Origin of the sequence: Streptomyces sp. NPDC127038 (genome assembly GCF_042725875.1) — a bacterium.
Classification (GTDB): Bacteria; Actinomycetota; Actinomycetes; order Streptomycetales; family Streptomycetaceae; genus Streptomyces.
On record NZ_JBHXDQ010000024.1, the window covers coordinates 1 to 111475 of the forward strand.

Below are 111475 nucleotides of genomic sequence, written 5' to 3' on the forward strand. Positions count from 1 at the left end.
GGCCAGGGCTGCCGCGGCACCGCAGGGCCGCGGCTACGGCAGCGCCAGCATCCGCTCCAGCGCGAGCTTCGCGTACTTCTCGGTCTCCTTGTCGACCTCGATGCGGTTGACCAGGTTGCCCTCGGCGAGGGACTCCAGGGTCCACACCAGGTGCGGCAGGTCGATGCGGTTCATCGTCGAGCAGAAGCAGACCGTCTTGTCGAGGAAGACGATCTCCTTGCCCTCGGGCGCGTACCGGTTCGCGAGCCTGCGGACGAGGTTCAGCTCCGTGCCGATCGCCCACTTGGAGCCGGCCGGGGCGTCCTCCAGGGCCTTGATGATGTATTCGGTGGAGCCGACGTAGTCGGCCGCCGCGACGACCTCGTGCTTGCACTCGGGGTGCACGAGGACGTTGACGCCCGGGATGCGCTCGCGGACGTCGTTCACCGAGTCCACGCTGAAGCGGCCGTGCACGGAGCAGTGGCCGCGCCACAGGATCATCTTCGCGCCGCGCAGCTCCTCCGCGGTCAGCCCGCCGTTGGGCTTGTGCGGGTTGTAGACCACGCAGTCGTCCAGGGACATGCCCATGTCGCGGACGGCGGTGTTGCGGCCGAGGTGCTGGTCGGGCAGGAACAGCACCTGGGAGCCCTGCTCGAAGGCCCACTCCAGGGCGCGCTCGGCGTTGGACGACGTACAGATCGTGCCGCCGTGCCTGCCGGTGAACGCCTTGATGTCGGCGGAGGAGTTCATGTACGAGACGGGCACGACCCGGTCGGCTATGCCGGCCTCGGTCAGGACGTCCCAGCACTCGGCGACCTGCTCGGCGGTGGCCATGTCGGCCATCGAGCAGCCCGCGGCGAGGTCGGGCAGGACGACCTTCTGGGCGTCGCCCGTGAGGATGTCGGCCGACTCCGCCATGAAGTGCACGCCGCAGAAGACGATGTACTCGGCCTCCGGACGGGCCGCCGCGTCGCGGGCCAGCTTGAACGAGTCACCCGTGACGTCAGCGAACTGGATGACCTCGTCGCGCTGGTAGTGGTGGCCGAGCACGAAGACCTTGTCGCCGAGCTTCTCCTTGGCGGCCCGCGCGCGCTCGACCAGGTCGGGGTCGGACGGCGAGGGCAGGTCGCCGGGGCACTCGACGCCGCGCTCGCTCCTCGGGTCGGCCTGGCGGCCGAGCAGGAGCAGGGCGAGGGGCGTCGGCTGTACGTCGAGCTCCTGGGTCTGGGCGGTGGTCACGACACGCACCCTTTCTGTTCTGCGGGTCGCCGGGCCCTGAGGAGCGGACCGGCGGAACGATGCCTTTTCGTCTATTTGACGCTATCTATCATAACCGCTTCACGTCACGTTGACGATGGCCATAGCGTCCATGTGACGTGAATCCCGGTCGCCGCTCCGGCGGGTGACATCCGGGTGTCCGTGGGGTTGTCCACAGGGCGGTGTTCGTGCGCGGGCGTGTGTGCGAGCATGAAGAGAGAAGGCAGAAGACACGAGCTCGGCCCGGAATGAATCCGCGGCCCCGCCGGTTGCAACCTGCGGCAAGCAGTCTCCGTACAACCCGGGAGAGAAGCAGATGTCCGTATCGGACGAGACCACCACCGTGAACGACGGCATCATCCTGTCCGACGCCGCTGCGGCCAAGGTCAAGGCCCTGCTCGACCAGGAAGGCCGCGAGGACCTGGCGCTGCGCGTCGCCGTTCAGCCCGGCGGCTGCTCCGGCCTGCGCTACCAGCTCTTCTTCGACGAGCGCTCCCTCGACGGCGACGTCGTGAAGGACTTCGACGGTGTGAAGGTCGTCACCGACCGCATGAGCGCCCCGTACCTGGGCGGCGCCTCGATCGACTTCGTGGACACCATCGAGAAGCAGGGCTTCACGATCGACAACCCGAACGCGACGGGCTCCTGCGCCTGCGGCGACTCCTTCAGCTAGTCCGCCCACCGGCCGGGCCCGCGAGGCCCGCTGCCCGGGCGCGCGTCCGCCACGTACGGACGAAGGCGGCGTTCCCTCGTTGTGAGGGGGACGCCGCCTTCGCGTGTCCGGGGCCGGTCCGCCGCTAGCGGGGCCCCGCCGCCGACGTCCCGGCGGTCTCGGGCACACCGAAGCGGCCCTGGTGGATCGCCTTGCCGTCACTGCCCACGACCGGGCGGTCCCCGAGCGGGGCGTCCAGGCGCACCGTCCGCTCGTAGATCTTGGCGATCATGATGCAGACCTTGTTCTTCCAGGGCTTCGCCGTCACGGTGACGGTGACCTTGGCCGCGCTCTCGCTCGCCGACACCGTGTAGTCGGCGCACACCCCGCCGGTGAAGTCGACCGCCAGGTCCCTGCCGTGGGCCGTGTAGCCCTGGACGGCGACGTCCCGCGTGGCGGCCGGTGAGGAAGTCCCGCCGGACGGCAGCGGCACCGGCAGGGACGGATCCGCGCCCGGCTGCGACGGCGACTCGGGCGAGGCCAGGAACGCCGGGTCGACCGCCGGATGCGTCACCGTGTACGTGTCCTGCGCGCCCGGCGCCCGCACCTCGAACAGCCAGGACGGCACCAGCGCCTGGCGCCCGTCCGCGCGCTGCGCCGCCAGCCCGAAGGTGGCCTTCTCGACGGTCACCGTCTCCGGCTTCGCCGGGGAGGGGTGCTCGCACGGCATCTCGTCCCGGTCCTTCAGCGGTACGGGGCTGGCGCAGCCGCCGATGCCCATACGACCGCCGTCCGTCGCCGGCGCCGACCCGTTCATCAGGTCCAGCGTCTTCCTCGCCCCGACGACCGGGTACGTGTCTCCCGCCACCGGAGTCTTCAACTGGCCGCTGCCGCCCACGACATGACCGTCCGCGCCGATCCGCAGGCCGGTCGTCCACCCGTACGTCGGCAGTCCGCCCACCACCGGGTCGGCGTTCACCACCCTCACCTGGCCCATGAGCTGGGTCGCGTCCAGTTTCGCGTCGTCCTGGCCCACCGCCTTCAGCACGGGCGCCGCCGCCTTCTCTGCGGCCGCCACGCTCACCGGGGACGGACCGGGGTCGGCCGGGGAGGAGCGGGTGAGCGGGCACATCGTGCCCTTGGCGCAGTTGTCGCTCCCCCACCGGGCGGAGCTGAAGGTCCAGGTCCCCGGCGCGTCCGCGGTGACCCGCAGATTCGGTTCGCCGCCGTCCTTGACGCTGCCGACGGTCCAGGCGCCCGCGGCGAGCCGGGGTGTGCCGGCCAGGCCCAGCGCCTTCGCGAGCCGGGCCACCTCGGTCCGGGTCACGCTGCCCTCGGCCCACCGCACCCGCGCCGAGCCGGGTCCCGAGGGGAGCGGGCCGCTCGCACGGTAGGCGGTGCCGTAGGGGTCGGGCTCGCCCGGGGCGATGCCGGCGGCCCGGCCGTCGAGGGTCAGCGGCGGGGGAGTGCCGCCGTCGGCGCCGGGGGTGCCGGAACCGCCGCCTCCGGACGCCGTCGCGGCGAAGTAGGCGCCGCCGCCTCCGACGAGCAGTACGGCGGCCACGACCGAGGCGACGACCGCTGGCGTACGCCGCCGTCCGCCCCCTTCGCCCACATCACTGAAGGCCGGCTTCTCGCCGTCGCCGCGCCCTCCACCGACGAGCCCCAGCTGACCCTCTCCGGCCCCACCGGTCGCCTCGCCCGGGCCCTCTCCGGCCCCACCGGTCGCCTCGCCCGGGCCCTCACCGGAACCGGCGCCGGGCGCGGGGGATTCACCGGTGGCCGTTTCACGGTGGCCCTGGTCGGAACCGGCGTCGGTGGTGTCGATGTCCCCGCTCTCGCCGGCGGCGGCTTCGGCCCCGGCGGCCTCGGCCCCGACCACGTCGGGCCCGGCGTCGGTCTCCCCGGCCGGGGCGGTGGCCGCCCCGGCCCCGGCTTCCGCAGTCCCGCCGGTCGCCCCGCCTTCGCCCTCGTCGGGCCCGGCGTCGGGCGCCACGGGTCCGCCGGTGGCCTGGGCCTTCTTCGGGTCCTCGGTCCGCCCGTCGTCGGGCCCGGCGGCCGTTTCCGCGGTCGGAGCGGGGGCCGCCCCGGCCCCGTCCGTACCGGCGCCGGACTCCGCGGCCGGGGCGCCCGCCGGCTCGGCGGGAAGCGCTGCCGGCTTCTCGGGGGGACCCGTGACGGTGTCGTCCGCGGGGCTCTCGACGGGACCCCTGGCGTGACCCCCGACGGGGTCGGTCGCGTCGTTGTCGGGTCGCTCGGTGCTCACCGCATCGCTCCTTCGGCTCCACTGCTGTCCCATGACCCGGCCCTGTCGAAGACGGGCACTTCGGGGTCGTATCGCGCATCCCCGGTACGGGGGACGGCGATGGGACGCGGCGGGGGAGCGCACGGTTCCCTGCGAGCGCACTCCGTTTCACCCGTACGGCGCCGCCGGGGCTCTCACCCGTACGGCGGCACCGCGCGGAGGGCGCCCGTCAGTCGCCGTAGTCGGACATCGCGTCGAGCAGCCGCGCCGAGGCGGGCGGAACCGTCACCCCGTGGATGAGGGAGGGGGAGACGTGGAGCGGCGGGACCGGCGCGGGGGCCGCCCAGTGACCGGCCATCCGGGCGCAGTCGCCGCGCAGCGAGGCCAGACCGCCTTCCAGGTCGCCGACGGGACCGAGCGGAGCGGAGCCATGGACCTTGAGGTTCGTCATACAGGAACCGTATGCACCGTTGCCGTCACGAAGAAAGATCTACTATCGGGTAGTTTTGGCCCTTCAGGGGTCGCGTGCGGACCCGGTAGCGTTAACTGTCAATCCCCTCCCCTCGCAGGAGCGTGTCCTAGCCGTGCGTATCGCAGTCACCGGCTCCATCGCCACCGACCACCTCATGACCTTCCCCGGCCGTTTCGCCGACCAGCTGGTCGCCGATCAGCTGCACACGGTCTCCCTCTCCTTCCTGGTCGACAACCTCGATGTCCGCCGCGGCGGGGTCGGCGCGAACATCGCGTTCGGCATGGGCCAGCTGGGTACCCGGCCGATCCTGGTCGGAGCGGCCGGCTCGGACTTCGACGAGTACCGTGCCTGGCTGGACCGGCACGGCGTCGACACCGCCTCCGTGCGCATCTCCGAGGTGCTGCACACCGCGCGCTTCGTGTGCACCACGGACGCCGACCACAACCAGATCGGCTCGTTCTACACGGGTGCGATGAGCGAGGCCCGCCTCATCGAGCTCAAGGCCGTCGCGGACCGGGTCGGCGGTCTCGACCTCGTCCTGATCGGAGCGGACGACCCCGAGGGGATGCTCCGCCACACCGAGGAGTGCCGCTCGCGCGCGATCCCGTTCGCCGCCGACTTCTCGCAGCAGATCGCCCGCATGAACGGCGACGAGATCCGGATACTGCTGGACGGCGCGACGTACCTCTTCTCGAACGAGTACGAGAAGGGGCTCATCGAGTCCAAGACGGGCTGGAGCGACGCGGAGATCCTCTCCAAGGTCGGCCACCGGGTCACCACCCTCGGCTCGCGCGGTGTCCGCATCGAGCGCGTCGGCCACGACCCGATCGAGGTCGGCTGCCCCGAGGAGCAGCTCAAGGCGGACCCGACGGGCGTCGGAGACGCGTTCCGCGCCGGTTTCCTCTCCGGCCTCGCCTGGGGCGTCGGCCTGGAGCGCGCCGCCCAGGTCGGCTGCATGCTCGCCACCCTGGTCATCGAGACGGTCGGCACGCAGGAGTACCAGCTGAGCCGCGCCCACTTCATGGAGCGCTTCACCAAGGCGTACGGCGACGACGCCGCCACCGAGGTCCGCGCGCACCTCGCCTAGAGCGGGACGTCCGACCCGGGCCCGGGCCCGCCTCCTGTCCGACGGAGGCGGGCCCGGACCATGTCCCGGCGCGTGCGGGCCGGGGTCCCGTCCCTGCGGAGGGCCGGCGCCGGTGCGCCGGTCGTGCCGGGGGTCCTACGACAGCCGGCGGACGACGTAGGCCGAGCCGTGGTCCGCGGGTTCCTCCCCGACGTACTCCTGGCCACGCATCTCGCACCACGCGGGGATGTCGAGCCGGGCCGCCTCGTCGTCGGACAGGACCCGGACCGTGCCGCCGACGGGGACGTCCCCGATGACCTTGGCCAGCTCGATGACGGGGATCGGACAGCGGCGGCCCAGGGCGTCGACGACCAGCGCGTCGGCGACCGCGGGCACCTTCGTCACCCCCGTCGGCGCCCCCAGCTTCTCGCGGACCCCCGAGACGGCGCCGGGGAGCACCGACAGGAAGCGCTCGACGTCCTCCTCCGCGGTGCCCGGCGGCAGCGACACCCGCACATTGCCCTCGCTCAGGACACCCATGGCCTTCAGGACATGGCTGGGGGTCAGGGTGCTGCTGGTGCACGACGAACCCGAGGAGACCGAGAAGCCCGCCCGGTCCAGTTCGTGCAGCAGTGTCTCCCCGTCGACATAGAGACAGGAGAAGGTGACGGTCCCGGGCAGCCGGTGGACCGCGTCGCCGACCACCTCGACGTCGGGGACCAGCGCGGGCACCCGCGCCCGGATCCGGTCCGTCAGTTCACGCAGCCGCGCCGCCTCGGCGGCCGCCTCCGCGTGGACGGCCCGCAGCGAGGCCGCCGCCGCGACGATCGCCGGGATGTTCTCGAACCCGGCGGCCCGTCCCGACTCCCGCTCGTCCGCGGGTCCTTGGGGCGCGAACCGGACCCCCTTGCGGACGACGAGCAGCCCGACACCCGACGGACCGCCCCATTTGTGGGCACTCGCCGTCAGCAGGGACCAGTCGCCCTCCACCCGCCCCCAGCCCAGCGACTGCGCCGCGTCCACCAGCAGCGGCACACCCGCCTCCCCGCACAGCTGTGCCACCTCGGCCACCGGCTGCTCCGTGCCGACCTCGTGGTTGGCGGACTGGAGACAGGCCAGCGCGGTGCCCGGCCCGAGGGCCCCGGCGTAGGAAGAAGGGGACACCCGTCCCGAGCGGTCCACCTGAACGTGGGTCACCGAACCCCCGGACGCCTCGTGGAGGTCCGCCGAGTGGAGTACCGAAGAGTGTTCGACGGCTGACACGATCAGGTGGTCTCCGACGCGCCTCCGGCCCGCCAGGGCGCCCGCGACCCCGGAGTGCACCGCCCGGGTGCCGGAGGCGGTGAAGGCCAGTTCATCGGGACGGCAGCCCACCGCGTCGGCCGTCGCCTCGCGCGCGGCGTCGAGCAGCAGCCGGGCCCTCCTCCCCTCGCGGTAGAGGCGGGCCGGGTCGGCCCACCCCTCGTCGAAGGAGGCCTGGAGGGCCTGCCGGGCGACGGGATGCAGGGGTGCCGCGGACGCGGCGTCGAAGTAGGACACGCCACCACGCTAGTGCCGCGACCGGTGGACCCGGGCCGGCGCCGGCCTCCCCGAAGGGGTGTCAGAAGCCATCCGGACCGGGGCATTCCTGGTGCTCCGACGTGGGCTTCCAGGCGAAACAGCACTCCTTCGGGGAGTCGGGCGGCGCGTTGGGCACCCTCCCCGCGCGACCCCAAATAGCGTCCAGTAGGGTTTGGTCCGCATAAACATCCAAACCCCTGCCCGACGCAGGGCGGCGACCGACCAGCGAGAAGGCCGCAGCCAACAGCGCGGGCGAGACTCTCGGGAAGGCGCTACGTGAGTCCCAACGGCTCCGACCGCTCGCCGCGGCGCCCGATGCGGCGGAAGCTGCTGCAGGCAATGACTGCGGGCCTGGTCCTGGCGACAGCCACTGGTTGCTCGTACAACTGGGAAGACTTCCCCCGCCTTGGTATGCCCACCCCGGTCACGGAGGAGGCTCCGCGGATCCTCTCCCTCTGGCAGGGCTCGTGGGCGGCCGCGCTCGCCACGGGCGTGCTGGTCTGGGGCCTGATCCTGTGGAGCGTCATCTTCCACCGGCGCAGCCGGACCAAGGTCGAAGTCCCTCCGCAGACCCGGTACAACATGCCCATCGAGGCGCTGTACACGGTGGTCCCGCTCATCATCGTCTCCGTGCTGTTCTACTTCACGGCACGCGACGAGACGAAGCTCCTCAGCCTCAGCCCGAAGCCCGACGTCACGGTCAACGTGGTCGGCTTCCAGTGGAGCTGGGGCTTCAACTACATCGAGGACGTCCCCGGTTCCGCCGGGAACGCCAAGACCGACCCGAACCTGGCCGCCATTCCGGACCGGTTCAAGAAGGACTTCCCGGCGAACGCCGGCGGTGTCTACGACGTCGGCACGCCCGCCACGAAGAACCCGCAGACGGGCAACCCGGGTCCGACCCTCTGGCTCCCCAAGGGCAAGACGGTCCGCTTCGTCCTCACTTCGCGTGACGTCATCCACTCCTTCTGGGTGGTGCCGTTCCTCATGAAGCAGGACGTCATCCCGGGGCACACCAACTCCTTCCAGGTGACCCCCAACCGTGAGGGCACCTTCCTGGGCAAGTGCGCCGAGCTGTGCGGCGTCGACCACTCCCGGATGCTCTTCAACGTGAAGGTCGTCTCCCCCGAGCGCTACGAGGCCCACCTCAAGCAGCTCGCGGCGAAGGGACAGACCGGTTACGTCCCGGCCGGCATTGAGCAGACGGGCCACGAGAAGAACCGGGAGACGAACAACCTGTGAGCATCCTCAACGAACCCCAGGGTGCCGCCGAAGACTCGTACGAGAACGAGCTGCCGGTGCGGCGCAAGCAGCCCGGCAGCGTCGTGATCAAGTGGCTCACCACCACTGACCACAAGACGATCGGCACGCTCTACCTGGTCACGTCGTTCGCGTTCTTCCTGGTCGGCGGCGTCATGGCGCTGCTCATGCGTGCCGAGCTGGCGCGTCCCGGACTGCAGATCCTGTCGAACGAGCAGTTCAACCAGGCGTTCACGATGCACGGCACGATCATGCTGCTGATGTTCGCGACGCCGCTGTTCGCCGGTTTCACGAACTGGATCATGCCGCTCCAGATCGGCGCGCCCGACGTGGCGTTCCCGCGGCTGAACATGTTCGCCTACTGGCTGTACCTGTTCGGCTCGACGATCGCGGTCGGCGGCTTCCTCACCCCGCAGGGTGCGGCCGACTTCGGCTGGTTCGCCTACAGCCCGCTGTCGGACGCGGTCCGCTCGCCGGGCATCGGCGCGGACATGTGGATCATGGGTCTGGCCTTCTCCGGCTTCGGCACCATCCTCGGCGCGGTCAACTTCATCACCACGATCATCTGCATGCGCGCTCCCGGCATGACGATGTTCCGTATGCCGATCTTCGTGTGGAACGTCCTGCTCACCGCGGTTCTGGTGCTGCTGGCCTTCCCCGTCCTCGCGGCGGCGCTGTTCGCCCTGGAGGCGGACCGAAAATTCGGGGCACACGTCTTCGACGCGGCAAACGGCGGAGCCTTGCTCTGGCAACACCTCTTCTGGTTCTTCGGCCATCCAGAGGTGTACATCATCGCCCTGCCGTTCTTCGGCATCATCTCCGAGGTCATCCCGGTCTTCTCCCGTAAGCCGATGTTCGGCTACATGGGCCTGATCGGCGCGACGATCGCGATCGCGGGTCTCTCCGTGACCGTGTGGGCGCACCACATGTACGTCACCGGTGGCGTTCTGCTCCCGTTCTTCTCCTTCATGACGTTCCTCATCGCCGTACCGACCGGCGTGAAGTTCTTCAACTGGATCGGAACGATGTGGAAGGGCTCGCTGTCCTTCGAGACACCGATGCTCTGGGCCGTCGGCTTCCTCATCACCTTCACCTTCGGTGGTCTGACCGGCGTCATCCTGGCCTCGCCGCCGATGGACTTCCACGTGTCCGACTCCTACTTCGTGGTGGCGCACTTCCACTACGTGGTGTTCGGCACCGTGGTGTTCGCGATGTTCTCCGGCTTCCACTTCTGGTGGCCGAAGATGACCGGCAAGATGCTCGACGAGCGTCTCGGCAAGATCACCTTCTGGACGCTGTTCGTGGGCTTCCACGGCACGTTCCTGGTCCAGCACTGGCTGGGCGCCGAGGGCATGCCGCGTCGTTACGCGGACTACCTCGCCGCCGACGGCTTCACCGCGCTGAACACGATCTCGACGATCAGCTCGTTCCTGCTCGGCCTGTCGATCCTCCCGTTCCTCTACAACGTGTGGAAGACGGCGAAGTACGGCAAGAAGGTCGAGGTCGACGACCCGTGGGGCTACGGCCGTTCGCTGGAGTGGGCGACCTCCTGCCCGCCGCCGCGGCACAACTTCCTCACCCTGCCGCGGATCCGCAGTGAATCCCCGGCGTTCGACCTGCACCACCCGGAGATCGCCGCTCTCGACCAGCTCGAGAACGCCGGTCACGGTTCGTCGGCCCTTCCTGGCGGAAAGGAGGCCGGCAAGTGAAGGTCCAAGGCAAGATGTTCATCTGGCTGGCGCTGTTCATCCTTGTCATGGGCGTCGTCTACGGCGTCTGGTCCAAGGAGCCGGCCGGCACCACGGCCCTCTTCATGGGCTTCGGCCTGAGCATGATGATCGGCTACTACCTGGCCTTCACGGCCCGGCGGGTCGACGCCATGGCGCAGGACAACAAGGAGGCCGACGTCGCGGACGAGGCCGGCGAGGTGGGCTTCTTCAGCCCGCACAGCTGGCAGCCGCTCGCGCTCGGCACCGGTGGCGCGCTCGCCTTCCTGGGCGTCGTCTTCGGCTGGTGGCTGCTGTACTTCTCAGCACCGCTGATCATGCTCGGCCTGTGGGGCTGGGTCTTCGAGTACTACCACGGTGAGAACCGCACCCAGTAGCACGCGCTGAACGCCCGGGAGCCCGGACACTCCGTCAGGAGAGTCCGGGCTCCCTCGTTTGCCGCGACTTCTGTCCCTCGCTCGGCTCACCCGGCGCGCCGTGCTTGACGAGCGTCCATAGCGTGGACTCATGAAGCACTCACCGCGAATCCGCACGGTCGTCAGCTGCACCGCGCTGGTGGTCGCCCTCGGCGCCGGCTCCGCCGCCTGCGGCTCCGACGACCACCCGCTCTCGGCGAAGCCGTACGACGCGGCGGGACAGATCTCGTTCAAGGGCCTCTCCGAGGACAGCAAGAAGCAGACCCGGATCGACCCCGACAAGCCCCTGGAAATCACCTCCGAGAGTGACGGCGGGCGCATCACCGACGTGACCGCCACGGACGCCTCAGGGCGCTACGTGGCGGGCGAGCTCGCCGCCGACGGCAGCCGCTGGCACAGCACCTCGCCACTCGCCGCCGGCACCCACTACACGGTCCAGGTGAGCACCGAGGACGAGGACGGCGCCCCCGGCCGCAAGGTCATCGGCTTCGACACCAGCACGCCGAAGACGAAGAAGACGCTGAACGTCGAGTTCGGGCCCAAGTCGGGCAAGTACGGCGTCGGCCAGCCCATAACCGCCGAACTCAGCGCCCCCGTCAAGGACAAGGCGGCCCGTACGATCGTCGAACGCGCCCTCAGGGTCGACTCCACCCCCGCGGTGGACGGCTCCTGGTACTGGGTGGACGACAAGACGCTCCACTACCGGCCCAAGGAGTACTGGCCCGCCCACGCCACCGTGACGGCCCACAGCAACCTCACCGGCGTCAGGATCGGCGAACGGCTGTGGGGCGGCGACGCCAAGCCCGTGAAGATCACCACAGGGGACAGTCTGGTCGCCCTGACCGACGCGGCCACCCACTCCATGACGGTCTACCGCAACGGCCAGGACATCAAGGAGATCCCCGTCACCACGGGCAAGCCCGGCTTCGACACGCGCAACGGCGTCAAGGTCGTGCTCGGCAAGGAGTCCCTCGTACGGATGCGCGGTACCAGCATCGGCATCGCCGAGGGCAGTTCGGACTCCTACGACCTGGAGGTCCGCTACGCCACCCGGGTCACCTGGAGCGGCGAGTACGTCCACGCCGCGCCCTGGTCGACCGGCTCCCAGGGGTACGCCAACGTCAGCCACGGCTGCACCGGCATGAGCACCGAGAACGCCGAGTGGTTCTTCGACACGTTCAACGAGGGCGACATAGTCAAGGTCGTGAACTCCGAGGGCAAGACCATGGACACCTTCGGCAACGGCTACGGCGACTGGAACCTCGACTGGAAGAACTGGCGCGAGGGCAGTGCCCTGGTCGCCGGATCCCCGGACGCCCCGGGCGCGGCCCAGCGCGCCAGGCTGCGCCCCGAGAGCGTGTGAGACCCGCTCCCGGGAGCGGCAGGGAGAAGGCCGCGCCCCTGGCGGGGGGCGCGGCTTCCTCAGGCGCTCTGGAGGTTCCTGCGGCGCAGCAGGGAGGCCAGTGAGGCGGCGAACTCCACCGGGTCGACCGGCAGGGTCACCGCGGCGTCGGCACGGCTCCAGGTGGCCAGCCAGGCGTCCTGCGGGCGGCCGATGAGCACCAGCGCGGGCGGGCAGTTGAAGATCTCGTCCTTGATCTGCCGGCAGACGCCCATGCCGCCCATCGGCACCGCCTCGCCGTCCAGCACGCAGACGTCGATGCCGCCCTTGTCGAGCTCCCTGACGACGGCGGCCGGCGTCGCGCACTCGACGAACTCGACGAGGGGGGCGTCCGGGGCGGGCCTGCGCCCGGTGGCGAGCCGCACCTGTGCGCGGGTGTTGGAGTCGTCGCTGTAGACCAGCACCGTGGCGGTCGGCTGCATTCTTCCTCCGAGACGTCAGCGTCGTACGGACATCGTGCGATCGGGCTGATCGTCCCCGGCCCGATGCGCGGATGCTACTCCCTTGAACACCTCGTCAACACCGGTTCGGACACGGCTTCGATGGTCCATACGGGCTGGACACACCCGGTCAACACCCCGAACGGCACCCCCCGGCGTGAGGGCGGGATAAGCGACCGACATAATGTCGGTCGTGGCGACAGCAACGACAGTAGAAACCGGGCACGCGCACCCGTCGGTCAATCGGCCGAACCTCACCAGCGTCGGAACCATCATCTGGCTGAGTTCCGAGCTGATGTTCTTCGCGGCCCTCTTCGCGATGTACTTCACCCTGCGATCGGTGACCGGGCCGGATCACTGGAAGGAGATGGCAGGCCATCTCAATCTTCCGTTCTCCGCGACGAACACCACGATCCTGGTGCTCTCCTCCCTGACCTGCCAGCTCGGCGTGTTCGCCGCCGAGCGCGGGGACGTGAAGAAGCTCCGGATGTGGTTCATCGTCACCTTCATCATGGGTGCGATCTTCATCGGCGGTCAGGTCTTCGAGTACACCGAATTGGTCAAGAAGGACGGGCTCTCGCTCTCCTCCGACCCGTACGGCTCGGTGTTCTACCTGACCACCGGCTTCCACGGACTGCATGTGACGGGCGGACTCATCGCCTTCCTGCTGGTCCTCGGTCGCACCTACGCGGCTCGGAGGTTCACTCACGAGCAGGCGACCGCCGCCATCGTCGTGTCCTACTACTGGCACTTCGTCGATGTCGTCTGGATCGGCCTTTTCGCCACGATCTACCTGATCAAGTAATCGGGCCCACCGCCCGAAACATCCAGAAGCACCGACGCAGAAGATCCTGACACCGGGGTAATCCGTGAAAAAGCTCTCCGCACGACGACGCCATCCGCTGGCGGCGGTCGTCGTCCTACTCCTCGCGCTGGCGGCCACCGGGGGGCTGTACGCCGCGTTCGCACCCGCGGGCAAGGCGCAGGCCGATGAAACCTCCCAGTCCCTCGGTATCACCGAGGGCAAGAAGCTGTACTCCGTGGGCTGCGCAAGCTGCCACGGATCCGGCGGTCAGGGCAGCTCCGACGGGCCCAGCCTGGTAGGTGTGGGCGCCGCCGCGGTCGACTTCCAGGTCGGCACCGGCCGTATGCCGGCCCAGCAGCCGGGCGCTCAGATCCCGCGCAAGAAGGTCATCTACACCCAGGCCGAGATCGACCAGCTCGCGGCCTACATCGCCTCGCTCGGCGCCGGCCCCGCGATCCCGACCAAGAACCAGGTCAGCCCCGGCGGCGCGGACATCGCCAACGGTGGCGAACTGTTCCGCACGAACTGCGCCCAGTGTCACAACTTCACCGGCAAGGGCGGCGCGCTGACGCACGGCAAGTTCGCGCCGAGCCTGGAGGGTGTCGACCCGAAGCACATCTACGAGGCCATGCAGACGGGCCCGCAGAACATGCCGTCCTTCCCCGACACCACGCTGACGGAGAAGAACAAGCAGGACATCATCGCGTACCTCGACGCGGTCAACGGTGACGAAACCGAGAGCAACGGCGGACTCGAGCTGGGTGGCCTCGGGCCCGTCAGCGAGGGCCTGTTCGGCTGGGTCTTCGGTCTCGGAACCCTGGTCGCCGTCGCCGTCTGGGTCGCCGCTCGGACCGCAAAGGCCAAGAAGTCATGAGTAGCCAAGACATTCCAGAAGAGAACGTGCCCGCCGAGCGGGCCACCGACGACCACTCCGGTCACGGTCCGGTAGCCGTCGCGGACGAGCAGAACCCGTTCGCGGACCCGGGGCTGCCGCCCCACGAGCACCGCATCCAGGACATCGACGAGCGGGCCGCCAAGCGGTCCGAGCGCCTGGTCGCCATGCTGTTCGTGCTGTCGATGGTGGCCACCGTCGGCTTCATCGCCTCGTACGTGGCGATCCCGAACGACAAGTCGATCTTCGTGTTCCCGCTCGGGCACATCAGCGCGCTGAACTTCGCGCTGGGCATGTGCCTCGGTGTGGCGCTGTTCTCGATCGGCGCGGGCGCGGTCCACTGGGCCCGCACCCTGATGTCCGACGTGGAGATCGCCGACGAGCGTCACCCGATCGAGGCGGCGCCCGACGTCAAGGCCAAGGTCCTGGCGGACTTCAAGGAAGGTGCCAAGGAGTCCGCGCTCGGCCGCCGCAAGCTGATCCGCAACACGATGTTCGGCGCGCTGGCCCTGTTCCCGCTCTCCGGCGTCATGCTGCTGCGCGACCTCGGTCCGCTGCCCGGCACGAAGCTCCGGCACACCCTGTGGTCCAAGGGCAAGCTCCTCGTCAACATGAACACGAACGAGCCGCTGCGTCCCTCGGACGTGGCCGTCGGTTCGCTCACCTTCGCCAAGCCCGAGGGCCTGGAGCAGGACGACGAGGACTTCCAGAAGGAGATCGCCAAGGCGGCCCTGATGATCATCCGGCTCCAGCCGGACGACATCAAGGACAAGCAGGAACTCGAGTGGTCCTACCAGGGCATCGTCGCGTACTCGAAGATCTGCACCCACGTCGGCTGCCCGATCTCCCTGTACGAGCAGCAGACGCACCACGCGCTGTGCCCGTGCCACCAGTCCACCTTCGACCTCTCCGACGGTGCCCGGGTCATCTTCGGCCCGGCCGGCCACGCCCTGCCGCAGCTGCAGATCGGCGTGAACGCCGAGGGCTACCTCGAAGCGCTCAGCGACTTCACGGAGCCCGTCGGTCCTGCATTCTGGGAGCGCGGATGAGCACTACCACCACCCCCGACTCGCGCTCCTCGCGCGAGAAGGCACCCGCCGGTGAGCGGGTCGCCGACTGGGCCGACGGCCGCCTCGGGATCTACTCCCTGGCCAAGTCCAACATGCGCAAGATCTTCCCCGACCACTGGTCGTTCATGTTGGGTGAGGTCTGCCTCTACAGCTTCATCATCATCATCCTCACGGGTGTGTACCTGACCCTGTTCTTCCACCCCTCGATGAACGAGGTGGTGTACGACGGCAGGTACGTCCCGCTGCAGGGCCAGCTGATGTCCGAGGCGTTCAACTCGACCATGCACATCTCCTTCGATGTGCGCGGTGGTCTGCTGATCCGTCAGATCCACCACTGGGCCGCGCTGATCTTCCTCGCGGGCATGTTCGTGCACATGATGCGCGTGTTCTTCACGGGTGCGTTCCGCAAGCCCCGTGAGGTCAACTGGGTCTTCGGATTCCTGCTGTTCGTCCTCGGCATGTTCACCGGCTTCACCGGTTACTCGCTCCCGGACGACCTGCTCTCCGGCACCGGCGTGCGCTTCATGGAAGGCGCGGTCCTGTCCGTGCCGATCGTGGGCACGTACCTGTCGTTCTTCCTGTTCGGCGGCGAGTTCCCGGGCGGCGACTTCGTGGCCCGCTTCTACTCGGTGCACGTGCTGCTGCTGCCGGGCATCATGCTCGGCCTGGTCGTCGGCCACCTGATCCTGGTCTTCTACCACAAGCACACGCAGTTCGCGGGCCCCGGCAAGACGAACGAGAACGTCGTCGGCATGCCGCTGCTGCCGGTGTACATGGCCAAGGCCGGAGGCTTCTTCTTCCTGGTCTTCGGTGTCATCGCGGCCATCGCGGCGATCGCCTCGATCAACCCGATCTGGGCCATGGGTCCGTACCGTCCGGACATGGTGTCCACGGGCGCCCAGCCCGACTGGTACATGGGCTTCTCCGAGGGCCTGATCCGTGTCATGCCGGGCTGGGAGATCAACCTCTGGGGCCACACGCTCGTCCTGGGCGTGTTCATCCCGCTGGTGATCTTCCCGCTGGTCCTGGTCGCCATCGCGGTCTACCCGTTCATCGAGTCCTGGGTCACCGGCGACAAGCGCGAGCACCACATCCTGGACCGCCCGCGCAACGTCCCGACCCGGACCGCGTTCGGTGCCGCCTGGATCAGCTGGTACTTCGTCCTGCTCGTCGGCGGCGGCAACGACATCTGGGCCACGCACTTCCACCTGGCGATCAACTCGATCACCTGGTTCGTGCGCATCGCCTTCTTCGTCGTGCCGGTGCTCACCTTCCTCGCCACCAAGCGGATCTGCCTCGGCCTCCAGCGCCGGGACCGGGACAAGGTGCTGCACGGCCGCGAGTCGGGCATCATCAAGCGCCTGCCGCACGGTGAGTTCATCGAGGTCCACGAGCCGCTCAGCCAGGACGCGCTGCACACGCTCACCGCGCACGAGCAGTACAAGCCGGTCGAGATCGGCCCGACGGTCGACGAGAACGGTGTCGAGCGCAAGGTCTCGGGCGCGCAGAAGCTGCGCGCCAAGATGAGCGAGGGCTTCTACGGGGAGGAAGGCCAGATCCCCAAGCCCACCGTCGAGGAGTACAAGGAGATCACGAGCGGCCACGGCCACCACTGATCCCCGGCAGTCCGCCACGGCAGGAGCCCCGTCCATGCAACGGACGGGGCTCTTTGCCGTCCCCCGGGCTGGATAGGGTGGACTCACCCGGTGCCGCGGGGTGATTCCACCCCGTGTCACCACGACACCGTGTCACCCGCGACCGCGTGACCCACGAACCCAGGAGCGACCATGAGCGCTGTGAACCCCGCTGGAGGCGACACCGCGGCGGGCCGTTCCTGGCCCGCTGTACTGAACGGACTGCTCGAAGGCCGCGACCAGAGCGCGGACGACACGGCCTGGGCGATGGACCGCATCATGCGCGGCGAGGCGACCGACGCGCAGATCGCCGGTTTCGTGGTGGCGCTGCGGGCCAAGGGCGAGACCGTCCAGGAGATCGCCGGACTCGTCCGGGCGATGTACGAGCACGCCAATGTGATCGAGGTGCCCGGACGCACCGTCGACATCGTGGGAACGGGCGGCGACGGCGCGAAGACCGTCAACATCTCCACGATGTCCTCGATCGTGGTGGCCGGCACCGGCGCCAAGGTCGTCAAGCACGGCAACCGGGCCGCGTCCTCCGCGTCCGGGGCGTCGGACGTCCTGGAGAAGCTCGGCGTCAACCTCCAACTGCCGGTGAGCCGGGTCGCCCAGGTGGCGGAGGAGGCCGGGATCACCTTCTGCTTCGCGGTCAAGTTCCACCCGGCGCTGCGTCATGTGGCGGCGGCCCGCGGCCAGTTGGGCATCCGGACCACCTTCAACGTGCTCGGCCCGCTGACCAACCCGGCCCGGGTGAAGGCCCAGGCGGTCGGTGTCGCCGATCCCCGGATGGCGCCGATCGTGGCGGGCGTGTTCGCCGAGCGCGGCAACTCCTCGCTGGTCTTCCGCGGCGACGACGGTCTCGACGAGCTGACCACCACCGGGGGCTCCCACGTCTGGGTGGTCCGCGACGGCAAGGTCACCGAGGAGCGCTTCGACCCGCGGGACGTCGGGCTCCCCGTCGTCCCCGTGGAGGCGCTGCGCGGCGCCGACGCCTCGTACAACGCGGAGGTCGCCCGGCGCCTGCTGGACGGCGAGCAGGGGCCCGTACGCGACGCCGTCCTGCTGAACTCGGCGGCGGCCCTGGTGGCCCTCACACCGGGCGCGGGGCCGCTCGCCGGGCAGCTCCGCGACCAGATGGACCGGGCGGCCGAGGCGATCGACTCGGGCGCCGCCAGGCGCACCCTGGAGCGCTGGGTGGCCGCCAGCAACGCCTGATCCACCCGCCCGTCCCGCACGGGCGCCCGCGCGGGACGCAGTCCAGGATCCGGACTGCGTCTTGCGCGCGGAAGATCCTCTGGCAAGATGCTGTACCAGGTCATGAGTGACAGCCATCAGGCCCCGGCCGGCTGTCCGGCAACCCTCCGTCCGTGGCGGGGTGCCCCGGGTGAAGACCAGGTCGTAGGCAGCGAGGTCTACGGCAAGCGCGGACCCCTCCCGCTCTCCGGGCGGACCACCAGGGGTCCTGGTCGTTCGAGGGAGCCTTCTGTGAGCAAGCGAATGCGATAGGGCGTAGAGCCCCGCCCCCGCACACCCTTTTCACCTTTTCCCGCGCCCCGCCCGCCTCCCGGCGGCCGGTTCCCGCGGTGATCCCGCCTGCCTCTCACAGGAGCTCGCCATGTCTGTCTCCACCGTTGCCGCCGACCAGAGTGTTTGTGCCCCCCTGCCCGTTCTGGGCAGGGATGTCACCGTCCCCCTCGTCACCGGCGGCGAGGTGACCTACGCGGCCCTCGACTACGCGGCCAGCGCCCCCGCCCTCCAGCGGGTGTGGGACGACGTCGCCGCGTACGCGCCGTACTACGGCAGCGTCCACCGGGGCGCCGGCTACCTCTCGCAGCTGTCCACCGACCTCTTCGAGAACGCCCGCAGGACCGTGGAGGAGTTCCTCGGCTGCCGGGCCGGCGACCAGGTGGTCTTCACCCGGTCCACCACCGACTCGCTCAACCTGCTCGCCTCGGCCCTCCCGGCCGACTGCCAGGTCTTCGTCTTCGAGACCGAGCACCACGCCTCGCTGCTGCCCTGGCGCGAGGCCCGCGTGACCTACCTGAACGCCCCGCGCACCCCGGGCGAGGCCGTCGACACCCTGGAGCGCGCCCTCGCCGCCCGCGACCCCTACGGACCGGCCCTGGTCTGCGTCACCGGCGCCTCGAACGTCACCGGGGAGCTGTGGCCCGTACGGGAACTGGCCGCCGCCGCGCACGCCCACGGCGCCCGTATCGTCCTCGACGCCGCCCAGCTCGCCCCGCACCACCCCGTGTCGGTCGCCGACCTCGACGTCGACTGGGTCGCCTTCTCCGGGCACAAGCTGTACGCGCCCTTCGGCTCCGGCGTCCTCGCCGGCCGCTCCGACTGGCTGCGCGAGGCCGAGCCCTACCTCGCGGGCGGCGGCGCCAGCCGCAGGGTCAGCCGGCGCGCGGACGGCGGCGTGGACGTGGAGTGGCACGACAGCGCCGCCCGCCACGAGGCCGGCTCGCCCAACGTCATCGGCGCCTACTCGATCGCCTCGGCGTGCAAGGCGCTCACCGAGGAGGGCTTCGAGCGGATCGTCGCCCGCGAGCAGCACCTGATCCGCACCGTCCGCGCGGGCCTCGCCGAGGTTCCCGAGGTCCGGGTCCTCTCCCTGTTCGGCGACGACGCCCCGAGGGTCGGCGTCATCTCCTTCGTCGTCGAGGGCTGGAACAGCTCGCACTTCGCGGCCGCGCTCTCCGCCGAGTACGGCATCGGCGTCCGCGACGGCCTCTTCTGCGCCCACCCGCTCGTCCGCACCCTGCTCGGCAGCGCCCCGGAGACCCAGGGGGAGTGCGGAGCCCCGGAAGCGGCCCCCGGCGAGAAGTCCCTCAACGCCATCCGCGTCAGCTTCGGGGCGGGCACCCCCGACGAGCACGTCGAGCGGTTCGTCCGCGCGGTGCGCGAGCTCGTCAGGGACGGAGCCCGCTGGCAGTACCGCACCGAGGGCGGCCGCTGCGTCCCCGCGGTCTGACACCCGCGCCCACCCCGCCCGGAGGCGGCGCCGCGTCGGTCAGGAGTCGAGACCGATCGCGAACGCCGCCTCCAGGTCGTGCTGGGAGTACGTACGGAACGCCACGTGCGTGTCCGTCGCCTCGACGCCCGGGATCTTGCTGATCCGGCCGGGGATGACGTCCGCCAGGTCGTCGTGGGCCTGGACCCGGACCATGGCGATCAGGTCGTAGGTGCCGGTGACGGAGAAGACCTCGCTGACGCTCTCCAGGGACGCGATCGACTCGGCGATCTCGGGGATCCGGTCCACGCTGGTCTTGATGAGGACGATCGCGGTGATCACGGCTGGTTCTCTCCCTAGGGGGCCGCTGCTGGGGATCTCACCCTACTCGCGGTCCACCGGGCCCGGCCGCTCCAGCGGGGGCCCCGGGACCGGCCCCGGAGCGGGCACGGCCGCCCGGCGGCGGCGGAACCGCGCCCAGGCGTAGACGAAGCCCAGGGTGAAGCCCACCAGATGGGCCAGATAGGCCACCCCGGGGCCCGAGGAGCTGCGCCCCGCCGCCAGCCACTGGAGCGTGAACCAGAACGGCAGCACCACCCAGGCGGGGAACCGCAGCGGCAGGAAGAACAGGAACGGGAAGAGACTGGTCACCCGCGCCCTGGGGAACAGGTACAGGAACGCGCCGAGCACCGCGGAGATCGCCCCGGAGGCCCCGACCAGGGACTGCTGCGAGCTCGCGTTGGCGGCCGCGTAGCCGAGCAGGGCCAGATATCCGCAGCCCAGGTAGAAGAGGGCGAACTCCAGGTGTCCCATGCGCTCCTCGGTCATCAGCCCGAAGACGTAGAAGAACAGCATGTTGCCCAGGAGATGGAGCCAGCTGCCGTGGATGAACAGCGCGGTCGCGGGGGTGAACGCCTCGCCCGGAGCCCCGCCGAACAGGCCGGCCGGCACGACGCCCCAGCGGCGGAAGTACGCCCGCTGCGCGACCAGCAGTTCGTCCCCGGTGCCGTACGCGGGATCCAGGCCCGAGGCGGGTCCGATCACGAAGATCAGACAGCACAGGACGATCAGCCCGTACGTCACCGGCGCCGACCGTCCCCGCAGTGCCCTGCCGGCCGCCGCACTCCAATTGCCGATCATGGTACAGAGCATGACGTAAGCGGACCGATGCGCACGGAGTGCCTCGCCGCCGTGGACACCCGAGCGTCGAGTACCCGCCAGGCCGTAGGGTTACGAGCCAAAGGACCGGGAAATCCGGCGCCGGACGGACACGAGAAGGAAGCGGCTGCCCTATGACAGTTCCCCTGCCCGACGCCAAGACCCGCTGGCGCTGTGCCCTCTGCGGCAATCTCACGCGTTTCGACGTGACCCGTTCGTCGAAGGTCGTCGAGTATGTGCACCTGGACCTGGCCGGTGAGCCGAAGGTCGAGGAGCGCGAGGTGGTCAGTGAGACCATCGAGTCGGTGCGGTGCCGTTGGTGCAACGCGGTGGATCAGGTCGAACTCGTGGACAGGCCGGGCGCCGGCTCCTGAGGGAGCGGGCCCCGCACGGATATTGGGGTGAACGGATGGTGGAGACCACAGGCGGGGAGCCGGACGACGGCACCGCCGAGGTGCTCGACCGTCCGATGCCCGACGGCGTGCGCCGCCGGGTCGTACAGATCGTCTCGGACGGCTTCGGCGGGCTGACCGTCTCCGAACTGCCCGCGCAATTGAGGCAGTACGCCCGATTCGCTCCGAATCGCCGCGCCAAGTTCGCCGGCAACGCGATGGCGGCGGCGCTGGAGACGGACCCGCTCTTCAGACAGCGGATCGCCGAGAAGCTCAGAGAGGCGCAGCCCGAGCTCGTCGGCGCCCTCGACTCGGGCGCGCCGCCCCCGGCCGCGGATCCGCTGGACGTGGCGGCCGCGGCCTACGTCGTGCGTCCCGCCGGCTGGGTGAAGCTCGTGACCGCCGCGGGCGAGGAGGCCCTGCGGGCGGACGCCGAGCGCGCCGACGAGGAGTCCCGCGCCGAACTGGACCGGCTGCGCGCCGAACTGGCGGAGGCCCGCGGGCAGACCCGGGCCGAGACCGAACGGCTGCGCGCGGAGCTGGAGTCGGCCCGGAAGGAAGCGGAATCGCTTCACCGCAAGCTGCGCGGGGCCCTCAGCGACGTCAAGCGCGGCGAGGCGGCCCTGCGCAAGCTCCAGGCCGAGACGGAGGGGGCCAAGGCGGAGAGCCAGGCCCAGGTGTCCGCGGCCGAGAGCGAGACACGGCGGCTCAAGGCGCGTCTGTCGGAGGCCGAGGCCGCGCTGGAGGCCACCCGCAAGGCGGCCCGCGAGGGGCGCAGCGTCGAGGACATGCGGGTGCGGCTGCTGCTGGACACGGTCCTGGAGGCGGCCCAGGGGCTGCGCCGGGAACTGGCGCTGCCCCCCGTCTCCGTACGGCCCGCCGAGACGGTGGAGGCGGTCGAGCCGGGACGGATGACCCCGAAGGACATCGCGACCCGGGCACTGTCGGAGAACGACCCGGCGATCCTGGACCAGTTGCTCGCGCTGCCCCAGGCCCATCTGGTCGTCGACGGCTACAACGTCACCAAGACCGGCTATCCCCAGATGCCGCTGGAGAAGCAGCGGCTGCGGCTGCTCGGCCAGCTCTCGCAGCTGGCCGCGCAGACCGGCGCCGAGGTCACCTGTGTCTTCGACGGGGCCGAGCTGGCCGCCCCGGTGCTGCTCGCGCCTCCGCGCGGGGTGCGGGTGCTGTTCTCCAAGCCCGGCGTCACGGCGGACGAGCTGATCCGTCAGCTCGTGCGCGCCGAGCCGCCCGGCCGGCCGGTGATCGTCGTCTCGACCGACCGCGAGGTGGCCGACGGGATCGCCAAGGCGGGCGCCCGCCCGGTGGCGTCCGCGGTGCTCCTCAAGCGCTTCTCGCGCGGCTGAGCGGTTTCCCCCATGCGTCACGTACGCACCATGCATAACGTCTGCGGTTGATGCCCGGATTCGTCGTATCTTCACGCGACGTAGTGTCAAGCGGACATCACTGCTGGTGAGTTGATGGCAAAGAATGCGCTCGGTGACAAAGAATTTTCAGGTTTGGATTTGAACTGATCACAAGTAGGTCACTAGGGTCGTGCCTCGAACCTCCAACAGGGTGATCACTCATGGGGAGTGACGGTGGAGGGGCACCGCCCGTCGGCGTTTTCGGCAGGCGGCTGGAGGAAGAAGGAGCTCGCCTTCGTGGCGTCCCACCGTCGACCCAAGCAGCCGAGCCGCACCCGTGTGACCGTGCTCACCACCGCCGCCGCTGCCGCCGTTGTGCTCAGCGCCAACGCCGCCAACGCGGCCCCGTCCGAGAAGCCCAACAAGGACGAGGTCAAGACCAAGGTCGACAAGCTCTACCAGGAGGCCGAGCAGGCCACGGAGAAGCTCGACGGGGCCAAGGAGAAGCAGCAGAAGCTCCAGAAGGAGATCAGCGCACTCCAGGACAACGTCGCCCGCGGCCAGGACGAGCTCAACCAGCTCCGTGACGGCCTCGGTTCGATGGCCAGCGCCCAGTACCGCACCGGTGGCATCGACCCGTCCGTGGCGCTCTTCCTCTCCTCCAACCCGGACGACTTCCTGGACAAGGCCTCGGCCATGGACCAGCTGAGCGCCCAGCAGGTCGAGTCGCTCAAGAAGGTCCAGGAGAAGCAGCGTTCGCTCGCCCAGCAGCGCGCCGAGGCCTCCGCCAAGCTCAAGGACCTCGCCGACACCCGGGCCGAGCTCGCCAAGAAGAAGCAGGAAGTCCAGAGCAAGCTGGGTTCCGCGCAGAAGCTCCTGAACACGCTGACCGCGCAGGAGAAGGCGGCACTCGACACCCAGGAGCGGGAGCGGGCGACCCGCGCCAGCGAGCGCGTCGACCTCGGCACCACCAAGGCCGCCTCGGGCCGTGCCGGCGCCGCGTTCGCCGCCGCCCAGAGCGTCATCGGCTCCCCGTACGTCTACGGCGCCTCGGGCCCCAGCTCGTTCGACTGCTCCGGCCTCACCTCCTGGGCCTACGCCCAGGCCGGCGTGACCATACCCCGGACCTCCGAGGCCCAGGCCAACGCGGGCACCCGCATCTACTCGCAGAGCGACCTCCAGGTCGGCGACCTGGTCATCTTCTACGGCGACCAGCACCACGTCGGCCTCTACGCGGGCAACGGCCAGGTGCTGCACGCCCCGCACACCGGCGCGGTCGTCCGCTACGAGTCCATCGCCAACATGCCCTTCCAGTTCGGCGTCCGGATCTGATCCGCACGGGCGGGCCCGGCTCCGGCGCCCGCCCCCGGCGCTCTCCGCCGTTCCGCCCAAACGGGCGAATTGCGACAACTCGCGCTGACCCCACGCCCCGTCGGTGACCTGCGTCTCCGGCGGGGCGTCACTGTGCGTGCCCGCGGGGGTCTTTGGCCGGTGCGTGGTCGCGCGGTTACTGTCTGCCGCGTTCCCCCGACGGCGGGGGACCGTCAGCGGAAGGGAGTGCGGCCACCCGTGGGGTTCCATCGCCGCCTTGCACCGACCGGCTTCGACCGGGGCGTCGGCGCCTTCGGCGTCGCCGCCTGCGTGATGTCCGCCGCGGCCGCCGCGCTCGGCACCATGCCCGCCTCCGCGGCGCCCCGTGGCGACGCCAGGGCCGAGGTGGACCGCCTCTACGCCCAGGCGGAGAAGGCCACCGACGCGTACAACGCGGCCGACGAGCGCGGGGACGCGCTGCGCCGGCAGATCGGCACGGCGCAGGACGAGATCGCCCGGCAGCAGGACCGGGTCAACGCCATGCGCGACGAGCTGGGTTCGCTCGCCGGGGCGCAGTACCGCTCCGGAGGCCTCGACCCGTCCCTCGCGCTGCTCTTCTCCGCCGACCCGGACGACTACCTCGACAAGGCCTCCGCGCTCGACCGGATCAGCACCCGCCAGGCGGGCGAACTCAGGGACCTGCAGCTCGCGTTGCGCGACCTGGCGCAGGAACGCGAGGAGGCCCACGGAAAACTCGCCGAACTGGAGCGCAGCCGTACGGCGGTGGCACGGAACAAACGGGTCGTCGAGGGCAAACTGGCCAAGGCGCGGCAGCTCCTCGCCGCGCTGCCGTACGCCGACCGCGCCGCCTACGGACGGGCGTCGCGCTCGGTGCGGACCGACCTGCCCGGGCTCGGTGACTCCGTCGCCTCCTCCTCGCGCGCGGCCATCGCCGTCGCCGCGGCCCGCTCGGCGCTCGGCCGCCCCTACGTGTGGGGCGCCAACGGGCCAGGCGGCTTCGACTGTTCGGGCCTCATGCAGTGGTCCTACGCGCACGCCGGGGTCGGTCTGCCGCGCACCTCGCAGGCCCAGCGGTTCGCCGGACGCCGGATCCCGCTCTCCCAGGCGCGTCCCGGGGACCTGGTCACCTACCGGTCCGACGCCAGCCATGTCGGGATGTACGTGGGCAACGGCCAGGTGATCCACGCCCCCTACCCGGGGGCCCCGGTGCGCTACGACCCGGTCGGGATGATGCCGATCTCGTCCGTCACCCGCGTCTGACGGGCCGCGGACCCGGCCGCCGCACGGGCCGGGCGAGCGGTCCGGCGGGCGGGCGCGGGCACCGTACGATCGGGAGAATGGCCGGTCGAAGAGGTGCGTCGCGAGCGGGGCTCCTGGTGGTGCTGCTGCTCGCCGGGCTCGTCGGCTGCGGCGGCCGCACGGCGCCCGACACGTCGGCGGCCGATGTGCAGCGGGTCCTCGACCGGAGGGCGGAGGCGGTCCTGCACCGGGACGAGGCGGCCTTCCGGGCCACCGGGACCGCGGCCGGCGGCGGAACGGGCCTCGCGAACCTGCGGGACGTGCCGCTGGCGGGCTGGTCCTACCGTCTGGCAGGCCTGAGCCGCACCGGCGACCGCGCCACGGCCCGGGCCGAACTGAGCTACCGCATCGACGGCTACGACACCGCGCCCGTCAAGGCGGACCGCACGCTCGGCCTCACCCGAACCGGCGGAACCTGGCGCGTCACCTCCGACAGGCCGGCCGGCAAGGGCGGCGACCAGTTGTGGGACGAGGGTGCCGTGACGGCCGTACGGGGTGAGCACAGCCTCGTCCTGGGGGTCGGGCAGTCCGGTGAGCGGCTGCGTTCCTTCGCGTCCCTCGCCGACCGTGCCGTACCGGCCGTGTCGGACGCCTGGGGCACCGACTGGTCCCGGCACGTCGTCGTCCTCGTGCCGAAGTCCCTGGAGGGCATGGCGGGGCTGCTCGGGGCCCCGGCGTCCGGGTACCGGGGGATCGCGGCGGTCACCACCGGGGAGGCGGGCGGCTCGGCGAAGGCGCCCGCGGACCGGATCATCGTCAACCCGGACGCGTACGGCCTCCTGGGCGACCTCGGCAAGCAGGTCGTGCTCACCCACGAGACCACGCACGTCGCCACCCGCGCCCACACCACCGCCGCCACCCCGCTGTGGCTCTCCGAGGGGTATGCCGACTGGGTCGGCTACCGGGGGAGCGGGCGGACGCCCGGACAGGTCGCCCCGGAACTGCAGCGCGCGGTGGCCGGCGGCCAGGTCCCGGCGGCGCTGCCGGACGACCGCGACTTCGGGTTCACCGCGGACGCGGGCGCGCTCGCGCGGGCCTACGAGGGCGGCTGGACGGCCTGCCGGCTGATCGCGGACCACTGGGGCGAGGACCAGTTGAACGCGTTCTACCGGGCGGTGGGCGACCACGGGAGACGGGCGGGCGCGGTCGAGGGCGCCCTGCGGGACGTGCTGCACACGACGCCGGAGGAGTTCACCCGGATGTGGCAGAGCTATCTGAGGGACCAACTGGGCTGACGGGTAAGGCCGTTCACGCTTCGAGCAGCTCGATGGCCTCCGCGAGCCAGGCGCGTTCCGCGGTGCCGGTCGCCCGCGCCACCCGCAGCATGCCCCGCCGGAACAGATCGCCGGCCTCCTCCGCGCGCACCGGTTCGCCGTCCTCGTAGAAGAAGCTCGTCGGGGCCTGGAGGAACTCCTGGCGGCGGCGCAGCACCGCGGCCTGCTCGCGGGGATCGCCCAGGTGCCGCAGGAACGACAGCAGGGTGTTGAACCGGACCTGGTCGGTGATCTCGGCCTGCTTGGGGTGGCGCAGCCGCTCCAGGAGGTCGGCGCGTCCCTTGTCGGTGAGCGACAGGATGCGCCGCGGGGCCGCGCCGCTGCCGGGCTCGGTGTGCTGGTCGAGCAGGCCCGCGTCGACCAGGCGGGTGATCGCCGGGTACAGGGCGCCGTCGCTGACCGGCCGGACATGGCCGCTGAGCGCCTTGATGCGCTCCTTCAGCTCGTAGCCGTGCAGGGGCTCCTCGTACAGGAAGCCCAGGATCGACAGCTCCAGCATCCGTCCGTCCCTTCCCTCGGGGGCGCCCCGCGCGGTCGGCACCGAGGGTGTTGCCGGGGCTCGTCCAGCCATGGTACCTCTTATCGAGCTACCTCGAATCGAGGTAGCTCGATAAGAGGGAGCCGTCGTGAACGCCCACCGCAAGCAGCTCGTGGCCCTCGCCCACCCCGTCTACCTCTCGCTGCTCGCCTCCGTCGCCGCCGGGATCATCAACACCGTCTGGGTCTCCCGGCTCGGCGGGGACGCGGTGGCCGCCGTCGCCGTCGCGACCAACACCGAGAACGTGCTGCTCGGCGTCGCCCTTGTCTTCGCCTCCGGCACCACCGTCCTGGTCGCCCACGCCCGGGGCGCCCGCGACCCCGGAGCGGTCCGCGCGGCCGTCCGCGGGGGCTGGGCGCTGTGCGCCGCCGTCACCCCGGTGATCGCCCTCGGCGGCTTCCTGCTGCGCGAACCGCTGGCCCGCCTGGTCCTCGGCGGGGACGGACCCGCGCTCGGCCTCGCCGTCCGCTACTTCGCGATCTCCCTGCCCGGCATCGCCGTCTTCTTCGCGCAGAACCTCGTCGACGGCATCCTCAAGGGCGCAGGCGACACCCGCACCCCGATGCGCCTCGCCCTGCTGGCCAACGGCCTGATCCTCGGCCTCGACCCGTTCCTCATCCACGCGTACGGCGTCCCGGGCGCCGCCCTCTCGACGGTGCTGTGCCGCTCGGTGGCCCTCGCCGCCGGTCTGCGCGCCCTGCGCCGCGACACCCTGCTGTCCGAAGCGGCCGGCGCGCCACCCGCCGAGGGCACCGGCGCCGCCCTGCGCCGCACCCTCACCACCGGTCTGCCCATGTCCGCCGACTTCACGGTGCGCCAGGGCGGCGCCCTGGTCCTGGTCGCGATCGTCGCCCGGCTCGGGACCACGGCGGTCGCGGCCTACGCGATCGCCTACAAGGTCATGTACGTCGCCACCATGGCGTTCTACTCGGTCCGCCAGGCCGCCTCGATCCACACCGCGCACAGCCGCGGCGCGGGCCGGGACGAGCGGGGCGCCATCGGACGGCAGGCCGTCCTCGTCTCCGGGACCGTCGGGCTGCTCGCGGCGGCGCTGCTCGCCACCCTGGCCCCCTGGATCATGCGCGCGTTCGGCGCCGGCCCCGCGGTCGCCCACGACGGCGTGCTGTTCCTGCGCTGCGTCGGGCCCTATCTGCTGCTGATGGCCTGCTTCATCGCCCTCGGCGGGGTCTATGAGGGCAGCGGGGGAGCGCCGGTGCTGCTGCGGGTCACGCTGACCGGAACGGCCGTCCAGCTGCCGCTCGCCGTCACCCTCTCCGGGCTGGGGCTGCCGGGCGTCTGCCTGGCCCTCGCGCTGTCCATGACGGTGCAGTGCGCCGCCCTGTGGCTGTGGACCCGGCGGGCCGCGCGGACCGAGCGTCAGGACGCCAGCGTCTCCTTGGCGCGGGCCGCCTGAGCGGGCAGCTCGGGCGCCGGACGGGAGACCGTGCTCCGCCACAGCTCCCGGGCGGCCAGCACCGAGGCGACCACCAGCAGGCCGTTGCGCAGGACCAGGAGGGTGATGCCGAGCCCGGTGCTGCCCACCACGTCCGCGAACCAGACCGGGAACTCCAGCACGGTCACGAAGCACGCGACCAGCACCAGCCAGGCCGGCACCGCCATCCGGCTCGCCCGGAAGCACAGGCACACCGCGGCGATCCCGACCAGCCACACCAGGTACTGCGGGCTGATGACCCGGCTGGTGGTGGTGAACATCAGGACGGCGACGAACGCCGCGTCGGCCAGCGTGTGCGACAGGAACCGCTTGGCGCACAGCCGCCACAGCAGCAGCCAGCCGAAGGCGAGCGCGGTCAGTATCAGGGCCGCCGTGCTCACCAGGTCGACGTAGGGGCCGACGAACTCCACCGAGCCGTAGTTGAGCAGCACCCGCCCGTTCCAGCCGTGGTGCCGGGCCACGTGGAAGACGAGGGAGCCCAGCGACTCCACCTCGGTCCCGCGGTCGCGCTGGAACCTCAGGAAGGCGAACGAGCCCGGCATCGTCGCCCAGAACAGCGCCCCGGTCCCGGCCGCGGTCGCCGCCGCCCAGACCCAGGCCCGGCGGCGCACGGCACCGAGGAGCAGCAGCACCGGCCACACCTTCACCATCGCGCCGAAGCCCGTGAGCATCCCCATCACCCGGGGGTGCCGGGAGCCGGCGAGCAGCGCGGCGACCGCCACGGCCGTCACCATCACGTCGTAACGGGCGTACACGGTCGGTCCGAGCAGCGGGACCCCGACCGTCCACACCCAGGCCCCGCGCAGGGTCTTGCCGGAGCGCGAGCCCGCGTACAGGAGCAGCCCGAAGACCACCAGGTCGGCCACGAAGGCCAGCACGAAGAAGGCGTGCGCGTAGTCGAGGAAGGGCAGCAGCCCGGGGGCGAGGATCGCTAGCGAGGCGGCCGGCGGGTACTGCCAGGTGACGTCGCGCAGCGGGAAGCTGCCGTGCCGCAGGACGTCGTACCAGCCGTGGTAGATCACCGAGACGTCGCTGGTGACGTCGGGCCCCGGGAAGACGTACACCTTGGCCACGAAGAGCAGCAGCGTCAGCCGGGTCACGCCCCAGATCACCAGCAGCGCGGCCACGCCCAGCGGGAACCTCGTGCTCCGTGCCCCCGTCATGCCCACCTGGCCCTCATCGTCCGGATTCCGTGCGCCTCGCCGCCGCGCCTCGAGCGGAACCAGGGTGACGCACCGGTCTGTGTGCGAGCCGTCGAGCGCGGCCGTGCGGAGCTGTGAGTATAGATTCGATAGTGTCGAACACGATGCACAAGACCCTGATCGTGACGAACGATTTCCCGCCCCGCCCCGGCGGCATCCAGGCCTTTCTGCACAACATGGCGCTGCGCCTGGACCCCGATCGGCTCGTCGTCTACGCCTCGACCTGGAAGCGCGGCCACGAGGGAGCGGAGGCCACCGCGGCCTTCGACGCGGAGCAGCCCTTCACCGTCGTACGGGACCGTACGACCATGCTACTTCCGACGCCGCGCGTCACCCGGCGGGCGGCCGGGCTGCTGCGGGAACACGGCTGTACGTCGGTGTGGTTCGGGGCGGCGGCACCGCTCGGTCTGATGGCCCCGGCGCTGCGCAGGGCGGGCGCGACCCGTCTGGTGGCGACCACGCACGGCCACGAGGCGGGCTGGGCCCAGCTGCCCGCCGCCCGCGGTCTGCTGCGCCGCATCGGCGACTCCACCGACACGATCACCTACCTCGGCGAGTACACGCGCTCGCGGATCGCCTCCGCGCTGACCCCGGAGGCGGCGGCGCGGATGGTGCAGCTGCCGCCGGGCGTCGACGAGCGGACCTTCCACCCCGGCTCGGGCGGCGACGAGGTCAGGGCCCGCCTCGGTCTCACCGACCGGCCCGTCGTCGTGTGCGTCTCCCGGCTGGTCCCGCGCAAGGGCCAGGACACCCTCGTGCGCGCGATGCCGCTGATCCTCGCCAAGGAGCCGGACGCGGTGCTGCTGATCGTCGGGGGCGGGCCCTACGAGAAGGAGCTGCGCAAGCTCGCGCACGAGACCGGGGTCGCGGGCTCGGTCCGGTTCACCGGGGCGGTGCCCTGGTCGGAGCTGCCCGCGCACTACGGGGCCGGGGACGTCTTCGCGATGCCGTGCCGCACCCGCAGGGGCGGGCTCGACGTCGAGGGGCTCGGCATCGTCTATCTGGAGGCGTCGGCGACGGGCCTTCCGGTGGTGGCCGGCGACTCCGGGGGCGCGCCGGACGCGGTGCTCGACGGGGAGACGGGCTGGGTGGTCCGCGGCGGCTCCTCCGAGGAGGCGGCCGACCGGATCGTCACCCTGCTCGGCGACCCCGAACTGCGCCGCCGCATGGGCGAACGGGGCCGCTCCTGGGTCGAGGAGCGGTGGCGCTGGGACCTCCTGGCAGAACACCTAAGAAAGCTGCTCTAGCAGCCCCCGACCGCGCCCACGTGCCTGCCACTCACTGCCGACGCGCGCCTGCCAGCCGCCGGTGGCTGGTCGCGCAGTTCCTCGCGCCCCTGCCGGGGCACGCCCAAGGGGCTGCGGCTTGCTGCGGGCGTGCGTTTGTGGGCCGCCGGTGGCTGGGCGCGCAGTTCCTCGCGCCCCTGTGGGGCACGCCCAAGGGGCTGCGGCTTGCTGCGGGCGTGCGTCTGCGGGTCGCCGGGGGCTGGTCGCGCAGTTCCCCGCGCCCCTGAACGGCCGCCCTGACGGGCGCCCGCCAGGGCGCTCGTTCAGGGGCGCGAGGAACTGCGCGAGCAACCAGGACGAACCTTCAAGCCCGGGACGAACCCCCGCCTTCTCGGCGGGCCCGTCAGGGGCGCGGGGAACTGCGCGAGCAACCACGATGAGCCTCAAGGCCGGGATGGAGCTCGCTTCCCGCGGCGGAGCCGGGAACCCGCCCCGCGGAGCGGGGTGAACCGACCCGCGGACGGGAACGGCTCGGCCTCCTCCGGTTGAGGGGGCCGAGCCGTGTGTTCCGGCCGGGGTGGTACCCGGTCGCTCGGGCGTCAGCCCCGATAAAGTGCCTCGATCTCGTTCGCGTAATCCTTGGCCACCACGTTCCGCTTCAGCTTCAGCGACGGCGTCAGATGCCCCGACTCCTCCGTGAACTGGTGGGCGAGGACACGGAACTTGCGGACCGACTCCGCCTTGGACACCGCCGCGTTGCCGTCGTCGATCGCGTCCTGGATGGCGGCGATCAGGTCCGGGTCCTCACGCAGCGACGCCGCGGTCGAGCCGGCCGGCTTCCCGTGTTCCTCGGCCCAGCGGCCCAGGAACTCCTCGTCGACCGTGACCAGCGCACCGACGAACGGACGCCCGTCGCCGACCACCATGCACTCCGCGACCAGCGCGTGCGCGCGGATACGGTCCTCGATCACGGCCGGGGCCACGTTCTTGCCGCCCGCGGTGACGATGATCTCCTTCTTGCGGCCGGTGATGCGGAGGTAGCCGTCCTCGTCGAGCGTGCCGATGTCACCGGTGTGGAACCAGCCGTCGGCGAGCGCCTCGGCCGTCGCGGCCTCGTTGTTCCAGTACTCCTTGAACAGGTGCTCGCCGTGCAGCAGCACCTCGCCGTCGTCGGCGATCCGGATCACGGAGCCGGGCAGCGGCTGGCCGACCGTGCCGATCTTCGTACGGTCCCACGGGTTGAAGGCCGTGGCCGCACAGGACTCGGTCAGGCCGTAGCCCTCCAGGACCGTGAACCCGATACCCCGGAAGAAGTGGCCGAGCCGCTCGCCCAGCGGCGCGCCGCCCGAGATCGCGTACTCGCCACGGCCGCCGAGCACCGCGCGCAGCTTGCTGTAGACGAGCTTGTCGAACGTCTTGTACTTGATCTTCAGACCGAGCGACGGCCCCGAGGGGGTGTCCAGCGCGCGGCTGTACGCGATCGCCGTGTCCGCGGCCTTGTCGAAGATCTTGCCCTTGCCGTCCGCCTGGGCCTTGGCCCGCGCCGAGTTGTAGACCTTCTCGAACACGCGCGGCACACCGAGGATCAGCGTCGGTCGGAAGGAGGCCAGCTCGTCGGTGAGGTTCTTGATGTCCGGGACGCAGCCCAGCTTGATCGGCGCCATCATGGGCGCGACCTGCACGAGCCGCCCGAAGACGTGCGCGAGCGGGAGGAACAGCAGCACCGAGCACTCACCGGTGCGGAACAGCGGGCGCAGCCGCTCCACGATGTTGCCGCACTCGGCGAAGAACGCACGGTGCGTCAGGACACAGCCCTTGGGGCGTCCCGTGGTCCCGGAGGTGTAGACGATGGTCGCCGGGTCGTCCGCCTTGGCGAGCGAGCTGCGCTCCTCGACGGTGGCGTCGCTGACGTCCGCGCCCAGGCGCCCCAGCTCCTCGACACCGCCGGCCTCGATCTGCCAGACGTGTTCGAGTGCGGGCAGCCGGTCGCGCACCGACTCCACGGAGGCCGCGTGCGCGGGGAGCTCCACGATGCAGGCCCGCGCGCCCGAGTCGCCGAGGATCCACTGCACCTGCTCGGGGGAGCTGGTCTCGTACACCGGCACGGTGATGGCGCCGGCGCTCCAGATCGCGAAGTCGAGCAGCGTCCACTCGTAGCGGGTACGGGACATGAGGGCGACCCGGTCACCGGGCCGCACGCCCGCGGCGATCAGGCCCTTGGCCGCGGTCCGCACCTCGGCGAGGAAGACGGTGGCGCTGACGTCCGTCCAGGTACCGCCCACCTTGCGGGCGATCACGGCTACGTCGGGATGCTGCGCGGCGTTTCGGCGGACGATGTCGGTGAGATTTCCGTCCGCGGGGACCTCGTACAAAGCCGGAAGGCTGAACTCGCGCAAGACTGCTGCTCCTCATAGGGCGCCGGCGCCACGACTCTGTGTGATGCGACGGTGCGGTCCAAGGCTCGGGCAAGTACTCAAGAGATCACTTGTTGAAATCCCGAGTACGACTGGACTGCCCGGACGTTACCCGCCGGTATGGCCTCTTCGACAGGGGGTCCCGGTGAGATGTTCTATGCGTCACACGTGTTGGCGTTCCTTCGCGCACAGTAGTCCACGCGCTTCCGGGGGTGCCAGTAATCGCAGGTCCGGCCGCCTCTGTTCACGTTTGCCACACCGGCCTACGCTTGATCGTCATGGCATCCACACCCGTCGGCCGTCGGAAGACGCGCATCCATGTCGTCAGTGACGTGCACGGCAACGCCCGGGACCTCGCCCGGGCCGGCGAAGGCGCCGACGCCCTGATCTGCCTCGGTGACCTGGTCCTCTTCCTCGACTACGCCGACCACGCGCGCGGCATCTTCCCCGACCTCTTCGGAGTGGAGAACGCCGACCGCATCGTCGAGCTGCGCACCGCCCGTCGCTTCGAGGAGGCGCGCGCGTTCGGCGCCCGGCTGTGGGCGGGCATCGGCACCGACCGGGCCGCGGCGATCGAGAAGGCGGTCCGCAAGCAGTACGCCGAGCTGTTCGCGGCCTTCCCGAATCCGACGTACGCGACCTACGGCAATGTCGACATGCCGACGCTGTGGCCCGAGTACGCCGGCCCCGGCACGACGGTCCTCGACGGCGAGCGCGTCGAGATCGGCGGCCGGGTCTTCGGGTTCGTCGGCGGGGGGCTGCGGACGCCGATGCGCACGCCGTACGAGATCAGCGACGAGGAGTACGCGGCCAAGATCGAGGCCGTCGGCGAGGTCGACGTGCTGTGCACGCACATTCCGCCGGAGGTGCCGGAGCTGGTGTACGACACCGTGGCGCGCCGCTTCGAGCGGGGCTCCCGGGCGCTGCTGGACGCGATCCGGCGCACGCGCCCCCGTTACGCGCTCTTCGGCCACGTCCACCAGCCGCTCGTCCGCCGGATGCGTGTCGGGGCGACGGAATGCGTCAATGTGGGGCACTTCGCGGGGTCGGGTCGCCCCTGGGTGCTGGAGTGGTGACGCGGCGACAGGCCTGAAGGCCAGGTGGGGTGACGGTGCCCGGGGCCGTGCGCGGTAGCCTTCACGCTGCACACACGTGCGCACCGTCCTCCCTCACCGGACCGCATCTCGAGGAGCCACCGCGATGGCGGAACACACCAGTTCGAGCATCACGATCGAGGCGGCACCGGCTGACGTCATGGCGGTGATCGCCGACTTCGCCCGGTACCCGGACTGGACGGGCGAGGTGAAGGAGGCGCAGGTCCTCAAGGAGGACGAGCGCGGCCGCGCCGAGCAGGTCCGGCTCGTCATGGACGCCGGCGCCATCAAGGACGACCAGACCCTCGGCTACACCTGGACCGGTGACCACGAGGTCTCCTGGACCCTGGTCAAGTCCCAGATGCTGCGCTCGCTGGACGGTTCGTACCTCCTCAAGCCCGCGGGCGACGGCGCCACCGAGGTCACCTACCGGCTGACCGTCGACGTCAAGATCCCCATGCTCGGCATGATCAAGCGCAAGGCCGAGAAGGTCATCATCGACCGCGCCCTGGCCGGCCTGAAGAAGCGCGTCGAAGAATCCGCCTAGCCCCCCGGGGTACCCGTACCCACCCCAGCCCTTCCTTCGCCCCCTCCGCCCCTACCCATCCCGTACCCGGGGGCTCCGCCCCCAGACCCCCGCTCCTCAAACGCCGGAGGGGCTGAACTTTTCCCCGGCCGGCACTGAAAAGTGACTGGCCGGGCTGGATCTTTCCTCGCCCGGAGCTGAAGCGGGACCGGCCCGGGGCTGAGCTTTGGCCGGCCGGGGCTGAAATGGGATCGGCCGGGGCTGAACCTTTCCCTGGCCGGGACTGAAAGTGACTGGCCGGGGCTGTGCGTCCGCCGGCCGGGACTGAAAAGTGACTGGCCCGGGCACCACGATGCACCCGCAGTCGGCATCGCACCGTCGGGGCCGTGCCGGTACATCGATGGCCGTCGCCACCGACGCCCACACCTCACCCAACGGCGACGGCCTGATGCACCGGCACGGCCCCGACCCACCCACCGGCCGCACCCGCCGAGACCCCCACCGGACCCGGACCCGAAACCCGTCAAGGCCCCCGCACAGGTAGCGTTCACCCCCATGCGCACCATCCTGATCACCGGCCAGGGCGGCACAGGCCGTACCACCGTCGCCGCGGCCACCGCGCTGAACGCCGCGCGGGAAGGCACCCGCACCCTGGTGCTCACCGCCGACCGCACCGACACCCTCGGCGCCGTCCTCGGCGTCCCCACCGGCCCCGACCCCGTCGAAGCGGCCCCCGGCCTCACCGCCTGGCGCCCCGACGCCGCCGCCCGCTTCCGCGACGACCTCACCGCCTTCCAGCGCCGCGCCACCACCGCCCTCGACCTCCTCGGCGCCTCCCGCCTGGACGCCGAGGAGGTCACCCCGCTCCCCGGCGCCGAGGAACTGGCCCTGCTGCGCGCCCTGCGCGACGCCGCGCTGTCGGAGGCGTACGGCCTGCTCGTCGTGGACCTGCCCCCGGCCCCCCAGGCCCTCGCCCTCCTCGCGCTGCCCGAGGAACTCCGCCGCTACCTGCGCCGCCTGCTCCCGCCGGAGCGCCAGGCGGCCCGCGCCCTGCGCCCGGTCCTGGGACGCCTCGCGGGCGTGCCCATGCCCGCGGAGTGGCTGTACGAGACCGCGGGACGCTGGGACGTCGAGCTGGCCGCCGTGCAGGCCGTCGTCGAGGACCGCGCCACGACCGTACGGCTGGTCGCCGAGCCCGGACCCGCCGGCATCGACGCCGTCCGCACCGCCGCCACCGCCTTCGCCCTGCGCGCACTGCCCGTCGACGGTCTGGTCGCGAACCGGGTGCTGCCCTCGGCCACCCACGACGCCTGGATGGGGTCCCTCGCGGCCCAGCAGCGCAAGGCCCTGGACGAGTGGCGCGAGTCCTTCACGGTCCACGAGGTCCCGCACCGCGGCCACGACCCGCGCGGCACCGACGACCTCGCCGCGCTCCCCGTGCCCGGCGTCAACACAGCGCCCACCCCGGTCGAGTGGCCCGTGACCGACCGTCTCGCCGACGACGGCGTGCTGGTGTGGAACATCCCGCTGCCCGGCGCGATACGCGACGAACTCGACCTCATCCGGCGCGGCGACGAACTCGTCGTCACCGTCGGCCAGTTCCGCCGGATCGTCCCGCTCCCGTCCGCGCTGCGCCGCTGCACGGTGGCCGGAGCCGCGCTGCGCGAGGGCGAGCTGCGCATCCGGTTCACCCCGGATCCGGGGCTGTGGCCGCGCGGGAAGTGACCCCGCGGGATCCGGGGTGCCGGCCCGGTGAACGGGGTACCCCCGTTCGGGTAACGTCGAAAGCACGAGAAACGTAGGCAGGAGTCCCGCCATGAGCGAAGAGCGCCCCACATCCGACGCCGCTCAGGAGGAGACGGCCGACGAGGTGCGTGTCGAGGAGACGCACGCCACCGACGACGACGCCTGGGCGACCGCGTGCGCGGAGGACCTCGCCGCGGAGAAGGCCCGCCGCCGCGCCCAGCACGGCCCGCCGCCCGGCTCCGCCGCCGAGGAACTGCGCAAACTCGTCGACGCCGTCGCCGACAGGCTCTCCGGACTCCAGTCCCCGCTGTTCGGCGCGGTCGCCGGCGGCACCGCCCAGCAGGTGGTCAACCAGGTGGTGCAGCAGGCCAAGGCGGCCGTGGAACCGGTGCTGGAGCGCAACCCCGAGGTCTTCGACCACCTCGCCGCCGCGGGCTCCGAACTGCTCGCCGCCTACCGCTCGGCGGTCGAGAACCAGGAGCGCCGCTGGACCACCCGGAGCACAGATTCCCGCGACGACGAGCCGGGTCCGGGCGAACACATCGACTTGGACTAATCGCCCCTCGGGTACGGTTGGCCGTAGCGGGGCTCGACCGAAACTGAGGGATTCATGGGACTCACCATCGGCGTCGATATCGGCGGCACGAAGATCGCGGCCGGTGTGGTCGACGAGGAAGGCAATATTCTCTCGACGCACAAGGTGCCGACCCCCGCCACGCCCCAGGCCATCGTGGACGCGATCGCCTCGGCCGTGGAGGGTGCGCGGGCCGGCCACGACATCGTCGGTGTCGGCATCGGTGCCGCCGGATATGTGAACCGCCAGCGCTCGACGGTCTACTTCGCACCGAACATCGACTGGCGCAACGAGCCGCTCAAGGCAGAGGTCGAGCGGCGCGTCGGCCTGCCGGTCGTCGTCGAGAACGACGCGAACGCGGCCGCCTGGGGCGAGTACAAGTTCGGCGCCGGCAAGGGCCACCGCAACGTCATCTGCATCACCCTGGGCACGGGCCTCGGCGGCGGCATCATCATCGGCAACAAGCTGCGCCGCGGTCACTTCGGCGTGGCCGCCGAGTTCGGCCACATCCGGATGGTGCCGGACGGCCTGCTGTGCGGCTGCGGCTCGCAGGGCTGCTGGGAGCAGTACGCCTCCGGTCGCGCGCTCGTCCGCTACGCCAAGCAGCGCGCCAACGCGACCCCGGAGGCCGCGGAGATCCTGCTGGGCCTCGGCGACGGCACGCCCGACGGCATCGAGGGCAAGCACATCTCCATGGCCGCCCGCCAGGGCGACCATGTCGCGGTGGACTCCTACCGCGAGCTGGCCCGCTGGGCCGGCGCGGGTCTGGCGGACCTCGCCTCGCTGTTCGACCCGTCCGCCTTCATCGTCGGCGGCGGTCTCTCGGACGAGGGCGAACTGGTCCTCGACCCGATCCGCAAGTCGTACAAGCGCTGGCTGGTCGGCGGCAACTGGCGTCCGGTCGCCGATGTGATCGCCGCCCAGCTGGGCAACAAGGCCGGTCTCGTCGGCGCGGCGGACCTGGCACGGGAGCCCGACCCGATCATGTAGGTCCCGCGTGTCCCGCACGGCAGCGCCCGCCGCCCCCGCACAGGCCGGCGGGCGCAGCCATGTCCGGGCCGCACCCGTGGACCGCGGCTCCCGGCATCTCGGGGACCGCGGCTCCCCACATCTCGCATCTCGCATCTGGGGGACCGCGGCTCCCCGCATCCCGCATCTCGGGGACGCCCCCGAACCCGAGACGTCCGGCGTCCGGCCTCCGGTGCCCCCGGCTTCACCCGATCGAGGGGCCCACGGCCCGCCCGGCGCCCGTCCGCCCCTCCGGTGCCCCCGGACGGCTGGAACCGTGTGGTTCTTCGGCCCTTCCCGCGGGCCTCCGGCGCGTATCTTGATCGCCATGCCGACCAGCTTCTCCGCCAGTCCGCTGCCCGCGTCCCGCACCGAGCCCGACGGTTCGGCCGTCATCCGCGTGCTCAGCTACAACATCCGCTCGATGCGTGACGACACCGCGGCCCTCGCCCGGGTGATCAGCGCCTGCTCACCCGACCTCGTCCTGGTCCAGGAGGCGCCCCGCTTCTTCCGCTGGCGCAAGAAGCTCGCGCGCCTCGCGGCCGCCTCCGGCCTCGTCGTCCTGTCCGGAGGCGCCACGGCCGCCGGACCCGCGCTGCTGTGCTCCCTGCGGGCCACCGTGGAGCGCACCGAGGACGTGCTGCTCCCGCTCACCCCCGGTGAGCACCGGCGCGGCTTCGCCACGGCGGCCGTCCGGTTCGGGGGCGCCCGGCTCGGCGTCCTGAGCTGCCATCTGTCGCTCCGGAACGACGAGCGCCTGGAGCAGAGCGGTCTGCTCCTCGACCGGCTGGCCGGCCTGGGCACCCCGCACGCCGTCGCCGGCGGCGACCTCAACGAAACCCCTGCGGGTCCGGGGTTCCGCCGTCTCGCGGGCGCGCTCCAGGACGGCTGGGCCACCCGTCCCTGGGGCGGGGAGCACACCTGGACGTTCGCGGGCCCCGAGCGCCGCATCGACGCCGTCTTCGCCACTCCCGGAGTCGAGGTGCTCGGCTGCGGAGTGCCGCTCGGCCTGCCCGGCGTGACCGGGACGGACCTGAGGGCGGCCACGGACCACCTGCCCGTCCTGGCCGCCCTCAGAGTGCCGTCGTCCTAGGGCCCGGCCCGCCCCCCAAGGCCCGGGTCAGACGACCGCGCCGCGTCCCGGGTCGTCGTGGTCCTCGTCGTCGTCCTTCATGCGGGTCACCAGCGTGGCGAAGCCGCCGAGGAAGCCGCCGACGCCCAGGGTGGTGAGCCACCAGGTCATGTCCCAGCCGAGCAGCACGGCCAGCAGGAGCAGGGCGGGGCCGCCGAGCACGCCGAGCCAGGCGAACTTGGCGGTCGCGTCCGCCTCGGGCAGCGGAGGCGGCTCGGGCGGTACGAAGTGGCCCTCGTCGTCCTCGTCGTAGTCGTCCTCGGACGGCTCGGGCGCGCGGTAGTCCCGCGGGCCGCCGACACCGGGCGCGAAGGCGACCGAACTGCCGAGCGGTTTGGCGGCCGGGGGCGGGTCGCCGGCGGAGGCCTCCGGCTCGGATCCGGTGCCCGGAGCCGGGCCGTCCTCTCCCTCGCCGTCCGCGGCGCCCGCCTCGGAGCCGGTCCCGGTGTAGGGCTCGGGAAGCGCGAGGTCCTCGATGGGCCGGAACGGGCGCGCGCCGGGCGGGTCCGGCGGCTCCTCGCCGTAGCCGGCGACGATCGACTTCCAGGCGGCGTCCTCGTCGAACGGCACGCTCTGCCCGTCGTCGGCGGACTCCCCGCGGGCGTCACCGGACGCCTCCCCGATCAGGTCCCCGGCGGACTCGGTGCGCGCGTCGCCGACACCTCCGCCGCGAGCCCCGTCGAGCGGCTCGCCCACGGGGACGCCCGTCTCCTCGGAATCGCCACGGTCCGCGTCGTGCTCAGCCACCGGCTGCCGTCCCTTCCTGCCTACCCGCCCGACCCGAGTCGGCCTTCGTGCCGGCACCGGGCGCGAGCCGGCTGATGAAGGAGTGACTCTCCTCGAAGATCCGGTCCGCGTCATGGTCCAACGTCGCGACGTGGTAGCTCTGTTCCAGCACGATCTCCGTGACGTCCGTGGAGGACACCCGGCCGAGGATGCGCGCCGAGTCGGCGGGGGAGACCACGTGGTCCTGGAGGCTGTGCAGCAGCAGGAGCGGCTGGGTGACCTGCGGCAGCTCCGCGTCCACCACCGTGCACAGCAGGCGCAGCGAATGCGCGGCGTGCAGCGGCACCCGGTCGTAGCCGAGCTCCTCGGCGCCCTCCTTGGCGATGTCGCTCGCGATGCCCTTCACGGACGGGACGAGGTGACGGAGCACGGGCAGGGCGTGCGCGGTCAGGCCCTGCACCTTGTTGAGCGGGTTCACGAGGACCACACCGCTGATCTCGTCGCCGTGCCGGGCCGCAAGCCGCAGGGCCAGCGCGCCGCCCATCGACAGGCCGAGGACGAACACCCGGGAGCAGCTCGCGCGCAGGGCGCGCAGCTCGCGGTCGACCTCCGCGTACCAGTCCTGCCAGCCGGTGACCTGCATGTCCTGCCAGCGCGTGCCGTGTCCCGGCAGCAGCGGCAGCGCGACCGTCAGGCCGCGCTCGGCGAGGTACTCCGCCCAGGGGCGCAGCGACTGCGGGGAGCCGGTGAAACCGTGGCAGAGAAGGACGCCGACCTCTCCGCCCTCGTGGCGGAACGGCTCGGCTCCAGGAAGGACCGGCACCTCGGTCTCCTGTTCATGAGTTGGGCGGAAAACGACTCCGGGTGTGCTTCACCGTACGCGACGGTACTGACACCGACCAGGGTCGTCGGGTCCTTTGACGGTGCTCCGGGTTAAGGTCTGATCCACGACACAGGAGGCACGCGGGTGATCTACGGCGCAATGAAGTTTTCCATCGGAGGGCCCCTGAAGCTCGCCTTCAGGCCCTGGGTGGAAGGCCTCGAGAACATCCCCGCCGACGGCCCGGCCATTCTGGCGAGCAATCACCTCTCGTTCTCGGACTCGTTCTTCCTGCCCGCGGTCCTCGAACGCAAGGTCACCTTCATCGCGAAGGCGGAGTACTTCACGACCCCGGGCATCAAGGGCCGGATGACGGCCGCCTTCTTCAAGGGGGTCGGCCAGCTCCCGGTGGACCGTTCCGGCGCGCGGGGCGCGGGCGAGGCGGCCATCAAGAGCGGCATAGAGGTCATCGAGCGCGGTGAGCTGTTCGGCATCTACCCGGAGGGCACCCGCTCGCCCGACGGCCGCCTCTACCGCGGCAAGCCCGGCGGTCTGGCGCGCGTGGCCCTGGCCACCGGCGCGCCCGTCATCCCGGTCGCGATGATCGACACGGAGAAGATCCAGCCGCCGGGCAAGCTGATGCCCAAGCTGATGCGTCCGGGCATCCGCATCGGCAAGCCGCTGGACTTCAGCCGCTACAGCGGCATGGAGCACGACCGGTTCGTGCTCCGCGCGGTGACCGACGAGGTCATGTACGAGATCATGAAGCTCTCCGGCCAGGAGTACGTCGACATCTACGCGACGGCCGCCAAGCGCCAGATCGCGGACGCGGCGAAGGCCGAGAAGGACGCCGAGAAGGCGGCCAGGGCGGCTCTCGCCCAGGCCGAGAAGCAGGCGGCCGCGGAACCGGCGGACGGCACGGCCGCTCCCGGGGGCGAGGGCCGGGGCGAGAGCGGCGGCGAGGAAGGGACCGGACCGGCCGACGGGCAACGATCCGGCTCGTAGGAGCGTCCGTAGGGACGTCGGCAGTCTGGGGTGGGGGGCCATGGCCAAGCGCGAGAGAGTCATGAGGATGTCGGTCGAGCAGCCGCTGTGGCGTGCGCTGGCCGGGTACCGGGTGCTGACCGTGCTCTACGCGACCGGGCTCTTCGCCACCAGGTACGACAGGTTCGCCCGCCCCTGGGTGGCCGTGGTGTTCTTCGCGTTCCTGCTGGTCTGGACGCTGGCCACGCTGCCCAGGGTGGCCGGAGCGGCCCACTGCACCAAGCGGTTCCTGGCCGCCGACCTCACCGTCGCGCTGGCCGGCATCCTGCTCACCCGTGTCGCCGACTCCGCCGCGCGCATCGACGCGGGGGGCCCGACCCTGCCGTCGATATGGACTGCGGGCGCGGTCCTGGCCTTCGCGATCAAGGGCGGTTGGCGGTGGGCGGCCTTCGCCTCCACGCTCGTCGCCGCGGCCAACCTGGTCGAGCGCGGCGCCCCGACCCGGGACACCGTGCACAACGTGATCCTCGTCTGGGTCGCCTCCATCGCCATCGGATACGTCGTCGAGGTCGCGCGCGCCTCCGAGCGCACGCTCGCCCGCGCCCTGGAGATCGAGGCGGCGACCCGTGAACGCGAGCGGCTCGCCCGGGACATCCACGACGGTGTGCTCCAGGTCCTGGCCATGGTGCAGCGGCGCGGTACCGCGCTCGGCGGGGAGGCCGCGGAACTGGGCCGGATGGCCGGTGAGCAGGAGGCCGCGCTGCGCACCCTGGTCTCGGGCGGCCTGGTGCCCGTCTCCCGGGTGTCGGAGGACGCCTCGCTCGGCGCGGTCGTACGAGCCGTGGACGAGCCCGACGACGAGGAGGCCGCGGGCCCCCTCGACCTGCGCGTGCTGCTCGCCCCGTACGCCACCGCACGCGTGACCCTCTCCGAGCCCGGCGCGCCGGTGCCGCTCGACCCGCCCGCCGCGCGGGAACTGGCCGCCGCCGTGGGGGCCGCCCTGGACAATGTCCGCAGGCACGTGGGCGCGGACGCCCGGGCCTGGATCCTGGTCGAGGACGAACCCGGCACGGTGGCCGTGACGGTGCGCGACGAGGGCCCCGGCATCCCGGAGGGGCGGCTGGCCCAGGCCGAGGGCGAGGGGCGGCTCGGTGTGGCGCTCTCGATCCGCGGCAGGCTGCGCGACCTGGGCGGCACGGCGGAGCTGGTCTCCGTCCCCGGCCAGGGCACCGAGGTCGAGCTGAAGGTACCGAAGGACGCCTGGGGGAAGGCGAGGACGCGATGACGAAGGTGGCGGCGGGACGATGACGGCCGGGACGGCGGCGGAGCCGCGAGCGGGGGAGAACCCCATCAGGGTCATGGTGGTGGACGACCACCCCATGTGGCGTGACGCCGTGGCCCGTGACCTGGCGGCCGCCGGGTTCGACGTGGTCGCGACCGCCGGCGACGGCGAACAGGCCGTGCGCCGCGCGCTGGCGGCCGCCCCCGACGTGATGGTCCTCGACCTGAACCTGCCCGCCAAGCCCGGGGTGCAGGTCTGCAAGGAGCTGGTCGGCGCCGACCCGTCGCTGCGCGTCCTGGTCCTGTCGGCCAGCGGCGAGCACGCCGACGTCCTGGAGGCGGTGAAGTCCGGCGCGACCGGCTACCTCCTGAAGTCGGCGTCCGCCGAGGAGCTGACCGACGCGGTGCGCCGGACGGCCGCCGGCGACCCGGTGTTCACGCCGGGCCTCGCGGGACTGGTCCTGGGCGAGTACCGCCGGCTGGCCTCGGAACCCGTCCCCGCCGCCGGCGCCGACGAGCCGAGGGCCCCTCAGCTGACCGACCGTGAGACCGAGGTGCTGCGCCTGGTCGCCAAGGGTCTGAGCTACAAGCAGATCGCCGAGCGTCTGGTCATCTCGCACCGGACGGTCCAGAACCATGTGCAGAACACCCTGGGAAAGCTCCAGCTGCACAACCGGGTCGAGCTGGTCCGCTACGCGATCGAGCGGGGACTCGACGACGCCTGAACCGCGCCGATGCCGCCTTCCGGGTGATATGTGCGTATCAACCCACCGCAATTCACCAGAACACCCCTTCCGCACCATGCCGAAGTGACCTGGATCACTATTAGCGTGAGTCCGACAGCCAACCGTGGCGAAGGGACTTTCCATGCGGGTCGGAGTACTGACCGGAGGCGGCGACTGCCCCGGGCTCAACGCCGTCATCCGGGGCATCGTCCGCAAGGGCGTGCAGGAGTACGGCTATGACTTCGTCGGTTACCGGGACGGCTGGCGGGGGCCGCTCGAAGGCGACACCGTACGGCTCGACATCCCCGCCGTGCGCGGGATCCTGCCGCGTGGCGGCACCATCCTCGGATCCTCGCGCACCAACCCCCTCAAGCACGAGAACGGCATCCGCCGCATCAAGGAGAACCTCGCCAAGCAGGAGGTGGAGGCGCTCGTCGCGATCGGCGGCGAGGACACCCTCGGCGTCGCCGCGCGGCTCGGCGACGAGTACGGCATCAACGTCGTCGGCGTACCCAAGACCATCGACAACGACCTCTCCGCCACCGACTACACCTTCGGCTTCGACACGGCGGTCAACATCGCGACCGAGGCCATCGACCGCCTCCACACCACCGCCGAATCGCACATGCGCGTCCTGGTCTGCGAGGTGATGGGCCGGCACGCCGGCTGGATCGCCATCCACTCGGGTCTGGCCGGCGGCGCGAACGTCATCCTCATCCCCGAGCAGCGCTTCGACGTGGACCAGGTCTGCGCCTGGGTGACCTCGCGCTTCAAGGCGTCGTACGCGCCGATCGTCGTCGTCGCCGAGGGCGCCATGCCCAAGGACGGCGACATGGTCCTCAAGGACGGCAGCCTGGACTCCTTCGGGCACGTCCGGCTCTCCGGCGTCGGCGAGTGGCTGGCCAAGGAGATCGAGCGGCGCACCGGCAAGGAGGCCCGCACCACCGTCCTCGGGCACGTCCAGCGCGGCGGGACGCCCAGCGCCTTCGACCGCTGGCTCGCCACCCGCTTCGGGCTGCACGCCATCGAGGCCGTCCGCGACGGCGACTTCGGCAAGATGGTCGCCCTGCGCGGCACGGACATCGTCCGGGTCCCGATCGCGGAGGCCACCGCCAAGCTGAAGACGGTCGACCCCGCCCTGTACCAGGAGGTCGGGGTGTTCTTCGGCTGACCGTCCGACGGCCGCCTCCCGGCGCTGACCGCGCGGCCCCTGGGGTACGGACCGTATATTCGGCCCGTACCCCAGCACGGGAGAGACCGGTGGAGATTCTGGCGTTCGGCGTCCAGGCCGACGAGAAGCCCCTGATCGAGACGGCCTTCGCGGGACGCCACGAGGTCCGCTGTCTCGACGTCTTCCTGACCGAGGACACCGCGCCCATCGCCGCCGGCCACGAGATCGTGTCCACCAGCGTCAACTGCGCCCTGGGACACCGCGTCCTCCAGACCCTGGCGGCCGGCGGCACCCAGCTGGTCGCCCAGCGCTCCACCGGGTTCAACAACATCGAGCTCGACGTCGCCGAGCGCCTCGGCATGACGGTCGCCCGGGTCTCCTCCTACTCGCCCTACTCGGTCGCCGAGTTCGCCTGGACCCTCGGGATGGCCGTCAACCGCCGTATCGTGCGCGCCGCCAACCGCACCCGCGACTTCGACTTCCGCCTCGAAGGACTGATGGGCCGTGACCTGCACGGCCGCACCGCGGGAGTCGTCGGCACCGGCAAGATCGGCGAGGCCTTCACCCGGATCGCCCACGGCTTCGGCATGCGTCTGCTCGGCTGGGACGTCGCCGAGAACCCGGCGTGCGCCGCCCTCGGCATGGAGTACGTCTCCAAGGAGCGGCTGCTCGCCGAGTCCGACCTCATCACCCTGCACGTCCCGCTGATGCCGGAGACCAAGCACCTCATCGACGCCGAGGCCCTGCGCCTGATGAAGGACGACGCGATCCTGGTGAACTCCAGCCGCGGCGGCCTCATCGACAGCCGGGCCCTCGTCGCCGAACTGCGCGAGGGCCGCTTCACGGGCGTCGGCCTCGACGTGTACGAGGCCGAGGCCGGACTGTTCTTCCTCGACAAGTCCCTGGAGACCGTCGAGGACGACACCCTGGCCCGCCTCGTCACCTTCCCGAACGTCCTGGTCACCTCGCACCAGGCGTACTACACCCGGGACGCCGTCGGCCAGATCGTCGACGCCACCGCCGCCAACGTCCTCGACTACACCGAGGGCCGCCGCTCCGCGAACGTGCTCGTGCCCCGCAGCTGACCCGTCAGCTCCCGCACCACGGCGGCCCCGTTCAGCGTCAGCACCGACTCCGGGTGGAACTGCACCCCCGCGAACCCCGGCCCGCGCAGCGCGTGCACCTCGCCGTTCGCGGCCCGGCTGACCTCGACACCGTGCGCGGCCAGCTCCGCCAGCGCCTCGTCGTCGCAGCGCGCCACGAAGCTGTTGTAGAACCCGACGGTCTCGGGCCGCCCGAACAGGTCGATCCGGGTCTGCGCGCCCTGGTACGGCACGTCCTTGCGGACGATGTCCAGTCCCAGCTCGGCCGCGATCAGCTCGTGCCCGAGGCACACCCCGAGGACGCCGTGCCGGTGTTCCCGGAGCACCCGCGCCGTCAGCCCGCGCAGGAAACGCATCTTGGGGTCCGCCGCGTCGGAGGGATCGCCGGGACCCGGGCCGAGGACGACCGGGCCCTCGTGCGCGAGGACCGCCTCGCGCAGCCCCGGCTCGTCGTAGCGGCGTACCGTCATGTCGAGCCCGGACGAGCGCAGCACGTGCGCGAGCATCGCGGTGAAGGTGTCCTCGGCGTCCACGACCAGCGCGTGCCCCGTCAGTTCCCGGGACCGCTCCTGCATCCGCAGCCAGAACGGCGCCAGCGAGGCCCGCCGCCCGTCCAGCGACGCCCGCACCCGGGGATCCTCGCCCAGCCCCGGCCGGGCGCCGTCCGGACGCGGCCGCCCCGGCCGCACCCCCAGCGCCGCCAGCACCCCCGCCGCCTTCGCGTGCGTCTCGGCGACCTCGCCCGCCGGGTCCGAACCCCGGACGAGCGTGGCGCCGACCGGCACCCGCAGCCGGCCGTCCGCGTCGATGTCGGCGGTGCGGATGAGGATCGGGGAGTCGAGCGTCTGCGCCCCGGGCCCGCCGTCCGGCCCGTCCTCCTGACGCCCGACCAGCGCCAGCGCGCCCGCGTAGTAGCCGCGCCCGCCGACCTCGTGACGCTCGATGACCCGGCAGGCGTTCTGCACCGGCGACCCGGTGACCGTCGCCGCGAACATGGTCTCGCGCAGCACCTCGCGCACGTCCAGCGAGGAACGGCCCCGCAACTCGTACTCGGTGTGCGCGAGATGGGCCATCTCCTTGAGCCGGGGCCCGATCACCACCCCGCCCATGTCCCCGACCGTGCACATCATCTTGAGCTCCTCGTCGACGACCATCGACAGCTCCTCGATCTCCTTGCCGTCGGCCAGGAACGCGAGCAGGTCCTCGGGCGTCGGTCCCCCCTCCGGGTAGCGGTACGTTCCGCTGATCGGGTTCATCACGACCGTCCCGGCCGACATCCGCACATGCACCTCGGGACTCGCCCCGACCAGCGTCCGCTCCCCGGTGTGCACGACGAACGTCCAGTAAGCGCCCCGCTCGCCGGTCAGCAGCCGGCGGAACAGCGCCAGGGCGTCGGCCCGTCCGAACCCCGGGATCCGGCCCTCGTACGTCCGCCGGATCACGAAGTTGGCGCCCTCGCCGCGCCCGATCTCCTCGCGCAGCACCCGCTCGACGATCCCGGAGTACTCCTCGTCGTCCACGTCGAAGCCGCCGCCCTCGACCCGTACGTCGTGCGCCGGAAGCTCCGCCAGCGCCTGCGCGAGCGGCAGTTCACGGCGTTCCTCGGGGACGAGCACGGTGAGCGGGGTGCCGTCGTCGCGGACGTCGAAGCCGCGCTCCCGGATCTGCCGGAAAGGGATCAGCGCGAGGGCCTCGTCGGGGATGTCGGCGAGCCGCTCCACGTCGCGCACCGGCCCCCGGAGCAGTTCGACCACGTCGTGGTCACGGCCCGGGGTGCGGCGGCGCAGCAGGGCGAACGGGCGGGGATCGTCCAGCAGGTCGAGCAGATTCATCGGTGCGTTCCTTCTCTCGGATCATGCATCTCGGAGAGGAACGGCCCGGGTCCGCGAACACCGAAGGCCGCCCCTCGGGCGGCCTTCGCGACGTCGTGTCTACGCGCAGTCAGTGGGCCGCCGGATGAGCGGTCCACCACCAGTTCTGGTTCGAATGCGCGAACATGCGCCGCACATTACCCGACCGTGAGGGGCGGGCAACAGCGTGAAACGGTCCCGCGGGGCGTTCCTACCGTCCGGTCACCGGCCATGCATGGCCAGACAGCCCGAACGCACCGAGAAACGAGAACCATGCGCGCAGCCCGTTCGTCCCAGCCCCGCAGGACCGGCGCCCGAGCCCTGACCGTGCTCCTCGCGGCGGCCGCGCTCGCCGCCGGGCCGCTCGTCCCCGCGAGCTCCGCCCCGCGACCGAGCGACTCCGAGGACCTCACCCAGATCGCCTACCGCGGCTACATCTTCACCGTCCCCGACTCCTGGCCGATCATCGACCTGAAGAGGCATCCCGACACCTGTGTCCGCTTCGACCGGCACGCCGTCTACCTCGGCACCCCCGGCAGCGACCAGAACTGCCCGGCCAGGGCCACGGGACGCACCGAGGCGCTCCTCGTCCAGCCCGCTCCCGTGGCCGCCAGGGCCGTCACCGAGAACCCGACGGCCCGCACCTACCGGGCCACCGCCGACCGCATCGCCGTCACCGCGGCCTACGGCTACGACCGCACCCGGATGCAGGACGTCCTGCGCAGCGCCGGACTGCCCGTCGCCTCCGCGCGGCGCGAGGGCGCTGCGGACCAGGCCGCGGACCCGCTGCCCAACGACGCGACCTCCTTCCGCGGCGAGGGCTTCGACGCCTGCACCGCCCCGAGCCAGTCGGCGATGGACGCCTGGCGCGACAACTCCCCGTACGGCGCGATCGGTGTCTACATCGGCGGTCTCAACCGGGCCTGCGCCCAGCAGCACCTGACCGCGGACTGGGTACGCGCGCAGTACACGCGCGGCTGGCGGTTCTTCCCGCTGTACGTCGGCCGCCAGCCCTCCTCGGACGGCGGCAGCTGCGGCGGCGGCTGCGCGGCGATCACCAGCCCGGTGTCGCAGGGCACCGCGGCCGCCGACGACGCCGTCAAGCAGGCGGCGGCGCTCGGCTTCGGCAAGAGCTCGGTGCTCTACCTCGACCTGGAGCACTACGAGCCCGGCGGCAAGGTCACCGACCAGGTGCTCTCCTACCTCCAGGCCTACACCGTGCGCCTGCACGCGCTCGGCTACCGCTCCGGCGCCTACGGGAACACCTCGTCCCTGGTCTCCGACCTGATCGCCGAGAAGAGCTCCGTCACCCTGCCCGACGTGATCCACTTCGCCCGCTGGAACGGGGTGTCGAGCACGACCGACTCCTCCATCCCCTCGTCCCTGTGGTCCAAGCACCAGCGCGTCCACCAGTACGTGGGCGACACGACCGAGACCCACGGCGGTGTGCGCATCTCCATCGACCGCGACCGGCTCGACGTCGGCTAGGCCCCCGGTTCCCTTCCGGACGGGCGCGGAGCGGCCGTCTCCGCGGCCGTCCGGAGAGGCACCGATCGAGCGGGGTTCGTCTCACTTGATGAGCATGTGGACAAGGCGCCCGACACGACCCCGTAGTGTTGTCCGGGTGACCGTGAACGCTAAGTCCAGCGCGAGCGCTGGCAACACCTGGCGAAACCTGCCCGCGGCGCAGCAGCCCGAGTACCCCGATGCCGAGGCTCTGCGCGATGTGATCGCGGACCTCGAGTCGTATCCGCCGCTCGTCTTCGCGGGCGAGTGCGACCAGCTGCGCGCCCGGATGGCGTCCGTCGCCAAGGGAGAGGCGTTCCTTCTCCAGGGCGGCGACTGCGCCGAGGCCTTCGACGCGGTGTCGGCCGACCACATCCGCAACAAGCTCAAGACGCTGCTCCAGATGGGCGCCGTCCTCACGTACGCCGCCTCGGTACCGGTGGTGAAGGTCGGCCGTATCGCCGGCCAGTACTCCAAGCCCCGCTCCAAGGGCACCGAGACCCGCGACGGCGTGACCCTGCCGACCTACCGGGGCGACTCGGTCAACGGCTTCGACTTCAACGAGAAGGCCCGCATCCCGGACCCCGAGCGCCTGAAGCGGATGTACAACGCGTCCGCCTCCACGCTCAACCTGGTGCGCGCCTTCACCACCGGCGGTTACGCCGACCTGCGCCAGGTGCACGCCTGGAACCAGGACTTCGTGAAGTCGTCCCCGTCCGGCCAGCGCTACGAGCAGCTCGCGCGTGAGATCGACAACGCGATGAACTTCATGCGGGCCTGCGGCACCGACCCGGAGGAGTTCAAGACCGTCGAGTTCTACGCCTCCCACGAGGCGCTGCTCCTCGACTACGAGTCGGCGCTGACCCGTGTCGACTCGCGCACCGGCGACCTGTACGACGTCTCGGGCCACATGGTGTGGATCGGCGAGCGCACCCGCCAGCTGGACGGGGCGCACATCGAGTTCGCGTCGAAGATCCGCAACCCCGTCGGGATCAAGCTGGGCCCGACGACGACGGCGGAGGAGGCGCTCCAGTACATCGAGCGCCTGGACCCGGACCGCGAGCCCGGCCGGCTCACCTTCATCGTGCGCATGGGCGCGGACAAGGTCCGCGACAAGCTGCCCGAGCTGGTCGAGAAGGTCACCGCCTCCGGCGCGACCGTGGCCTGGGTGACCGACCCGATGCACGGCAACACCTTCGAGGCGGCCTCGGGCCACAAGACCCGCCGCTTCGACGACGTGCTCGACGAGGTCAAGGGCTTCTTCGAGGTCCACAAGGGTCTGGGCACGCACCCGGGCGGCATCCACGTCGAGCTCACCGGTGACGACGTCACCGAGTGCGTGGGCGGCGGCGACGAGATCTTCGTCGACGACCTGCACCAGCGCTACGAGACGGCCTGCGACCCCCGTCTGAACCGCAGCCAGTCCCTTGACCTGGCGTTCCTCGTCGCCGAGATGTACCGCGACCAGTAGCAGATCAACAGGCGCGGAGCCTGTTACCGGCAGGTGAAGTGGGGCGCGGATCACAGACGATCCGCGCCCCGCAGCACTTTTGCGGTTCCTGTGCGACGGGTAAGGTTAGGTTTGCCTCACCGATCATCGGGACGGCACGGCCCCACGATTCCGGCGGGAGGTGAACCGCGTGTACGTATGCAGCTGCTTCGGGATCACCGAACAGCAGGTGAAGAAGCATGCGGAGGACGGCGCCTGCACTCCTCGGCAGATAGCCTCGGCCTCCAAGGCGGGCACGGACTGCGGTTCGTGCGTGCGCCGGATCCAGGCGCTGCTGGGCAGGGGCTCCTGCCCGCGCCGTGAGCTCGCCGACCAGGGCATGCCGGTGCTCTCCCAGGTCCTCGGACAGCCCGAGGCGGACCGCCGAGAGGCCGCCTAGCTCTCCGGCTGCTCGATGAGCTGCGCGATGTAGAGCGCCTCGCCGAGCTTCTCGACCAGTTCCAGCTGCGTGTCCAGATAGTCGATGTGGTGCTCCTCGTCCTCGAGGATCGACTCGAAGATGTTCGCCGACGTGATGTCGCCCTTCGCGCGCATCACCTCGATCCCGCGCTTGAGGCGGTCGATCGCCTCCACCTCCACCTGCCGGTCGGCCTGGAACATCTCGGTGACCGTCTGTCCCACCCGGACGTGGAAGAGCCGCTGGTAGTTCGGCAGCCCGTCCAGGAAGAGGATGCGGTCGGTGAGCACCTCGGCGTGCTTCATCTCGTCGAACGACTCGTGCCGGGTGTACTTCGCGAGCTTCGTCCAGCCGAAGTTCTCCTGCATCTTCGCGTGCAGGAAGTACTGGTTGATCGCGGTCAGCTCGGCGGTCAGCTGCTCGTTGAGGAATTCGATGACCTCGGGGTCGCCCTGCATCGCAGAGGCTCCTTCCAGGCGGGGTACTGGGCAGATTGCGCCGCATCTTTGCACCGGTGTCCGGGAGCGTCCAGTAAGTGCATGCTTACTACGAGTTGCCCCGATCCGGCCCGCGCTGGTCATGGGCACTGTTCCGGGTCTGTCAGGATGGAGTCATGGGTCAGCCGGTGGAGCGCGAATCAGGAGGAACGGCACGGTCGGAGCTTCCGCCGGGACAGCGGCTCCAGCGCGGCTGGCCGGTCACGCACTACGGACCCGTCCCCAAGTTCCGCCCCGAACGCTGGGAGTTCCGGGTCTTCGGCGCCACCGCCGACGGCGGGAAGCAGTGCTGGACCCACGAGGAGTTCACCGCCCTCCCGTACGCCTCCGTCGTGGCCGATCTGCACTGCGTCACGAAGTTCAGCATGCTCGGGGCCGAATGGGGTGGTGTGCCCGCCCGGGCGATCCTGGAGATAGCCCCGCCCGCGCCCTCCGTCACCCATGTGATGGTCTGGGCCGAGTACGGCTTCAGCTCCAACCTGCGCCTCGCGGACTTCGCCTCCGAGCGCACCATCTTCGCCACCCACAAGGACGGCGAGCTGCTGACGGCGGAGCACGGGTTCCCGCTGCGCCTGGTCGTGCCGCACCTGTACGCGTGGAAGGGCCCCAAGTGGGTGCGCGGCGTCGAGTACATGACCGCCGACCGCCGCGGCTTCTGGGAGGAGCGCGGCTACCACAACGTCGGCGACCCCTGGCGCGAGCAGCGCTACTCCTACCAGGAGGAACCCGGGGACGGCCCCGAACTCTGAGGCCGCCGGCGAGGCCCGGCTCAGCCGTCGAGCGGCTTCCGCCCCGGCTCAGCCGTCGCGCAGCTTCTTCAGCCGCTCCACATCGGCCGCGTGCCCCTCTTTCCCGCCGGGCGTCTCGATGATCAGCGGGACACCCGCCGTCGCGGGATGCGTCATCAGGGCGCGGAACGGGTCCTCGCCTATGTGGCCGGAGCCGATGTTCTCGTGGCGGTCCTTGTGCGCGCCGACCACGTCCTTGGAGTCGTTGGCGTGGATCAGCTTCAGCCGTCCCTCGCCGACCGTGCCGACCAGCAGATCGAGGGTCTGGTGCATCCCGCTCGGTCCGGTCAGATCGTGGCCCGCCGCGAAGATGTGGCAGGTGTCGAGGCAGACGCCCAGCTTCGGGTGCGCGTCCAGGGCCTCGAAGTAGGGGCCGAAGTCCCAGGTGCGCGAGCACAGGGAGGCGCCCTGGCCGGCCGTCGACTCCAGCAGGAGGAACGGGTCGTCGTCGTGGGTCAGCTCGTCCAGCAGCGGCAGCAGCCGGTCGCGCACCTGCTTCAGGGCGACGGAGCGCTCCCGGCCGCCGGTGGCGCTCCCGGTGTGCACGACCACCCCGAGGGCGCCGATCTCCCGCCCGCGCCGCAGCGAGTGCCGCAGCGACTCCACCGACTTCTCGACCGTCGCCTCGGTGTGCGAGCCGAAGTTGATCAGATACGGGGCGTGGACGTACGCGGGGATCGACCCGGCGGCGCACGCGGCGCGGAACTCCTCGTCCTGCTTCGGGTTCCCGGCGGGCGTCGCCCAGCCGCGCGGGTTGGCGACGAAGACCTGCACGGTCTCGGCCGCGAGGTCACGGGCGTAGGCCAGGCCGACGGAGCTGAGGCCGCCGGCCACGGGGACATGGCCGCCGACGGGGTTGCGGAGCTGCTTGCTGGTCACACCCGCCAGGGTGTCACGCGCCCTCGCGCACCCCGCGGGCGGACCTGCGTCCCCGTGCCCGGCGGCCCGGAGGCCGGGGTCAGCGGATCTGGATCGTGATCGTCGAGCCCTTGGGCGCCGTGTCACCGGCGTGCACCGACTGCTTCTTGACCGTGTCGCCGAACAGGCCCAGCAGCCCACGGTCCTCCTCGACCTGGAACCCGGCGTCCGTCAGGGCCTTCTTGGCGTCGTCCACGCTGTCGCCGACGACGTCCGGGACCTCGACCATCTCGGGGCCCTTGGAGAGCGTCAGCGTCACCGTGTCGCCCGCGGCGGCCTCACCTCCGGCACCCGGCGTCTGCCGGGCGACCTGGCCCTTGTCGAACTGCGAGTTCACCCGCGCCGTGGCGACCTTCACCTTCAGGCCGGCGCTCTCCAGCTGCGTGGTGGCGTCGTCGACCGACGAGCCGGTCACGTCGGGCAGCTCCACCGGGGCGCCCTTGCTCACCACGAGCGCGATCGCCGAACCCGAGTGCCGCTCGGTGCCCGCGGCCGGATCCGTACCGATCACGAAGCCCTTGAGCACGTCCTGGCTGAACTCGCGGGTGACCATGCCCGGGGCGAGTCCGTCGCCCTTGAGCACGTCCCTCGCCTTGAACAGCGCGAGGCCCTTGAGGTCCGGCACCTTCACCGTCTGGGGGCCGTCGGAGACGGTCAGCGTCACGGAGTCGTTGTCACGGATCCGCTGGCCGACACCGGGGTCGGTGCTGATGACCGTGCCGCGCTTCACGGTGTCGCTGTAGGCGTGCTTGACCTGCTTGACGTCGAGTCCGGCGTCCTGGAGCCGGCTCCTGGCCTGCTGCTCCGTCTTCGCCAGGACGGGCGGGACCTTGGTGAACTGGCCCGAGTTGATGTACCAGACACCGGCGCCGAGGCCGAGTACCAGCACGATCGCGGCGACCACCAGCATCGTCCCGCGCCGCGGCCGCGGGCCCGGGGGCTGTGCGGGGACGACCGGCGCGGTGGCGAACGGACTGCTCTGCTCGAACCTGCTGGTCCGGTTCAGGGCGCCGTCGTCCTCGTTCACCGGCAGCAGGCGGGGGACGGACAGCGAGCGCGGGATCACGCTCGTGCGGTCGTCGGCGTTGTCGTGGCCCACGGACAGGGCGCCCGGCGGAATCGCGTCGAGCTGCTCGGCGGTGAGACCGGCGCGCGCCTCCAGGACCTGGCCGAGCAGGGCCACCGCGTCGGCGGGGCGCATCTCGGGATTGCGGGCCGTGGCCGCGGCGACCAGCTCGTCCAGCGCGAGCGCCAGCTCCGGCACGGCGGCCGACGGCGGCGGTACGTCCTCGTGGAGGTGCTGGTAGAGGACCTGCGCGGCGGTGTCCGCGGTGTGCGGCTTGGCGCCGGTGAGCATCTCGTAGAGGACGACTCCGCAGGCGTAGACGTCGACGCGGGTGTCGGCGGTGCCGTGCTCGATCTGCTCGGGGGCGAGGTACGACACGGTGCCGAGGACGGTGCCCGTCGTGCTGGTCACCGTGTCCACGGCCCGGACGAGGCCGAAGTCCGCGACCTTGACCCGGCCGTCGTCCCCTATGAGGACGTTCTCCGGCTTCATGTCGCGGTGCACGAACCCGGCGCGGTGGGCCGCGCCGAGCGCGGCGAGCACCGGCTCCAGGATGTCGAGCGCGGCCCTCGGCTGGAGGGCGCCGCGCTCGCGCAGCACGTCGCGCAGGGTGCACCCGGCGATGTACTCCATGGCCAGATAGACGTACGACCCGTCCGTCCCCTGGTCGAAGACCTGCACCACGTTCGGGTGCGCCAGCCGTGCCACGGACTTGGCCTCACGGATGAAGCGTTCGACGAACGAGGCGTCGGCTGCCAGCGTCGGGTGCATCACCTTGAGTGCGAGCACACGGTCGAGGCGGGTGTCCAAGGCCCTGTAGACCGTGGCCATGCCGCCGACCGCGATCCGTGCCTCGACCCGGTAACGGCCGTCGAGCACGTGTCCGACAAGCGGGTCCTGAAGGGTCGTATCCACGCAGGTGAGTCTACGAGCCACCACTGTCACGGCGCCCCGTTCGGGGGATTCGGGGGCCCGACTGCATCCGAGCTGTGACGAGCGCGGCCGATACGAAGATCCGTTCGTCGCACAGATGTCCGATCATGCCCCGTCTGTCACCGCAAGGCCGCAACACGACAACCTCCGCCACCGCCCGGCCGGAAACCGACGGAGAGCGTCCGGGCGGTGGCGGGCCGCCGCCCGCCCGCCGCCGGCCGTACGGGGGAGATCAGAAGGCCGGGCGCTCCGGGTCCAGCGCCGCCCTGCCCTCCACGGGGGAGGAGGCCGTGGCGAAGTGCCGCCGCGGGATGCGCCCGGCCCGCCGCGCCAGGCGCCCCGCCTCCACCGCGTGCCGCATGGCCTCCGCCATCAGCACCGGCTCCTGCGCCCGCGTCACCGCCGAGGCCAGCATCACCCCCGCGCACCCCAGCTCCATCGCCAGCGCGGCGTCCGACGCCGTACCCGCTCCCGCGTCCAGGATCACCGGCACCCCCGCGCGCTCGACGATCAGCTCGAAGTTGTGCGGGTTGCGGATCCCGAGCCCGGACCCGATGGGCGAGCCGAGCGGCATGATCGCCGCACAGCCGACGTCCTCCAGCTTCCGCGCCAGCACCGGGTCGTCGTTCGTGTACGGCAGCACGGTGAAGCCGTCGTCGACCAGGGTCTCCGCCGCGTCGAGCAGCTCGATCGGATCGGGCAGCAGGGTGCGCTCGTCGGCGATGACCTCCAGCTTGACCAGGTCGGTGCCCAGCGCCTCGCGCGCCAGCCGCGCGGTCAGCACGGCCTCGCCCGCGGTGTAGCAGCCCGCCGTGTTCGGCAGGACCCGGATCTCGAGCCGGGCCAGCACCGACAGCACCGAGCCGTGCACGGAGGCGTCCACGCGCCGCATCGCGACCGTCGTCAGCTCCGTGCCGGACGCCACCAGGGAGCGCTCCAGCACGTCGAGGCTGGGCGCGCCGCCCGTCCCCATGATCAGGCGCGACGCGTAGGCCGTACCGCCGAGGACGAAGGGATCGTCTGCCATGGTTCAGCCTCCTTGGACGGCGGTGAGGACTTCGACGCGGTCGCCCTCGGCGAGCGCGGTGGACGACCACTGCGCGCGCGGGACGACGGTCTCGTTCAGGGCGGCGGCCACCCCGGACGACGAGGGGGTCAGGGTCGCGACGATCGCGTCCAGAGCGGTGCCCGCGGCGACCAGCCGGCGCTCCCCGTTGACGACGACGTTCATACGGGCAGCTCCGTGCGGGCCTGGGCGCCGAAGCGCAGCGGGGTGAAGGGGCGGGCTTCGGCGGGGAGTTCGCCGGTGGTCAGGACATGGGCCATCACGTCGCCGGTCACCGGCGTCAGCAGCACGCCGTTGCGGTAGTGGCCGGTGGCCAGCAGCAGGCCCTCCAGCGCGCTCGGGCCGAGCAGCGGCGCGTTGTCCGGCGAGCCGGGGCGCAGCCCCGCGCGCGTCTCGGTGAGCGGCAGCTCGGTGATCCCGGGGACCAGCTCGTGCGCGTCGCGCAGCAGCTCGTACACGCCGCCCGCCGTCACCGTGGTGTCCCAGCCCAGTTCCTCGCTGGTCGCGCCCACCACCAGCTCGCCGTTCTCGCGCGGCACCAGGTACACGTGGCTGCCGCGCACCACGGCCCGCACGGTCCGGTTCAGGAACGGGGCGTACCGAGGGGGCACGGTGAGCCGCAGCACCTGGCCCTTGACCGGCCGCACCGGCGGCACCACGTCGTCCGGGACGCCCGCCAGCCGCCCGCTGAGGCTGCCTCCGGCGAGCACCACCCGGTCCGCGGCGAGCGCGGTGCCCTCGGCGGTGACGACCCCGGTGGCCCGCTCCCGTACGACGGTCAGACGCTCCGCCCAGGTCCGGTGCACGCTCACCCCGGCCCGCTCGCACGCGGTGACCAGGGCTCCCGCGAGCCTGCGGGGGTCGATCTGGTGGTCGCCGTCCACCCGCAGGCCGCCGCGCACCCCGGGCGCCAGCATCGGCTCCAGACGGCGGCACTCGCGGCCGCTGAGCCACTCCGACTCCAGCCCCGACCGGACCTGGAGCGCGTGCAGTTCCCGCAGATGGGCGCGGTCGTCGGCGTCCAGCGCCACGGCCAGCGTGCCCGACCTGCGGTAGCCGAGGTCCTGGCCGGTGGCCTCGGTGAGCTCGGCGGCGAAGTCCGGATAGCGGCGCGCCGAGGCGAGGTTGAGGCCCAGCAGGGTCTCCTCGCCGAAGTGCAGCTCGGTGACGGCGGCCAGCATCCCGGCCGCGACCCGGGCGGCCCCGCCGCCCGGCTCGGGGTCCACCAGCGCGGTGTCCAGCCCGCGCTGCGCGGCCCGCCAGGCCGTCACCAGACCGATGATCCCGCCCCCGACGACGAGGACGTCCGACGAACGTGCAGACGGCATGGGCGTCCAGCCCCTCCCTTCGCCGGCATGACCCGGATCAGGTTCGTACGGTCGGAGGCCGCCCAGCCTCCCTCTCAGCCCGGTTCGTCCGGGCTCCCGCGAGTGCTTTACGTCGGCCACCCTAGCCCGCCCCCCTCCGTGCCGGTAAGGGAGCCTCCGCCCGCGGCGCGGCGCCCGGCGGCCCCGCCGCCGCCCCCGGAGCCTGGCCGGGCACGGCCGGGGACCGCGCGGGACCGGCGGTGTGCAACAGGTCACCGAGCACGTGCGCTGACTGACGGATCGTCACGTGTCTATGGTGATCAGGTGAGCGATCAGACGCAGGCACAGTCCCCGCCGCGGGGGTCCGCGGTACGGCGGGTCGTCGTGGTGGGCGCGGGCATGGCCGGGGTGCAGACCGCGGTCGCCCTGCGCGAACAGGGCTTCACGGGCACCGTCACGCTGATCGGCGCGGAGCCGCATCAGCCCTACGACAGGCCGCCGCTCTCCAAGGCCGTCCTCCTCGGCAAGTCCGAGGGCTCCGCCTTCGACGTCGACTTCGAGTCCCTGGACATCGACCTGAGACTGGGCAGCGAGGCCCTCGGGGTGCGCCCCGGCGAGCACGAACTGGACACCGACGCGGGACCCGTCCCGTACGACGTCCTGGTCGTCGCCACCGGGGCCGAGCCGATCCGGCTCCCCGGCGCCGAAGGGGTGCCCGGGGTGCATCTGCTGCGCACCCTGGACGACGCCGACCGGCTGCGTCCCGTCCTCGCCCGGCAGCACGACATCGTGGTGGTCGGAGCGGGCTGGATCGGCGCCGAGTTCGCCACGGCGGCGCGCGAGGCGGGCTGCGCGGTCACCGTCGTCGAGGCCGCCGACCGGCCGCTCGCCGGAGCGCTGCCGGCCGAGGTCGCCGCTCCGATGGCCGGCTGGTACGCGGACAGCGGGGCCTCGCTGCGCACCGGCGCGCGCGTGGAGCGCGTCGAGCCGGGCGCGGTCGTCCTGGACGACGGCTCCCGGGTGCCCGCGGACGCCGTCGTGGTCGGGATCGGCGCGCGTCCGGCCACCGCCTGGACCGCCGGGTCCGGCATCGAGCTCGGCGCCCACCGGGAGATCGTCGCCGACGACCACCTGCGCACCTCCGTGCCGGACGTCTACGCGGTCGGCGACTGCGCCTCCTTCCCGTCCGGGCGCTACGAGGAACGCCTCCTCGTCCACCACTGGGACAACGCCCTCCAGGGCCCCCGCACGGTCGCCCTGAACATCGTCGGGGAGACGCCCGCCGCCTACGACCCGGTGCCCTACTTCTGGTCCGAGCAGTTCGGCCGCTTCGTGCAGTACGTCGGCCACCACACGCCCGCCGACACCCTGGTGTGGCGCGGCGACCCCTCGGGCGCCTCCTGGTCGGTGTGCTGGCTGCGCGGGACGCGGCTCGTCGCCCTGCTCGCGGTGGGCCGCCCGAGGGATCTCGCCCAGGGCCGCCGGCTGATCGAGGCGGGCGCGGCCATGGACCCGGAGCTGCTCGCGGACCCGGCGAGGCCCCTGAAGGGCGCCACGGCCTGACCGGGAACCCCGGTACGGACGCCCTCGGCTTCCGACTGTCGGTCCGGGATGGCACGCTTGTCCCGTGACCGAGATTGACGCAAAGATCGATGCTCTCGTCCCCGCCTGGCTCACCCTCCCCGACATCGCCGAACAGCTCGGCGTCGAGGTGACGCGCGTCCGGCAGCTGGTCAAGGAAGGCCAGCTGATCGCCGTACGCCGTGGTGAGAACCGCGCGCTGCACGTCCCCGCCGACTTCATCGACGTGGACGAGCAGAAGGTAGTCAAGGGCCTGGCCGGCACCCTGACGCTCCTGAGGGACGACGGCTTCTCCGACGAAGAGGCCCTCGAGTGGCTCTTCACCCCCGACCCGACCCTGCCCGGCACCCCCGCGCAGGCCCTGAGCGAGAATCGCGGCACGGAGGTGAAGCGCCGCGCCCAGGCGCTCGCCGTCTGACCTGATAGAGACCGTCCGGCACGGGGAGCACGGCGGCGGGACCATCCCGCCCGCCGCGCTCCCCCGCGCACCGACAACGGGGGACCCACGCATGCCCGAGAACGCCGCCACCACCGCGCGGGACCGCCTCGCCGACGCCCGTGTCTATCTGTGCACGGACGCCCGCAGGCGCCAGGGCGACCTCGCCGAGTTCCTCGACGCGGTCCTGGCGGGCGGCGTCGACATCGTGCAGCTGCGCGACAAGGGCATGGAGGCGGCGGAGGAGCTGGAGACCCTGAGGGTCTTCGCCGACGCCTGCGCCCGGCACGGCAGGCTCCTCGCGGTCAACGACCGCGCGGACGTGGCCCACGCGGCCCGCGCCGGCGTCCTGCACCTGGGCCAGGGCGACCTCCCGGTCCCCGCGGCCCGCGCGATCCTCGGCGACGAGGTGCTGATCGGCCGTTCCACGCACGCCGAGGCCGAGGCGGAGGCCGCCGCCGTCCAGGAGGGCGTGGACTACTTCTGCACCGGCCCCTGCTGGCCCACCCCCACCAAGCCGGGCCGCCACGCGCCCGGACTCGGCCTGGTCCGCCACACGGCGGCCCTCGGCACCGACCGTCCCTGGTTCGCGATCGGCGGCATCGACCTCGGCCGGCTCGACGAGGTGCTCGAAGCAGGTGCCCGCCGGGTCGTCGTCGTCCGGGCGATCACCGAGGCGGACGATCCCGGCGCGGCCGCGGCCGAGTTCGCGAAGCGCCTGCGCACGGCGTAGGCCCGCGGCGGGCCCGCGCGGGCCGTCCCGGCCGCACCGGCGGGCCCGCGGCCGGCGCACGGGGCGTCCCGACACGGCCGCTGTCCGAGGGGTGGACAAGAAGTCGACAGATCGGACAAATGTCAGCGGTTCGGTTGGGGGACCGCCGCCCTCTGGCTAACCTGCCGGTATGGCCCTCGGATCCGCTTCCACCAGGACTGACCGCGCGCGCACCGTGCGCGACATGCTCGCGACCGGCAAACAGACCTTCTCCTTCGAGTTCTCGGCGCCGAAGACCCCCAAGGGTGAGCGGAACCTGTGGAACGCGCTGCGGCGGGTCGAGGCCGTGGCCCCCGACTTCGTCTCCGTGACCTACGGTGCCGGCGGCTCGACGCGGGCCGGCACGGTCAAGGAGACCGAGCAGATCGTCCTCGATACGACCCTCACCCCGGTCGCGCACCTCACCGCCGTCAACCACTCCATCGCGGAGCTGCGCAACATCATCGGGCAGTACGCGGACGCGGGCATCCGCAACATGCTCGCCGTGCGCGGCGACCCGCCCGGCGACCCCATGGGGGAGTGGGTCCCACACCCCGAGGGCCTGACCTACGCGGCCGAACTCGTGCGTCTCATCAAGGAATCCGGCGACTTCTGCGTCGGCGTCGCGGCCTTCCCCGAGATGCACCCCCGGTCCACGGAGTGGGATCTGGACGTCTCGCACTTCGTCGACAAGTGCCGCGCCGGGGCCGACTACGCGATCACGCAGATGTTCTTCCAGCCGGAGTCCTACCTCCGTCTGCGTGACCGGGTCGACGCGGCGGGTTGCGCGACACCGGTCATCCCGGAAGTCATGCCCGTGACAAGTGTGAAGATGTTGGAACGGCTGCCCAAACTCTCGAATGCTTCGTTCCCGGACGTCCTGAAAGAGCGGATCCTCACAGTCAAAGACGATCCGGCGGCTGTACGCTCCATTGGGATCGAGTTCGCGACGGAGTTCTGCGCGAGGCTGCTGACCGAGGGAGTCCCCGGACTGCACTTCATCACGCTCAACAACTCCACGGCGACGCTGGAAATCTACGAGAATCTGGGCCTGCATCACCCGCAGCAGGCCTAGACCGGTCGCACCCGCGTACGACACACTGCGTAGCGGCCACTGGGAGAGGGGCGTACATGGGCTTGACGGTCCTCTATCTGGCATTCGGCATCGTCGCACTGTGGCTGCTCGGCGAGGTGCTGTTGCAGTACAAGGCGCGGCTGCGCTTCAGGCTGCTCGCCTTCGTCGGCTTCCTCGGTGTGGTCCTCGGCGTCCTGATGCACTCGGTTCCCGTCATCGGCCTGGGCGCGGCCGCCTTCACGGTCGGCCAGACGTATGTGACCTTGTCGTTCCGCCAGGGCTTCGCGCAGGGCTGGGCCATCAAGGGCCCCGGCGCGGAGGACAGGCCCGGCAAGCTCAGCAAGCGCCGCCGCGGCGAGCCGGAGGACGCGGACGAGGCCGAGGAGAGCCCCGAACTCGACGAGGTCGAGGTGGCCGCCTACCGGCGCGAGGACCCGTACGCCGCCGACGAGGACGACGTCTTCACGCCGGCGACCCCCGCCGACCGCTTCGCGCCCCCGGAGCCGGCCGAGCCCACGGCCGCCGAGTCGACCTCCGTCTACGAACCGCAGCCCCTGCCCGAGGACACCGGCTCGTACGGCGTCTACGACACCGCCGCGTACTCCGGCGCCGGGGACCAGGCCTACGCCGGAGCCTCCCCGTCCCAGGACCAGCAGGCCTACGCGACGGGCCAGGACCAGCAGGCCTACGCGACCGGGCAGAACCAGCAGGCCTACGCGTACGACGGCTACACGGGCTACGACCAGCAGCAGTACGCCTACGGCAACGGGCAGCAGCAGTACGCGGGCTACACGGACCCGTACACCGGCCAGCAGACGTACACCGGCGCCACCTACGACCAGAGCGCCTACAACGGCGGCGACCAGCAGCAGTACGCGCAGCAGCAGAACTACGGCCAGGACCAGCAGTACGCGGCCGGAACGTACGGCGGCGAGACCCCGGCCGGAGGCGTCTGGGTGCCGCAGCAGCGCACCGACGAGTACGGCGGCGAACTCCCGGCCGAGCAACAACAGCAGCAGTACCCGTACCAGGGCAACGGCAACGCCGGGTACGACGAGCAGTACCGCTACTGACGGAGCGGCCCCGGGGCACCGGTCACTGCGAGCCCTGGAAGTCCGGCCCCTCCACGATCAGCCCGGCCACCAGCGCGCCCGACATGCCCGCGTGCGGCAGACCGCCGCCGGGGTGCGCCCAGCCCCCGGCCGCGAAGAGCCCCGGTATCCGCGTGGTGTTCGACGGGTACAGCAGCCGGCCGTCCGCCGCGGCGAGCGCCGGAGCGGGAACCGCGCCGCCCGGCACGCCCGTCTCCTCCGCGATGTCGGCCGGGGTGCGGACCTCGTGCCACAGGAGCCGGTCCCGCAGCCCGGGCAGGGCCCGCCCGGCGGCCTCCAGGACCCGCTCCACGTCCTCCCCGGACACCCGCGTCCCGGACGGCACCGTGACGGTCAGCGTGACCGCCTCGTGCTCCGCGTCCGGCACGAGCGCGGGGTCGTCGGGGCGCGAGACCACGACGGTCGGCGCCACGGGCACCCCGGGGCGCTCGCCGAACAGCCGCTCCAGCTCGCCGTCCCGGTCCGCCGAGTGCACCACCGTCCGGTGCGCCACGCCGGCGGGCCGCGGGCCGCGCAGCGCGAGCAGCACCGTCAGCCGGCCGGCCCCGCCGGACCGCGCCGGCACCTCACCGGCGCCCCGGAGCCCGGCCCCGGCCAGGAGCCCCTCCGGCGGCACGCCCGCGACCACGAGGTCGGCCTCCTCGAACGTGCCGTCCGCGGAGAGCTCCACACCGACGGCCCGGCCGTCCTTCTCCACGATCCGTTCGACCCGGGTGGCGAACCGGAACTCGACCCGGCGCTCCAGGCACCGCTCGTACACCGCGCGCGCCAGCTCGCGGACACCGCCGCGCACGTACCAGGTGCCGAAGGCGTGGTCCATGTACGGCAGCACGGCCGCGCTCGCCGGAGTGGAGCGCGGGTCGAGCCCGTACGCCAGGGCGTGGCTCTCCAGGAGGGCCGTCAGGCGCGCGTCGCGCAGCTCCCAGGCGGCGACCTCGGCGAGCGTCCCGGCCCGGCGGGTGCGCAGCAGCTTCTTGTGCGGCACCGAGGGGTACGGGTCGCGCTCGGCCAGCACCGGCCAGTTGGGCCACAGCGGCTCCTCCAGGAGCGGCCGGCGCGCACGGTCCCACGCCTCCCGGGCCCGCACCAGGAAGTCGCCCCACCGGGCGCCCGCCCCGTCGCCGAGCGCTTCGTCCAGCGCCGTGACCACGCCCGCGCGCGAGGCGTTCGGCAGGGACACCCGGGTGCCGTCCGCGAAGACGTGGCCGGCCGCGGGGTCGACCTGCACCAGCTCGACGCACTCCTCCAGGGGCCGCTTCCCGGTCTTGACGAACAGATCGCGGTAGACGGCGGGCACCGGCAGCAGCCCTGGGCCGGTGTCGAAGGCGAAGCCGTCCCGCTCGAAGCGGCGCACCGCGCCGCCGTACGTCTCCGTCCGCTCGAACACGACCACCCGGTGGCCCGCGACGGCCAGCCGGGCAGCCGTCGCCATCGCGCCCATCCCGGCGCCGATCACCGCAATCCGTCCCATGGCGGCGACTTTAGCCGCCCCCGCCGACAGTCAGGTCAGCCGCGGTCCGCCCACGGGGCCCCGCCGGGCGGAGGTCCCGCCGTCGCGGCCGTGCGCCGCTCCTCCCGGCGCCGCGCCCGGTTCCGCAGGAACCGTCTGATCCGCGAGACCAGGAAACAGAGCACCGCGAGCCCCGTGCACAGCAGGACGCCGGCGACGGTCGCCGCGGCCCAGGGATGGAAGATCGCCAGCGTGACGACGCCCGCCACCCCGAGATCCTCGGCGGTGCTCACCACGAAGTTGCTGAAGGGCTCGGGCGAGGTGTTGACGGCCATCCGGGTGCCGGCCTTGACCGTGTGGCTCGCCAGGGCGGTCGTACCGCCGAGCACGGCCGCCGTCAGGTCCGAGACCGAACCGCTGTGTCCGGCGAGCAGCGCCCCGACCCAGGCACCCGCCGCCGGCCGGATCACCGTGTGCACGGAGTCCCACACCGAGTCGACGTACGGGATCTTGTCGGCGACCGCCTCGCAGAGGAAGAGGACCCCGACTGTGACCAGGATCTCAGGGCGTTGCAGGGCCTGCGGGACGTCGTCGCTCAGCCCGGTGGCGCCGAACACGCCGAGGAGCAGCACCACCGCGTACGCGTTGATGCCGCTGGCCCAGCCGCTGGTGAAGACCAGGGGGAGTACCGACACGGAGGCGATCGTAACCAGTGCCGGACAGCGGCGTCCTGGGTCTGAGCACGTATGCCTGAGTATCCGTACCTACAGGGTGAGATGAGTAGCCGCACGGATGGGCCCGACCTGCGGGAACGGGAGAGTGGAGGCACGGAGAGGGGCGCGGTTCCGGCACCGCCGACACGGGGCGGCGGAACGGGACCCGCGCCCTTGGCCGCTCCTTCCGCCGACGCGGTCGGCGGGAGTGAGACACGGGGGTACCCGGGGGACGACCGAACGGGGGCCCGACGGGGTACGGGGGAGCACGGCGAGGCGCCGGTACGGACGGCCCGCGGGGGACGCGGCCGGCCGGACCGGCGCTCTCGTGCGCGCGGGTGAGCGGCGGTGCCGTGGTGCGGCGCGGGGCGTGCCCGGCCGGCGGGGGTGCTCAGCCGTGGCCGCTCACGCGTCCCTGGAGGAGCCGGGACAGTGCCGCGTGGACGTCGTCCAGGGAGCGCTCCGGCTGGAAGGCCTGCCAGTCCAGGGCGGCCACCAGGACCATTCCGACCAGTGCCGCGGCCGTCAGCGGGATGTCGATCTCCTCGCTGAGCTCCCCGCCCGCCACCGCGTCGCGCAGGACACCCTCGACGACCGCCACCGCCTGCTGCCGCACCACCATGAGGGTGGACTGCCAGGCCCGGTTGGTGCGCCAGAGTTCCGCCACGTAGAGCTGGGTGAACGCCGGATAGCGGTTGATGAAGACGAGCCCGGCCCGGATCATCGCGTCCAGCGCGTCGACCTTGCTGCCGCCGTCCCGGTCCGTCCGCTCCGCCGCCTCCCGCAGCGAGGCCGTCAGGAGTCCCACGCCATGGCGCAGCAGCTCCTCGAAGAGGACCGATTTGCTCGCGAAGTTGTAGTAGACCGTGCCCTTCGCGACCCCGGCCCGCTCGGCGATCTCGTCCACCGTGGTGGCGGAGAAGCCCTGCTCCGCGATCAGCGTGACGGCCGCCTCGTAGAGCTTCTGCCGGGTCGCCTCGCGGCGGCTGCCACCGCCCGCCGTGGTGCTGCTGCTTTCCATGGCTCCGATTGTCACAGGAGCACCCGCGCGCGTGGTCACAGGCTCAGCTCCGGATGCAGCCGGTCGAGGGTCCACACCTGCCTGCGGCGCGCCGTCAGGGCGGTGAGGGCGAGCGCCCCCGCGGTGAAGGCGGTCAGCACCGCGCAGGCAGTCGCCACCGGCCCCAGACCGCCGCCGGTGATGAGCCGGCGCAGGGCCTCGACGATGTAACTCATCGGCAGGTAGGGGTGGATCGCGTTGAAGAAGCCCGGACTGGTCTGGACGGGGTAGGTGCCGCCCGCCGAGGTCAGCTGGAGCATCAGCAGGGCGAGGACGAGGATCCGGCCCGCCGCTCCGAAGCGGGCGTTCATCCACTGCACGATCGCCGCGAAGCAGGCCGTCACCAGGAACAGGAAGCCGACCGTTCCCGCCGCCCGCACCATCTGGAGTCCGATCGCCCAGTGCAGCACGGCCATCAGGGCGGCCGTCTGGAGCACGCCGACGGCGGCGACCGGCAGCCAGCCCGCGAACGCGACGCGCCACGCCGGGGCGCCCGCGGCGAGCGCCCGCCGGTTCAGCGGCGGGATCAGCATGTACGCCACCATCGCGCCGACCCACAGGGACAGCGGGATGAAGTACGGGGCGAAGCCGGTGCCGTAGTTGGGCGCCTTGTGCAGGTCCCTGGAGGCCATGCGCACGGGGTCGGCCATGACCTCGGTGCGCAGGTCGCGGTCGGGCTTGTCGTAGTCGGGGATCCTGCCCGCTCCGTCGTGCAGGCCGCCCGCCAGCTTCCCGGAGCCGCCGACGAGCTTGTACAGCCCGCCGTCGAGGTCCTTCGCCCCCGTCCGCAGCCGGCCGACGCCCTTGTCGAGGTCCGTCGCGCCGGTCCGTGCGGTGCCGAGTCCCTCGTGCAGCCGCTTCGCGCCCCTGGCGACCGCGGCGGCCCCCTCGTTCAGCTTGTCGATCTTGGAGACGGCGTCGTCGAGGTCCTCGGAGAGATGCGGCGAGCGGGCGGCGAGGGCGTTCGCCTGCTTCTCCAGTGCCGCCAGGTTCTTGTCCAGCGCGCCGAGGTCGCCGTCCTGGTCGCCGATCAGCGTGCTCACGTCGTCGGTGACCGCGACGACGTCCGCGGCGGCCTGGGCGGCCTTCTCCAGCTCGGGGCACGCGGGGTCGGGGACCGGCAGGGCCTCGCACCGCGCGTGGTGGACGCCTTCCAGCGCGTCGGAGGCGGCGTGCGCGCCCTTGGCCGCGGCCGGTGCCGTCTTCACCAGGGTCGCGAGGTTGTGGCGGATGCCCGCCGCGGAGTCCGCGACGAGCCGGGCCGTGTCGCCGATCGACTTCTCGTTGTCCTTCAGGAACGGGCCCACCTCGTCCGCGACCCCGTCGACCTTGTCGGCCAGCGCCCGGGTGCCGTCCGCGACCTGGTGCGAACCGTCGTCCAGGTCGCCCGCTCCGGTGGTGAGTTTCGTGAGGCCCCCGGAGAGCTTCCCGCTGCCCTTCTTGGCCTCCTTCAGGCCGTCCGCGAGTGCCTCGGAGCCCTTCTTCGCGGTGCCGAGGCCGTCGTTGAGCCGGTCGGCGCCCTCGGCCGCCTTCACGGTCTTCCCGTGGATGTCCGAGAACGAGATGAAGATCTTGTCGAGGAACGAACGCGAGGCCTTCGTGGAGGCGGCCGTCCGCACCTCGCTGAACACCGTGCGGGAGATCTGCCCGACGATGTAGTTGTTCGCGTCGTTGGTGCGCACCTGGAGCGCGCTGGTCTCGGGCGAGCTCCCGGAACTGGAGGCGATCCTCTCGCTGAAGTCGCCCGGCATGGTGAGCGACAGGTAGTACGTGCCGTCCTCCACGCCCCGGCGGGCCTCGGCCGAGCTCACCTCGTGCCACTCGAAGGTGTCGCTGTCGCGCAGCCCCTCGGTGATGGTGTCCCCGACACTGACCGTGCGGCCGCCGGCCGTCGCGCCCCGGTCGTCGTTCACCAGCGCCACGGGGATGCGGTCGAGACGGCCGTACGGGTCCCAGAAGGACCACAGGTAGAGGGCGCCGTAGAGCAGCGGCAGCAGCAGGAGCGCGACCAGGGCGGCGCGCGGGAGCTTGCCCCGGCCGAAGCGGCGGAGTTCGAGAAAGGCCAATTCAGGCGAGCGCATCGGCCGTCTTCCTGTCGAGGTCCCCGCTGTCGCTGTCGCTGTCGCTGTCGCTGTCGCTGCCGGCGTCGGCAGCGGTGTCGGTGCGGGGGTGGGTGTCGTCGTCGGTGCGGGTGTCGGTGTCGGTGTCGCTGTCGGCCTCGGTGGAGGGCTCGCCTGTCTGTCCGCCGGGGGTCCTCACGGTGTCGGCGGCCGGTGCGGTGGACACGACCACGACACCTTCGGGAGCCTCGCTGCACACCGCCACGACGGTCGTGCCGGACTCGGCGATCGACCTCAACAGGGCCCAGGCCTCCGACCGTTCGGCGTCCGAGAGCTTGAGGTCGGTGTCGTCGACGCCGAGCAGCCGCGGGCGGCCGATCAGGGCAAGCGCGATCGACAGACGCAGCGCTTCGAGCCGGTCCAGATCACGTACGGCGGTCCTCGGCCCCTTGGGCAGGGTGTCCGGGTCGAGCCCGGCGGCGGCCAGCGCGGCGCCGATCCGCGTCGCGGCGTCGTCCGCCCGCTCACGGCGGGGCCGCAGCAGGGCCCGCAGCGAACTCCCGAACCGCCATTGCAGCAGGGCCCGTTCGCGCAGGTGCTCCCCGACGGTCAGCGCGGGGTCGAGGTCGGTGACCCCGGGCACGTGCGCGAGCGCGCTGGTCCTGCGCACCGCGGCCCGCTGCTTCGGCAGCCGCGACTCCCCGACGACCGCCGTCCCCTCGGTGGTCTTCATCCGCCCCGTGAGGGCGAGCAGCAGGCAGGTCCGGCCGGATCCCGACGGCCCCTCGACCGCGACGAGCGATCCGGGCCCCGCTTCGAGAAGGACCCCGCGGAAAACCCACCCGCGGGGCCCTTCGAGTCCGAAGTCCCGGGCCGCGACGCCCACTCCGTGCGGAACGTCCACAGCTCCCCCGATTTCCTGGAACACATCGAACCTTTTGAACTGACTGGTCAGTGCAAAAACTAACCCGAACTTGCGATCGAAGCAAAACCGCAGGTCAGAACGGATTGTCAGTGGCATACCGCACGATGGGCACATACGGCCACAGTGCCGTCACACGACGACAGGAGGTTCGTCATGGCCAGCTCTTCCGCAGCCGCCGCCCGTCGGCGCCGCGCCACCGGCCCTGCCCCCTCACCGACCGGTCCGGCGGGCGACGTCCACCCCGTGCTCCGCCGGGCCACGGCCCCTCCCGCCGCCCTCGACCTGCTCTCCCAGGCCCGCGCCGGACTCGACGAGGCCGCGGCACTGGAGACGTCCAACGAGCGTTACGCGACCGCCCACTTGGCCGCCCTGCGCACCGCCGCCGCCGTCCTCGCGGCACGGGCTCGCCCGGAGCCCGTCGCACGGCGCAGGGCCCGGATCCGCAGCGCCTGGGAGGTGCTTCCGGAGATCGCGCCCGAACTGACCGAGTGGAGCGCGCTGTTCGCCTCCGGCGCCACCCGCCGTGCCCGCGCCGAGGCCGGCATCCGGGGAGCGGCCACCACCCGCGACGCCGACGACCTGATACGCGATGTCGCCATGTTCCTGCGCCTCGTCGAGCGGATGCTGGTGCTCCAGCCCGTCCTGCCCCAGCCCCGCCAGGACGGAGGCCATGACCGAGGCCCGGGTGCCGGCGCGGGCGCGAACGGCCCTGACAGGGGGGTGCCGGACGCGGGTTGACGGCCAGGGGACCGACGGCGGGGCGGGAGAGGGGGCTCGGCCGGGCGCGGGGTGCGGCCGGGGCGGAGTGCGGGACCGGCGGTGCGCCCGGGGTGCCGGCCGCGGCCCGCTCACCGCGTCCGTCGCATGATCCGGCGCGCGCGGGACGGGGGACCGGTCACGGGGGCGGAGGCAATAGGGTGGAGACGCCTGCTGCCTCCCCGCCGGGAGGCTCGAAGATCGCTCCGCCCGTTCGACAGGCGGTGCCGCGCCGAGGAGTCAACTGCCGTGTCGGACCCGATGCGCCCCCGCGCTTCTCTCCGTACCGCCGTCGTCTGGGAAGTCCTCAAGGACGCCCTGGACCGTCAGGTCAAGGCCACCGGACGGGAATCGCTCGACGTACTCGACACGGGCGGCGGCAGCGGCAACTTCGCCGTGCCCGTGGCCCGCCTCGGCCACCGCGTCACCGTCGTCGACCCCAGCCCGAACGCGCTGTTCGCACTGGAGCGGCGTGCCGCCGAGGCCGACGTGGCCGACCGGGTGCAGGGCGTCCAGGGAGACGCGCACGGCCTCTTCGACGTGGTCGAGCGCGGACGCTACGACGCCGTGCTCTGCCACGGCGTCCTGGAGTACGTCGACGACCCGGCCGAGGGCGTCCGCAACGTGGTGGACGCGCTGCGCCCCGAGGGCGTCCTCAGCCTCCTCGCCGCGGGTCTGGGCGGAGCCGTGCTGGCCCGGGCGCTCGCCGGGCACTTCAAGGAGGCCCGGCACGCGCTGGACGACCCGGACGGACGCTGGGGCGAGAGTGATCCCGTTCCGCACCGGTTCACCGCCGACCAGCTCACCTCCCTGGTCTCCGGCGCCGGTCTGCACGTCGCCGCCGTGCACGGCGTACGGGTCTTCGCGGACCTGGTGCCCGGAGTCCTGGTGGACACCGAGCCGGGGGCGCTGGAGGCACTGCTGAAGCTGGAGGCGGCGGCGGCCGAGCTCAGCGCGTTCCACTCGGTGGCCACACAGCTCCATGTGCTCGGCGAGGCCCGAGCGGCCTCGGAGGACTGAGCGCCTCCCGTGGCGCGCCGCTGATCAGGGGCTGGGCGGCAGATGGAGTACGCCACAGACCACCCGATCGAGTGCTCGGCGCCGTATGATCGGGGGAGACCGTCCGGCATGACGGACCGTTCGCTGGGGAATGCACGCCTCAGCGCATCGGGGCGCCATGCAGGGTTCCGGGCGGCGAATTGGCGTAGAGGGCGGGTTTCACGGGGCCGATTCCCTGCCTATCCTGAAGGGGACCCCCGGTCGCCCCGGCGACTGCACGATGAGGAGGACTCCGTGCCGCTCTCGGAGCACGAGCAGCGAATGCTCGAGCAGATGGAGCGAGCGCTGTACGCCGAAGATCCCAAGTTCGCGACAGCGCTTGAGGGAAGCGGACTGCGTACGTACACCCGGCGACGGGTCTACCAAGCGGTCGCGGGCTTCCTTGTGGGTATCGCGCTCCTCATGGCCGGAATGGTCGCGGTTCTGATCTGGCTGAGCGTGGTGGGCTTCCTCGTCATGCTGGGCTGCGCGGTGCTCGCCGTCACCGGCTGGCGCAAGGCTCCCAAGCCGGGCGAGCAGGCCGGTGCGCCGGGTTCGTCCGCCTCCCGTCGGCAGAGCCGGCCTCGGCGGTCGATGATGGACCGGATCGAGCAGCGCTGGCAGCGTCGGCGCGACGAGCAGGGCGGCAACTGAGCCGTCGGCGTCGCCGCCGCAGACATACGCGTGAGGGGTGTCCACCCGGGTCGGGGTGGGCACCCCCTCGCGCGTGCGGGGCGTTGCCACTGGGCCTGCCCGGGGTGACCTGAGCCCCCTCTCGAGCGGCACCCGGCGCTGGTGCTGTGCCCACCGGTCCCGCCCTGCGGGACGCCTGCCCACAGCGGGCACCTCCAGCCCTCCCGTCCTGCGGGACGCCTGCCCGCAGTGGGTGGCGAGCCTCTTTTCGCAGGGCGGGAGGGCGGGGGTGTCAGGTGTTGGGGGAGAGGCGGGATCTCAGGGTTGTGCGGGCGGCCGAGGCCATCCAGATCACCCGGACGGCCGAACGCGGGAGGAGGAGCGCGCGCAGCCGGGCGGGCCTGCTCGCGGAGGCACTGAAGGATCTCCCGACCACACGCGCGTCGTGCGCGAGGCCCGACACCGGCCGGGGGTGCGGAGCGTAGAGGACCTGCTCCACCGCCGCGGCCACCCGGTGCACCGCCGCCTCGGCCTCCGGATCCAGCTCACCGAGTCTCACGATCCGCTCGGCCGCCTTTCTCGGCGTCTGCGACTCCGTCGGCCCGATCCCGTGGTCCCAGGCCGTATCGGTCACCTCCGTCCAGGCCCCCAGCGTGTGCGCCGCCACGTCCGCCTCGGTGCGGCCGTGACCGCCGAGCCGGACCGCCCGCACCCGCATCCGCCACAGCATGGGCGACAGCAGCAGGCCCAGGACCAGTAGCCCGGCCAGCGTCACCACGAGGATCTGCGTCCAGGGCCAGTCGTCGTCCCCGGCGCCGATCGCCACCGACGAGGACTGGTCCGGGCAGGCCGCCAGCTTCCGCAGCTGGGGCGAGCAGCTCTCGCTCGCCGACGGCTCCGCCGAGGGCGCCGCGGACGACGAGAACGCCGGCTTCGGGGCGGCGGACTCGGTGTCGCCCGGGGTGTTCGTCTGGGTGTACGACGGCACCGAGCCCCGGCTCGGGGTCGGTTCGAAGCGGGTCCAGCCCACGCCCTCGAAATACAGCTCGGGCCAGGCGTGCGCGTCCCGCAGCCCCACCGACATCGAACCGTCCGCCTGCGGGGTCCCCGACGTGAAGCCCACCGCCACCCGGGCCGGGATCCCGAGCGTCCGCGCCATCGAGGCCATCGCGAAGGAGAAGTGGACGCAGAAGCCCTCCTTCTCCTTCAGGAAGTTCGCGATCGCGGCGGAGCCGGTGCCGGCCCGCACCTGGGTGTTGTAGCGGAAGTTCCCGCTGACGGCGAAGTAGTCCTGGAGCTTGACCGCCTGCTCGTAGTGGTTGGCCGAGCCCGCCGTGACCTCGCGGGCCGTCCTCGCCACCACCGCGGGCAGCGAGTCCGGGACCTTCGTGTACTCGCGCTTCATCGCGGGCGAGGGCTCAGGCGCGCTCGCCAGCTGCTGCGCCGTCGGCTCCACCATCAGACTCGTGACCTCGTACTGCACACCACGGGTGTTCTGCCCGTGGTCGCCCACGAGGGTGCGCCCCACCGGTTCGTAGCGCCAGTTGCCCTTGATGTCGACCTTGCTGGCCGGGTACGGCATCGGCAGCCAGTCCTGCGCGTACCAGTCGGCCGCCGCGATCCGGGTCCGGATCGTGGCCCGCTTGACCTCGCCGGACAGCCCGATGGGCGCAGGGAACGTCTTCGGCACGTCCACGATGTGGCGCTGCGCCGGCTTCCACGCCGTGCCGTCGAAGTCGTCGAGCGAGACGATCCGCAGGTACAGGTTCTGGGTGTCCGCGGTGTCCGTCCGGTACGTCATGACCGTGCGGTCCTCGTCCACGTTCAGACTGTCGCGGAGGGAGACCAGCGGGTTCACCGCGGAGATCGTGCCGCCGTCCCCGGTGCCGTTGCCGATGCCGTGTCCCACGCCGTCCAGCAGACCGGCGCCGAAGGAGGGCAGGACGAGCGGCACGAACAGGGCGACGACGAGCGCCGCCCCGCCGATCCGCCGCCCGGTGCGCACCGGCGCGACCACGCCGCTCGCGGACGAGGGTCCCGGCGTGCGGGCCGCTCCGCCGAAGACGCGGCCCCACTGCGAGAGCCGGTCCCGGCTCTCGGCCAGCAGCAGCATCAGATAGCCCGCGGCCGCGAGCAGGAACCACAGCCCCGCCGCGCCGCCGCCGGACAGGCCCGCGGCGACCGAGTACAGGGCGAGCAGCGGGAGGCCGGCGGGCGCGGCGCTGCGGTAGGTCACCGCGAGGGTGTCCACCGCGAGCCCGATCACCAGGACCCCGCCGACCACCATCAGCCGGATCCCGTCCGACAGCGGGGCCGGGATCGAGTACCTGCTGACGTCGTCGGCGCCCGCCCGGAGCAGGTCCGAGAAGTGCTGGAAGGCCTCAGGACCGGGGACGATCCCGGCGAGGGCCTGATGCCGGGCGAAGACCAGCGTCAGCATCATCAGCGTGACCAGCGCCTGGGCCGCCACGGTCAGCGGCCTGGCCAGCGGGACCCGCCGGGTCAGCGCGCCGACGCCGGTCTGCACGGCCAGCAGGAAGGCCGCCTGGAAGATCCACGTCGGCGGGCTCACCAGGGGAAGCAGCGCGCAGGACGTCATCAGTGTGGCCGCCGCCGCCCACAGTGCCAGCCGGGCTCGCCCGCTCATACGCTCCCACTCCCCGCGTCGGTGCCCGTCGACGCCACGTGGACGCGCTGACGGTCCGCCTCGCGCCACAGGTCGGCCAGCGAGGCCCCCCGCGGCACCGCCACGGCGGTCCATCCCGCCTCGCGCAGCATGCGCAGCGGGTCCGTGCCCTCGTCCCGGGGACCGGGCGCCTCGGCCGGGTCCCGCACCCAGGACTCACTGTCCAGCAGGAACGCGACGGCCCCGCCGCTGCGCTGGCGCATCTTGCCGAGCACGGTCGCCTGCTCCTCGTCGAGATCGCCGAGGAAGGCGATCAGCAGTCCTTCGTTGCCGCCGCGCAGCACCTCGTACGCACGGGAGAGCCCCGTGCCGTTCGAGTGGTCGACGACGGCGAGCGTGTCCATCATCATCCCGGCGGCGTCCGCCGACTCCTGGCTCGTGCCCGCGAAGCCGTCGGAGCCCTCGCCGGGCACCGAGCTGCCGGTGTCCGTCAGGAGGCGGACCGAGAAGCCCCGTTCGAGCATGTGCAGCAGGGCGGACGCCGTTCCCGAGACGGCCCATTCGAAGGCCGAGTCGGGTCCCGCGCCCAGGTAGGCGATGCCCCGGGTGTCCAGCAGCACGGTGCAGCGGGAGCGCTGGGGCTGCTCCTCGCGCCGGACCATCAGCTCGCCGTAACGGGCGGTCAGCCGCCAGTGCACCCGGCGCAGGTCGTCGCCGTGGCGGTAGCCGCGCGGAATGATGTCGTCCTCGCCGGCCAGCGCGAGCGAGCGCTGCCGCCCGTCGCCGTACCCCTTGGCCTCACCGGCCAGCCGCACCGGGGGCAGCGCCTCCACGCGCGGGATGACGGTCAGGGTGTCGTGGGCGGAGAAGGAACGGGTCAGCTCGCACATGCCGAACGGGTCGGTCAGCCGCAGCTGGAGCGGGCCCAGCGGGTAGCGGCCGCGCAGATCCGAGCGCACACGGTAGGACACCTCGCGGCGGCCGCCCGCCTCCACCCGGTCCAGGACGAAACGGGGGCGCGGGCCGAGGACGTACGGCACCTTGTCCTGGAGCATCAGCAGGCCGGTGGGCAGCCGCGAGATGTTGTCCATGCGCAGATGCACGCGGGCCTCGGAGCCCGCGGGCACCCGCCCGGGGGAGAGCCTGCGGCTGCCCGCGACCCGGTAGCGGGTGCGGTACAGCACGGTCGCGCAGATCAGCGGCAGCACCGCGAGGAGCAGGCCCACCCGGAGCAGATCGCTCTGCCCCAGGACGTACGCGCAGATCATGGCGGCCACCCCGGCCGCCAGGAACGAGCGGCCGCGGGTGGTGAGACCGGCGAGCGCGGTGCGCGGCCCGCCCCTGTCCTCGGGGGTGTGGCCCGTGCTCGCCTGTGTCATCACAGCCTCCGGGGCGGCTGCTGACCGTAGGTGGGCGCGCCCCGGCCCATCGAGAGGCCGGACTGCTGGGGAGCGGCGGGCACCGGGGTGCGCTGGAGGATCTCCTGGACGACCTGCTCGGACGTGCGGCGGTTCAACTGCGCCTGGGCCGTGGGCAGCAGGCGGTGGGCCAGGACCGCGACGGCGAGTGCCTGCACGTCGTCAGGCAGCGCGAACTCGCGGCCGCTGAGGGCGGCGGACGCCTTCGCCGCGCGCAGCAGATGCAGCGTGGCACGCGGTGAGGCGCCGAGTCTGAGGTCGGGGTGGTTGCGCGTGGCCCCCACCAGGTCCACCGCGTAGCGGCGCACCGGGTCGGCGACGTGGACCGTGCGGACCGCGTCGATCAGCTTGACGATGTCGTGCGCGTGGGCGACCGGCTGGAGGTCGTCCAGCGGGTTCACTCCGCCGTGGACGTCCAGCATCTGGAGCTCGGCCTCCGCGCTGGGGTAGCCGATGGAGACACGGGCCATGAAGCGGTCCCGCTGGGCCTCCGGCAGAGGGTAGGTGCCCTCCATCTCGACCGGGTTCTGGGTGGCCACCACCATGAAGGGGCTGGGCAGTTCGTAGGTCTGCCCGTCGATGGTGACCTGCCGCTCCTCCATCGACTCCAGGAGCGCGGACTGCGTCTTGGGCGAGGCGCGGTTGATCTCGTCGCCGATCACGATCTGCGCGAAGATCGCTCCCGGTTTGAACTCGAAGTCCCGGCGCTGCTGGTCCCAGATGGACACGCCCGTGATGTCCGAGGGCAGCAGGTCGGGCGTGAACTGGATGCGCCGCACCGAACAGTCGATGGAGCGCGCCAGCGCCTTGGCGAGCATGGTCTTGCCGACGCCGGGGACATCCTCGATCAGAAGATGGCCCTCGGCGAGCAGCACGGTCAGCGAAAGCCGTACGACCTCTGGCTTGCCCTCGATCACTCCTTCCACCGAACTGCGGACACGCTCCGCAGTGGCGGTCAGATCTGTAAGGCTCGCTCGATCGTCATAGGTCGTCACCCGGCCCTCCTCGGCCCGTTCGGGCCGACGCCCTGTGCGGACCGGCCCACCCCGAAACACGGGCACCACGCGCGAAAGGTTCCGCGTGACGCCACACCCGCATTCTTGTTGCCGTTACCGGTTCGTGTCATCCGCCTGTGGACAAGTGGCCGCGATATGTCAGTTCTTACGGCTCTTTGGGCACCGGACGGCCGGGGTTTTTTGTGAGGCGAGGGTCCCACGAGCTGCGGAGGACCGGCGACCTGGGGGCCCGGCGGGGCCCCGTCAGGCGGGGTCGATCTCCCGCAGCAGGCCGGTCGTGACGTCGAAGACGAAGCCGCGCACGTCGTCGGTGTGCACCAGGAACGGGGAGGTGCGCACCCGCTGCATCGACTGCCGTACGTCCTGGTCGACGTCGCGGAAGGCCTCGACCGCCCACGCGGGGCGCTGGCCGACCTCCATCTCCAGGTCGTGCCGGAACTCCTCGGTGAGGGACTCCAGACCGCAGCCGGTGTGGTGGATGAGCGCCACGCTGCGGGTGCCGAGGGCCCGCTGGCTGATGGTGAGGGAGCGGATCACGTCGTCGGTGACCACACCGCCGGCGTTGCGGATGGTGTGGCAGTCACCCAGTTCCAGGCCGAGCGCGGCGTGCAGGTCCAGGCGCGCGTCCATGCACGCGACCACGGCGACCCGCAGCACGGGGCGCGCGTCCATCCCGGGGTCGGTGAAGGCGGCGGCGTACTTCCCGTTCGCGTCCACGAGGCGGTCGGTGACCGTGCGCTCTGCGGCTATGGCGTCTTCGGGTTCGGTGGGAACAGATGCGGAAGTCGTCATACCCATGACGTTACTGGTCACCTGCGGAGCAGTCCTGCTGTGAGAGGGGACAAAGAATGTCATCGCGGCTTGTTGTGAGGTAATCCACACGGGCGGTGACGACGTGCCCGTTCGGGTGATTCTTCCGGATCCGCCGCTTCGCTCCGAGCCCCGTCCGCGACGCGCATGCCGGTTGATTGACCGCGAGACACCGTGGACTAAAGTGACGCGAAGCGGGAGGCGAGGCTCTCCCCGCTGGACTGTTTTCCCAGGAGGCCCGGCGACTTTCCGGAGTCTCCCCGCGTGCGCGGCGCGTACGTACGGCTCGGCCTCCGCCCGCTCCCGGTCGGCCGACGCCATTCAACCGGCGTCGGTGGGCCTCCCCTTCCCGAGCGGGTGGGGACCCGGCGGTGCGTACGGCCGCGCCGGACCTGAGAGGGCCCGGAATGCAAGGGCGCGAAGCGCTTCCCGACGAGGGCGACGGCGGGCGACCTGAGGGGCGCGACCGACACGTCCCGGTCATGCTCAAGCGGTGCCTGGACATGCTGGCCCCGGCCCTCACCGAGCCGGGAGCCGTGGTCGTCGACTGCACGCTCGGGCTCGGCGGTCACAGCGAGGCCCTGCTCACCCGGTTCCCCGGGGTGCGGCTCGTCGCCCTGGACCGCGACAAGGAGGCGCTGCGCCTCTCCGGGGATCGGCTCGCCCCCTACGGCGACCGCGCCACCCTGGTGCACGCCGTCTACGACGAACTCCCCGAGGTCCTCGACCGGCTGGGCGTCCCCCGCGTCCAGGGCGTCCTGTTCGACCTCGGTGTCTCCTCCATGCAGCTCGACGAGGCCGACCGGGGCTTCGCCTACGCGCAGGACGCCCCGCTCGACATGCGCATGGACCAGACGACCGGCATCAGCGCCGCCGAGGTCCTCAACACCTACCCGCCGGGCGAGCTGGTGCGGATCCTGCGGGCGTACGGCGAAGAGAAGCAGGCCAAGCGGATCGTCTCCGCGGTCGTGCGCGAGCGCGACAAGGAACCGTTCACCAACAGCGCCCGGCTCGTCGAACTGATCCGCGACGCGCTGCCCCAGGCGGCCAAGCGCACCGGCGGCAACCCCGCCAAGCGCACCTTCCAGGCGCTGCGCATCGAGGTCAACGGCGAACTGAGCGTCCTGGAGAGAGCGATCCCCGCCGCCGTGAAGGCGCTCGCCGTCGGCGGACGCGTCGCCGTGCTGTCGTACCACTCGCTGGAGGACCGGCTGGTCAAGCAGGTGTTCGCGGCCGGCGCCGCCAACACCGCGCCGCCCGGACTGCCGGTCGTCCCCGAGCGCTACCAGCCACGGCTCAAGCTCCTGACCCGCGGTGCCGAACTTCCCACCGAGGAAGAGGTCGCCGAGAACCGGCGGGCGGCTCCCGCCCGGCTGCGCGGGGTGGAGCGCATCCGCGAGGAGTCCGCCGAGTGAGCCGCGGGGAGAAGGAGGGGACGTGAGGCGCCGATCCGGACGCGCGCCACGCCGCGGCCCCCTGCCCCGTACCCGCCCGGCGGCGGGGACCGGACACCCCGGAGCACGACCGCGCGGCGCGTCCGGGAACCGGATCCACGGTGGTTTCGTGAGTAGGGGAACCGGACCCATGGAGCGGCCGTGAAGGCGGCACACCAGAGCCACAGGGAGGGCGCGTGAGCGGCACACCCGAACTCAGGGGGCGGGCGGCCAGGCTCGCCCGGCTCCTGCCCACCGGAGCCGGGCAGGCCGCCCGCACCCCCTTCGTCCTCCTGGTGGTCCTTCTCCTCGCCGGCGGCCTCATCGGGCTCCTGGTGCTGAACTCGGCGCTCAGCGAAGGCGCGTTCCGCCTCGACGACCTCCAGAAGGACACCAAGAACCTCACCGACGAGGAACAGGCCCTCCAGCGGGACGTGGACGCCTACTCCGCCCCCGACGCCCTCCAGCGCCGGGCCCGCGAACTCGGCATGGTCCCCGGCGGCGACCCGGCCTTCCTCGGCCCCGACGGCACCGTCAAGGGCGTTCCCGGAGCCGCCGGCACCGCCGCGCGGTCCCCGGCGGTCCCCCCGCCCGAGGTCCTCGCCCCGGCCCCGTCCACCCCGGCCCCGACGGCCTCCCCGGCCTCCCGGCAGCCCTCCGCGGGAGCGTCCGCGACCCGGAGCCCCGTCCCGTCCGCACAGCCCTCCACGACCCACGGCAGGTGACGGAAGTGTCCGACAGGGAACCGCCGCGCCGCCGGGTGCCAGGACCCGCCAGGCCCGCACGCCCCGCCGGCCGGAACCGCCCGGGACCGGGCGGCCGCCCCGTGCGCCGCCCCGCCGCGGAGCGTTCCGGCGGCCCGCGCGTCATCCGGCTCGGCAGCCCCCGCCCCCGGCTGCGCATGGTCAGCCTCGCGCTGACGCTGGTGATGCTCGCGTTCGTCGTGCGGCTGCTCCAGGTGCAGGCCGTGGACGCGAGCACCTACGCCGCGAAGGCCGAGCAGAACCGCTACGTGGGACGCACCCTGGCCGCCGAGCGCGGCGGGATCACCGACCGCGACGGCGTCGAGCTGGCGACGAGCGTGGACGCGTACGACATCACCGCGGACCCGACGATGTTCACCCGCGCGGCCACGAAGGTGGGGGACGCCCCCGAGCAGGCCGCCGCCCTCCTCGGCCCGATCATCGGCCAGGACGTGGACACGGTCGCCAGGAAGCTGCGGACCCCGAACACCCGCTACACCCTCCTCGCGCACCGCCGCACCCCCCAGGTCTGGCAGCAGATCAAGGACCTGAAGAGCACCCTCGCGGCCAAGGCCGGGACCGACGGGAGCACGGTCAACGTCCTCGCGGGCGTCCTCGCCGTACCCGCGAGCAAGCGGGTCTACCCGAACGGCGATCTGGCCGCCGGGATACTGGGCTGGGTCAACGCCGAGGGCAAGGGCGGCGGCGGCATCGAACAGCAGCTCGACAAGGAGCTCACCGGCAAGGACGGCAAGATCCGCTACGCCCAGTCCGGGGGCCGCCAGGTGCCGACCGTGGGCTCCACCGAGACGCCGGCCGTGGCCGGTTCCGACGTCGAGCTCACCATCGACCGGGACATCCAGTGGGCCGCGCAGGACGCCATCACCGAGCAGGTGAAGAAGTCCAGGGCGGACCGCGGGTACGTGATAGTGCAGGACGCGAGGACCGGCCAGGTCCTCGCCATGGCCAACGCGCCCGGCTTCGACCCCAACGACCTCACCCAGGCCAACGCGGCGGCCATGGGCAACGCGGCCCTCCAGGACGCCTACGAGCCCGGCTCCACCGCCAAGCTGATGTCGATGGCCGCCGTCCTCCAGGAGAACGTGGCGACCCCCGGGACCCATGTCGTCGTGCCCAACCGGCTGCACCGCGGCGACCGGCTCTTCCAGGACGACGTCGACCACAAGACCTGGGACCTCACGCTCAACGGCGTGCTCGCCAGGTCCAGCAACATCGGCACCATCCTGGCGACCGGACAGCTCGGCAAGACGCAGAAGCAGGCCGACGAGGTCCTGTACTCGTATCTGCGCAAGTTCGGCATCGGCAGCCACACCGGGCTCGGCTTCCCCGGCGAGACCGCGGGCCTCCTCGCGCCCGCCGACAAGTGGTCGACCTCGCAGCAGTACACGATCCCTTTCGGCCAGGGCATGTCGATCAATGCGATGCAGGCGGCCTCCGTCTACTCGACGATCGCCAACGGCGGCGTCCGCGTCGAACCCACCCTGGTACGCGGTACGAAGGGACCTGACGGCCGCTTCACCCCCGCGCCCGCGCCGAGGAAGAACCGGGTCGTGAGCGAGAAGACGGCGAGGACACTCGCCCAGATGCTGGAGTCCGTGGTGGACGACGAACAGGGCACCGGCGTCAAGGCGCGCATCCCCGGCTACCGGGTCGCGGGCAAGACCGGTACGGCCAATCGCGTGGATCCGGCCACCGGCAAGTACCACGGCTACACCTCCTCGTTCGCCGGGTTCGCCCCCGCCGACAAACCCCGCATCACCGTCTACTGCGCGATCCAGAACGCCACCAAGGGCAGCTACTACGGCGGCCAGATCTGCGGGCCCGTCTTCAAGCAGGTGATGGAGTTCGCCCTGAAGACCCTCCAGGTCCCGCCCACCGGCGCACCCGCGGCCCGGCTCCCCGTCGAGTTCACGCCGTGACCGTCCCCGACCGCACGCCCTGATCAGCACGTACGCACAACGGACCAGGAACCACTCGTGACAACGATCACCCCGGACCCCGGGAACCAGCCCTCCCCGCGGACCCCGTCCGCGCCCTCGCTTCGCCCCGGCGGGGGTGAGCCCGGTACGCTCACCGCCGTGCCACAAGCTGATCAGTCCCAAACCACCCAGAAGGGCGTTCCTGTGACATATCCGGGGCCGCCGCGTCCGGTTCACGTCTCCGCCATCCCCGTCGCGGAGCTGGCCGATCAGCTGGGCGCCGAGGACCCGGGGAGCGACGCCGGGGTCACGGGCATCACCCATGACTCCCGAGCGGTGCGACCCGGGGACGTGTACGCCGCGCTGCCAGGCGCCCGGCTGCACGGCGCCGACTTCGTGACCCAGGCGGCCGGCCTCGGCGCCGTCGCCGTGCTCACCGACCCGACCGGCGCCGACCGCGCCGCGGCCACCGGTCTGCCGGTCCTCGTCGTCGAGGACCCGCGCGGATCGATGGGCGAGCTCGCGGCCACCATCTACGGACACCCGGGGCGCGATCTCCTCCAGATCGGCATCACCGGCACCTCCGGCAAGACCACCACGGCCTACCTCGTCGAGGGCGGCCTGAAGACGGTCCGCTCCACCGGCCTGATCGGCACGGTGGAGACGCGCATCGGCGACGAGCGCATCAAGTCGGAGCGCACCACGCCCGAGGCCACCGACCTCCAGGCCCTGTTCGCCGTCATGGTCGAGCGCGGGGTCGACTCGGTCGCGATGGAGGTCTCCAGCCACGCCCTGGTCCTCGGCCGCGTCGACGGCTGCGTCTTCGACGTCGCCGTCTTCAACAACCTCAGCCCGGAACACATGGAGTTCCACACGGGCATGGAGGACTACTTCCAGGCGAAGGCCCAGCTGTTCACGGCCAGGCGCAGCCGGCTCGGCGTCGTGAACCTCGACGACGAGTACGGCCGCAGGCTCGCCGGAGAGGCCACCGTCCCGGTCGTCACCTTCTCCGCCGAGGGCCACCCGGACGCCGACTGGCGCGCCGAGGAGGTCGAAGTCGGCCCGATGGACTCCACGTTCACCGCCGTCGGCCCCAAGGGCGAGCGGATCACCGCCCGCTCGCCGCTGGCCGGCCCCTTCAACGTGGCGAACACGCTCGCCGCGATCGTCGCCCTCGCGGCCGCCGGGATCGACCCGCAGACCGCGGCCGACGGCATCGCCGCTGTCCCCGGGGTCCCGGGCCGTCTCGAGCGCGTCGACGAGGGCCAGCCCTACCTCGCCGTCGTCGACTACGCCCACAAGACGGACGCCGTCGAATCCGTCCTGCGCGCCCTGCGCAAGGTCACCGAGGGCAGACTCCACGTGGTGCTCGGCTGCGGCGGCGACCGGGACACCACCAAGCGGAAGCCGATGGGCGCGGCCGTGGCCCGGCTCGCCGACACCGCCGTCCTCACCTCCGACAACCCCCGTTCCGAGGACCCGCTCGCGATCCTCGCCACCATGCTCGCGGGAGCCGCCGAGGTGCCGGCCCACGAACGGGGCGAGGTCCAGGTCTTCGAGGACCGGGCCGCCGCCATCGCCGCGGCCGTCGCGCGCGCAAAGCCGGGCGACACCGTGCTGGTCGCGGGCAAGGGCCACGAGCAGGGCCAGGACATCGCCGGGGTGGTGCGTCCCTTCGACGACCGCCAGGTGCTTCGCGAAGCTATCCAGCAGACCCAGGGATGAACTTGTGATCGCCCTCTCCCTCGCCGAGATCGCATCAGTCGTCGGCGGGCAGACGTACGACATACCGGATCCGGGGCTACAGGTCACCGGACCGGTCGTCAGGGACTCCCGTGAAGTGGAGCCCGGCAGCCTCTTCGTCGCCTTCGTCGGCGAACGCGTGGACGGCCACGACTACGCCGAGGCGGTGATCGAGGCCGGCGCGGCCGCCGTGCTGGCGTCGCGCCCGGTCGGCGTGCCCGCCATCGTCGTCGACGACGTGCAGAGGGCCCTCGGCGCCCTCGCCCGGCACGTCGTCGAACGGCTCGGCGCGACCCTCGTGGCCCTCACCGGTTCCGCGGGCAAGACCAGCACCAAGGACCTGATCGCCCAGGTGCTGCGGAGCAAGGCGCCGACCGTCTTCACCCCCGGTTCCCTCAACAACGAGATCGGACTGCCGCTCACCGCGCTCAGCGCCACCGAGGAGACGAAGTTCCTCGTGCTGGAGATGGGCGCCCGCGGTATCGGCCACATCCGCTATCTGACGGAGCTCACCCCTCCGAGGATCGGTCTCGTCCTCAACGTCGGCACCGCCCACATCGGCGAGTTCGGCGGCCGCGAACAGATCGCGCAAGCAAAGGGCGAGCTCGTCGAGAGCCTCCCCGAGGACGGCGCGGCGATCCTCAACGCGGACGACCCCCTCGTACGCGCCATGGCCTCCCGCACCAAGGCACGCGTGCTCCTCTTCGGAGAGTCCGGCGAAGCGGACGTACGGGCCGAGAACGTGCGGCTCACCGAGAGCGGACAGCCTTCCTTCAGCCTTCGCACACCCTCCGGGTGCAGTGATGTGACCATGCGCCTGTACGGTGAGCACCACGTGTCGAACGCGCTCGCCGCGGCCGCCGTCGCCCATGAGCTGGGCATGTCCGCAGACGAGATCGCCCGCGCGCTCTCCGAGGCGGGCTCCCTCTCCCGCTGGCGGATGGAGGTCACCGAGCGTCCGGACGGCGTGACGGTCGTCAACGACGCCTACAACGCGAACCCCGAGTCCATGCGGGCCGCCCTGCGCGCGCTCGCTGCGATGGGCACAGCCCGTCAGGCACAAGGGGGCCGTACGTGGGCGGTGCTCGGTCAGATGGCCGAGCTCGGGGACGAGGCGCTCGCCGAGCACGACGCGGTCGGACGGCTTGCCGTCCGGCTCAATGTCGGCAAGCTCGTCGCGGTCGGGGGCAGGGAAGCGTCCTGGCTGCAACTGGGCGCATATAACGAGGGTTCGTGGGGTGAGGAGTCGGTGCACGTGTCCGACGCACAGGCGGCTGTCGACCTGTTGCGCAGCGAGCTGCGCCCAGGGGACGTCGTGCTCGTGAAGGCGTCCAGGTCCGTCGGGCTGGAACGGGTGGCGCTCGCGCTGCTCGCCGACGGTACCGAGGGTGAGGTTTCCGCCCGATGATGAAGCAGATCCTGTTCTCGGGTGTACTCGGTCTTTTCCTGACCCTGGCCGGCACTCCGCTGCTGATCAAGCTGCTGGCCCGCAAGGGCTACGGCCAGTACATCCGCGACGACGGCCCGCGCGAGCACGCCAGCAAGCGCGGTACGCCCACCATGGGTGGTATCGCCTTCATCCTGGCGACGATCGCCGCGTACTTCCTGAGCAAGCTCATCACCGGCTACGCGCCGACCTACTCGGGTCTGCTGGTCCTCGGCCTGATGTTCGGCATGGGCATGGTCGGCTTCCTCGACGACTACATCAAGATCGTCAAGAGGCGTTCGCTCGGTCTGCGGGCCAAGGCGAAGATGGCCGGACAGCTGATCGTCGGCATCTCCTTCGCGGTGCTGGCCCTGATGTTCCCGGACAACCGGGGCAACACCCCGGCCTCCACCAAGCTGTCGTTCATCACCGACTTCGGCTGGAAGATCGGCCCGGTGCTGTTCGTCATCTGGGCGCTGTTCATGATCCTCGCGATGTCGAACGGCGTGAACCTGACCGACGGTCTGGACGGCCTCGCCACCGGCGCCTCCGTGCTCGTCTTCGGCGCCTACACGTTCATCGGCGTCTGGCAGTTCCAGGAGTCCTGCGCCAACGCGACGACCCTGACCAACCCGGGCGCCTGCTACGAGGTGCGCGATCCGCTCGACCTGGCCGTGGTGGCCTCCGCGCTGATGGGCGCCTGCCTCGGCTTCCTGTGGTGGAACACCTCGCCCGCGAAGATCTTCATGGGCGACACGGGTTCGCTCGCCCTCGGCGGTGTCCTCACCGGCCTGGCCATCCTCTCCCGCACGGAGCTGCTGGTGGCCATCATGGGCGGCCTGTTCGTCCTCATCACCATGTCGGTGGTCATCCAGGTCGGCTCCTTCAAGCTGACCGGGAAGCGCGTCTTCCGCATGGCACCGCTCCAGCACCACTTCGAACTCAAGGGCTGGTCCGAGGTCCTCGTGGTGGTCCGATTCTGGATCATCCAGGGCATCTGCGTGATCGTCGGACTCGGCCTCTTCTACGCAGGATGGGCAGCCCAGAAGTGACCGACTGGCAGGGAAAGCACGTCACCGTCGCCGGCCTCGGCGTCTCGGGAATTCCGGCGGCCAGGGTCCTGCACGGCCTCGGCGCACTCGTCACCGTCGTCAACGACCGTGACGACGAACGGGCCCGCGCGCAGGCCGCAGAACTGGAGGCGCTCGGCGTCACCGTGCGCCTCGGTGACGGCGCGACCCTGCCCGAGGGCACCGAGCTCATCGTCACCGCGCCCGGCTGGCAGCCGGACAAGCCGCTGTTCACCGCGGCCGCCGCGGCGGGCGTCCCGGTCTGGGGCGACGTCGAACTCGCCTGGCGGCTGCGGGGACTGGACGGCAGGGAGCCGGCCCCCTGGCTCGCCGTCACCGGCACCAACGGCAAGACCACGACCGTCCAGATGCTCGCCTCCATCCTGAAGGCGGCGGGCCTGCGCACGGCCGCGGTCGGCAACATCGGCGTCTCCCTGCTCGACGCGGTCCTCGGCGAGCAGGAGTACGACGTCCTCGCCGTCGAACTCTCCAGCTACCAGCTCCACTGGGCGCCCTCGCTGCGCGCCCACTCCGGGGCGGTACTGAACCTCGCGCCCGACCACCTCGACTGGCACGGCTCCATGGAGGCGTACGCCGCCGACAAGGGCCGTATCTACGAAGGCAATCGGGTCGCCTGCGTCTACAACGTGGCCGACAAGGCCACCGAGGACCTGGTGCGCGCCGCGGACGTCGAGGAGGGCTGCCGCGCCGTCGGCTTCACCCTCGGCGCCCCCGGCCCCTCCCAACTCGGCGTCGTGGACGGCATCCTGGTCGACCGCGCCTTCGTCGAGAACCGGCAGAAGAACGCGCAGGAACTGGCCGAGGTCTCCGACGTCACCCCGCCCGCCCCGCACAACATCGCCAACGCCCTTGCCGCGGCGGCCCTCGCGCGCGCCTACGGAGTGCCTCCACGGGCCGTACGGGACGGACTGCGGGACTTCACCCCGGACGCCCACCGCATCGCGCACGTGGCCGACGTGGACGAGGTCGCCTACGTCGACGACTCCAAGGCCACCAACACGCATGCCGCGGAAGCCTCCTTGGCCGCCTACGAGTCGATCGTGTGGATCGCCGGCGGACTTGCCAAGGGCGCGACCTTCGACGAACTGGTCGCCCGCTCGGCGAAGCGGCTGCGGGGCGCCGTCCTGATCGGCGCGGACCGCGCGCTGATCCGCGAAGCCCTCACGCGACACGCCCCCGAGGTACCGGTCGTCGACCTCGACCGGACCGACACTGGGGCGATGCTCGCGGCGGTCCAGGAGGCCAGGAGGCTCGCCGAGCCCGGGGACACGGTTCTGCTGGCCCCGGCCTGCGCGTCCATGGACATGTTCGCCAACTACAACAAGCGCGGTGACGCGTTCGCGGAGGCGGTCCGCGAACTCGGCGCCTGACCCGGTTGCCTGGCCGGGCGGACCTGGGAGGGACGGACCCGTGACATCGCTGTGGACCGAAGACCCCGATGCCGGCTAGCCGCACCGGCCGCCCTCCCGTGCGCCGGGCCGGCCGGCCCGCCGCCGCGGGAGTGCCGCGCGACAACCCCGTACGCCGGCTGTCCCTGCGCGCCCGCAAGGCCTGGGACCGGCCGCTCACCGCGTACTACCTGATCCTCGGCGGCAGCCTGCTGATCACCGTGCTGGGGCTCGTGATGGTCTACTCGGCCTCGCAGATCACGGCGCTCCAGCTGTCCCTGCCCGGGTCGTTCTTCTTCCGCAAGCAGTTCCTGGCCGCCGCGATCGGCGGGGTCCTGCTGTTCGCCGCCTCGCGGATGCCGGTCAAGCTGCACCGGGCGCTGGCCTATCCGATCCTGGCGGGCGCCGTCTTCATGATGGCCCTCGTGCAGGTGCCCGGGATAGGGCTGTCGGTCAACGGCAACCAGAACTGGATCTCGCTGGGCGGCTCGTTCCAGATCCAGCCCAGCGAGTTCGGCAAGCTCGCGCTCGTGCTCTGGGGCGCGGACCTGCTCGCCCGCAAACAGGACAAGCGGCTGCTGACCCAGTGGAAGCACATGCTGGTGCCGCTCGTGCCCGCCGCCTTCATGCTGCTCGGACTGATCATGCTCGGCGGCGACATGGGCACCGCGATCATCCTCACGGCGATCCTGTTCGGCCTGCTGTGGCTGGCCGGAGCGCCCACCCGGCTGTTCGTCGGCGTGCTGTCCGTGGCCCTGGCGATCGGCTTCGTGCTGATCAAGACGAGCCCCAACCGCATGTCCAGGCTGGCCTGCATCGGGGCGACCGAGCCCGGGCCCCACGACACCTGCTGGCAGGCCGTGCACGGCATCTACGCCCTCGCCTCCGGCGGCCTGTTCGGCTCCGGCCTCGGCGCCAGTGTGGAGAAATGGGGACAACTGCCCGAAGCGCACACCGACTTCATCTTCGCCGTCACCGGGGAGGAACTGGGCCTCGCGGGGACGCTGTCGGTGCTCGCCCTCTTCGCGGCTCTAGGCTATGCGGGTATCCGCGTGGCCGGACGCACGGAGGACCCCTTCGTGAGGTATGCCGCGGGAGGCGTGACCACCTGGATCACGGCCCAGGCCGTGATCAACATCGGTGCGGTGCTCGGTCTGCTGCCGATCGCCGGAGTCCCGCTCCCGCTGTTCTCCTACGGGGGTTCCGCCCTGCTGCCGACCATGTTCGCCATCGGGTTGCTGATCGCCTTCGCGCGTGACGACCCCGCTGCGCGGGCGGCTCTCGCGATGCGGCAACCCCGCTTTGGCAGAAGGCGGGGTGCGGTGAGAGAGTCCGCAAGGGCCGCGGGGCCCCGGAGATGGAACACGATGCGACGGCGTGCCTCTGCGGCGCGTTCGTCCGGAGAGCGGTGAATTTCGGTGCATGTCGTACTCGCCGGCGGGGGGACCGCCGGCCACATCGAGCCCGCGCTCGCCCTCGCGGACGCCCTGCGCAGGCAGGACCCGACCGTGGGGATCACGGCCCTGGGCACGGAACGCGGCCTTGAGACCCGGCTCGTACCGGAGCGGGGCTACGAACTCGCGCTGATCCCGGCCGTACCGCTGCCGCGCAAGCCCACCCCCGAGCTGATCACGGTTCCCGGGCGGCTGCGCGGCACGATCAAGGCCGTCGAGCAGATCATGGAGCGGACCAAGGCCGACGCGGTCGTCGGCTTCGGCGGCTACGTGGCCCTGCCCGGCTATCTGGCGGCCAAGCGCCTCGGCGTGCCGATCGTCATCCACGAGGCCAACGCCCGGCCCGGACTGGCCAACAAGATCGGATCGCGGTACGCGGCCCAGGTCGCCGTCTCCACGCCCGACAGCAAGCTCCGCGGGGCCCGTTACATCGGCATCCCGCTGCGCCGCTCCATCGCCACCCTCGACCGGGCCGCCGTACGCCCCGAGGCGCGCGCCGCGTTCGGGCTCGACCCGAACCTGCCCACGCTCCTGGTGTCGGGCGGCTCCCAGGGCGCCCGCCGCCTCAACGAGGTGGTCCAGCAGGCGGCTCCCTACCTCCAGCAGGCCGGGATCCAGATCCTGCACGCGGTGGGTCCGAAGAACGAACTGCCGCAGGTGCACCAGATGCCGGGGATGCCCCCGTACATCCCGGTACCGTACGTGGACCGGATGGATCTCGCGTACGCCGCGGCCGACATGATGCTCTGCCGCGCGGGCGCGATGACCGTCGCCGAGCTCTCCGCCGTCGGACTGCCCGCCGCCTACGTCCCGCTGCCCATCGGCAACGGTGAACAGCGGCTGAACGCCCAGCCGGTGGTCAAGGCCGGCGGCGGACTGCTGGTCGACGACGCGGAGCTGACCCCGCAGTGGGTGCAGCAGAACGTGCTGCCCGTGCTCGCCGACCCGCACAAGCTGTACGAGATGTCGCGCGCCGCCAGCGAGTTCGGCCGCCGCGACGCCGACGACCTGCTCGTCGGCATGGTGTACGAGGCGATCGCCTCGCGCCACCGCTAGGACCGCATGAGGGAAGGCAGGGAGCGTGGCCGGACCGACGACCGCCGAGCGCGGTGAACGCCACAAGCCGGAGTCCGGCCCGCCCCGGCCGCCCCTCGTGGGGCGGCTCCGCCGCCTTCGTAGGCTCATCATCCTTTTGTTGGCCCTGGTGTTGGCCGGGTCCGCCGCCGTGTGGATCCTCTACGGTTCCCCGTGGCTGCGCACCGAGCGCGTGACCGTCTCCGGCACCCGGGTGCTCACCGACGCGCAGGTGCGGGAGGCGGCCGGCGTACCGGTCGGATCCCCGCTGGTCTCCGTCGACACGGACGCGATCCGGGCACGCCTGCTGAAGCAACTGCCCCGGCTCGACTCGGTCGAGGTCGTCCGGTCCTGGCCGCACGGAATCGGTCTGAACGTGACCGAGCGGATTCCCGTCCTGATCATCGGAAAAGGCCCGAAGTTCGTCGAAGTGGACGCCGGGGGCGTGCGGTTCGCCACGGTCGCCGACGCCCCGAAGGGCGTGCCCGTCCTGGAGTTGGCGGTGCCGAGGAGCAGTACGCCGAGCCGTTTCCCCGCCGACCGGCTGGTGCGCGAGGCGGTGCGGATCGCGGGGGACATTCCGGGCCGGGTCGCCCGTGACACCCGTACGGTCAAGGTCCGTTCGTACGACGCCGTGTCCCTGGAACTGAGCGGCGGCCGGACCGTGGAGTGGGGCAGCGCGGAGAACGGCCGGGCGAAGGCCAGGACACTCCTTGCTCTCATGAAAGCCGATTCCGGGGCCCGGCACTTCGACGTAAGTGCCCCCACCGCCCCCGCCTCCTCGGGCAGTTGACCCGCATCGGCGCAGGCCAGCACCCTGGTTGGGCAGTGCTGCGCCTGATCACATAGGGTGAAAAGAAAAACGGGAGGTTCGGCGTGTTCGTTGAACGCGCGCCACTTGTCGACTTAGTGTCCTGTTCGGAAGAGTCCAAGGAACAGACACACTGGTAACCCTAAACTTCAGCGTTAGGGTTCGGGTCGGCGTTCGGACCGTCCCACTCGGCATCAGTCGTCGGATCGCGAGCACGCGAGGCGACGACACGTAACTCGAGGCGAGAGGCCTTCGACGTGGCAGCACCGCAGAACTACCTCGCAGTCATCAAAGTCATCGGTGTCGGCGGCGGTGGTGTCAATGCCATCAACCGGATGATCGAGGTCGGTCTCAAGGGCGTCGAGTTCATCGCCATCAACACCGACGCGCAGGCGCTGTTGATGAGCGACGCCGACGTCAAGCTCGACGTCGGCCGGGAACTCACGCGCGGCCTCGGGGCCGGAGCGAACCCCGCGGTCGGCCGCAAGGCCGCCGAGGACCACCGCGAGGAGATCGAGGAGGTCCTCAAGGGGGCCGACATGGTCTTCGTGACGGCCGGAGAGGGCGGCGGCACCGGCACCGGCGGCGCGCCCGTCGTGGCCAACATCGCCCGCTCGCTCGGCGCCCTCACCATCGGCGTGGTCACCCGCCCCTTCACCTTCGAGGGCCGGCGCCGCGCGAACCAGGCCGAGGACGGCATCGCGGAGCTCCGCGAAGAGGTCGACACCCTCATCGTCATCCCGAACGACCGGCTGCTGTCCATCTCGGACCGCCAGGTCTCCGTCCTCGACGCCTTCAAGTCGGCGGACCAGGTCCTGCTCTCCGGTGTCCAGGGCATCACGGACCTCATCACCACCCCCGGTCTGATCAACCTCGACTTCGCCGACGTCAAGTCGGTCATGTCCGAGGCCGGTTCCGCCCTCATGGGCATCGGCTCGGCCCGCGGCGACGACCGCGCGGTGGCGGCGGCCGAGATGGCGATCTCCTCGCCGCTGCTCGAAGCCTCCATCGACGGCGCCCGGGGCGTCCTGCTGTCCATCTCCGGCGGCTCCGACCTCGGCCTGTTCGAGATCAACGAGGCGGCCCAGCTGGTCAGCGAGGCGGCCCACCCCGAGGCCAACATCATCTTCGGCGCCGTCATCGACGACGCACTCGGCGACGAGGTGCGGGTCACCGTCATCGCCGCCGGCTTCGACGGCGGGCAGCCGCCGGCCAAGCGGGAGAACGTCCTCGGCTCGGCCACGGCCCGGCGCGAGGAGCCCGCTCCGGCCCGCCAGGCCGAGAGCCGCCCGTCCTTCGGGTCGCTCGGCAGCGTGACGCCCAAGGAGCCCGCTCCGGAGCCCGCCCCCGAGCCGGTCAGCGAACTGCCGGTGTCCCCGCCGGTCCCGCCGTCCCGCTCGTACTCGGACAGCGCGGCCGAGGAACTGGACGTGCCGGACTTCCTGAAGTGATAGGACAGCGCTCCGCTGCGAGCACCGTGAGCGGCGCCCACTTCGCCTTCACCGACAGGTGGGGCGGGGTGAGCGCCGTTCCGTACGAGGAGCTCAACCTCGGCGGGGCGGTCGGCGACGACCCCGGTGCTGTGCGCGCCAACCGGGAACTGGCCGCGAAGGCGCTCGGGCTCGACCCGGCCCTGGTCGTCTGGATGAACCAGGTGCACGGGCCGGACGTGGCGGTCGTCGAGGAGCCCTGGGGCGCCTCGGAGATCCCCTCCGTCGACGCGGTCGTCACCACCCGGCGCGGGCTCGCGCTCGCCGTGCTCACCGCCGACTGCACCCCCGTCCTGCTGGCCGACCCGGTCGCCGGTGTGGCGGCCGCCGCCCACGCGGGACGGCCCGGCATGATCGCCGGCGTGGTCCCCGCGGCCGTACGGGCCATGGTGGAGCTCGGCGCCGATCCGGCCAGGATCGTGGCCCGGACCGGACCCGCCGTCTGCGGACGGTGCTACGAGGTGCCGGACGCGATGCGCGCCGAGGTCGCCGCCGTGGAGCCCGCGGCCTACGCCGAGACGAGCTGGGGGACGCCCGCGGTCGACGTGACCGCGGGGGTGCACGCGCAGCTCGAACGGCTCGGGGTGCGCGACCGGGAGCAGTCGCCGGTGTGCACGCTCGAATCGCAGGACCACTTCTCCTACCGACGGGACCGCACCACCGGGCGGCTCGCGGGATATGTCTGGCTGGACTGATGGGGCATGACGGACCGTAAGGCTCAACTCGCCGCGAACCTGGCGAAAGTGGAAGAGCGCATCACGGCGGCGTGCACGGACGCCGGACGCAAGCGCGAAGAAGTGACCCTGATCGTGGTCACCAAGACCTATCCCGCCAGTGATGTGCGGATCCTGTCCGAACTCGGTGTGCGTCACGTGGCCGAGAACCGGGACCAGGATGCCGCGCCCAAGAGTACGGAGTGCTCCGATCTGCCCCTGTTGTGGCATTTCGTGGGGCAATTGCAGACCAACAAAGTGCGTTCTGTGGTCGGTTACGCGGATTTCGTGCAGTCCGTCGACCGTTCCCGGCTCGTCACCTCTCTTTCGAGGGAGGCGGAACGGGCGGAACGCGAAGTGGGATGTCTCATCCAGGTCGCGCTGGACGCCCAGGAGAGCGGCCGGGGCGAGCGGGGCGGTGTCGGGCCCGGCGGGGTCGAGGAGTTGGCCGCGCTCGTGGCGGACTCCCCGGGACTCCGGCTCGACGGGCTGATGACCGTGGCTCCGCTCACGGGCGAGTACGCGGGGCGCCAACAACAGGCGTTCGAGCGGCTGATGGATTTGTCGACTGCCGTGCGCCGGGCCCATCCGGCTGCGAACATGGTCTCGGCAGGGATGAGCTCGGATCTCGAACAGGCCGTGGCGGCCGGAGCGACACATGTACGCGTCGGTACTGCGGTACTCGGACTCCGACCCGGCCTCCGGTAACGTCGCCAAGAAGTCGGACCACAGCAGAAAATATGGTCATTACCGCCAAATGCGGGCATAACGACCTCGTGGATCGCGGGCACTTGGCAATTCGTCAGCCGATCCACCACAGAGCGGAGGACTCAGAGCATGGCCGGCGCGATGCGCAAGATGGCGGTCTACCTCGGCCTCGTGGAGGACGATGGGTACGACGGCAGAGGATTCGACCCCGACGACGACTTCGAGCCCGAGCTCGACCCGGAGCCCGAGCGTGACCGGCGACGGCATGAGCCGGTGCACCAGTCACATCAGGCGCACTCGTCCCAAAGGGACGAACCGGTACGAGTGGTGCAGCCCTCGGCGCCCCGCGACCCGGTGCCGCATTCCGCGTCGCTCGCCGCGGAGTCCGGGCGCCCGGCGCGCATCGCCCCCGTGGCATCCATCACACAAGAACGTCAGAGCCTGGAGAAGAACGCCCCGGTGATCATGCCCAAGGTCGTGTCGGAACGAGAGCCGTACCGGATCACCACGCTGCACCCCCGGACCTACAACGAGGCCCGTACCATCGGGGAACACTTCCGTGAGGGCACCCCGGTGATCATGAACCTGACGGAGATGGACGACACTGACGCGAAGCGCCTTGTCGACTTCGCCGCCGGTTTGGTGTTCGGTCTCCACGGCAGCATCGAGCGGGTGACGCAGAAGGTGTTCCTGTTGTCGCCTGCTAACGTCGATGTCACGGCGGAGGACAAGGCCCGCATCGCAGAGGGCGGGTTCTTCAACCAGAGCTGAGACGCAGTACCGGGAACACCGTAGGAAAACAGGGGAGAGGGAAGCGCGGATCATGAGCGTGGTCGGGCAGGTCTTCTACATCGCGCTGATGTGCTTCCTCATCGTGCTGATTTTCCGGCTGGTCATGGACTACGTCTTCCAGTTCGCCCGCTCATGGCAACCCGGCAAGGCGATGGTGGTCGTTCTGGAGGCCACCTACACTGTCACCGATCCACCGCTCAAGCTTCTGCGGCGGTTCATTCCGCCGCTGCGTCTCGGGGGCGTGGCGCTTGACCTGTCCTTCTTCGTGCTGATGATCATCGTCTTCATCTTGATCAGACTTACGCAGAACTTGATGTGAGCGATGTGAACGATACGGTCTTGCCGAATGCCGACGACTACGTTGAGGTGAAGAGATGCCGTTGACCCCCGAGGACGTGCGGAACAAGCAGTTCACGACCGTCCGCCTCCGAGAAGGCTATGACGAGGACGAGGTCGATGCCTTCCTCGACGAGGTCGAAGCCGAACTGACCCGCCTGCTCCGCGAGAACGAGGACCTGCGCGCCAAGCTGGCCGCCGCCACGCGCGCGGCCGCGCAGAACCAGCAGCAGCAGGGTATGCGCAAACCGCCCGAGCAGCAGGACCAGCAGGGCCCGCCGCAGGGTATGCGAGGGCCCGGCGCTCCTGTGCCCGCGGGGATATCAGGTCCGCCGCAGGGCATGGGCGGTCCCATGGGTGGTCCCATGGGCGGCCCGCCCCAGCTGCCGAGCGGTGCTCCCGCGCTGCCCGCGGGTCCCAGTGGTCAGGGCGGCCCGCAGGGTCAGGGTCCGATGGGTCAGGGCCCCATGGGTCAGGGTCCGATGGGCCAGGGTCCGATGGGTCAGGGCCCCATGGGTCAGGGTCCGATGGGCCAGGGTCCGATGGGTCAGGGCCCCATGGGCCAGGGTGGCCCCGGTCAGATGCAGCAGATGGGTGGCCCCATGGGCCAGGGCGGCCCCGGCCAGATGCAGCAGATGGGCGGCCCGATGGGCGGTCCCATGGGTGGCCCCATGGGCGGTCCGATGGGTGGCCCCATGGGTGGTCCGATGGGCGGCCCCGGTCAGCAGATGCAGCAGCAGGGCCCCGGTGGCGACAGCGCCGCCCGTGTCCTCTCGCTGGCTCAGCAGACCGCCGACCAGGCGATCGCCGAGGCACGCTCCGAGGCCAACAAGATCGTCGGCGAGGCCCGCAGCCGCGCCGAGGGTCTGGAGCGCGACGCCCGTGCCAAGGCCGACGCCCTGGAGCGGGACGCGCAGGAGAAGCACCGCGTCGCGATGGGCTCCCTGGAGTCCGCCCGCGCCACGCTGGAGCGCAAGGTCGAGGACCTGCGCGGCTTCGAGCGCGAGTACCGCACGCGTCTGAAGTCCTACCTGGAGTCGCAGCTGCGCCAGCTGGAGACGCAGGCGGACGACTCGCTCGCCCCGCCGCGCACTCCGGCCGCCGCGTCCCTGCCGGCGTCCTCCGCGCCCTCGATGGCTCCCGCGGGTGCCGGTGCGCCGTCCTACGGCGGCAACCCGGGCATGGGCGGCGGCATGGGCGGACCGTCGCAGGGCGGACCGTCCTACGGCGGGCAGCAGCAGATGTCGCCCGCGATGACCCAGCCGATGGCTCCGGTGCGGCCCCAGGGCCCGTCGCCGATGCAGCAGGCGCCCTCGCCGATGCGCGGGTTCCTCATCGACGAGGACGACAACTGACGGCGGCTCGCACGCCATAGGCGTCGGCAGCATTCAGGGCGGGGCCCCCGGAGAGATCCGGGGGCCCCGCCCTTTTGCACGCCCGCCAAGGGCCTGCACGGGGCCCAGGAGGCGCCGGAACGGGTGCGCGGGCCTTCTTCCCGGCCCGGACCCCTCGAACGCCCCGTACGACCGGCCCACAACGCCGAGCACCACGGCTCTCAGCCCCGGCCGGGAGATCTCAGCGTCGGCCGGGCACGTTTCCGCTCCGGCCGGGAGACCTCAGCCCTGGCCGCGCACAGCTCAGCCCCGGCCGGGAGATCTCGGCCTCGGCCGGACACATCTCAGCCCCGGCCGGGAAAATTTCAGCCCCTCCGGCGTTTGAGGAGCGGGGTCCGGGGCGGAGCCCCGGGGACGGGCAGGGGCGGAGGGGGCGAGAAGACACCGGGCGGAACCCCGGCCGAGCCCGTGCGGCCTCACCGGACGGGGCAGGGGCGGTCCGGCACGATCCGGGAGCCGAGCCGAGCTGCCGAAGCCGAGCCGAGCTGCCGAAGCCGGGCCGCGACGCCGAAGCCGGGCCGCGGCGCCGGCCCCGGAACGGCGGAGGCCCGGGGCCGCCAGGAGGTCCTGGGGGCCCCGGGCCTTCGGCACGGGTGGGAGATCCGCGTCACGCCTTGCGGAGACGGAACACCAGGGACAGCCCCTCGTCGGTGAACGGCTCCCCGTACGCCCCGTCGGCCTCGCCCTGGGCGAAGTCCGTGGCGAGCACCTCGTCCGCGATGAGCCCGGCGTGCTCGCCGAGCGCCGCGACGACCGCCGGGTCCGTGGAGGTCCAGCGCAGCGCGATGCGGTCGGCGACGTCGAGGCCGCTGTTCTTGCGGGCCTCCTGGATCAGCCGGATCGCGTCACGGGCGAGGCCCGCCTGCCGCAGCTCCTCGGTGATCTCCAGGTCGAGCGCGACGGTCGCGCCGGAGTCGGAGGCCACCGACCAGCCCTCGCGGGGGGTCTCCGTGATGATGACCTCGTCCGGGGCCAGGCTCACGCTCTCGCCGCCGACCTCGACCGACGCGGTGCCCTCGCGCAGGGCGAGCGACAGGGCGGCGGCATCGGCCTGGGCGATGGCCTTCGCCACATCCTGGACGCCCTTGCCGAAGCGCTTGCCCAGGGCGCGGAAGTTCGCCTTCGCGGTGGTGTCGACCAGTGAACCGCCGACCTCGGAGAGCGACGCGAGGGAACTCACATTCAGTTCCTCGGTGATCTGCGCGTGCAGCTCGGGGTCGAGCGTCGCGAAGCCGGTCGCGGCGATCAGCGCGCGGGACAGCGGCTGACGGGTCTTGACGCCGGACTCCGCGCGCGTGGCGCGGCCCAGCTCGACGAGACGGCGCACCAGCAGCATCTGGCGCGACAGCTCCGGGTCGATGACGGACAGGTCCGCCTCGGGCCAGGACGACAGGTGCACCGACTCGGGCGCCTCCGGGGTGACCGGGACGACCAGGTCCTGCCAGACCCGCTCGGTGATGAACGGGGTCAGCGGGGCCATCAGCCGCGTGACCGTCTCCACGACCTCGTGCAGGGTGCGCAGCGCGGCCTTGTCGCCCTGCCAGAAGCGGCGGCGGGAGCGGCGCACGTACCAGTTCGAGAGGTCGTCGACGAAGGCCGACAGGAGCTTTCCGGCCCGCTGGGTGTCGTACGCCTCCAGAGCCTGCGTCACCTGGTCGGTGAGCGCGTGGAGTTCGGACAGCAGCCAGCGGTCCAGGACCGGACGGTCCGCCGGCGCCGGGTCGGCCGCGCTGGGCGCCCAGTCGCTGGTGCGGGCGTACAGGGCCTGGAAGGCGACGGTGTTCCAGTACGTGAGGAGCGTCTTGCGGACGACCTCCTGGATGGTGCCGTGGCCCACGCGCCGCGCCGACCACGGGGAGCCGCCGGCCGCCATGAACCAGCGCACCGCGTCGGCGCCGTGCTGGTCCATCAGCGGGATCGGCTGGAGGATGTTGCCCAGGTGCTTGGACATCTTGCGGCCGTCCTCGGCGAGGATGTGGCCGAGGCACACGACGTTCTCGTACGAGGACTTGTCGAACACCAGGGTGCCGACGGCCATCAGCGTGTAGAACCAGCCGCGCGTCTGGTCGATGGCCTCGGAGATGAACTGGGCCGGGTAGCGGCTCTCGAAGATCTCCTTGTTCTTGTACGGGTAGCCCCACTGCGCGAACGGCATCGAACCCGAGTCGTACCAGGCGTCGATGACCTCGGGGACGCGGGTCGCCGTCAGACCGCAGCCGCCCTGCGGGCACGGGAAGGTCACCGCGTCGATGTACGGGCGGTGCGGGTCGAGCTCGGACTGGTCGGTGCCGGTCAGCTCGGTCAGCTCCGCGCGCGAGCCGACACAGGTGAGGTGGCCCTCCTCGCAGGTCCACAGCGGCAGCGGGGTGCCCCAGTAACGGCTGCGCGAGAGCGCCCAGTCGATGTTGTTGTTCAGCCAGTCGCCGAAGCGGCCGTGCTTGACCGACTCCGGGAACCAGTTGGTGCCCTCGTTCTCCTCCAGGAGGCGGTCCTTGACGGCCGTCGTGCGGATGTACCAGGAGGGCTGCGCGTAGTACAGGAGCGCGGTGTGGCAGCGCCAGCAGTGCGGGTAACTGTGCTCGTACGGCACGTGCTTGAAGAGCAGGCCGCGGCTCTGGAGGTCCTCGGTGAGCTTTTCGTCCGCCTTCTTGAAGAAGACGCCGCCCACCAGGGGGACGCTCTCCTCGAAGGTGCCGTTCGGGCGGATCGGGTTCACCACCGGGAGGCCGTACGAGCGGCACACCTTGAGGTCGTCCTCGCCGAAGGCGGGGGACTGGTGGACCAGACCCGTGCCGTCCTCGGTCGTCACGTACTCGGCGTTGACGACGAAGTGGGCGGCCTCGGGGAACTCGATGAGCTCGAACGGACGTTGATACGTCCAGCGCTCCATCTCGGCACCCGTGAAGGACTCGCCGGTGGTCTCCCAGCCCTCGCCGAGCGCCTTCTCCACGAGCGGCTGCGCGACGACGAGCTGCTCCTCGCCGTTCGTCACGACGGAGTAGGTGACGTCCGGGTGGGCGGCGACCGCGGTGTTGGACACCAGCGTCCACGGGGTGGTCGTCCACACCAGGAGCGCGGCGCGGCCGGCCAGCGGACCGGAGGTGAGCGGGAAACGGACGTACACGGAGGGGTCGACGATGGTCTCGTAGCCCTGGGCCAGCTCGTGGTCGGACAGGCCCGTCTCGTCGCGCGGGCACCAGGGCGCCACGCGGTAGTCCTGGACCAGCAGGCCCTTGTTGAAGATCTCCTTGAGCGACCACCACACGGACTCGATGTACTCGGGGTCCATGGTCCGGTAGGCGTCGTCCAGGTCGACCCAGTAGCCCATGCGGTTGGTCAGCTCGGTGAACGCGTCGGTGTGGCGGGTCACGGACTCGCGGCACCGGTCGTTGAACTCGGCGATGCCGAACGCCTCGATGTCCTGCTTGCCGGTGAAGCCGAGCTCCTTCTCGACCGCCAGCTCCACCGGGAGACCGTGGCAGTCCCAGCCGGCCTTGCGGCCCACGTGGTAGCCGCGCATGGTGCGGAAGCGCGGGAAGACGTCCTTGAAGACGCGCGCCTCGATGTGATGGGCACCCGGCATGCCGTTGGCGGTGGGCGGGCCTTCGTAGAACACCCACTCCGGCCGGCCCTCGGACTGCTCGAGGCTCTTGGCGAAGATCTTCTGCTCACGCCAGAAGTCGAGCACGGCGTGCTCGAGTGCGGGCAGGTCGACCTGGGCGGGCACCTGGCGGTACGTCGGCGCTGTCATCGGCGAGCTTCCTCCAACGGACTTTCTGCCTTCCGTCGGAGGGACGAGAGCCGTGTTGCTACGGACGCCGTGTGCGGCGCGCTCCCGCGGTACCACCCTCCTTGGCCCTCCGATGCGCCCTTCGCGCCGGTGGGCCCCCTCATTGGGGTCGCGATGCCGGGTCTACTGGCCCCAGAGGGGTGTTCTGCCGGCGGCTCCGGGGTGATCTTCACGTCGCGCTCGCCCCCGGGCTTCCACCGTCCCCGGGTCGCTCCTGGCCGCGTACGCCGCTACTCGTCCCCATCCACGCTTCTCGCTGCGCCCAGTGTACGGCGCCACGGGGACAGCGGCCGACCGGTTTTCCCGGGCACCGCCGTGGCCTGCGGGATGACCCGAATGGCGAGGCGGGCGCGTCCGGATCACGGGACGCCGGTCCCGGCGGATTACCCGGCGGGGAGCTGGGCACAACGCAGGCAGACTCGCCGCGCGGGGCTCGCGCGGCGGGCGGATCGTGCTCAGGTCCCGTTGCCGCGGGCCGGGAGTCGATTTATCGTCCCAGCACGATTCGCGAGCAAGATCACAATATGTGAAGGGGCCGCGGCCATGGTGGCGAAGAAGACCGCCGTACAGCAGTCGGCGTCGGGCAGATCCACGAGAGCGGCGGCCAAGGACACGGACGGGAAGAAGAGCGCACAGGCGGCCCCGGCGACGGCGGAAGAGTCCGTCGGGACGGCCTCCGCGAAGACGGCGGGAACGAGGACGGCCGGGACGAAGGAGGCCGCCTCCGGGACCACGTCCGCGAAGGGCGCGGGCCGCAGGACGACCACGAGGAAGGCCGGCGCAAAGAAGGCGGCGCCCTCGGCGGCGAAGCACACCTCGGGGAAATCCGCGGCGCCGGCCGGCGCCGCGGCGAGGAAGAGCGCGGGCACGGCCGCCAAGAGCACCGGCACGGCGGGCAAGACCACCGGCACGGCCGGGAAGACTGCCGCCCCGGCGGCCCAGGGCGCGGCCGAGGCCGCGAAGACGACGGGAGCCACGACAGTGGTTGCGAAGAAGACCCGCGGCGCGGCCACGGCCGCGAAGAAGGCCACCGCGGTACCCAAGGCGAGGATCGCCGCGGTGGAGCCCGGAGAGCTCGCGGTGCGGCCGGGGGAGGACCCCTGGACGCCGGAGGAGGTCGGGGAGGCCCGCGCGGAGCTCCAGTCGGAGGCGCTGCGGCTGCGCGCCGAGATCTCCTCGTCCGAGGAGGCCCTCGCGGGCCTGATGCGCGACTCCGGCGACGGAGCGGGCGACGACCAGGCGGACACCGGTACGAAGAACATCACCCGCGAGCACGAGATGGCGCTCAACTCGAACGCGCGCGAGACGCTGGAGCAGACCGAGCACGCCCTGGAACGCCTCGACGCGGGCACCTACGGGCTCTGCGAGAACTGCGGCAACCCCATCGGGAAGGCCCGGATGCAGGCCTTCCCGCGCGCCACCCTGTGCGTCGAGTGCAAGCAGAAGCAGGAACGCAGGCACTGAGCGCCCCGGAGCCGCCGTCCCGCGCGCGGGAGCGCCCCTGAGCAGGGGAGCCCGCGCGCGGGAGTGATCCTGGCCACCTTCGCCCGCGGGCGTGTGCCGTACCCTCGTCCTCAGTCAGGAACCTAGGTCGAGGGACTCACTCACGTGGCAGAGGCGGAGCGCATCATCGGTACGCCGGACATTCCAGGGGCGGCGGCCGCCGAACCGGAGCGGTCCGGTGGGAACGCGGCGTCCGGAGACCGGTCCGGGGCCGACGCGCCGGCCCAGGCCGAGCGGCCCCGGGGCAAGCGCAGGATCGCCGTGCTCTTCACGGTGGCCGTGCTCGCGTACGCCCTCGATCTGGTCAGCAAGATGATCGTGGTGGCGAAGCTGGAGCACCACGACTCGATCGACATCCTCGGGGACTGGCTGAAGTTCGAGGCGATCCGCAACGCGGGTGCCGCCTTCGGCTTCGGCCAGGCCTTCACGGTCATCTTCACGGTGATCGCGGCGGCGGTGATCGTCGTCATCGCGCGGCTCGCCCGCAAGCTCTACAGCGTGCCGTGGGCCATCGCGCTGGGCCTGCTGCTCGGCGGCGCGCTCGGCAACCTGACCGACCGGGTCTTCCGCTCGCCCGGCGTCTTCGAGGGCGCGGTCGTGGACTTCATCGCACCCAAGCACTTCGCCGTCTTCAACCTCGCCGACTCGGCGATCGTCTGCGGCGGCATCCTGATCGTGCTGCTGTCCTTCAGGGGCCTGGACCCGGACGGCACGGTCCACAAGGACTGACCCTCTCCCGGCTTCCGTACGGGCCGTCTCTCGGCCCGTACGAACGCCTCGGGCGGGCTCCTGCCGGGCACTGGCGTTCGGGCCGTGGTCGGGTGGTGTCCGAGCCGTCCGGCATACTCGACGGGTGAGCACCATTCCCGAGATCCGCACCCTGCCCGTGCCCGACGGCCTGGAGGGCGAGCGCGTCGACGCCGCCATCTCCCGCATGCTGGGCTTCTCCCGTACCAAGGCCGCAGAGCTCGCCGCGGCGGGGAAGGTCACGGTCGACGGCTCGGTGGTCGGCAAGTCCGAGCGCGTGCACGGCGGCGCCTGGCTCGAGGTGGAGATGCCCGGGGCCCCCGCACCCGTCCAGATCGTCGCCGAGCCCGTCGAGGGCATGGAGATCATCCATGACGACGACGACGTGCTCGTGATCGTCAAGCCCGTCGGCGTGGCCGCGCACCCCAGCCCCGGCTGGTCGGGACCGACCGTCATCGGTGGTCTCGCGGCCGCCGGCTACCGCATCTCGACCTCGGGCGCCGCCGAGCGCCAGGGCATCGTCCACCGCCTGGACGTGGGCACCTCGGGCCTGATGACGGTCGCCAAGTCCGAGTACGCGTACACCTCGCTCAAGCGCCAGTTCAAGGAGCGCACGGTCGACAAGCGCTACCACGCGCTCGTGCAGGGCCACCCGGACCCGACCAGCGGCACCATCGACGCGCCCATCGGACGCCACCCGAACCACGACTACAAGTGGGCGGTCACGGCCGAGGGCAAGCCCTCCGTCACGCACTACGACCTGATCGAGGCGTTCCGCGCCGCCTCCCTGCTCGACATCAAGCTGGAGACCGGGCGCACCCACCAGATCCGCGTCCACATGTCGGCCCACCGCCACCCCTGCGTCGGCGACCTGACCTACGGCGCCGACCCCACGCTCGCCAAGCGCCTCGGCCTCACCCGCCAGTGGCTGCACGCGGTGCGGCTCGGCTTCGAGCACCCCGCGGACGGCCGCTGGGTCGAGTTCGAGACCGGCTACCCCGAGGACCTTCAGCGGGCCCTCGACAAGGTCCGTGAGGAGAGCAACGCGTGAGCGGCGCTCCGGGCACGGACGCCTCCCCGGCGGGTGTGTACGAGGTACGGGTCGCCGAGCGCGCCGAGGACCGTGAGGCCTGCTTCGCGGTCCGCAAGGACGTCTTCGTCGGCGAGCAGGGCGTCCCGCAGGACATCGAGTACGACGCCTACGACCCCGGCGCCCTGCACGTGCTGGCGGTCCGCGAGGACGGCGTGCCGCTCGGCACCGGGCGCCTCCTTGAGGGCGAGGCGGCCGCCGCGAAGGTCGGCGGGGATCCGGCCGTCGGCTCCCTCGGACGGCTCGCCGTGACCCGCGAGGCGCGCGGACTGGGCGTCGGCGCCGCGCTCGTGGGGGCCATCGAGACCGCGGCACGCGCGCGTGGGCTGGCCGCCGTCGACCTGCACGCGCAGACCCACGCGCTCGGCTTCTACGAACGGCTCGGATACGTGGCCTACGGTCCGGAGTTCGCGGACGCGGGAATGCCGCACCGCGCGATGCGCAAGGCGCTGTGAACCGGGGATCGCGCTAGCCGCGTGGCACGCTGGGGGTCCGGACCGCCTTTGATCGTCCAGACCCCCGGAGCGCTGACCGTGGATCAGTTGGCCCTGCTGTTCGTGCTGCTGCTCGGGGCCGTGGTCAGCGTCCCGCTCGGAGAACGGTGGGGGCTTCCCGCACCGGTCCTGATGACCCTGCTCGGCATGGTGCTGGCCGTGCTGGACTTCGTCCCGAACGTGGACATCCCGCCCGAACTGATCCTGCCCGCGCTGCTGCCGCCGCTGCTGTACGCCGCGGTGCGCCGCACCTCGTGGAGACAGTTCGCCGCGAACAGACGCCCGATCTTCCTGCTCGCCGTGGCCCTGGTGTTCGTCACCACGCTTGCTGTCGCGGGCGTCGCGAGCTCGATCGTGCCGGGCCTGCCGGTCGCCGCCGCCTTCGCGCTCGGCGCCCTCGTGGCACCTCCCGACCCGGTCGCGGCGACCGCCGTCGCGGGCCAGCTCGGGCTGCCGCGCCGGCTGGTGTCGATCCTGGAGGGGGAGGGGCTCTTCAACGACGTGACGGCGATCGTGCTCTACCACGTGGCCATCGCCGCCGTCGTCAGCGGAAGCTTCTCGCCCTGGCGGGCCGGACTCGACTTCGTGCTCTCCGCCGTCGTCGCGCTCGCCGTCGGACTGGCCCTCGGCTGGGCCGCCAACCGGCTGATGACCCTGGTCGGCGACGCCTCCCTCCAGGTCGGTCTCACGCTGCTGGTGCCCTACGCCGCCTACGTGCTGGCCGAGGAGGCGCACGGATCGGGCGTGCTCGCCGTGCTCGTCACCGCCCTGTTCCTGGCCGAGTACGCCACCGACGCCGACGACGTCATGACCCGGCTCGCGGGATCGACCGTCTGGGAGGTGGTGGACACCCTCGTCACCGGGGTGGCGTTCGGGCTCATCGGACTGGAACTGCACAACGCGATCCGTACGGCGTCGGGGCGCTGGGGCGAACTGCTCGGCTGGGCCGCCACGATCGTGGTGGTGGTCGTGTTCGTCCGCCTGGCCTGGCTGCTGCCGGCGACCTGGCTGACCAAACGGCTGCACGCCAAGCGCGACTACGACGAGGAGATCCCGACCTCCTGGCGGGAGACCGTGGTCATGTGGTGGGCCGGGATGCGCGGGGTCGCCTCCGTGGCCCTGGCGCTCGCGATCCCGCTGAAGGTGGACGACGGATCGCCGTTCCCCGACCGCGACGAGATCGTGTTCATCGCCTTCGGGGTGATCATGGCGACCCTGGTGCTCCAGGGACTCACCCTGCCGTGGCTGGTCAGGAGACTCGGGGTGCGGGCCGACGAGGACGTCGAGAAGGCCTTCGAGAAGGAACTCGCGGTACGGGCCGCCAAGGCCGCGCGGCGCAGGCTGAGGGAGATCGAGGAGGTGGAGGAGCTGCCGGAGGAAGTGTCCGAGCAACTGCTGCGCCGGGCCTTCGAGATCGGTGTGCGGATCAGCCCCGACATGGGGGACGAGGAACGGCGCGAGGCGCATGTCCAGCGGGTCCGCAGGATGCGGAGGATGCGGCGGATCCAGGGCGAGATGATGAGCGCGGCCCGGCACGAGGTGCTGTCGGCGCGGAGCGAGCCCGGGGCCGACCCGGAGATCGTGGACCGGGTCCTGCGCCACCTCGACGTCCGCAGCCTCCGCTGAGGCTCCCGGAGGCTGCGCTCCGCCGCCGCCCCTGGAGACAGACGCCCCTGGAGACAACAGCCTCCGCCGACGCCCCAGGAGGCGTCAGCCGCGTCCTGGGCCGGTGCGCGGCGGTTCGTGGGCGTGCCGGCCGTGGTGCGTGCGGGCCGCCACCGCGTCGGCCTCCGGACGGCCCGCCCGCGTGACCTGCCCCGGAAGGGGCGCCGCCTCGGCGGTGCTGACGCGGGGCAGCGCGTAGGGGTGCTGCTCGTTCAGCCAGCGGAGCAGCTGCTCGCGGACCGTGACCCGTACCGTCCAGATGTCGTCCGCGTCCTTCGCGGTGACCAGGGCGCGCACCTGCATGGTGCTGGGCGTCGAGTCGGTGACGGCGAGGCCGTAGTCACGGCCGTCCCAGGCCGGGCACGCGCGCAGGATGTCGCGCAGCTTCCCGCGCATCGCCTCCACCGGGGCGCTGTGGTCGAGGTGCAGGAAGACGATCCCGGTCATCTGGGGAGTGCCGCGGGACCAGTTCTCGAAGGGCTTGGAGGTGAAGTAGGAGACCGGCATGGTGATCCGGCGCTCGTCCCACGTCCGTACCGTCAGGAACGTCAGGGTGATCTCCTCGACCGTGCCCCACTCGCCGTCGACCACCACGGTGTCGCCGAGCCGCACCATGTCGCCGAAGGCGATCTGAAGTCCGGCGAAGAGGTTCGAGAGCGTGGACTGGGCGGCGACACCGGCGACGATGCCGAGGATCCCGGCCGAGGCCAGCAGCGAGGCTCCGGCCGCGCGCATCGCGGGGAAGGTGAGCAGCATCGCGGCGGCCGCGACGACACCGACGACCGCGGTGACCACCCGCTGGATCAGCGTGACCTGGGTGCGGACCCGGCGGATCCGGGCCGGATCGCGGTGCGCGTTCGCGTAGCGGCTGTACGAGGTCTCGACGACCGCCGTGGCGATGCTCACCACCAGCCAGGCGGCGGCGCCGATGAGGATCAGGGTCAGGGTCCGGCCGATGCCGGTCCGGTGTTCGACCAGGATCCGCACCTGGCCGTAGGACCCTCTGAGCAGGGCGGCGAAGAGGACCAGCTGGAAGGGGACGCGGCCGCGGCGGAGCAGCCCCCACAGGGAGGTCTCGCTGTGCCGGTCGGCGGCCCTGCGCAGCAGACGGTCCACGGACCATCCGATGAGCAGGGTGAGCACGACCGAGCCGCCGACGACGATCACCGGGCGCAGTACGTTCTCCATGCCTGAGAACGTAACCGGCCCTCGGCATCATGAACCTGTGTTCTCCGGGCGGAACCGGGTATCCCAGGGAGCCGCTCCGGAGCTCACCGGCGACGCGGGTCCCATCGGTGCCGCGACACGGCCGGACCTGCGCTGTCGGGGTACGCCGGACCTGCGCTGTCGGTGGCGGCTGGCACCATGGAGTCCATGAACATCATGCTTTTTCACTCGACCTACGGACTACGGCCGGCGGTGCGCGCGGCGGCGGACCGGCTGCGGGCCGCGGGTCACGAGGTGTGGACCCCCGACCTCTTCGAGGGGCGGACCTTCGAGACCGTCGAGGAGGGCATGGCCTTCAGTGACGGGATCGGCAAGGACGAGCTGCTGAAGCGGGCGGTCCTGGCCGCCGCGCCCTACTCCGACCGCGGCCTGGTCTACGCGGGCTTCTCCCTGGGCGCCTCGGTGGGACAGACCCTGGCCCTCGGGGACGAGAAGGCCCGCGGACTGCTTCTGCTGCACGGCACGTCGGACATCGCGGAGAACGCGTCCGTGGACGGCCTTCCGGTCCAGCTGCACGTCGCGGAGCCGGACCAGTTCGAGACGGACGACTGGCTGAGCGCCTGGTACCTCCAGATGCAGAGAACCGGCGCCGACGTGGAGATCTACCGCTACGCGGGCGCGGGCCACCTCTACACGGATCCGAACCTGCCGGACTACGACGCCGAGGCGGCCGAGGCCACCTGGAAGGTGGCACTCGGCTTCCTCGACTCGCTGTAGCGCCTAGCCCGGGAAGCACTCCTTGGGCGGGTGCACCAGCGACATGAAGTGCCCGGACCACACCCAGCTCGTCGGCTTGGAGTCGTAGATCCGGAACCACCGCTCCCCCGAAGGGGTCTTGGTGGTGGAGCACTGGATGCGCAGGGTGGTGCCCCGCGCAACCGAGTTGAACCGCGTCGACGAGGACGTGGGCTGGGCGTAGACGGGAGCGGTCTCCATCGGCGCCAGGTTGACGTAGGCGGGCGCCGCCGCAGCGACGTCCTGGGCCTCGGCGGACGTGGTGGTGAGTCCGGCGAGGACCAGCGCGGCGCCGAGCACCGCGGACTTCGTCAGGACACGTTGGGGGGTGGCCATGTGACTCCAATCGTGATCGATAGTGACGGCTTATTTATCTTTCAAGCCGTCAATATCCCTAATAATACTAGGACTTGATCACTCGCGATCATCCGCCCCTATACGGGGTCGTACGTCCGCTCGACCGTCTGGGTTCCGCTGCGGGTGCGGTAGGAGCGGGCCCAGGACGAGGTCGCGTTCGGGTTCGTGCGGTCGGAGGTGACGTAGTAGTCCATCTGCGCGCGGTCCGCGGTGACGTCCAGGACGCCGTAGCCGTGCCGGTCGGTGTCGACCCAGTGGACGTGGCGGTTGGCCGCGCGGATGACCGGGGCGGCGACGGCCGAGACGACGCCCTCGGGGGCCTTGACGATGTCGTCGAGGTTGTCGGAGGTCATCGAGGTGACCACGAACTCCGCGGCTGCGGACGGGGACAGCGGGTACGTGCCGGCGTCCACCGGCACGTCGTTGGCCCAGGCCATGTGGATGTCACCGGTCAGGAAGACGGTGTTGCCGATCGCGTTGGAGCGAAGATGGCCGAGCAGTTCGCGGCGGTCGTCGGTGTAGCCGTCCCACTGGTCGGTGTTGACGGCGATGCCCTCCTGGGGCAGGCCGAGCAGCTTGGCGAGCGGCTTGAACAGGTCGGCGGACAGGGAGCCCACGGAGAACGGCGAGATCATCACCGAGTTGCCGACCAGACGCCAGGTGGTGTCGGAGGACTTGAGCCCGGCCTTCAGCCAGTCGAGCTGGGCGCGCCCGGTGATCGTGCGGTCCGGGTCGTCCACCGAACCGCTGGCGGTCGACGCCTGCTGCGACCGGAAGGAGCGCAGGTCGAGCAGCGACAGGTCGGCGAGCTTGCCGAAGCGCAGCCTGCGGTAGGTGGTGCCGGCGATGGCCGGGCGGACCGGCATCCACTCGAAGTAGGCCTGCTTCGCGGCCGCCTGACGGTCCGTCCAGGTTCCCTCGGCGCCCTCGGTGTGGTTGACCGCGCCGCCCGACCAGGAGTTGTCGGCGAACTCGTGGTCGTCCCAGATCGCGACGACCGGCGCCTTGGCGTGCAGGGCCTGGAGGTCCGGGTCGGTCTTGTAACGGCCGTGCCGGGTGCGGTAGTCGGCGAGGGTGATGATCTCGTTGGCGGGGGAGTGCGGCCGTACGACCTTGCCGCGGGTCCCGTACTCGCCGGACTTGTACTCGTAGATGTAGTCGCCGAGGTGCAGCCAGGCGTCCAGGTCGCCGCGGGCCGCGAGATGGCGGTACGCGGAGAAGTAGCCGGCCTCCCAGTTGGCGCAGGAGACCACGCCGAAGCGCAGGCCCGGCACGGCCGCGTCGGCCGCCGGCGCGGTGCGGGTGCGCGCCACCGGTGAGTCGGTGCCGCCCGCGGAGAAGCGGAACCAGTAGTCGGTGGCGGGCTGGAGGCCGCGGATGTCCGCCTTGACGGTGTGGTCGGAGGCGGCCGTGGCGACGGTGGAACCCGTGGCGACGACCGAGGTGAACGCCTTGTCCCGGGCGACGGTCCAGCTCACCTGGGTGTCCGGGCCGAGCCCGGAGCCGGGTATCGCCTCGGCGGCGGGCGTCACCCGGGTCCACAGCAGGATGCCGTCGGGCAGCGGGTCGCCGGAGGCGACACCGTGCAGGAAGACGGGCGCCTCGGCGGCGCGGGCGGGCAGGGCCGCCGCGAGCGGGGCGGCGAGGATCGCGGTGGCGGCCGCGGCCTTGACGACCGTACGGCGGCGCGGGGCGCGGGAGTTGAGAGCGTCCCCGGGGTTGGTTGAGTTGAGTCGACTGGTCACGGGCGATGAGGTTACCGAGCAGTACAAGCCAAGAGCGGGCGAACTGGAAAAAGTTCGCCCGCTCTTTCGCTTTTCGCCGCTCAGGCCACACAGATCACACGCGCCGCCCACGTCACCCCGCCCGCCGCGGCGGACGGTCCGGGGGAGGCCCGGTGGTGACCGGTCAGGACTTGAGGGCCTCGCCCACCGCCTTGTTGAAGGCCTCCACCGTCAGGAGCGGGGTGCCCTGGCTGTCGGCGGTGAGCTGCTTGCCGTTCATGACGAAGCCCGGCGTGCCGGTCACGCCGTCCTTGTTGTCGTCGAAGGTCTTGGACATGGCCACGGCCCAGGCGTCGTAGGTGCCCTTCTTGACGTCGTCCTGGAACTTGGTGTTGGCCTTCAGCGCAGGGACGGTGTCCGCGACCTTGATCAGGTACGAGTCGTCCTTGAACTTGTCCGTCTGCTCGTCGGGGTGCCACTTCGCCGAGTACAGCGCCGTCTTGTACTCGAGGAACGCCTCCGGGCTGACGTTCAGCGCCGCACCCAGGGCGCTCAGGGCGTTCTTGGAGCCCTGGCCGTTGTCCTTGCCGTCGATGAAGGTGGCGCCGATGTACTGGATCTTGAACTTGCCGTCGTCCAGGTCCTTCTTGACGGTCGTGCCGACGGTCTGCTCGAACTGGGCGCAGACGGGGCAGCGCGGGTCCTCGTAGACCTTGAGGGTCTTCTTGGCGGTGTCCTTGCCGATGACGACCGTGGTGCCCTTGGTGCCCGTCGTGTTGGCGGGCGCCACGACGTTCTTGGCGTCCTTCAGCCCGTCCCAGTGGCTGGGCTTGTTGTTCTGCACGACCGCGTAGCCGATGCCGCCCGCTATCGCGAGGACCGCGACGAGCGCGCCGGCCACGATCCCCTGGCGCTTGATCTTGTCGCGCTTGGCCTGGCGCTCGCGCTCCAGGCGCAGCCTCTCGCGCGCCGCCGTCTTCGACGCCTGGCTGTTCCGCTTGCTCATAGTGGTGTTCTCCATCGGGGGACGCGCACACGTGGTACGCGGAATACGTAAGGGGGACTGCTGGTGCTCAGCGCGATCCGGGGAACATCCGTTCCATCGGTCGCGCACGGCGGCCCGGAAGCGGGCGGCTCAGGCGAGACGGGCCGGCCGGGGCGGTCCGCGGCGTCCCAGGGCGTGCACGAACAGGAGGGTGCGGGCCGCGGCCGGCCGGGGCGCGGTGCGCGGCAGCGGACGGGCCGGGGCGAGCGGCGCGGCCACGGCGGCGACCGCGAGCAGCAGCGGCCGGAAGGTCGAGGCGGCCACGGCGCGCAGCAGCTGGTCCAGGGCGCGCTCGCCCCGGCGCAGCCACGCGGCCGCGATCAGTCCGACGGTGACGTGCGCGGCGAGCAGCAGCCAGGCGGTGGCCGGGTCGGCGTGCGCGAGCAGGGCGGCGGCGCGGCCGGGGCCCTCGCCGGTCACCCGGGACAGCGAGGTTCCCACGCTGCCGCCGCCGCACAGCATGTCGAGGCCGACCGAGCGCAGCGGGCCGGCGACCGGGCCGCCCGCGCGGCCGTAACAGACGTGCTGGCCCGTCGTGAACACGGTGTCGGCGGCCAGTTCCAGCGGGACGAGCAGGGCGGCGATGCCGCCGAAGCCCCGCTGACGGCCCGCGAGCGCGAAGGCGAGGGCGAAGACGGCGGCGCCGATCGCGGCCACGGTGGTGAGCGGCAGCGGCACCCGGGACAGCAGCACGTGCGACGCGGTGGACAGTGTCACGACGACAGCCGTGAACACCGCCGCGCGCGCGGCTCTGAGCTGGATCCCGGATATGTCCATAGCGGAGGTGAGTCTCCCACGTGCTCCCGTAAGAGTCCGCTAAAGGGTTCCTGTGCGGTACGTAAGTTTCGCGGGGCGGCCGGCCGCGGGAGTCGCGCCCCGCGGC

99 protein-coding genes and 2 riboswitches are annotated in these 111475 nt (G+C 71.7%); of the genes, 64 read left to right on the top strand and 35 right to left on the bottom strand.

Going from position 1 to position 111475, the window contains the following annotated elements:
• Positions 1 to 33 precede the first annotated feature (33 nt).
• On the bottom strand, positions 34 to 1218 hold the full coding sequence (gene nadA, locus ACFWI4_RS18545) for a quinolinate synthase NadA (protein WP_387197218.1): 1185 nt from the start codon (positions 1216 to 1218) through the stop codon (positions 34 to 36).
• 334 nt (positions 1219 to 1552) lie between these two features.
• Between nadA and erpA the strand changes: the two genes are divergently transcribed.
• On the top strand, positions 1553 to 1909 hold the full coding sequence (erpA, locus tag ACFWI4_RS18550) for an iron-sulfur cluster insertion protein ErpA (protein ID WP_037623995.1): 357 nt from the start codon (positions 1553 to 1555) through the stop codon (positions 1907 to 1909).
• 124 nt (positions 1910 to 2033) lie between these two features.
• Here erpA and ACFWI4_RS18555 read toward each other — a convergent pair whose 3' ends face one another.
• Together ACFWI4_RS18555 and ACFWI4_RS18560 are read right to left on the bottom strand one after the other, a co-directional pair.
• The gene (locus ACFWI4_RS18555) at positions 2034 to 4154 is read right to left on the bottom strand and encodes a hypothetical protein (protein ID WP_387197221.1); all 2121 of its coding nucleotides are present in this window, start codon (positions 4152 to 4154) and stop codon (positions 2034 to 2036) included.
• Between the two features lie 208 nt (positions 4155 to 4362).
• Positions 4363 to 4584 (bottom strand): hypothetical protein, encoded by a 222-nt coding sequence (locus tag ACFWI4_RS18560; protein ID WP_385407239.1) that lies wholly within the window; start codon positions 4582 to 4584, stop codon positions 4363 to 4365.
• Between the two features lie 133 nt (positions 4585 to 4717).
• On the opposite strand from ACFWI4_RS18560, the gene ACFWI4_RS18565 reads away from it, so the two are divergent.
• Positions 4718 to 5692 (top strand): carbohydrate kinase family protein, encoded by a 975-nt coding sequence (locus ACFWI4_RS18565; protein WP_387197224.1) that lies wholly within the window; start codon positions 4718 to 4720, stop codon positions 5690 to 5692.
• A 135-nt stretch (positions 5693 to 5827) separates the two neighbouring features.
• Here the strand turns inward: ACFWI4_RS18565 and ACFWI4_RS18570 are convergent, their stop codons facing one another.
• Positions 5828 to 7210, bottom strand: a complete 1383-nt coding sequence (locus tag ACFWI4_RS18570) for a cysteine desulfurase/sulfurtransferase TusA family protein (protein WP_387197227.1) — start codon at positions 7208 to 7210, stop codon at positions 5828 to 5830.
• Positions 7211 to 7507: 297 nt separating this feature from the next.
• Between ACFWI4_RS18570 and coxB the strand changes: the two genes are divergently transcribed.
• The 4 genes from coxB to ACFWI4_RS18590 all read left to right on the top strand — a co-directional run bounded on the left by coxB (position 7508) and on the right by ACFWI4_RS18590 (position 11997).
• A complete protein-coding gene (gene coxB / locus ACFWI4_RS18575; protein WP_385407249.1) occupies positions 7508 to 8473 on the top strand; it encodes a cytochrome c oxidase subunit II in 966 nt (321 codons plus the stop codon).
• Positions 8470 to 10200 (top strand): cytochrome c oxidase subunit I, encoded by a 1731-nt coding sequence (ctaD, locus tag ACFWI4_RS18580; RefSeq protein ID WP_385407251.1) that lies wholly within the window; start codon positions 8470 to 8472, stop codon positions 10198 to 10200. Before coxB ends, ctaD begins: the two co-directional genes overlap by 4 nt.
• Positions 10197 to 10595 carry a cytochrome c oxidase subunit 4 gene (locus ACFWI4_RS18585; protein WP_385407254.1) on the top strand — a complete coding sequence of 133 codons (399 nt, stop codon included), beginning with the start codon at positions 10197 to 10199 and terminating at the stop codon, positions 10593 to 10595. The genes ctaD and ACFWI4_RS18585 overlap by 4 nt, the downstream gene beginning before the upstream one ends.
• 130 nt (positions 10596 to 10725) lie before the next feature.
• Entirely contained in the window at positions 10726 to 11997 is a 1272-nt protein-coding gene (locus tag ACFWI4_RS18590) for an Ig-like domain-containing protein (RefSeq protein WP_387197232.1), read from the top strand.
• Between the two features lie 59 nt (positions 11998 to 12056).
• Here the strand turns inward: ACFWI4_RS18590 and ACFWI4_RS18595 are convergent, their stop codons facing one another.
• Positions 12057 to 12458, bottom strand: a complete 402-nt coding sequence (locus tag ACFWI4_RS18595) for a response regulator transcription factor (RefSeq protein WP_037624004.1) — start codon at positions 12456 to 12458, stop codon at positions 12057 to 12059.
• 202 nt (positions 12459 to 12660) lie between these two features.
• Between ACFWI4_RS18595 and ACFWI4_RS18600 the strand changes: the two genes are divergently transcribed.
• The 6 genes from ACFWI4_RS18600 (at position 12661) to ACFWI4_RS18625 (ending at position 19857) form a co-directional block, all read left to right on the top strand.
• On the top strand, positions 12661 to 13281 hold the full coding sequence (locus tag ACFWI4_RS18600) for a heme-copper oxidase subunit III (RefSeq protein WP_328555967.1): 621 nt from the start codon (positions 12661 to 12663) through the stop codon (positions 13279 to 13281).
• A gap of 64 nt (positions 13282 to 13345) precedes the next feature.
• Positions 13346 to 14155: a c-type cytochrome gene (locus ACFWI4_RS18605; protein WP_385407260.1), complete on the top strand. Its 810-nt coding sequence runs from the start codon at positions 13346 to 13348 to the stop codon at positions 14153 to 14155.
• Positions 14152 to 15222 carry a Rieske 2Fe-2S domain-containing protein gene (locus tag ACFWI4_RS18610; protein ID WP_387197237.1) on the top strand — a complete coding sequence of 357 codons (1071 nt, stop codon included), beginning with the start codon at positions 14152 to 14154 and terminating at the stop codon, positions 15220 to 15222. The genes ACFWI4_RS18605 and ACFWI4_RS18610 overlap by 4 nt, the downstream gene beginning before the upstream one ends.
• Positions 15219 to 16859 carry a cytochrome bc complex cytochrome b subunit gene (locus ACFWI4_RS18615; RefSeq protein ID WP_385407265.1) on the top strand — a complete coding sequence of 547 codons (1641 nt, stop codon included), beginning with the start codon at positions 15219 to 15221 and terminating at the stop codon, positions 16857 to 16859. The genes ACFWI4_RS18610 and ACFWI4_RS18615 overlap by 4 nt, the downstream gene beginning before the upstream one ends.
• Positions 16860 to 17030: 171 nt before the next feature.
• Positions 17031 to 18095, top strand: a complete 1065-nt coding sequence (trpD, locus tag ACFWI4_RS18620) for an anthranilate phosphoribosyltransferase (RefSeq protein WP_385407268.1) — start codon at positions 17031 to 17033, stop codon at positions 18093 to 18095.
• Positions 18096 to 18193: 98 nt separating this feature from the next.
• Positions 18194 to 18310, top strand: a riboswitch (SAM riboswitch).
• Between the two features lie 185 nt (positions 18311 to 18495).
• Entirely contained in the window at positions 18496 to 19857 is a 1362-nt protein-coding gene (locus ACFWI4_RS18625; RefSeq protein ID WP_385407271.1) for an aminotransferase class V-fold PLP-dependent enzyme, read from the top strand.
• Between the two features lie 39 nt (positions 19858 to 19896).
• On the opposite strand, the gene ACFWI4_RS18630 is transcribed toward ACFWI4_RS18625, so the two are convergent.
• Both ACFWI4_RS18630 and ACFWI4_RS18635 read right to left on the bottom strand, forming a co-directional pair.
• A complete protein-coding gene (locus tag ACFWI4_RS18630) occupies positions 19897 to 20178 on the bottom strand; it encodes an Lrp/AsnC family transcriptional regulator (protein WP_103552083.1) in 282 nt (93 codons plus the stop codon).
• A gap of 42 nt (positions 20179 to 20220) precedes the next feature.
• Positions 20221 to 20976 (bottom strand): rhomboid family intramembrane serine protease, encoded by a 756-nt coding sequence (locus tag ACFWI4_RS18635; protein ID WP_387197395.1) that lies wholly within the window; start codon positions 20974 to 20976, stop codon positions 20221 to 20223.
• Positions 20977 to 21128: 152 nt separating this feature from the next.
• On the opposite strand from ACFWI4_RS18635, the gene ACFWI4_RS18640 reads away from it, so the two are divergent.
• From ACFWI4_RS18640 to ACFWI4_RS18660, 5 genes are all read left to right on the top strand, one after another.
• Positions 21129 to 21368, top strand: a complete 240-nt coding sequence (locus ACFWI4_RS18640) for a hypothetical protein (protein ID WP_261706939.1) — start codon at positions 21129 to 21131, stop codon at positions 21366 to 21368.
• Between the two features lie 35 nt (positions 21369 to 21403).
• Positions 21404 to 22753 carry an NYN domain-containing protein gene (locus ACFWI4_RS18645; protein WP_387197241.1) on the top strand — a complete coding sequence of 450 codons (1350 nt, stop codon included), beginning with the start codon at positions 21404 to 21406 and terminating at the stop codon, positions 22751 to 22753.
• Positions 22754 to 23050: 297 nt separating this feature from the next.
• Positions 23051 to 24085: an NlpC/P60 family protein gene (locus ACFWI4_RS18650; RefSeq protein WP_385407277.1), complete on the top strand. Its 1035-nt coding sequence runs from the start codon at positions 23051 to 23053 to the stop codon at positions 24083 to 24085.
• A 237-nt stretch (positions 24086 to 24322) separates the two neighbouring features.
• On the top strand, positions 24323 to 25345 hold the full coding sequence (locus ACFWI4_RS18655; RefSeq protein WP_387197246.1) for an NlpC/P60 family protein: 1023 nt from the start codon (positions 24323 to 24325) through the stop codon (positions 25343 to 25345).
• Positions 25346 to 25422: 77 nt separating this feature from the next.
• Positions 25423 to 26619 (top strand): hypothetical protein, encoded by a 1197-nt coding sequence (locus ACFWI4_RS18660; protein WP_387197249.1) that lies wholly within the window; start codon positions 25423 to 25425, stop codon positions 26617 to 26619.
• Between the two features lie 13 nt (positions 26620 to 26632).
• Here ACFWI4_RS18660 and ACFWI4_RS18665 read toward each other — a convergent pair whose 3' ends face one another.
• Positions 26633 to 27157: a PadR family transcriptional regulator gene (locus tag ACFWI4_RS18665; RefSeq protein ID WP_387197398.1), complete on the bottom strand. Its 525-nt coding sequence runs from the start codon at positions 27155 to 27157 to the stop codon at positions 26633 to 26635.
• Positions 27158 to 27284: 127 nt separating this feature from the next.
• On the opposite strand from ACFWI4_RS18665, the gene ACFWI4_RS18670 reads away from it, so the two are divergent.
• A complete protein-coding gene (locus tag ACFWI4_RS18670) occupies positions 27285 to 28610 on the top strand; it encodes an MATE family efflux transporter (RefSeq protein ID WP_387197252.1) in 1326 nt (441 codons plus the stop codon).
• Here ACFWI4_RS18670 and ACFWI4_RS18675 read toward each other — a convergent pair.
• Positions 28574 to 29812 (bottom strand): glycosyltransferase 87 family protein, encoded by a 1239-nt coding sequence (locus tag ACFWI4_RS18675; RefSeq protein ID WP_387197255.1) that lies wholly within the window; start codon positions 29810 to 29812, stop codon positions 28574 to 28576. The genes ACFWI4_RS18670 and ACFWI4_RS18675 overlap by 37 nt on opposite strands.
• Before the next feature lie 143 nt (positions 29813 to 29955).
• Between ACFWI4_RS18675 and ACFWI4_RS18680 the strand changes: the two genes are divergently transcribed.
• Positions 29956 to 31098, top strand: coding sequence for a glycosyltransferase family 4 protein (locus ACFWI4_RS18680; RefSeq protein WP_387197400.1), 1143 nt, complete (start codon positions 29956 to 29958; stop codon positions 31096 to 31098).
• A 578-nt stretch (positions 31099 to 31676) separates the two neighbouring features.
• On the opposite strand, the gene ACFWI4_RS18685 is transcribed toward ACFWI4_RS18680, so the two are convergent.
• Positions 31677 to 33473 carry an AMP-dependent synthetase/ligase gene (locus ACFWI4_RS18685; protein ID WP_385406540.1) on the bottom strand — a complete coding sequence of 599 codons (1797 nt, stop codon included), beginning with the start codon at positions 33471 to 33473 and terminating at the stop codon, positions 31677 to 31679.
• Between the two features lie 296 nt (positions 33474 to 33769).
• On the opposite strand from ACFWI4_RS18685, the gene ACFWI4_RS18690 reads away from it, so the two are divergent.
• The 6 genes from ACFWI4_RS18690 (at position 33770) to ACFWI4_RS18715 (ending at position 39532) form a co-directional block, all read left to right on the top strand.
• A complete protein-coding gene (locus tag ACFWI4_RS18690) occupies positions 33770 to 34567 on the top strand; it encodes a metallophosphoesterase (protein ID WP_385406543.1) in 798 nt (265 codons plus the stop codon).
• A gap of 124 nt (positions 34568 to 34691) precedes the next feature.
• The gene (locus tag ACFWI4_RS18695; RefSeq protein ID WP_339128917.1) at positions 34692 to 35132 is read left to right on the top strand and encodes an SRPBCC family protein; all 441 of its coding nucleotides are present in this window, start codon (positions 34692 to 34694) and stop codon (positions 35130 to 35132) included.
• A 534-nt stretch (positions 35133 to 35666) separates the two neighbouring features.
• Positions 35667 to 36836 carry an ArsA family ATPase gene (locus tag ACFWI4_RS18700; protein WP_387197260.1) on the top strand — a complete coding sequence of 390 codons (1170 nt, stop codon included), beginning with the start codon at positions 35667 to 35669 and terminating at the stop codon, positions 36834 to 36836.
• A gap of 91 nt (positions 36837 to 36927) precedes the next feature.
• The gene (locus tag ACFWI4_RS18705) at positions 36928 to 37413 is read left to right on the top strand and encodes a DUF5304 domain-containing protein (protein ID WP_387197262.1); all 486 of its coding nucleotides are present in this window, start codon (positions 36928 to 36930) and stop codon (positions 37411 to 37413) included.
• A 54-nt stretch (positions 37414 to 37467) separates the two neighbouring features.
• Positions 37468 to 38421 (top strand): ROK family glucokinase, encoded by a 954-nt coding sequence (locus tag ACFWI4_RS18710; RefSeq protein WP_385406554.1) that lies wholly within the window; start codon positions 37468 to 37470, stop codon positions 38419 to 38421.
• Positions 38422 to 38767: 346 nt separating this feature from the next.
• Positions 38768 to 39532, top strand: coding sequence for an endonuclease/exonuclease/phosphatase family protein (locus tag ACFWI4_RS18715; RefSeq protein WP_387197265.1), 765 nt, complete (start codon positions 38768 to 38770; stop codon positions 39530 to 39532).
• Positions 39533 to 39559: 27 nt separating this feature from the next.
• Here ACFWI4_RS18715 and ACFWI4_RS18720 read toward each other — a convergent pair whose 3' ends face one another.
• Together ACFWI4_RS18720 and ACFWI4_RS18725 are read right to left on the bottom strand one after the other, a co-directional pair.
• A complete protein-coding gene (locus tag ACFWI4_RS18720) occupies positions 39560 to 40195 on the bottom strand; it encodes a hypothetical protein (RefSeq protein ID WP_387197404.1) in 636 nt (211 codons plus the stop codon).
• A 115-nt stretch (positions 40196 to 40310) separates the two neighbouring features.
• On the bottom strand, positions 40311 to 41120 hold the full coding sequence (locus tag ACFWI4_RS18725; protein ID WP_387197268.1) for an alpha/beta hydrolase: 810 nt from the start codon (positions 41118 to 41120) through the stop codon (positions 40311 to 40313).
• A 159-nt stretch (positions 41121 to 41279) separates the two neighbouring features.
• Between ACFWI4_RS18725 and ACFWI4_RS18730 the strand changes: the two genes are divergently transcribed.
• From ACFWI4_RS18730 to ACFWI4_RS18750, 5 genes are all read left to right on the top strand, one after another.
• The gene (locus tag ACFWI4_RS18730; protein ID WP_387197270.1) at positions 41280 to 42122 is read left to right on the top strand and encodes a lysophospholipid acyltransferase family protein; all 843 of its coding nucleotides are present in this window, start codon (positions 41280 to 41282) and stop codon (positions 42120 to 42122) included.
• 40 nt (positions 42123 to 42162) lie between these two features.
• Entirely contained in the window at positions 42163 to 43386 is a 1224-nt protein-coding gene (macS, locus tag ACFWI4_RS18735) for a MacS family sensor histidine kinase (protein WP_387197273.1), read from the top strand.
• A 19-nt stretch (positions 43387 to 43405) separates the two neighbouring features.
• Positions 43406 to 44107, top strand: a complete 702-nt coding sequence (locus tag ACFWI4_RS18740; protein WP_387197276.1) for a response regulator — start codon at positions 43406 to 43408, stop codon at positions 44105 to 44107.
• 142 nt (positions 44108 to 44249) lie between these two features.
• Complete coding sequence (locus ACFWI4_RS18745; protein WP_387197279.1) at positions 44250 to 45278, top strand: 6-phosphofructokinase; 1029 nt, start codon at positions 44250 to 44252, stop codon at positions 45276 to 45278.
• An 89-nt stretch (positions 45279 to 45367) separates the two neighbouring features.
• Positions 45368 to 46363 carry a 2-hydroxyacid dehydrogenase gene (locus tag ACFWI4_RS18750; protein WP_387197282.1) on the top strand — a complete coding sequence of 332 codons (996 nt, stop codon included), beginning with the start codon at positions 45368 to 45370 and terminating at the stop codon, positions 46361 to 46363.
• Here the strand turns inward: ACFWI4_RS18750 and ACFWI4_RS18755 are convergent.
• Together ACFWI4_RS18755 and ACFWI4_RS18760 are read right to left on the bottom strand one after the other, a co-directional pair.
• Positions 46315 to 48213, bottom strand: coding sequence for an anthranilate synthase family protein (locus ACFWI4_RS18755; RefSeq protein ID WP_387197285.1), 1899 nt, complete (start codon positions 48211 to 48213; stop codon positions 46315 to 46317). The two genes, ACFWI4_RS18750 and ACFWI4_RS18755, sit on opposite strands and share 49 nt — an antisense overlap.
• Before the next feature lie 109 nt (positions 48214 to 48322).
• Positions 48323 to 48379 (bottom strand): trp operon leader peptide, encoded by a 57-nt coding sequence (locus ACFWI4_RS18760; protein ID WP_101392327.1) that lies wholly within the window; start codon positions 48377 to 48379, stop codon positions 48323 to 48325.
• 125 nt (positions 48380 to 48504) lie between these two features.
• On the opposite strand from ACFWI4_RS18760, the gene ACFWI4_RS18765 reads away from it, so the two are divergent.
• The 3 genes from ACFWI4_RS18765 (at position 48505) to ACFWI4_RS18775 (ending at position 51626) form a co-directional block, all read left to right on the top strand.
• Positions 48505 to 49719 carry a glycoside hydrolase domain-containing protein gene (locus ACFWI4_RS18765; RefSeq protein WP_385406577.1) on the top strand — a complete coding sequence of 405 codons (1215 nt, stop codon included), beginning with the start codon at positions 48505 to 48507 and terminating at the stop codon, positions 49717 to 49719.
• Between the two features lie 136 nt (positions 49720 to 49855).
• Positions 49856 to 51208, top strand: coding sequence for a class II 3-deoxy-7-phosphoheptulonate synthase (locus ACFWI4_RS18770; RefSeq protein ID WP_382781000.1), 1353 nt, complete (start codon positions 49856 to 49858; stop codon positions 51206 to 51208).
• Positions 51209 to 51368: 160 nt separating this feature from the next.
• Positions 51369 to 51626: a bacterioferritin-associated ferredoxin gene (locus tag ACFWI4_RS18775; protein WP_385406581.1), complete on the top strand. Its 258-nt coding sequence runs from the start codon at positions 51369 to 51371 to the stop codon at positions 51624 to 51626.
• Here ACFWI4_RS18775 and bfr read toward each other — a convergent pair.
• Complete coding sequence (gene bfr, locus ACFWI4_RS18780; protein ID WP_037623273.1) at positions 51623 to 52102, bottom strand: bacterioferritin; 480 nt, start codon at positions 52100 to 52102, stop codon at positions 51623 to 51625. The genes ACFWI4_RS18775 and bfr overlap by 4 nt on opposite strands.
• A 155-nt stretch (positions 52103 to 52257) precedes the next feature.
• Between bfr and ACFWI4_RS18785 the strand changes: the two genes are divergently transcribed.
• Positions 52258 to 52890 carry a sulfite oxidase-like oxidoreductase gene (locus ACFWI4_RS18785; protein ID WP_387197289.1) on the top strand — a complete coding sequence of 211 codons (633 nt, stop codon included), beginning with the start codon at positions 52258 to 52260 and terminating at the stop codon, positions 52888 to 52890.
• A 48-nt stretch (positions 52891 to 52938) separates the two neighbouring features.
• Here ACFWI4_RS18785 and ACFWI4_RS18790 read toward each other — a convergent pair whose 3' ends face one another.
• The 5 genes from ACFWI4_RS18790 to thiO all read right to left on the bottom strand — a co-directional run bounded on the left by ACFWI4_RS18790 (position 52939) and on the right by thiO (position 58240).
• Positions 52939 to 53808, bottom strand: a complete 870-nt coding sequence (locus ACFWI4_RS18790; RefSeq protein WP_387197292.1) for a deoxyribonuclease IV — start codon at positions 53806 to 53808, stop codon at positions 52939 to 52941.
• Positions 53809 to 53887: 79 nt separating this feature from the next.
• Positions 53888 to 55828: a Stk1 family PASTA domain-containing Ser/Thr kinase gene (pknB, locus tag ACFWI4_RS18795; RefSeq protein ID WP_387197295.1), complete on the bottom strand. Its 1941-nt coding sequence runs from the start codon at positions 55826 to 55828 to the stop codon at positions 53888 to 53890.
• Positions 55829 to 56078: 250 nt separating this feature from the next.
• A complete protein-coding gene (locus ACFWI4_RS18800; protein WP_387197298.1) occupies positions 56079 to 56873 on the bottom strand; it encodes a thiazole synthase in 795 nt (264 codons plus the stop codon).
• Positions 56874 to 56876: 3 nt separating this feature from the next.
• Positions 56877 to 57077: a sulfur carrier protein ThiS gene (gene thiS / locus ACFWI4_RS18805; protein ID WP_385406593.1), complete on the bottom strand. Its 201-nt coding sequence runs from the start codon at positions 57075 to 57077 to the stop codon at positions 56877 to 56879.
• The gene (thiO, locus tag ACFWI4_RS18810) at positions 57074 to 58240 is read right to left on the bottom strand and encodes a glycine oxidase ThiO (RefSeq protein ID WP_385406595.1); all 1167 of its coding nucleotides are present in this window, start codon (positions 58238 to 58240) and stop codon (positions 57074 to 57076) included. The genes thiS and thiO overlap by 4 nt, the downstream gene beginning before the upstream one ends.
• Positions 58238 to 58350: riboswitch (TPP riboswitch) on the bottom strand. It overlaps the preceding gene by 3 nt.
• 193 nt (positions 58351 to 58543) lie before the next feature.
• On the opposite strand from thiO, the gene ACFWI4_RS18815 reads away from it, so the two are divergent.
• The 5 genes from ACFWI4_RS18815 (at position 58544) to ACFWI4_RS18835 (ending at position 63135) form a co-directional block, all read left to right on the top strand.
• Complete coding sequence (locus tag ACFWI4_RS18815; RefSeq protein ID WP_387197302.1) at positions 58544 to 59782, top strand: NAD(P)/FAD-dependent oxidoreductase; 1239 nt, start codon at positions 58544 to 58546, stop codon at positions 59780 to 59782.
• A 64-nt stretch (positions 59783 to 59846) separates the two neighbouring features.
• Complete coding sequence (locus tag ACFWI4_RS18820; RefSeq protein ID WP_339128895.1) at positions 59847 to 60218, top strand: Rv2175c family DNA-binding protein; 372 nt, start codon at positions 59847 to 59849, stop codon at positions 60216 to 60218.
• A 91-nt stretch (positions 60219 to 60309) separates the two neighbouring features.
• Positions 60310 to 60969 carry a thiamine phosphate synthase gene (thiE, locus tag ACFWI4_RS18825; RefSeq protein WP_387197305.1) on the top strand — a complete coding sequence of 220 codons (660 nt, stop codon included), beginning with the start codon at positions 60310 to 60312 and terminating at the stop codon, positions 60967 to 60969.
• 169 nt (positions 60970 to 61138) lie between these two features.
• Entirely contained in the window at positions 61139 to 62062 is a 924-nt protein-coding gene (gene metF, locus ACFWI4_RS18830) for a methylenetetrahydrofolate reductase [NAD(P)H] (protein WP_385406605.1), read from the top strand.
• 56 nt (positions 62063 to 62118) lie between these two features.
• A complete protein-coding gene (locus ACFWI4_RS18835; RefSeq protein ID WP_387197308.1) occupies positions 62119 to 63135 on the top strand; it encodes a hypothetical protein in 1017 nt (338 codons plus the stop codon).
• Positions 63136 to 63157: 22 nt separating this feature from the next.
• Here the strand turns inward: ACFWI4_RS18835 and ACFWI4_RS18840 are convergent, their stop codons facing one another.
• From ACFWI4_RS18840 to ACFWI4_RS18860, 5 genes are all read right to left on the bottom strand, one after another.
• On the bottom strand, positions 63158 to 64645 hold the full coding sequence (locus ACFWI4_RS18840) for a phytoene desaturase family protein (protein WP_387197311.1): 1488 nt from the start codon (positions 64643 to 64645) through the stop codon (positions 63158 to 63160).
• Between the two features lie 35 nt (positions 64646 to 64680).
• Positions 64681 to 65319 (bottom strand): DUF4126 domain-containing protein, encoded by a 639-nt coding sequence (locus tag ACFWI4_RS18845; RefSeq protein WP_387197314.1) that lies wholly within the window; start codon positions 65317 to 65319, stop codon positions 64681 to 64683.
• 409 nt (positions 65320 to 65728) lie between these two features.
• Positions 65729 to 66358: a TetR/AcrR family transcriptional regulator gene (locus tag ACFWI4_RS18850; protein WP_385406613.1), complete on the bottom strand. Its 630-nt coding sequence runs from the start codon at positions 66356 to 66358 to the stop codon at positions 65729 to 65731.
• A 35-nt stretch (positions 66359 to 66393) separates the two neighbouring features.
• Entirely contained in the window at positions 66394 to 68478 is a 2085-nt protein-coding gene (locus tag ACFWI4_RS18855; RefSeq protein WP_387197319.1) for a YhgE/Pip family protein, read from the bottom strand.
• Positions 68465 to 69361 carry an ATP-binding cassette domain-containing protein gene (locus ACFWI4_RS18860; protein WP_387197322.1) on the bottom strand — a complete coding sequence of 299 codons (897 nt, stop codon included), beginning with the start codon at positions 69359 to 69361 and terminating at the stop codon, positions 68465 to 68467. Before ACFWI4_RS18860 ends, ACFWI4_RS18855 begins: the two co-directional genes overlap by 14 nt.
• A gap of 174 nt (positions 69362 to 69535) precedes the next feature.
• Here ACFWI4_RS18860 and ACFWI4_RS18865 point away from each other — a divergent pair, with 174 nt between their 5' ends.
• The 3 genes from ACFWI4_RS18865 to ACFWI4_RS18875 all read left to right on the top strand — a co-directional run bounded on the left by ACFWI4_RS18865 (position 69536) and on the right by ACFWI4_RS18875 (position 71830).
• Positions 69536 to 70120: an SAV_6107 family HEPN domain-containing protein gene (locus ACFWI4_RS18865; protein ID WP_385406619.1), complete on the top strand. Its 585-nt coding sequence runs from the start codon at positions 69536 to 69538 to the stop codon at positions 70118 to 70120.
• A gap of 267 nt (positions 70121 to 70387) precedes the next feature.
• Positions 70388 to 71158, top strand: coding sequence for a class I SAM-dependent methyltransferase (locus ACFWI4_RS18870; RefSeq protein WP_385406621.1), 771 nt, complete (start codon positions 70388 to 70390; stop codon positions 71156 to 71158).
• Between the two features lie 273 nt (positions 71159 to 71431).
• Positions 71432 to 71830: a DUF3040 domain-containing protein gene (locus ACFWI4_RS18875; protein WP_387197326.1), complete on the top strand. Its 399-nt coding sequence runs from the start codon at positions 71432 to 71434 to the stop codon at positions 71828 to 71830.
• 271 nt (positions 71831 to 72101) lie between these two features.
• On the opposite strand, the gene ACFWI4_RS18880 is transcribed toward ACFWI4_RS18875, so the two are convergent.
• From ACFWI4_RS18880 to ACFWI4_RS18895, 4 genes are all read right to left on the bottom strand, one after another.
• Complete coding sequence (locus tag ACFWI4_RS18880; protein ID WP_387197329.1) at positions 72102 to 74456, bottom strand: transglutaminaseTgpA domain-containing protein; 2355 nt, start codon at positions 74454 to 74456, stop codon at positions 72102 to 72104.
• On the bottom strand, positions 74453 to 75814 hold the full coding sequence (locus ACFWI4_RS18885) for a DUF58 domain-containing protein (RefSeq protein WP_387197332.1): 1362 nt from the start codon (positions 75812 to 75814) through the stop codon (positions 74453 to 74455). Before ACFWI4_RS18885 ends, ACFWI4_RS18880 begins: the two co-directional genes overlap by 4 nt.
• Complete coding sequence (locus ACFWI4_RS18890) at positions 75814 to 76848, bottom strand: AAA family ATPase (protein ID WP_385406631.1); 1035 nt, start codon at positions 76846 to 76848, stop codon at positions 75814 to 75816. The genes ACFWI4_RS18885 and ACFWI4_RS18890 overlap by 1 nt, the downstream gene beginning before the upstream one ends.
• A gap of 264 nt (positions 76849 to 77112) precedes the next feature.
• Positions 77113 to 77661, bottom strand: coding sequence for a carbonic anhydrase (locus ACFWI4_RS18895; RefSeq protein ID WP_365737168.1), 549 nt, complete (start codon positions 77659 to 77661; stop codon positions 77113 to 77115).
• Between the two features lie 425 nt (positions 77662 to 78086).
• Here ACFWI4_RS18895 and rsmH point away from each other — a divergent pair, with 425 nt between their 5' ends.
• The 16 genes from rsmH to ACFWI4_RS18975 all read left to right on the top strand — a co-directional run bounded on the left by rsmH (position 78087) and on the right by ACFWI4_RS18975 (position 96176).
• Positions 78087 to 79094, top strand: a complete 1008-nt coding sequence (rsmH, locus tag ACFWI4_RS18900) for a 16S rRNA (cytosine(1402)-N(4))-methyltransferase RsmH (RefSeq protein ID WP_387197337.1) — start codon at positions 78087 to 78089, stop codon at positions 79092 to 79094.
• A gap of 215 nt (positions 79095 to 79309) precedes the next feature.
• The gene (locus tag ACFWI4_RS18905; protein ID WP_387197340.1) at positions 79310 to 79837 is read left to right on the top strand and encodes a hypothetical protein; all 528 of its coding nucleotides are present in this window, start codon (positions 79310 to 79312) and stop codon (positions 79835 to 79837) included.
• A 5-nt stretch (positions 79838 to 79842) separates the two neighbouring features.
• Positions 79843 to 81795 (top strand): peptidoglycan D,D-transpeptidase FtsI family protein, encoded by a 1953-nt coding sequence (locus ACFWI4_RS18910; protein ID WP_387197343.1) that lies wholly within the window; start codon positions 79843 to 79845, stop codon positions 81793 to 81795.
• A 204-nt stretch (positions 81796 to 81999) separates the two neighbouring features.
• Positions 82000 to 83520: a UDP-N-acetylmuramoyl-L-alanyl-D-glutamate--2,6-diaminopimelate ligase gene (locus ACFWI4_RS18915; RefSeq protein WP_387197407.1), complete on the top strand. Its 1521-nt coding sequence runs from the start codon at positions 82000 to 82002 to the stop codon at positions 83518 to 83520.
• Positions 83521 to 83524: 4 nt separating this feature from the next.
• The gene (murF, locus tag ACFWI4_RS18920) at positions 83525 to 84946 is read left to right on the top strand and encodes a UDP-N-acetylmuramoyl-tripeptide--D-alanyl-D-alanine ligase (protein WP_387197346.1); all 1422 of its coding nucleotides are present in this window, start codon (positions 83525 to 83527) and stop codon (positions 84944 to 84946) included.
• A complete protein-coding gene (gene mraY / locus ACFWI4_RS18925; protein ID WP_385406670.1) occupies positions 84946 to 86016 on the top strand; it encodes a phospho-N-acetylmuramoyl-pentapeptide-transferase in 1071 nt (356 codons plus the stop codon). Before murF ends, mraY begins: the two co-directional genes overlap by 1 nt.
• Complete coding sequence (gene murD / locus ACFWI4_RS18930) at positions 85998 to 87425, top strand: UDP-N-acetylmuramoyl-L-alanine--D-glutamate ligase (RefSeq protein ID WP_387197349.1); 1428 nt, start codon at positions 85998 to 86000, stop codon at positions 87423 to 87425. The genes mraY and murD overlap by 19 nt, the downstream gene beginning before the upstream one ends.
• Before the next feature lie 68 nt (positions 87426 to 87493).
• The gene (gene ftsW / locus ACFWI4_RS18935) at positions 87494 to 88855 is read left to right on the top strand and encodes a putative lipid II flippase FtsW (RefSeq protein WP_387197352.1); all 1362 of its coding nucleotides are present in this window, start codon (positions 87494 to 87496) and stop codon (positions 88853 to 88855) included.
• 6 nt (positions 88856 to 88861) lie between these two features.
• The gene (gene murG / locus ACFWI4_RS18940) at positions 88862 to 89953 is read left to right on the top strand and encodes an undecaprenyldiphospho-muramoylpentapeptide beta-N-acetylglucosaminyltransferase (protein WP_339128872.1); all 1092 of its coding nucleotides are present in this window, start codon (positions 88862 to 88864) and stop codon (positions 89951 to 89953) included.
• A 25-nt stretch (positions 89954 to 89978) separates the two neighbouring features.
• Entirely contained in the window at positions 89979 to 90764 is a 786-nt protein-coding gene (locus ACFWI4_RS18945; protein ID WP_387197355.1) for a cell division protein FtsQ/DivIB, read from the top strand.
• Positions 90765 to 91039: 275 nt separating this feature from the next.
• Positions 91040 to 92233 (top strand): cell division protein FtsZ, encoded by a 1194-nt coding sequence (ftsZ, locus tag ACFWI4_RS18950; RefSeq protein WP_385406656.1) that lies wholly within the window; start codon positions 91040 to 91042, stop codon positions 92231 to 92233.
• On the top strand, positions 92230 to 92967 hold the full coding sequence (gene pgeF / locus ACFWI4_RS18955) for a peptidoglycan editing factor PgeF (protein WP_387197358.1): 738 nt from the start codon (positions 92230 to 92232) through the stop codon (positions 92965 to 92967). Before ftsZ ends, pgeF begins: the two co-directional genes overlap by 4 nt.
• A gap of 6 nt (positions 92968 to 92973) precedes the next feature.
• Positions 92974 to 93693 carry a YggS family pyridoxal phosphate-dependent enzyme gene (locus ACFWI4_RS18960; protein ID WP_387197361.1) on the top strand — a complete coding sequence of 240 codons (720 nt, stop codon included), beginning with the start codon at positions 92974 to 92976 and terminating at the stop codon, positions 93691 to 93693.
• A 129-nt stretch (positions 93694 to 93822) separates the two neighbouring features.
• Positions 93823 to 94464, top strand: coding sequence for a cell division protein SepF (locus ACFWI4_RS18965; RefSeq protein WP_385406663.1), 642 nt, complete (start codon positions 93823 to 93825; stop codon positions 94462 to 94464).
• A 52-nt stretch (positions 94465 to 94516) separates the two neighbouring features.
• Positions 94517 to 94804 (top strand): YggT family protein, encoded by a 288-nt coding sequence (locus ACFWI4_RS18970; protein WP_339128866.1) that lies wholly within the window; start codon positions 94517 to 94519, stop codon positions 94802 to 94804.
• Positions 94805 to 94859: 55 nt separating this feature from the next.
• On the top strand, positions 94860 to 96176 hold the full coding sequence (locus ACFWI4_RS18975) for a DivIVA domain-containing protein (RefSeq protein WP_387197364.1): 1317 nt from the start codon (positions 94860 to 94862) through the stop codon (positions 96174 to 96176).
• Between the two features lie 646 nt (positions 96177 to 96822).
• Here ACFWI4_RS18975 and ileS read toward each other — a convergent pair.
• A complete protein-coding gene (ileS, locus tag ACFWI4_RS18980) occupies positions 96823 to 99966 on the bottom strand; it encodes an isoleucine--tRNA ligase (RefSeq protein ID WP_387197367.1) in 3144 nt (1047 codons plus the stop codon).
• Between the two features lie 582 nt (positions 99967 to 100548).
• On the opposite strand from ileS, the gene ACFWI4_RS18985 reads away from it, so the two are divergent.
• The 5 genes from ACFWI4_RS18985 (at position 100549) to ACFWI4_RS19005 (ending at position 105465) form a co-directional block, all read left to right on the top strand.
• A complete protein-coding gene (locus ACFWI4_RS18985; protein ID WP_387197370.1) occupies positions 100549 to 101469 on the top strand; it encodes a TraR/DksA family transcriptional regulator in 921 nt (306 codons plus the stop codon).
• Between the two features lie 144 nt (positions 101470 to 101613).
• Positions 101614 to 102237, top strand: a complete 624-nt coding sequence (gene lspA / locus ACFWI4_RS18990) for a signal peptidase II (RefSeq protein WP_385402488.1) — start codon at positions 101614 to 101616, stop codon at positions 102235 to 102237.
• Positions 102238 to 102361: 124 nt separating this feature from the next.
• Complete coding sequence (locus tag ACFWI4_RS18995) at positions 102362 to 103306, top strand: RluA family pseudouridine synthase (RefSeq protein WP_382796331.1); 945 nt, start codon at positions 102362 to 102364, stop codon at positions 103304 to 103306.
• 35 nt (positions 103307 to 103341) lie between these two features.
• Entirely contained in the window at positions 103342 to 103800 is a 459-nt protein-coding gene (locus ACFWI4_RS19000; RefSeq protein WP_385402514.1) for a GNAT family N-acetyltransferase, read from the top strand.
• Between the two features lie 78 nt (positions 103801 to 103878).
• On the top strand, positions 103879 to 105465 hold the full coding sequence (locus tag ACFWI4_RS19005; protein WP_387197374.1) for a Na+/H+ antiporter: 1587 nt from the start codon (positions 103879 to 103881) through the stop codon (positions 105463 to 105465).
• An 84-nt stretch (positions 105466 to 105549) separates the two neighbouring features.
• Here ACFWI4_RS19005 and ACFWI4_RS19010 read toward each other — a convergent pair whose 3' ends face one another.
• Positions 105550 to 106692, bottom strand: coding sequence for a mechanosensitive ion channel family protein (locus tag ACFWI4_RS19010; protein WP_387197377.1), 1143 nt, complete (start codon positions 106690 to 106692; stop codon positions 105550 to 105552).
• A gap of 186 nt (positions 106693 to 106878) precedes the next feature.
• Here ACFWI4_RS19010 and ACFWI4_RS19015 point away from each other — a divergent pair, with 186 nt between their 5' ends.
• Entirely contained in the window at positions 106879 to 107448 is a 570-nt protein-coding gene (locus ACFWI4_RS19015; RefSeq protein ID WP_387197380.1) for a dienelactone hydrolase family protein, read from the top strand.
• 3 nt (positions 107449 to 107451) lie between these two features.
• On the opposite strand, the gene ACFWI4_RS19020 is transcribed toward ACFWI4_RS19015, so the two are convergent.
• From ACFWI4_RS19020 to ACFWI4_RS19035, 4 genes are all read right to left on the bottom strand, one after another.
• The gene (locus tag ACFWI4_RS19020; protein WP_387197383.1) at positions 107452 to 107802 is read right to left on the bottom strand and encodes a hypothetical protein; all 351 of its coding nucleotides are present in this window, start codon (positions 107800 to 107802) and stop codon (positions 107452 to 107454) included.
• Between the two features lie 98 nt (positions 107803 to 107900).
• Positions 107901 to 109568 carry an alkaline phosphatase D family protein gene (locus ACFWI4_RS19025; RefSeq protein WP_387197386.1) on the bottom strand — a complete coding sequence of 556 codons (1668 nt, stop codon included), beginning with the start codon at positions 109566 to 109568 and terminating at the stop codon, positions 107901 to 107903.
• 163 nt (positions 109569 to 109731) lie between these two features.
• A complete protein-coding gene (locus ACFWI4_RS19030; RefSeq protein WP_387197389.1) occupies positions 109732 to 110553 on the bottom strand; it encodes a thioredoxin domain-containing protein in 822 nt (273 codons plus the stop codon).
• Between the two features lie 129 nt (positions 110554 to 110682).
• Positions 110683 to 111369, bottom strand: coding sequence for a hypothetical protein (locus ACFWI4_RS19035; protein ID WP_387197392.1), 687 nt, complete (start codon positions 111367 to 111369; stop codon positions 110683 to 110685).
• Positions 111370 to 111475: the final 106 nt, after the last annotated feature.

What these genes read in the sequence shown, in the direction of transcription:
- erpA (WP_037623995.1), top strand. Translation starts at nt 1,553, where the DNA reads ATGTCCGTATCGGACGAGACCACCACCGTGAACGACGGCATCATCCTG.
- ACFWI4_RS18560 (WP_385407239.1), bottom strand. Translation starts at nt 4,584, where the DNA reads ATGACGAACCTCAAGGTCCATGGCTCCGCTCCGCTCGGTCCCGTCGGC.
- ACFWI4_RS18590 (WP_387197232.1), top strand. Translation starts at nt 10,726, where the DNA reads ATGAAGCACTCACCGCGAATCCGCACGGTCGTCAGCTGCACCGCGCTG.
- ACFWI4_RS18595 (WP_037624004.1), bottom strand. Translation starts at nt 12,458, where the DNA reads ATGCAGCCGACCGCCACGGTGCTGGTCTACAGCGACGACTCCAACACC.
- ACFWI4_RS18600 (WP_328555967.1), top strand. Translation starts at nt 12,661, where the DNA reads ATGTCGGTCGTGGCGACAGCAACGACAGTAGAAACCGGGCACGCGCAC.
- ACFWI4_RS18610 (WP_387197237.1), top strand. Translation starts at nt 14,152, where the DNA reads ATGAGTAGCCAAGACATTCCAGAAGAGAACGTGCCCGCCGAGCGGGCC.
- ACFWI4_RS18615 (WP_385407265.1), top strand. Translation starts at nt 15,219, where the DNA reads ATGAGCACTACCACCACCCCCGACTCGCGCTCCTCGCGCGAGAAGGCA.
- trpD (WP_385407268.1), top strand. Translation starts at nt 17,031, where the DNA reads ATGAGCGCTGTGAACCCCGCTGGAGGCGACACCGCGGCGGGCCGTTCC.
- ACFWI4_RS18625 (WP_385407271.1), top strand. Translation starts at nt 18,496, where the DNA reads ATGTCTGTCTCCACCGTTGCCGCCGACCAGAGTGTTTGTGCCCCCCTG.
- ACFWI4_RS18635 (WP_387197395.1), bottom strand. Translation starts at nt 20,976, where the DNA reads ATGATCGGCAATTGGAGTGCGGCGGCCGGCAGGGCACTGCGGGGACGG.
- ACFWI4_RS18640 (WP_261706939.1), top strand. Translation starts at nt 21,129, where the DNA reads ATGACAGTTCCCCTGCCCGACGCCAAGACCCGCTGGCGCTGTGCCCTC.
- ACFWI4_RS18645 (WP_387197241.1), top strand. Translation starts at nt 21,404, where the DNA reads ATGGTGGAGACCACAGGCGGGGAGCCGGACGACGGCACCGCCGAGGTG.
- ACFWI4_RS18660 (WP_387197249.1), top strand. Translation starts at nt 25,423, where the DNA reads ATGGCCGGTCGAAGAGGTGCGTCGCGAGCGGGGCTCCTGGTGGTGCTG.
- ACFWI4_RS18665 (WP_387197398.1), bottom strand. Translation starts at nt 27,157, where the DNA reads ATGCTGGAGCTGTCGATCCTGGGCTTCCTGTACGAGGAGCCCCTGCAC.
- ACFWI4_RS18675 (WP_387197255.1), bottom strand. Translation starts at nt 29,812, where the DNA reads ATGACGGGGGCACGGAGCACGAGGTTCCCGCTGGGCGTGGCCGCGCTG.
- ACFWI4_RS18680 (WP_387197400.1), top strand. Translation starts at nt 29,956, where the DNA reads ATGCACAAGACCCTGATCGTGACGAACGATTTCCCGCCCCGCCCCGGC.
- ACFWI4_RS18690 (WP_385406543.1), top strand. Translation starts at nt 33,770, where the DNA reads ATGGCATCCACACCCGTCGGCCGTCGGAAGACGCGCATCCATGTCGTC.
- ACFWI4_RS18695 (WP_339128917.1), top strand. Translation starts at nt 34,692, where the DNA reads ATGGCGGAACACACCAGTTCGAGCATCACGATCGAGGCGGCACCGGCT.
- ACFWI4_RS18700 (WP_387197260.1), top strand. Translation starts at nt 35,667, where the DNA reads ATGCGCACCATCCTGATCACCGGCCAGGGCGGCACAGGCCGTACCACC.
- ACFWI4_RS18705 (WP_387197262.1), top strand. Translation starts at nt 36,928, where the DNA reads ATGAGCGAAGAGCGCCCCACATCCGACGCCGCTCAGGAGGAGACGGCC.
- ACFWI4_RS18710 (WP_385406554.1), top strand. Translation starts at nt 37,468, where the DNA reads ATGGGACTCACCATCGGCGTCGATATCGGCGGCACGAAGATCGCGGCC.
- ACFWI4_RS18715 (WP_387197265.1), top strand. Translation starts at nt 38,768, where the DNA reads ATGCCGACCAGCTTCTCCGCCAGTCCGCTGCCCGCGTCCCGCACCGAG.
- ACFWI4_RS18730 (WP_387197270.1), top strand. Translation starts at nt 41,280, where the DNA reads ATGAAGTTTTCCATCGGAGGGCCCCTGAAGCTCGCCTTCAGGCCCTGG.
- macS (WP_387197273.1), top strand. Translation starts at nt 42,163, where the DNA reads ATGGCCAAGCGCGAGAGAGTCATGAGGATGTCGGTCGAGCAGCCGCTG.
- ACFWI4_RS18740 (WP_387197276.1), top strand. Translation starts at nt 43,406, where the DNA reads ATGACGGCCGGGACGGCGGCGGAGCCGCGAGCGGGGGAGAACCCCATC.
- ACFWI4_RS18745 (WP_387197279.1), top strand. Translation starts at nt 44,250, where the DNA reads ATGCGGGTCGGAGTACTGACCGGAGGCGGCGACTGCCCCGGGCTCAAC.
- ACFWI4_RS18755 (WP_387197285.1), bottom strand. Translation starts at nt 48,213, where the DNA reads ATGAATCTGCTCGACCTGCTGGACGATCCCCGCCCGTTCGCCCTGCTG.
- ACFWI4_RS18765 (WP_385406577.1), top strand. Translation starts at nt 48,505, where the DNA reads ATGCGCGCAGCCCGTTCGTCCCAGCCCCGCAGGACCGGCGCCCGAGCC.
- bfr (WP_037623273.1), bottom strand. Translation starts at nt 52,102, where the DNA reads ATGCAGGGCGACCCCGAGGTCATCGAATTCCTCAACGAGCAGCTGACC.
- ACFWI4_RS18785 (WP_387197289.1), top strand. Translation starts at nt 52,258, where the DNA reads ATGGGTCAGCCGGTGGAGCGCGAATCAGGAGGAACGGCACGGTCGGAG.
- ACFWI4_RS18800 (WP_387197298.1), bottom strand. Translation starts at nt 56,873, where the DNA reads ATGGCAGACGATCCCTTCGTCCTCGGCGGTACGGCCTACGCGTCGCGC.
- thiS (WP_385406593.1), bottom strand. Translation starts at nt 57,077, where the DNA reads ATGAACGTCGTCGTCAACGGGGAGCGCCGGCTGGTCGCCGCGGGCACC.
- thiO (WP_385406595.1), bottom strand. Translation starts at nt 58,240, where the DNA reads ATGCCGTCTGCACGTTCGTCGGACGTCCTCGTCGTCGGGGGCGGGATC.
- thiE (WP_387197305.1), top strand. Translation starts at nt 60,310, where the DNA reads ATGCCCGAGAACGCCGCCACCACCGCGCGGGACCGCCTCGCCGACGCC.
- metF (WP_385406605.1), top strand. Translation starts at nt 61,139, where the DNA reads ATGGCCCTCGGATCCGCTTCCACCAGGACTGACCGCGCGCGCACCGTG.
- ACFWI4_RS18835 (WP_387197308.1), top strand. Translation starts at nt 62,119, where the DNA reads ATGGGCTTGACGGTCCTCTATCTGGCATTCGGCATCGTCGCACTGTGG.
- ACFWI4_RS18840 (WP_387197311.1), bottom strand. Translation starts at nt 64,645, where the DNA reads ATGGGACGGATTGCGGTGATCGGCGCCGGGATGGGCGCGATGGCGACG.
- ACFWI4_RS18850 (WP_385406613.1), bottom strand. Translation starts at nt 66,358, where the DNA reads ATGGAAAGCAGCAGCACCACGGCGGGCGGTGGCAGCCGCCGCGAGGCG.
- ACFWI4_RS18855 (WP_387197319.1), bottom strand. Translation starts at nt 68,478, where the DNA reads ATGCGCTCGCCTGAATTGGCCTTTCTCGAACTCCGCCGCTTCGGCCGG.
- ACFWI4_RS18865 (WP_385406619.1), top strand. Translation starts at nt 69,536, where the DNA reads ATGGCCAGCTCTTCCGCAGCCGCCGCCCGTCGGCGCCGCGCCACCGGC.
- ACFWI4_RS18880 (WP_387197329.1), bottom strand. Translation starts at nt 74,456, where the DNA reads ATGAGCGGGCGAGCCCGGCTGGCACTGTGGGCGGCGGCGGCCACACTG.
- ACFWI4_RS18885 (WP_387197332.1), bottom strand. Translation starts at nt 75,814, where the DNA reads ATGACACAGGCGAGCACGGGCCACACCCCCGAGGACAGGGGCGGGCCG.
- ACFWI4_RS18895 (WP_365737168.1), bottom strand. Translation starts at nt 77,661, where the DNA reads ATGACGACTTCCGCATCTGTTCCCACCGAACCCGAAGACGCCATAGCC.
- rsmH (WP_387197337.1), top strand. Translation starts at nt 78,087, where the DNA reads ATGCAAGGGCGCGAAGCGCTTCCCGACGAGGGCGACGGCGGGCGACCT.
- mraY (WP_385406670.1), top strand. Translation starts at nt 84,946, where the DNA reads ATGAAGCAGATCCTGTTCTCGGGTGTACTCGGTCTTTTCCTGACCCTG.
- murD (WP_387197349.1), top strand. Translation starts at nt 85,998, where the DNA reads ATGGGCAGCCCAGAAGTGACCGACTGGCAGGGAAAGCACGTCACCGTC.
- ftsW (WP_387197352.1), top strand. Translation starts at nt 87,494, where the DNA reads ATGCCGGCTAGCCGCACCGGCCGCCCTCCCGTGCGCCGGGCCGGCCGG.
- ACFWI4_RS18960 (WP_387197361.1), top strand. Translation starts at nt 92,974, where the DNA reads ATGACGGACCGTAAGGCTCAACTCGCCGCGAACCTGGCGAAAGTGGAA.
- ACFWI4_RS18965 (WP_385406663.1), top strand. Translation starts at nt 93,823, where the DNA reads ATGGCCGGCGCGATGCGCAAGATGGCGGTCTACCTCGGCCTCGTGGAG.
- ACFWI4_RS18970 (WP_339128866.1), top strand. Translation starts at nt 94,517, where the DNA reads ATGAGCGTGGTCGGGCAGGTCTTCTACATCGCGCTGATGTGCTTCCTC.
- ACFWI4_RS18975 (WP_387197364.1), top strand. Translation starts at nt 94,860, where the DNA reads ATGCCGTTGACCCCCGAGGACGTGCGGAACAAGCAGTTCACGACCGTC.
- ileS (WP_387197367.1), bottom strand. Translation starts at nt 99,966, where the DNA reads ATGACAGCGCCGACGTACCGCCAGGTGCCCGCCCAGGTCGACCTGCCC.
- ACFWI4_RS18985 (WP_387197370.1), top strand. Translation starts at nt 100,549, where the DNA reads ATGGTGGCGAAGAAGACCGCCGTACAGCAGTCGGCGTCGGGCAGATCC.
- ACFWI4_RS19010 (WP_387197377.1), bottom strand. Translation starts at nt 106,692, where the DNA reads ATGGAGAACGTACTGCGCCCGGTGATCGTCGTCGGCGGCTCGGTCGTG.
- ACFWI4_RS19015 (WP_387197380.1), top strand. Translation starts at nt 106,879, where the DNA reads ATGAACATCATGCTTTTTCACTCGACCTACGGACTACGGCCGGCGGTG.
- ACFWI4_RS19020 (WP_387197383.1), bottom strand. Translation starts at nt 107,802, where the DNA reads ATGGCCACCCCCCAACGTGTCCTGACGAAGTCCGCGGTGCTCGGCGCC.
- ACFWI4_RS19030 (WP_387197389.1), bottom strand. Translation starts at nt 110,553, where the DNA reads ATGAGCAAGCGGAACAGCCAGGCGTCGAAGACGGCGGCGCGCGAGAGG.
- ACFWI4_RS19035 (WP_387197392.1), bottom strand. Translation starts at nt 111,369, where the DNA reads ATGGACATATCCGGGATCCAGCTCAGAGCCGCGCGCGCGGCGGTGTTC.